This window comes from Clostridium kluyveri, from assembly GCF_001902295.1.
GTDB classification, from domain to species: domain Bacteria; phylum Bacillota; class Clostridia; order Clostridiales; family Clostridiaceae; genus Clostridium_B; species Clostridium_B kluyveri_B.
In genome coordinates, this window is record NZ_CP018335.1 from 4,029,944 (window position 1) to 4,145,286 (window position 115,343).

Below are 115,343 nucleotides of genomic sequence, written 5' to 3' on the forward strand. Positions count from 1 at the left end.
CTCTGGTCGCCTCCAGCCTCTTCTGTAAAACTTGTAATATATGAAAAAATTTCTCCTGACAGCTTCAATATTAAATATATGATAGATATGAAAGAATATAGAGGACTTTGGCATACTTCCATAAAAGGAGATTTACATGAAACCTACTATAACTATCATGTAACCCTATATGATAATTCAAATATAGTAGTGGATCCTTATGCTGTTTCAGCAAATATAAATGGCTTAATAGGAGTTGTATTAGATTTAAAAAGAACAGATCCCCCTATGTGGCATGATGACACTTATATTGATGTTAAAAAATATACTGATTCCATAATATATGAAGTCAGCCTAAGAGATTTATCTTCCCATGCCAGCAGCGGAGTTTCAAACAGTAAAAAATTTTTATCCTTGACAGAAAAAAGCACAAAATCTCCGCAGGGCCTTAGTACCTGTTTAGATCATATACTGGAACTTGGTATTACCCACCTTCAGTTAATGCCTATATTCGATTTTAGTTATGAAAGTGTAGATGAAAGATACAGTGATAAAGATTATAATTGGGGATATGATCCCCAAAATTACAATGTTCCTGAAGGAAGCTATGCTTCAGATGCCTACCAGCCCCTGTGCAGAATAATAGAACTTAAAGAAATGATTTACTGCCTTCATAAAAACAATATAGCAATAAATATGGATGTAGTTTATAATCATGTATATCATGGTTGGGCAGATAATTTCCAAAATATATTCCCGGACTACTATTTTAGATTTTCACAGAAAAAGATACCCTGCTCTGGGAGTGGATGCGGAAATGATCTGGCTTCTGAACATTTAATGGTAAGAAAATTCATAACAGACTCTGTAACATTTTGGGCCAGGGAATACCATATAGATGGATTCAGATTTGATCTTATGGGACTTATAGATATAGATACCATGAAATTAATAGAAAATAAACTTCATAGGATAAACAGATCTGTAATGATCTATGGTGAAGGCTGGACCCTAAACACCTCCCTTGCAGAGCAGAATAAGTCTACTCTTAATAATGCAAAATCTTTAGACAATATAGCCTTCTTCAACGATAGAATAAGGGACTGCTTAAAAGGTAATGTATTTGATTTGAAGGACAGAGGTTTTATAATGGGAGATGCCTCTAAAGGTAAGATATTGAGAGAATGTATAATGTCACAATATATTTCTCCTGAACAATCTGTAAATTACTCAAGCTGTCATGACAACCATACTTTATGGGATAGAATAAGTTTGAGCTGTACCCATGAAACCATAGAAGAAAAAAAGAAAATGGTAAAATTATGTTCAACTATAATTTTAACTTGTCCTGGTATTCCCTTTATATACTCTGGAGAAGAATTTTGCAGAAGCAAACAAGGAGAACATAACAGCTTCAACAGTCCAGATTATATAAATTGCATTGAATGGAATAAAAAGTATGAATTTATGGATGTGCTTAATCATTATAAAAAATTAATTCATATAAGAAAATCTCACTCTCTATTTAGACTTTATTCTAAAGACACCTTACTAGATAATTTAATTTTTATAGAAAATATACCTGAAGACATTCTTGCCTTCACAATAAAGGATTATACTGGCAGAGACAATTGGAAACATGCTCTCATAGCAGTAAATGTAGGAAGAAAAGACAGGCATGTAGACATTCCTGACATGAAATGGAAAGTGGCATTAGACAGTAACAACATTAAAATTGAAAATATTATTTTTAAAAAACCGTTCATATTACAAAGTATGTCTTCTTATATATTGTACACAGAAGAGGATTAACAAAATACTACCAATCCTCTCCTTTGTATACTTTACCATTTAAAATTAACTGAAATAAATTCTCTCTAAGCCTCTTATCATCTTCCCTTGTCCTCTTTTTGGGGTTTGAAGTCCTTCCCCCTGTTCTCCTAACTTTTGAAGATATATACCTCTCAAATAGAAGTTTATCCATGTTACCCTCATGATATATATAACCTTTAGGATTTATAGCATAGGCTTTTTTTCCTAATACCATAGCAGCAACACCATAATCCTGACTCACCACTATATCTCCACTTCTAACTTTGTTTACAATAACCATATCCACACTCTGAAAACCACTGTCAACAGTAACTACGGTACTATAATTACTTTTTAAGATATGATTTGTATCACAATATATTATAACTTCTATGTCATTTTCTCTTGCTATATTCTCTATTATATATTTTCCTGGACAAGCATCCCCATCTATTAATATTCTCATTTTAATCCCATAATGTAAAACTTCATATTAAATATTAAAATTTTACTTATTTATCCCTCCACCGATTAATTAATCTTTTTACTTGTAATCTTTTGTAAATATTCTATTTAAATTATACACTACTATAACAAAATTATCATCTGTCAGTTTTTAGTGATTGACTTATGGAGTAATTGAGAGGTTCAGATGGAGTTTACCTATGGAAAATGCCCATCTCATACTTTGAAGAATATAGTACTATTAGCTAGTTTTAGACTTCGGATAAAATAAAACTCCACAATAGATATGCCATCATAGAGTTTTACTGTATTATCTCCAAATTATATTTGAACAAATTTTATATTTTTTGCTCTAATTTTAAACTTATATCACATTCAGGATTTTTAAGCAGTGCAAACATATTATTTTTATAAGCTTCAACTCCAGGTTGATCGAAAGGATTTATTCCCATTAAATATCCACTCATTGCACAAGCTTTTTCAAAGAAATATACCATATGTCCAAAGTAATAGGGTGTTAACTCAGGTACATTTAAAATCATTACAGGAACCTCCCCATCACTGTGGGCCAGCACTGTTCCCCTTAAAATCTGATGATTTACAAAACTTATTGATTTATCTGCAATAAAATTTAATCCATCTAAATTATCTTTATCCTCTCCTATAATTATATCCTTTGGAGACTTTTCTACATTTATAAAAGTTTCAAATAATATTCTAAGTCCCTGTTGTATATACTGTCCCATAGAGTGCAAATCTGTTGAAAAATCTCCGCAGGCAGGAAATATGCCTTTATTTTCTTTTCCTTCACTTTCTCCAAAAAGTTGTTTCCACCATTCTCCAAAATAATGAAGACATGGCTCGAAATTCACCATCATTTCAGTAGTTTTACCTCTTTTAAACAGTATATTTCTAACTGATGCATATCTATAAGCAGCATTTTTATCTAAATCTTCACTACTATAAGCTTCTCTAGCATCCGCCGCTCCCCTCATAACATCTTCTATATTGATTCCTGCCACTGCCATTGGAAGTAATCCTACCGCGGTTAACACAGAATACCTTCCTCCTATATTATCTGGAATAACATAGGTTTCATATCCCTCTATATCTGCCAAGGCCTTCAAAGCCCCTCTTTTCTTGTCTGTAGTGACATATATTCTATGTCCTGCTTCTTCTTTTCCATACTTTTTTTCCAGTAAGTCTTTTAACAATCTAAATGCAACAGCAGGTTCCGTAGTGGTCCCTGATTTGGAAATAACATTTAAAGATATGTCCATACCTTCTACAGCCTGGAGCAAATCCTGCATATAAGCCGCACTCATATTATTTCCTGCATAAAGTATTATAGGAGCTTTTCTTTTATCTTTAGGCAGTATATTATTGAATGTATTTGAAAGCATTTCAATAGCAGCCCTAGCCCCTAAATAAGACCCTCCTATACCTATAACTATAAATACATCTGAAGTATTCCTAATCCTTCTAGCCGCTATTTTTATCCTATTAAATTCTCCTTTGTCATAATTTACCGGTAGGTTAACCCACCCTAAAAAATCCTTTCCTTTACCTGTTCCGTTTTCCAGCATATGGTGGGCACTAGATACAAAAGGCTGCAGACTATCCATATCACTTTTACTCACATAAGAATAAACTTTATTTAAATCCAAACTTATACCTTTTTCTAACATAATTTTACTTGCACCTCCAACACTTTATTTATATTAAAATTACATTAATTTCCATTATAATTCTATATAAGAAACCTAACAATTTTTATGCCAAGTTTACATTTCTAAAATCCTAAGCTTTTTAAAATAAGTAACAAGCGCTGATGTGACCTCCCCAGTAAATTAATCTAGCCTTTGGATAAATATCATCTATAAATAAATTTAAGAATCACCTCATTGATATTTTAGTTATATTATTTATACATTCATTTTATTCTTCTTATTCTTCACATTTTCCTATTAATTTTATTCATTATTACTGTTTATATCAATTTAACAGTAATAACTTCTATAAGCTAAAAATATATATTATCGACAATTATATAACTTATTTGTTGTCCAAATATCAAAAATTTATGTGAAATTTATGTGATTATGACTACTTATATATTATAAATTATATTGATATTTTTTCCAATTAATTGTATAATATTTCAAGGAGGTGCTAACTATGGAAAATAATGCAATTAACATAAGTGATTTTAAAAATGTTACCTATAAAATCAGAGAAGTTGCCAAAATGTTAAATACCAATACTCAAACAATCAAGAATTACTGTTCAACTTTTAGAACTATCCTAAATAGAAGCAATATTTCCGGTAGAAAGGGAGATTTTACTGGAGATGATATCAACAAGTTAAAGATGATTCAATATTTATCAAAACAAAAACATTATAAACCCCAACAAATTATAGATTACTTTTCATATAATGATTCTCTGGGAAGTAAAAAGGAATTAGAATTTATAGCAGAAACAATATATACTTTAATTAAACCTGAAATAGAAAATACTATTAAAGATTCTATTGATACTACTATACAAGAACATAGTACCAATATAAGAAACGATATTAAAATTAATGGTAAGGATATAACTGGACGTATAAATAAGGTGTTAAGCAGTAATAATTCTTTAATCAGCTCTATGACAGAAACCAAAAATTTAATTAAAAGTATCGAAGATAATCAAAATCAATACTTAAGCAGAATGGAACGGAGAAAGCATAAAAATAAATGGTATAATAATTTATTTAAAATATCCAAGAAAAATAAATAATAAATATCCCCTCCAAGAAGATATATTAGAGTCAAAAAACAGTACAGGCTTTAAAACTATACTGTTTTTTGATTTTTAATCCAACTTGTCAAAGTCATAGTCCCCATAGGCAAACTTAATATATCCTTTCGTAATTTTGCATTACAATTGGTGCATCCTTATCTCCTTTTAGTTCTTTATCTGTTTTTATATGAACATTCTTATCTAAAATTGTATATTCCAATTTTACATTGTTATCTACTATACAATTTTGAAGAACTATGCAGTTTTTAAGGATTGAACCTTTTGATATAGTTACTCTTCTAAATATTATGCTGTTTTCTATAGTTCCATATATAGAACACCCATCTCCTATTATAGAATTAATAACGTTACTGGACTGAAAATACCTGCATGGCATGTCATCATTTGTTTTAGTATATATAGGTTTATACTTTGAAAATAGTTCACCCATTATTTTATGATCTAAAAGTTCCATGCTTGTCCTATAATATGATTTAATAGAATTTACACAACTTAAATATCCCTTAAATTCAAATACTCCTACATTCAGATATTTTAGGCATTTATATATGTTATGTTTTACCTTTCTATAATTTCCTGTTGATATGCATTCATTAACTATATCCATAAACATTTTCTTTTTGAGCATATATATTTCCATACTTATATTAGTTTTCTCATTTACCCCTATATTCCTTCCTACACTTATAACTCTTCCTTCATGGTTTATATTTAGTGTATCACAATGAATAAATCTCGAATCTGCATCTTCAACCTTTTTATACATTATTGTAATATCATTTTTAGATTTTATATGAAATTCCATGGCTTCCTTTAAATCAATATTACAAATCATATAAGAAGATGCCATAACTACATATTCTTCTTTACTTCTTTTAAAATAAAGTATATTTTTAGAAAAGTTTTGTATATCATCTAAATTTAAATTTTTCTCTGTATAATTAAATACCCTAAGCCCTTCTATCTTCCTATTTAAATCCCATGGACGCCCATTACTTAAATGATCTATTAAAGATCTGGATTCCATTTTTGTAAATATTCCTATATTTTCTATTCCACTGTTAGTCATATTAGACAATATAAAATCAATGATTCTGTATCTACCTGCAATAGGTATGGCTGCTAAAGTTCTATTCCTGGAAAGTTCTTTTATATTATCGTCATTTTCATCTAAATTTATAATACCCATAAAATTTTCATTCATAATATCTACCCACCCAATAAATATTTTTTAATTTTAATTAAAGGTACTTATGAACTTACAAGTAAGGACTCCGCTTTTATATCTTTATTTGATCCTATCACTGTAATTTCTTTTCCATCACCTATAATGCTGTTCTTTCTAACAACTACATTACTGCCTATTAATGCTTTATTAATTATTACATTATCTCCTATTTTACTGTATGGCATTATAACTGAATCTATTATTCTTGAATTTTTCCCTATGATACTTCCTGAAGATATGATAGAATTTTTCACCTCTCCATATATTTCACATCCATTTACTGCAATGGATGATTTAATACTAGCCTTTGGTCCAATATACTGTGCTGGTTCCACATGGTTTACGGAATATATTCTCCAGTTTAGATCCCCTAAATCAAGTTCATTATCCTCTTTTAAAAGATCCATATTTGCTTCCCATAGACTTTGTATGGTACCTACATCCTTCCAGTATCCCCTAAAAGGATAAGCATACATTTTCACTCCACTATTTAGCATACTAGGTATAATGTTTTTTCCAAAATCATTAGAAGAATTTTTATCACTTTGATCCGCCTTTAAAAATCCTTTTAGTAATGTCCATTTAAATATATAAACACCCATAGACGCCTTCGTACTTTTAGCTTTCATTGGTTTCTCCTGGAATTCATATATTTCCATATCAGACTCGGTATTTACTATTCCAAATCTATAAGTTTCTTCTATGGGGACTTCAATAACTGCAATGGTTACATCAGCTTTTTTTTCTTTATGAAATTTAAGCATATTAGCATAGTTCATTTTATAAATATGATCTCCTGAAAGGATAATAACATATTCTGGATTATAATTATCCACAAAAGATATATTCTGATATATAGCATCTGCTGTTCCTTTATACCAGTTACCACCACTTTCTTCCTGATAAGGGGGCAATACATATACTCCTCCATCTCTTCTATCTAAATCCCAGGGGGTACCTATCCCTATATGAGAATTTAATTCTAATGGTTTATACTGTGTTAATACCCCTACTGTATAAATTCCTGAATTAGAACAATTACTTAAAACAAAATCTATTATTCTGTATTTTCCTCCGAATGGCACCGCAGGCTTTGCTAATTTTTTAGTCAATATACCAAGCCTTGACCCTTGTCCCCCTGCTAGTATCATTGATATCATTTCTTTTCTATCCATAACATCATTCTCCATTCTTAATTAAAAGTAATTTTGTACCTTATAACTCCATCTGGTTGGATAAAATTTTTATTTCTAATGCTGATATCTCTTGGTCTATTTCATCAGCTATTATGTGAAAAGATTTATGCTCATTTCTATTTATTACAATTAAAATATTTTCCTTATTAATTGTTCTCTTATAACACAATACATCTTTATCTATACGATAAAATTCTATGCCTCCTTTTTTTAATGAATCATATCTATTTCTAAGTGCTGTAATATATCTATAAAAATCCAGTATCACTTTATTCTCGTTTCCCCATGGGTAGGTCTTTCTGTTTAAAGGGTCTTTCCCTCCTAAAACTCCTGCTTCATCGCCATAGTATATAAGCGGAACCCCAGGCATAGTCATTTGAATTGTAACAGCCATTTTAAAAAATTGTATTTTATTTTCTCCTTTTTTGTCTAATACAGTAAGAATTCTTTCAGTATCATGAGTTCCAAGTATATTTAAATTGGAATAAAATATTTCCGGTGGATAGTTCTCATATAGACTTAAAATTCTTCTTTCAAATGTATATGAATCTATATCCTCTGTTAAAAATTCTATTACAGCATTTCTAAAAGGATAATTAGTTACAGAATCGAGTTCTCTGCCTAAAACATATCTTCTTCTATTTGAGTAACTAGTTTTATTTGATGCATCTTCCCAAACTTCACCTATAAGTATAGATTCATTATTAATACTCTTTATTTTATTTCGTATTTTTTCTATAAAATCATCAGGAAGCTCGTCTGCTACATCAAGTCTCCAGCCGTATGCACCAAGTTTCATCCACTCTTCCAATACTGAATTTTTCCCCTCTATAATAAAATTTACATAGTCGGGATTCATTTCATTTATAGAGGGCATACTGTCTATCCCCCACCAACTGTCATATTTATCTGGATGTTCTATAAATGTATACCAATTATAATATGGAGAATCTTTGGATTGATATGCACCTAGTGAGTCATAATTTTCATACTTATTAAAATAAACACTATCATCTCCAGTATGGTTAAATACTCCATCTAAAATAATTTTTATATCTAATTTATCTGCCTCTTCGCATAGTTTTTTAAATATTTTTTCATCTCCATACATGCTGTCTATAGATTTATAATCCCCCGTATCATATTTATGATTACTTACAGATTCAAATATAGGATTAAGATATATTGCACTAATCCCTAAACTCTTTATATAACAGAGTTTTTCAATTACCCCTTTTAAATTCCCCCCAAAAAAGTCCCATCTTATTACTTTACCCTGATTATTCCTTATATACATGGGTTCATCCTGCCAATTTCCGTATATAAAACTATTATGTTTGGGATTAGTTATTTCTCCACTGCTATTGCCATTTTTAAATCTATCCACAAATATTTGGTATATTATACCTTCCTTGAACCATTTTGGCACACTTAAAGGCTCATATACAGTTATCTGATAAGGTATAGGCATACTGTTATATATCTGTCCTTCCCCACCTAACCCGTCAGAATTGTTTCCGTAGTGGACATACCCTCCATCCTCGGTTTTTATTCTAAAAAAATAATTGATAAGTCCTACATAATCTTTATCTAAATATATATAATGGTAATATACATATTTATTATAATTTTCAATTCTAACACTCATTTTTACTATTTTTTCTGTATAATCAAAATAGATGATATTTAAATATATTTCCAAGAATCTATCTGTAACTGCACAAATATATACTTTTTTCCCTTTAGGCACTGCACCAAATGGATTTCTATAATAAATATCTCTTGAATCGTGTCTTATATGAAAATTCATGCTTTACCCCTTTTCACCCAGACTTTACTTTTCTAAACTCCTTTATTTAAAGTGCCTTTACTCTAAATTCTTATATAGGCATTTAGAACCCCATATACCTGTAGCATATTCTTTTATAGTTCTGTCACTGGAAAATATTCCAGAATGGGCCATATTTATGGCACACATTTTTTGCCACTTTGACTTATCCTTATACAATTCATCTACTTTTTTCTGGGCTTCCAAATAAGAATAAAAATCTTTTATTACAAAAAATTCGTCATTATAAGTAACTAAATTATCGTATATACTCTTAAATCTATTTTTGTCTTTAGAATATGTGCCGTCTATTAAAGAATCAATAACTCTCTTTAATCTTATATCACCAGATATAATCTGCTGCGAGTTATATCCACCATTTTTATAATAATTCAATACTTCATTTTCTGTAATCCCAAATATCACTATATTATCATTTCCAACCTCATCTCTTATTTCCACATTGGCGCCATCTAAAGTAGCTATTGTAACTGCTCCATTCATCATAAACTTCATATTGCTGGTACCTGATGCCTCCTTGGTTGTGGTGGAAATTTGTTCACTTAAATCCGCTGCCGGTATTATAGCTTCTGCAAGAGACACCCTGTAATTTTCCATAAATACAACTTTAATTTTTTTATTTACTCTATCATCTCTATTTATTTTATCAGCCAATACATTTATTAATGTAATTATATCTTTTGCCATATAATATCCAGGTGCTGACTTACCTGCAAATATAAATGTCCTTGGTATTATATCTAAACTTGGATTTTCCACAAGTTCATCATATAAATCCATTATTCTAAGACAATTCAAGGTCTGTCTTTTATAGGCGTGAATTCTTTTTATTTGGACATCAAACATAGAGTTTATATCTACTTCTATTCCATTAGTTCTATATATAAGATCTGCTAATTTCCTTTTATTTTCAAACTTTATTTTTTCAAGCTGAGCTTGTACATTTTTATCTTCTGCAAACTTTTCAAAATTTATCATGTCTGTGGGGTGAACTATAAAACTGTCTCCTATTGTGCTTTTTAAAAGAAGTGCTAATTTAGGATTTGAACTTATAAGCCACCTTCTATGACTTATACCATTGGTTTTATTGTTGAATCTATTTGGATAATAATAATAAAAATCTGCCATATTCTGTTTCTTGAGTATTTCAGTATGGAGCTTTGCCACACCATTTACACTGTGACTTCCAACTACAGCAAGATGGGCCATATTTATATAGCCATCATTTATTATGGACATTCTTTTTATTTTATCCCACTGATTGTAATATTTATTTTGTAGTTCTTTACAAAATCTCTTGTCTATTTCCTCTATTATCATAAATATCCGGGGCAGTAAAGTTTTAAACATATCTACAGGCCACCTCTCAAGTGCCTCTGCCATTATAGTATGATTGGTATATGATATAATATTATTAGTCATTCTCCATGCATTATCCCAGCCAATGTCTTCCTCATCTATAAATATTCTCATAAGTTCTGGTATAGCCAGAGTTGGGTGGGTATCATTTATGTGTATTGCTATTTTTTCATCTAATTCATTTATATTGACTTGTGAACTTTTAAAATGATATATAATACTTTGAATACCCGCAGATACAAAAAAGTACTGTTGTTTCAATCTTAAAAGTTTGCCTTCATAAAAACTATCATCAGGATATAATATTTTGGATATAGCCTCCACAGAGTCCTTATATTCCATGGCTTTTCTGAAATCTCCCCTATTAAATAATGAAAAATCAAACTCATTGGACAGAGGCTCTGCGCTCCACAGTCTTAATGTATTTACTACATTGTTTTTATATCCTACTATTGGTATATCGTAAGGTACTGCCAGGACCTCTTCATAGTTTATATGATTAAACCTTAAATATCCATCTATATAATCTACTTTTACTTCTCCTCCAAATTTGACTACTCTTGCCTTGTCGGATTTTTTTATCTCCCATACATTACCATTCTTAAGCCAATTATCCGGTACTTCCACCTGGGAATCATTTATAATCTTCTGGTTGAAAAAACCATATTTATATCTTATTCCACACCCATGCCCTGGTATACTTAAGGATGCCATAGAATCCAAAAAACAAGCAGCCAGTCTTCCAAGTCCTCCATTTCCAAGTCCCTGATCCTCTTCAAGCTCTTCCAATTTATTTAAATTTATTCCCATTCCATCTAATGCCTCTTTACATATGTTCCTTATTCCTAAATTTAATAGAGTATTTCCAAGGAGTCTTCCAAGTAAAAACTCCATAGAAAAATAATACACTTGCTTTTTGCCATTTTGGTTATATTTTTTATTGGTATCTATCCACATTTTAGCTACATAATCTCTTACAAGATTTCCTAGAGCCTCATACTTGTTATAATCAGTTCCCTCCTCAATATCCTTGCCATGGATAGCTATAAACTTTTCTCTATAGTCCTTTTTAAAAGTTTCCTTATTTATATGCAGCATAGAATTCCCCCTAGCTAAACTAATTTAGAGATATTTACAACAGACTTTCATACAATGATTTATAAAGCTTTGCAGAATTATCCCAACTATTATTACTCTCCATAGCATGAGTTACTATATTATTCCATATATCCTTTTCCTCGAAATAATCCACTGCATCATTTATAATACGTAAAAGATCATCCCCATCAAAATTTGCAAAACTAAATCCATTGCCTTCCCCTGTATATTTGTTATAAGGAATGATTGTATCTTTAAGACCTCCTGTTTCTCTAACTATAGGAATAGTCCCATATCTAAGGGCTATTAATTGGCCTAACCCACAAGGTTCAAATAGAGAGGGCATTAAAAACATATCTGATGCAGCATAAATTTTATGTGCCAATACATCATCAAAATATATATTTGTGGATACATTTTTTGGATACTTTGAACTAAGATACCTGAAATATTCCTCATATTCATTATATCCTGTTCCAAGCACTATAAGCTGAACATGTTTTGACACAAGCCTTTCTCCTATAGTTTTTATAATGTCCATTCCTTTTTGAGGTGTAAATCTTGATATTATAGCCAAGACAGGTACATTTTCATTTATGTCCAGATTAAGATCATTTTGAATTTTTAATTTATTTATCATTTTATTTCTTAAATTATTTTTATTATAGTTTCTAAATATCATATTATCTTTTTCAGGGTTATAAATATCATAATCTATTCCATTTACTATCCCCCAAAGATCACTGCTTCTGCTTCTCAGAAGACCATCAAGATTTTCTCCATATTCTGGACTCTGTATTTCAAAAGCGTAGGAACGGCTTACTGTAGATATCTTATCACTATAATTTATACCGCTCTTCATAAAACTTACAGCTCCGTTTAATTCTACACTTCCATTTTTATACAGACTCCCGTCAAGGTTAAATAATTCTCCTAAAATATTTCTATCAAAGTTTCCTTGAAAGAGAAGATTATGTATACTGAATACAAATTTAACTCCTCTATAGAAACTACTCTGTTTATATTGAATTTTATATAATACAGGAATCATTCCCGTATGCCAATCATTACAATGTATTATGTCTGGTTTATAGTTAATTTGCCATAACATGTCAAGCACAGCTCTATTGAAAAAGGCAAATCTTTCACCATCGTCATAATAACCATATAATTCATCCCTGAAAAAATAATATTCATTGTCTATCAGGTAATAAATCACCCCCATATATTCACATTGAAATATTCCACAGTATTTATTCCTCCAGCCTACGGGTACATAAAAATACTTAATAAAATTGAATTTACTTGCTAAATGGGATTTTATTGCACTGTATCTTGGTATAACTACTCTTACATCAACCCCTATTTTTTTTAAATATCGGGGGAGTGTGCCTATTACATCTGCAAGTCCTCCTGTTTTAACAAAGGGATGCGATTCAGAAGCAGCAAATAGCACTTTCATATAAATTCCTCCTTAATTTAATTTTTATCAAGTTTTTATTTTTTTCAATGGTTATTATTTTTGTTCTTTTAATGACATTTTATTTTTACTTTCATCTTTGGAACTTATAATCAACTTTTGTTCTGCAATATCAGGATATATTTTTTTGGGTTTTAATATAATAGCGGCCATAGGAGGTATTTTAACAGTTAGACAAAATTTTTGATTATGGTATTCTCCATTTTTAGAATACACTATGTCATTAACTACTCCTCCAGACCCTCCAAATTCTTTTTCATCTGTATTAAATACCTCCTGGTATTCTCCAAAATATGGGACTCCTATATTGTAATTAGAATAAACTTCTGATTTAAAATTACAGATTATTATTAAAATATTATTCTCCTGGCTGGACTTTCTCATAAACACTAATATACTTTGATTTGAATTGTCTGCATCTATCCATTCAAATCCCTTTTCAATATGGTCAAGTTCCCATAATGGCTTTTCACTTATATAAAATTTATTTATTTTTTCAAAGAAATCTAGAGTTTTCTTATGCATAGGAAACTTGTCTATAAGCTCCCAATCCAATTGACCTGAACTCCTCCATTCTGAAAACTGTGCAAACTCCGTTCCCATAAATATATGTTTTTTACCAGGATGAGTATACATGTAGGTAATAAACACTCTAAGCCCTGCAAATTTATCAAAATAATCTCCCCACATTTTATCTACAAGAGAGCATTTACCATGGACCACTTCGTCATGAGATATAGGAAGAATAAAATTTTCAGAATAATTATACATAATGGAAAAAGTAAGTAATCTATGATTGTATGTTCTCTCTTCAGGACTCATTTTAATATATTTTAATACATCATTCATCCAACCCATGTTCCATTTAAAATTAAATCCTAATCCTCCACAATATGAAGGTGCTGTGACCATTGGCCATGCAGTAGATTCTTCTGCAATCATAATTAAATTTGGAAACTCCTTAAAAAGTGCAGTATTTAATTCCCTATAAAATTTAACGGCACTTAAATTTTCATTTCCGCCATATTCATTAGCTGTCCATTGGCCCGGGCCTCTATCATAATCTAGATAAAGTGTATTTGCAACGGCATCCACCCTAAGTCCATCTATGTGAAATTCTCTTAACCAAAACAAGGCATTTGATATTAAAAAACTTTTAATTTCCGGTTTCCCCAAATCAAAATTTCCCGCTCCCCAAGATTTATTTTCAGATTGCTTTTCATCTTCATATTCATAAGTTGGTGTGCCATCAAACTTATATAATCCATGTTCATCTTTACAAAAGTGGCCTGGCACCCAATCCAATATCACCCCAATATCTTCTATATGGCACATATTTATAAAGTATTTAAAGTCCTCGATGCTGCCATACCTGCTGGTTACAGAATAATATCCCGTAATTTGATATCCCCAGGAGTCATCTAATGGATGTTCCATTAGAGGAAGTATTTCCACATAATTGTAATTCATAGTCTTTAAATATTTTACAAGTTGTTTTGCTATATCTCTATAATTTAAAAAGTTGCCGTTTTCATCCTTTTTCCACGAACCAAGATGTACTTCATATATATTTATAGGACTTTTATATACATTTTGTGTTTTCCTTTTCGATATCCATTTACTATCTTCCCACTTGAAAGTTTTCTTTCCAATTATTTTAGATGCATTCTTCGGTCGTTTTTCAGAATATCTAGCATAAGGATCTGATTTCAGAACAGATTTGCCACTTTTATCTATAATTTCATATTTGTATATAGATTCCTTTTTTACCCCTATAATGAAGCCGCTCCACAAATCTTTTCCCCATATTCTTTCCAAGTTATCCCCATCTCTAGGATTCCAATTATTAAAATCTCCTAGTACTCTTACCGCAGCAGCCTTAGGTGCCCATACAGTGAACCTAGTTCCAAATTTACCTCTTTCTTTGGTAAAATGTGATCCCATAAATTTATAACTATTATAACTTTCTCCTTTGTAGAAAAGATTTATATCCTTATTAGGCACTCTTAATATCACCTCCCACATATAATCAGTATTTGTACAAAAGTAAAATTTATGTTCTTAATCTCATAACAATATATGATTTTCAAGGTTCGCTTAACAACCTTCCATTTAATTGCAAATAGCTGGCTAATTATGTTCTTTTTCAAAATTTTCAACTTTCTAATATATTATAATTATTTCTACACTCCTCCTATATTTACCTTCTAAATAAATAATTATCTAAAATTTATTCACTCCATATAAAAAATGCTCCCTTTAGATAAACAGTTCTGTTATTTTAACTGTCTGCTCCAAAGAAAGCATAGATAATAGTAGAGGTTAACTCTTCCTCAATATTATAAAGAACTTTTTAATTCAAACATCTATTTTTCATATATAATCTATATATTACTTCTTCAAATAATGAAAATACTCCTGTAGTAATCAAGTAAATTCCTATAGTTATTGGTGCCTTAAATGTTATTAACATGCTTATAATACTTGTAACAACAATATTTATCTTCTGTACCTGTACTTCTTTAACTATTTTTAAAAATGGTATATATGATATAAAATTTGGACTTAAAGAAACTAAAGTATAAATAATTGGAATAACAAAATAATTATCTGGCATCTTCATATTTACTATCCAAGGAACAATAACGGTTCCAAGCTGTGCCGGCATTTTATTGAAAACAATAAACAATGAAGATATTACAGGTAACTGCAGTAAAGTAACAAGACATCCAAACATGTTTTTAGTATTTTGCTTATAATATTTTTCCATTTCCCTTTGAAGCTCATCTTTATTATGTTTATATTTTATTCTAAGCTCTTCCATCTTTTTAGATAAAACCTGCTGTTGATGAATGCTTTTCCTCTGTTTCAGGGACATTGGCAGCAAAATAGTCCTCACTAGCATAGTAAGTAAAATTATACTTATACCATAATCTCCTGTTATACTAAATAAATAACCTAATACAGTATTTAGTACATTTAAAATAATGTTCATATAAATCCTCTCCTTATTCAATATTTAGATTTACTTTAAACATCATTTTATTTAAAATATACACAATACCACCATATTCTATATTTTTCATAGACCAAATAGTCTTTGGGATACAATTTTTTCATATACTGCAGTATTTGTATCAAAATACATTTTCCATATTCATCATAAAAATAACTTACAGTTTTTCTATAGATGGTGCTAACATAGAGCAGTATACTTAAAGCACACAAAAAAATTATGATAATTTGCATTATTAATAGAGTATCTATTTTCATTTAACTACCTCTTAACACAGATCCCTTCATTATTTGCATATCGTATGGAATACCATCATTTTAACACAAGTACATTTTCATTTACAGATTATTTTATCAAAATTTTTCAACTTGACATGTATAGTCTATAATGATAGACTAAAAATACAATCAGTCTATTATTATAGACCCACAAGGAGAGATAATATGAAACAACTAAAACTCTGTGAAAGTGAATATCATCTTGCAAGTATTGTCTGGGAAAATGAACCTCTTGGCTCTGGAGAACTTGTAAAGCTTTGTCAAAAAGTTCTAGGATGGAAAAAATCCACCACATATACCGTTTTAAAAAAATTATGCCAGAGGGAAATATTAAAAAATGAGAATACAACAGTAACTTCCCTCATAAAACGAGAACAAGTGCAGAAATTTAAAAGTGAGGAATTTATAAACAGCACCTTCAATGGCTCCCTACCTAAATTTATAACAGCATTTATGAATAATAAAAAATTAAGCACAAAAGAAGCGGAAGAACTTAAAAATCTTATTGATAGCTATAAGGAGAAATAAAAATGAACCTTTTCTTACAAAATTTATTTATTGATATATTAAATATGAGCCTTACGGCAAGCTATGTGATTTTATTTGTTTTAGCTTGCAGACTGCTTTTAAAAAAAGCTCCTAAAATTTTTTCCTATAGCTTATGGGCCGTTGTATTATTTAGACTTATATGTCCTTTTTCTTTCTCCTCTGCCTTCAGCTTTTTAAAAATACCTAGCTCATACTCAAACAAAATTGAATACATACCCTCCAGTGTAAAACTAATATCACAACCTGAAGTCAACACTGGAATAAATGATGCTAACTCATCTATAAATACTTCACTGCTAAGTTTAACAACTCACGCTGGTAATAACTCCATATATGGTATTTTATCTACAATTTGGGTCTTAGGATTCATTTCACTGATAGTTTACAGCATCCTATCCTATTTAATCTTAAAACATAAAGTTTGTACTTCTATAATTGTAAAAGATAATATTTTTCAGTGTGAAAATATCTCTTCTCCCTTTGTACTAGGATTTACAAGGCCTAAAATTTATCTTCCCATAGGACTTAAAAAAACAGAACAGAATTACATTTTAAAGCATGAGCAAATCCATATAAAACGATTTGATTACCTCATAAAACCCACTGCATTTTTGGCTTTATGCCTTCACTGGTTCAATCCTCTTGTATGGATTAGTTTTATGCTTATGAGCAAGGATATGGAAATGTCCTGTGATGAAAGAGTATTAAAAGAATTTGGAACACAAATAAAAAAGGACTACAGTACCTCTTTATTATCTCTTTCAGTAAACAAAAATACCATAAGAGGAAACCCTCTAGCCTTTGGGGAAAACAATACAAAGACAAGAATTAAAAACATACTTAATTATAAAAGACCCGTTTTTTTGGTAATAGCAGCCTCTATAATAGCTGTTATATTTATTGCCATTGGACTTATTACTAACCCTTCAGGCTCCTTAAAATCAGAGAAAAATAACCTTACAGAAAAAATATACAAATATAGAACTCCCTATGTAGGGGATAACAGCAAGGTACTTAATACAATAAATTCTCTTCCTGTACCAGAAACCCTACACCATGCAAAGATACAGCTTTTTACGGATAAAGAACCCTATGGAATTCAAATAACTTATGAAACCACCAATGATGTTAAAGAATCCTTCCTAAGAAAAGAAAATCAACTGATTTTTGATGAAAATGCCGCCATAATATTTTCTCTGGTAGGTAATACCGACTACATTGATTTTGTGCTAAAAACAGAAGGTCAATTTGATAGAACAATTAAAATAACCAGATCCTGGTTAAACAATACTCTGGGCAAAGATTTATGGCAAAGTTCCATTAGCTTTCAAGGGTTTAATACACTCTATAAAGAAATTATGACTAAATTTATAACTACTTATTCCCTTCCCATATTACTTGAAGAGGGTAAAAAAACTAATACTGAAAGCGTAAATGATGTACCTTTAGCAGCTGATTACGATAAGATAAAAAATAATAATGAAACCTATTATATCTACGAAAAGAATGGAAAATATTATGTAGAGAAACCCTATGAGTTTATCCATGAAATCACAAAAGAAACCTACGAAAAGCTTCACACACTGATTGTATCTGAAAATTACTATGAAAATATAAAAAATCAACTATCATTGGATTCAAAAAAATATTTTTTGCAAAATACCATTGACAACTCCTGTATTCTAGACGGGGAAGGCTTAATAAACAAAGGTAGTGAATTGGCAAACAAATTTATATCTGACACTGAGAAAGGGAAAAAATCCTCCATCAAGATTATTCACCAAATGCCAGATAGTTATTCGAAAGAGATTCTCGATATAACGGAGGTAATCTATGACGGAGAAAACTATTATGGGGTTAAATATATTCCAGCAGCTTATTATTCAGGAACTCCTGGTTTTTATTATAAATTCAGATTTAAATATATTAAAACCTTTGATATATCAACATATAAATTTGTGTTTTTGTTAGAAGATAACAAAGTAACCTATGATGATATATATAAAACAGGACTATCTAGAGACCCTAAAGACTGGGTAGACTATCATCGTCTCTATGCTGTTGAAAAATAAACCTGAATTATTTCTCCCCATATTTTACATTTTATAAATATCAATTTCAATTAAGATCTTAAAAGGCTTCCTTCACTTTTAAATCTTTAATTTTACTATTAAAATGAATATAAAGTATGCATCCTATTATGCAGGTAATTATTTCTGTAACAGTCATGGACCATATAACTCCATGCAGACCAAATAAATTATGGAGTACTATTATAACCGGAATATAAAGAATACCCTGTGTAACGGACATAATAGTAGTTGGTATCCCCTGGCCTGAAGCCTGGAAAATGCCTGTAAACAGTCCAGTAAATCCATTAAATAGGGCAGATATGAACATAGCTGTCATAATATATGTTCCAATACTAATCACTGAAGAATCATTGGAAAACAACTGGATAATTGGCATTCTAAAAATATACACCACCCCGATAAAAACTATGGACAATACAGCAATACATAAAGCCGATTGTCTTATTCCACTTTTTAATCTTTCAAAGTTCCTATTGGAGAAATTATATGCAATGAAGGGTATAATTCCAAGGTATAACCCCATTGAAAGAAATTCTGGAATCTGTACAATCCTTAGAGCTATACCAAACCCAGCCACTACATTATCTCCATACATAATTGAAAAATTATTTAAAAGAAGGGTTGTGATAATAAGAAATACAGTCATCAATAATTCAGAAACCCCAATTTTATATATTTTCATTTTATCTTGAAAAGAGATTTTGAAACAACGGATAAATCCTTTTAAATGTTCACTTTTTATCTCCAAATAATAAATATAATAAATGGATGACCCTAAATTGGCCAAAATCATTGCAAGTGCCGCACCTACAACATTCATATTCAGTACTAGTATGAATAAGGGATCAAAAATAAAATTTAGTATTGTACTTATAAACATGCCATACATGGATTCCTTCGAAGCCCCTTCAGCTCGTACTATTTGCTGCAAAGCAAAATTTAATACAGTAGTAAATCCACCAAAAAACATAGTTAAAGAGTAACTTTTTGTGTAAAAAACAGTAGAAGCATCTGCCCCTAAAATTTTAACAAGGGGATCAATTATAAACAAGGCAATAATGGCAATTAAAATTGATGCTATTATACTGATGTAGAAAATATATCCAGCTATATATTTTGCTTTTTCCATTTCCTTTTTTGCTACGAGTCTGGTAACAAATGTTCCCCCTCCTACTCCAAACATATTTCCAAAAGCCATTAATATAGTAAAAATCGGCAGTGCCAAGGTAACAGCTGTAAGCATTTCCGTATCATGCATTAATCCGATAAAAAAAGCATTGATTACATTATATATTGTACCCACAGACATTCCAATCATCATAGGAATTGATAAATGTGCAATTGACTTTAAAATCGGAGCACTTTCCAGGTAATACTGATTCGTTAAATTATTTTCCATTCTTTACACCCCTTTATCCAAAATATTATTAGACTTGATATTATTATATATCTAATAATTAATATTCTAACTATATAAGTATAAACTACTATAGATTTTATAGAAATTATAAATTTTTGTTTACTTTTATCAGTAAAGATAAAAAACATTCTTTTTCATCATCGGTCAAATTTTCAGTAATACTTTTTTCAACTTGAAAAAATATCCTGTTAAATTCTTCTATTAACTCTGCACCTTTTTCAAGTACATAGATATTTTTCTGCCTTTCATCATCTTTAGGAATACTCCTTTGAATATACCCTTTTCTCTCCAATCCCTGAAGCATACTGGTAATACTTGCCCCTCTGCGCTGAAAAACATCTGCCAGGTCCTTTTGAATTATCCCCTCATCCTGATGCTCATATATATAACTTATCATACGCCCCTGCTGGGAGTTTAACCCCAACTTGTTTATATTTTCATCAGATTTAAATTTTATTTTTAAAGCAATACTTCTTATCAAATCCGAATAAGGACTTTCAAATGAAAATTTAGGCTTATTCATACTCATACCTCCTACAGCTTACCTAATTAGAACTCTAACTATATTAAATTATATTAGTTAGAGTTCTAATTGTCAATGATTATCTTACTGTATTATTTAATTCCTTTACTATAGATTTGTTACTTATTCTCTTAGCTAGTGGTAAAGTTAAAATTAAGCTAGAAAGTATCATTCCTACAATTATGTACAATATCATATTCCAAGGTATACTAACAGTTTCACCCATACCCAATACTATAGAATATAACATTATAGTTCCACTAGCAGTACCTAAAAAAGCTCCTACTAAACTATATAGCAGACCCTGTGATAAAACAATTTTAAACAATTGCAAAGGTGTAATACTAATTGCTCTTAATATGGCATATTCTCTACGTTGTGCCTGAATGTGTGAGTTTAAAGTAACAACTATTCCAGAAACTCCTATAAGCAGAGTTACAATAATAGCTATAATTAATAAGGAAAATCTTTGTTTAAGCATCTGATTTGAGTCTGCCAATGCTTCCTGAAGGGTTGACCACTTTATTTCATTGTTTTTTGTTTTTAAATCATTTAATCCTTTTAACACATCTTCTTTATTTGCCTTATCTATTTGGATCAATACCCTATCCAGAATTGTATTATTATCTTGTAAATATTTATTTCTCCAGTCTACAATACAATGATTTGAAATCATACTGCCTGGAAGTGCGTGTACAATAGCAGCAACTTTTATATTTACTGTTTCTCCTTTATAAGTTTCTTTCTGGTTTACAGGAATATCCTTAGGAATAACTTTTATCTCATCTCCTACTTTCAAGTTGAATTTTTTTGCATAATCCTCTTGAAATACTGCTATACTTCTTTTATCCCCTTCAACCTTTGGCAGAAAACCATTTTTAGCTAACTCATCAATATCTCCTATAATATAATTGAATCTATCACCTTTGCTCAATTTAACATTACTATTCATAGATATAATCTCTCTAGAAGTAGAATAACTCAAAGGAATAGCTTCTTTGACACCTTTGATTTTTTCAATTTCTTTTTTAAAATTATATTTTAGTTTAGAATTGAGACCATATCTACTTGTAAGTACAATATCTGATACATATTCTCTTTGTATAACTTTATTTGAATTAATCTTTATAGATTCTAAAATACTTACTCCTGTAATTGCAATAGTTATTGCTCCTGCTAATGAAAGCACAACCATTGTATTTTGTTTCATTTGTGGAATTATATTTTTTACCGCTATAAATCCTATTCGCCCACCAAAAAAGTTCCAAATAGGTGACAAAAATTCAAATATAGGCTTTATAAAATAAGTAAATCCCCAAAATACACCAATGATAATAATTATGCCTCCCAAAGGTGCAATTAATCCTGAATTCCTACCTTTAGCATTAATGAGAAAAGCATCAATAACAAATAAAACACCTATAGATATACTAATTAATGCCATCCATTTACGTACATTACTCTTTTTATATTCTACCTGTTCATTCTCCCTCATGGCTTGTATAGGTAGAATTTTCGTTGAATTAATTGCAGGAAAAATTAGAAATGCCATAATTAAAAAATCGCTTAAAATACAAATTTCTACTGCATACTTCCACCTAAATGTAAAGTTAGTAATATGTAAACCAAATAAACTTGAAAATAAATTAGATAAAAATGTAGTGCATAAATAGGATAAGCCCAAACCCAAAATGCTTCCAGATAAAACTATAAAGACAGCCTGAATCAAAATCAGTTTAAAACTCTGCTGAGAGTTTCCACCAACAGATCTCATTACTGCAAGTTCATGTTTATACTCATATATAAATAGTCTAAAATTACTAAATATAAACAATACACTTATGATTATGGATAAAACTCCTAATGCACATCCCATAACTTTTATATTTTGAATATTTGTCTGTACTTCTTCCATTTCAATAACATCAACCCGTAAATTTTTGCTAATTGTTTTTAAACTTTCTTCTGTTTTTAGCTTATCGGTTCCATTTTTAAGCTTTAATAATATAAATGTACTCTTATTTTTAAGTCCACACCATTTTTGTAAGAAATTTATATTAAGCACAGCAGTGTCATCAACTGCTGCACCTTTAATGTCTGGGATCACTTCAACTATTTTACATATTTTAGGGTCTACATTAGGCAATTCAACTTTTACTTTATCAAATACCTTTACATTAAGTGTAGATGCTAAGCCTTTATTAATAATAACTTCATTTTCTCCTATATCCTTATTGTTTTTATATCTGCTTTTAGCAAGGAAACTATTATCTACCCCAACTGTATAAACTCCTGGTGAATGTCTTGATTCATCATTAACATTACAAATACTAAGTTGGGGTTCCATCAGCACCTCTGAAGTACTTTCTACACCAGCTGTACTTTTAATTTTATCTACTTCATCTTGCAGCAAATAATTATGAGTAAATGTTTTTACCCCCACCATCAAATCCATATTTCCATAATGATACTTAATTTCCTGTTTATAGGATTTTTCCATATTGTCAACAAGTGAAAATATAGTTACTACCAATCCTACACTCAATATTACGCTTAAAACAGAAAGTATGATCCTTACTTTATTTGTTATAATAAATTTTTTTGCTAATCCCCAAAAGCTAGTAATCATTTTATTCACCTCTAATCAATGATTGAAATTTATTAATAATCATTGTTATATTATCATTAATAGATATATCCTGTTGATTTCTATATTCATTAACAATTTCTCCGTCATTAAAAAATAATACTCTGTCACCATAGGCTGCAACTTTTGGATCATGAGTAACCAAAACAATAGATTGATTTAGCTTATTTTTCATATTAACAATTAATTGAAGTATTTCCTCTGAAGTTTGTGAATCTAAATTTCCTGTAGGCTCGTCTGCAAGTAATATAGCTGGCGATGTTATTAAAGCTCTAGCAACGGCTACTCTTTGCTGTTGCCCACCTGAAAGTTCTACAGATCTATGATTATGCCATTTAGACAATCCTACTAATTCTAGTATTTCAGCTGTACGCTCCTTAATTTTTAAGGGCTTTTCATTTTTTAATATCAATGGCAGTGCAACATTTTCTTCAACCGTTAAGGCTTTTAAAAGATTATAGGACTGAAATACAAACCCTATTTTTTCTCTTCGATATTCAGTAGCATAGGGCTCTTTATGATAATCTCTAACTTCCTTTCCATTCATAAAGATTTTTCCGCCAGTAGGAGAATCTAAACCTCCCAATATATTTAATAAGGTTGTTTTACCAGAGCCACTTCTTCCCATTACAACAATAAATTCTCCTTTATCTAGTTCAAAGCTAACATTTTTCAAAGCATTTATCTCATTTTTTCCAATGTAATATTTTTTTTCAATAGAATTGATTTTTAATAGAAGATTCTTCGTTATCATTAAAATCACCTTGTATAATAAATATGTAGTAAAAATTCATTACACTTTTCCTTTCTTAAAGGTTTTTACTATATCCACCTTTTCGAGGGATTATACAAAAATACCCGTAATAGTTTTAGAACTAAAATTTAGCTATAAATCAGCAGCTATGGCCTAATTGGAATATAATTACGTATATTGTTAGAATGACTTTTTATTCCATATTGAACCAATCAACACCCGTTTTTAGAATTCACATTAATTTATAGATTAATTATTCTATCACATTGAGCTGATAATTTTTTATCATGTGTCACAATTACAATTGTTTTTCCATTTTTATTTAAACTTCTTAAAAGTTCTAAAACAACTTTAGCATTTCCTTCATCAAGTGACCCAGTTGGTTCATCCGCCAATACTATTTTACTAGGTTTAAGCATTGTTCTGGCAATAGATACCCTTTGTTGTTCTCCACCACTTAATTCATAAATTTTTCTTTTTCCGTGTCCCTCTAATCCTACATCTACTAAAGCATTTTTTATTCTTTCTTCCTTCTCATTTTTTGAAATTTTAATATACTTTAATGCTAAATTTAAATTGTAATTTACTGTGTCTTCATCAACTAAAGCAAAGTTTTGAAACAAATAACTTATTTTTTCTCTTATCACTTTCATCGCTTTAGTACTGTTAATCTTTATATTTTCTTCTTCATCTATCAGAAGATTACCACTATCTATATTTTCAAGCAAACCTATTATATTTAATAATGTAGATTTCCCTTTTCCACTATCTCCAGTAATGGCAACAAACTCCCCTTTACTTATAGATAAAGATAAATCTACTAATACTTTTTTATTTCCATAACTTTTATTAATATCTTGTAATTTTATTATATCCATGGTTAATTAGCTCCCTTTTATTACACTAATAATTTTTCTTTTATTTACAAACTTTATTGTTATCATAGTTATTAATAAGTCTATAGCCATAAAAAATATTGTTAAAATAAATTGTAATTTTATATGTAAATCTGCCATACAAAGTTTTATTATAAATGCTGTAGACCAAGTTATTAAGAATAATATAAACAATTCCTGATACTTGCTTCTAGCCGTATATCCATGAAATTGTCTTATTGCTAGTTGCTTTTTATATTGTTCAAAAAAACAATATATGTTTTGAATTATAGTTATTAACATTACTATAATTAAGACAACTAATCCACATATAATAAATATTAATAAATTATATACCTCTTTACTTTCAAATGCTTTTCCCTCATCTGCTCGTACAAAACTATAAACATATTGATATAGTTCAAATTTTTTAAATTTGTCCTCAAGAAATTTTTGCGGATCTGGTGCAGAATCAACATTAATTTTTATAGGAGTTCCAGTTTCGCCTATAATTCGTTGAAAATCCCATGTTACACCATTTTTCTCTGTCATAACTCTAATTATTGGATCTGTAACCATATTTCCATCAATAGGATTTACATCGAATCTATATGAAAATAATTTCTGATTTGATTTAGTGTATATAATTTTAATTTCTTGCTTGTCTGTCATAGATCCTTTTCCATAGCCTTTCTTTCTGTGTTTAGCACTATCTATAATCTTACTTTCAAATTCTTTAAATTTATCAGGAACTAGTAGTATAAAATCACTTTCTGTTTCTGAAATAGATATCGGATTGTTATGTACATCATAAAGTATATTCTTTTTCAAATAATTAGGATTTACTGTAACATACATTTTTTCATAAGCAGGTTTTATACTTTCTGCTCCATGTAGAATTGGGGAATAGCCAAGAAAGTCTGCCCAAATAGCACCTTCTTTATTTATATTATAATATAGCGGTACTTGCATATTATTTAACTTTGGTTCATCATTTATAATACCATTTGTAGCCCTTATACTCGGTATTACATAATATTTTTTTGTTTCTGCCCATTTCTTATAGTTATTGTTAAATACAGATTTGATCCTGTCATAATTTTGAAGTCCTTGATTCATTAAACTAAAGAGTAATAGAATTGTTACTACTTTTATAAACGAATTAAAAACTATAATTTCTTTTACAGGTAATTTGTTTTTAAGCATATGTATAATTTTAATATTATATATATATATAAACGGTAGTGATGAAATAACAAAAAATATTACTACTAATTCTATATTATTAATCAAAATAATTTTAAGAAAGTTTATGAAATAAGAATTATATTCCCTAAATAGATATAAGCTCATAATCAAATCCGCTGCTATTATTGCTATACATTGAATAAGTAATAGATTCGATATTGCTTCTAGCCAAATATCCTTTTTTGAATAACCTAAAAGCATTTGAACACCAAATTTTTTATATGACTTTAAAATGCTATATAAAATTAATACACCTATTATAAAATATAATACTGGTATAATCCATTTATTATAGTGATAACTAATAGTTAAATTGTTTTTAGATTCTACCACTATTTCATCAGTTTTTAATGATTCTTTTAAATCTTGTATAAACAAATCTATTCTATCCTTAGGAGCTAATTGTACTGTGCAATTACCTATAATTAAAAATTGATTAGTATCAATCATACTTTTCAAGGTGTTAATTTGAAAATTAGTTTTCCCGTCAAAGGATCCTAACTTTCCTATTTGCTTACTGTTACCAGTATTTTTTGTAGACAAAAATTTATTTGATTCATTTTCACTCAAATCAAAAATACGTCCATTTGTAACAAGAAAATTGTTAAAGTAATCTAAATTGTTAAAGTATATGTATTTAATTATTTCATCATTATCTCCAACTCTAGAAAAATATATATTTGCATTATGTTTATTTAATACTGCTACTATTTTATTATATATATCAGTTTGGGATCCACTGCCTAGACTACTTGGAAGTAAAATTTCAAATGAATTATCTAAAGTTTGTTCTACTTTTTCCATATTGTTAGATTGTTTTAAGCTTTCATTTTTAAACAATATAAAAAAAGAAAACATTGAAATAATTATTAATAAAATTACAATTATTTTTTTCAATGTTTCCCCTCCATTCAATGTAAAAATAAATTCGGAAACTCTCGTTCCCTGATATATCTAAATTTCAGAGGGACGTCTTTTTATTTCCCCCCCAAAATTCACGTCAAATTTGAAAAATAATTTCCAATATTTTTACTACATTTTACAATATTGGTTGACATACACCTTGACATTGTTGGTAAAAAATGTTGATCGTTTTTTATGGTGCTTATTACCAAACAACTAACTTTGTGAGGTGTTTCTTAATGTTAGCTATCTGGCGTTCTCATGCTGAATATCAATTATTCCTTATCAACAATTTACTCTCACTTTATACTCAGAGTAAAACTTCTTTAAACTTTTATTCTGAAGCTTTATCTAAACTTTATATTCTTGACTTAGATGTTATAAAACCTTTGATTCAACCTTGTTTTTCTAACACTGGTAAGCCATCTAACCAACAACCGGAAATATTTCGTTCTTTTATTCTTATGTCTGAACTTGGATATTACAGCATTCCAAAATGGATTGCTTTTCTTAGGGCTACGCCTATTTTGTGTTATGCCATTGGTGTTTCACCTGACGATGTTCCTGGTGTTGGCAACCATTATGACTTTATTAGATGCAAGAATCAGTGTTTCCAAGTTTAATATTATTTCTGTGTTAGATGACATAAATTCAAAATCTGCTTAGTTTTTCTTAAGTTAATAATTTTTTTAAAATCTGCTTATGGTAGGTTAGCTTTGCTATACCCATTTTTTAAATTATCTTGTCTAAAACTTTATACTTATAGGTACATCATACTGAAACTACTTACAATTTTAAATATTTTTACATATCTTGGCATCGGTAATTAGTTTCCGAATCCACTTAGAAATGAATTTTGCGGTATTCCTACGTCACGCTTCAAAAATATTACCACTTGGGGTTCTACGTTCAAAGCCCCATATTTTTTGAAATTTGAATATATTGTAAAATTCTTATGTTATTTCTCAAAAACATTCCCGAAATAGGGTACTTTCGGGAATGTTTTAACTTATATTTTCTGAAAATACAGGTTTGAAAGGTCTTAATTATAAAAGATCTAACCATCATTTATGGGAAAGTTGATATAAAATCAATTATTTAAGCAATATTATGGTAAATTTACAATTTTAAATTAAAAATTACGGGGGTTAGGACTTACAACCCCTTATTGCAACCATTTATAGACAAGCCAAACATTATAAATATAATGTTTGGTTTGTCATGTGATAATATTTATGATAATATTATAGAGCTGGAAATTTTTTATCTTACGTCATAACTTCCAGAAGCTTCTACGGCTACACCAGTATATGATGCATTCTCAATTGTTAAGTTTACTGGAACACCAAGAGAATGTACTGTGGAACCTAAACTAGTATCATAATAATATACGTTATAGTATGGATCACCAACGCGATGTGTAGCTGCAGGAGTTAAATTCCGACTTAATGCACTGCAATATAACCATACATTAACATACTTATAAGTTCCACCCATAGATGTTACTCTATGTGAAAAATATGCATCATTTGTTGTTTTATACCTATCAGCTAATACTGCATTTCTTGAAAGTGATGGCAGTACAATCCCTGAGTAACTATATGCAAATGCAGTTACTGGAATTAATAATGTACATAAAATTGTAAGTATAAGTATAGCTTTTTTACTTTTCATTTCAAAATCCTCCTTGACATAAATTTAGCTCTATAATATTAATAACTAATTTTACAATTTTTGAGTACATACTTTCTTGATAGATATTCTTTTATTTGATCTTTATCGGTAAAAATGTAAAGAATATTCTTTACTTCTTTTAAAGTATAATTCTTATTCTCATATGCTAAAATGTAATTAGAATCAAAATTAGAATCAAAAACAGACAAATCATCTTTAAGTCTATAAGAATTATTTTCCATATAAAAGAACTTTTTTGGTAATTTCTCCAATATCACATAATATTCCTTGTTTGGTAATAAAATATTATTTGAATATATAGAGATATCTTGAATGTTAATATTATCAGTATAATAAGTATTTTTATCATAAATACTTATTTTTTTTGCATCTATATTTCCTTGTAAAACTTTAACTACTTTTGCATCTAAAGCAATTGATTTATTAGATTGTTTAAGTTCCTCTGAAGTTCTAATCTTAACTACTATATCATTTGTATCTATTTTCTTAACATCTAATTTATATTGAAAAGTAGGTATTATTCTTATATTATTGTTCAATTTAATTGAAGTATTTTGATTTGTATAATGTCTATTTAAAAATGAAATTAGTATCATAACAATAACAATTAATATTGAAGCAACTACAATTTTCCTATTAGTAATCATTAATATCACCACTTCTCTTTATTTCCCCATCAGAAATTAAAACGAACTTATCATATTTATCTTTTAAATCATGTTTTTCATTTGTAGCAACAATTATTATTTTATTTTTTCTTTTAAACTGATCTAATATATTAAATAGCATATCTCTTGAATCATCATCTAGTGCTATTGTTGGTTCATCCAATAATAAAATTTTAGGTTCCTCCATTATTGCTTGTCCAATAGCTAATCTTTGAATCATACCTAATGAATATTTTTTAACTTGTTGGTCTTTTGATTCTAACAAATTAATTTCTTTTAGTGTTTTTATAATATGTTCATCTGATATCTTTTTCCTGATTGACGCTAATAATTTTAAATTTTCATATCCAGTTAAATTTGGATAAAATTTTGTAGTTTCAATAATTAATCCTAAAGATTCATAGAATCTAAAATCTTTATGCATTTCTTTGTTATCTATGTATATACTTCCTTGGGATGGGATTATTAGTCCGCTTAATGCTTTTAACAACATTGTTTTTCCACTCCCATTAGGACCTATAATGGCATATTTATATCCTTCATAAAAATCATAGTTTATATTTTTTAGAACTTCTCTATTTCTAAATTTTTTATATAAATTTTTTATTTTTATATTCATATTACAAATCACCTTCTTACTTAAAGTATATCTGTTTTTTTTAAAATATTATTCATAAATATTAATAATAAGATCACAATAATTATGGATTTTATATAATATATTTCTTTTATACTGGTATAATTAAAGTTATTTATTAGTTCATAAAAAAAACTTAATATTTTACTTTGATAAATTTTACTTGAATTTGCAATAAAAATAAAAATACCAATAATAAAAAATATATAAACATTTTTTATATGAATTAATAATTGTAATACAATCAATATTAAAAACAAAATTAAAGCATTAATACAACTAGATACAAAAAAGTTAATACCATATTTAATATTAAATTGACTATTAAAAAAAGCTGACACAATAATTAAATAATATAAGTAGTAATCTAAAATATATAAAAAATATTTTAATATATTTCTCAACATGTGATAAAAGATATTGGTGCATCTAGTTATAAATAGAATTTCTATATTATTAAATCTATCCAACCATATTAAAAAGAGTATTACTATTATGTTATATTTGATAAAATAACTGTTTAAAATATCAATTATATTATTTATATTTACATTGTAATTTAAAAATAAACAATATAAATAACTATTATTAGATGAAACTATAGCAATTATACTCATAATGAGTGCATATATAGATACTTTAAACCTACTAAACAACAATATCACTCGCCTTATTTAAAACTAGTATTAATACAAACAGACTGATAAAAATAGCCAAATATATAGGCAACGAATAGTTTATAGATAATTTATAGTAATTTAACATAGAAAATTTAAATTTTTCAAATAGAAAAACTTCTTCTACATACAACATTAAGGGTAAAAATCTAAGTAGTTTGTTTTCTGCAAAAAAATTTACTATGATAAATATGAGTAAAAAAATATTTGTTATACATATAATATTTATAATCAAATGAACTGCTATTAATACACCAAAATATGATATTAAAAAGAACATAAATAATAATATTATACTTATTAAGACATTAAAGTTTATAACAATATGTAAATATACTTTTTTATGTTCTCTGATTACTAATAATTTATTTTTATATTGAGCTATATAGTTCATTATAAAAATTAAAAATATGGGTAAATAAAAGTACATTATACTATAATTATCATATACTCCTGAGTATACTTGTTTATAATAAAGTACATTAGTTTTAAGTAAAATTATATATGTCAGAATATATATGCAAATAAAAGAATAAATTATATATACTCCTGAATTAAAAAATAATTTGTTAAACATATTCTTTCTCCCTTTTAATCATTAAAAAAAACAAAAAAATATTTATAACAACTATAATGATGGCATATATATTTATAAATTGTGGATGTTTTATACTTGCCGAAAAATTGGGATATAATAATAGATACAAAGAATCTCCTGGATTACCTAGTACTGATACAAATAATCCTCCAGCATTGTATATTAGTGTTGGCAATAAAATAATAATATATCTATTTTTTATAAATGTAGATATTAAATATGCAAATTGAGCAAATAAAACTCCATACAGAGCTATATAAGTATTTTTTAATACAAAAAATTTTATTGGACTCTTCAGTAGCAAATCAAAGTTAGTAATATCATGCATATAACTTTCTAGATTATAATCAGAAAACATACTATTAAAACTTATATTTATATTTCCGAAACTTATATATGATAACATAAGATTAAATCCAAATCCTAAAAAAGTAATAACAAAAACTATTATTGACATATATAGTATATTTTTAATATGATATTTAAACACTCCGCATTTCGCATACCATATATATGTTAAACTTAATTTTTCATCCTCTAAAAACATATCACTAAGCAAAAATACTGCAACTAGTGGAAATATAACCATCATATATATACCTGCTATAATATTATTATCTGGAGATGATAACATTGTAGAGCCAAAAAAATATATTTGCGTATTTGTCAATACATCTAAATAACAAAAACTTCCTAAGACCAAATAAAATAAAATAACAATAAAAAGTCTTCTTCTATTTATAATTCTATAAATCAATTTAATAAATCCCCCCCCCCAATACAAAAGGTATTGTCAAAAATTTTAATATAATTTCTGACGTAACCCTTTTATTTTCAACAATTTTATATAAATAACTTGCTCCCCCCAAACTTTTAGGGTAAATTAGTGATTTGCAAAGTCATAATTTCCAGCAAAGAAGAAAGGAGCAAGCTACAAGCATGATTAACGAGTTTCTTGTTAAATACATTATTTACCTACACAATATGATTAACCTATTATTTATTCTTTTAGTTGGCAAACCCATGTTTACCCCTGCCTCTGACGAACCAGTAAAAAAGGAATATAGAAAGCTTCAGGTAGACAAAATACCTATATTTGAAATACCTGAAAAGCTTGATTATAAAGTTCTTCTACATAACTATTTTGAAAGTCACAAGAAAGAACTTACACCTGTTAAGCCACGTAAGAATAAAACTATCATTCCTAAAGAAGTTAAGTGTCCTAAATGTGGTGCTCCCCACCAGTATCTTTACGATAATAATGGTGGCAGAGGTCAATACCTTTGTAAGGTATGCAACACAGTATTTAACCCTAAAAATTATTTTCAAAAGTCCGTTATTTTAAAATGTCCTTACTGTGGTAAAACACTTGAAAAAATCAAAACTCGCAAGGACTTTTATGTGCATAAATGTAAGAATGATGAGTGTGATTTTTATAAAACCAATTTAGCTTCAATGACTAAAAAAGAAAGAGAAGACTTTAAAAATAACCCTCACAACTATAAAGTTAGATATATAACTAGGGAATTTACTTTTGACTATAAGCCTTTTAGCAGTAAAAGCCCTGTTAAATCTAAAATTAGTCTGCCTAAAATAATGGTTTCGTCTCATACTTTAGGATTAATTATGTCTTACTACGTAAACTACCATATGTCTTCAAGACAGACGGCTTCAATAATGAGGGATATTCACGGTATTAAAATATCTCATCAAACAGTTTTAAACTACGCTGATGCTGTATCCCATGTGGTAAAGCCCTTTGTTGATAACTACAATTATGAGTTATCTAATTCTTTTTGTGGTGATGAAACATACATAAAAGTTAACGGTAAATGGCAGTATATCTTCTTTTTCTTTGACTCTGTTAAGAAAATTATTCTTTCTTATAGAGTTTCACCAAATAGAGATACTCTTTCAGCAGTTAAAGCTTTAGACGACGTTTTATCAAAGCTTAAGGATATACCTAAAAAACTAAATTTCATTGTTGATGGTAATCCAATCTACTTGTTGGCACAACATTTTTTCGCAAGCGAAGACATTAACTTCGATATTACTCAAGTCATAGGTCTTACAAACAATGATGACGTTTCAAAGGAATACAGACCTTTAAAACAGATAATTGAACGTCTTAATAGAACCTTTAAAGGCAGTTATAGGACAACCTGTGGTTTTAATAGTTCAGATGGTTCTATAGCATTTGTAACATTATTTGCTGCATATTTTAATTTTCTAAGAACTCATTCAACACTTAATCATAAGGTTCCAGTTCAAATACCTGTACTTCAAAGTCTTCAAACCATGCCAGCTCGTTGGTGTAAGCTTGTTGAACTAGCTCAAGACTATTGTATATCACAGGCTACCTCCTAAGATTTTATATCTATTTAGCTGAGCCCTAAAGCAGCTGTTGCCGTCAGCGAACCCTTGACAAACCGAATTAGACAAATTTTAAAATTGGTTTTCAGAGGGCTTTTTGTCATGTCTTTATATCTTTTCCCTTCGCCCTCTTCAAGGTAAAACAAAATTTGGATAATGTTTGTCAAGGGCAACTGCGGTTATTTGTAACAAACTTACATTTATGGGTGCCCTAAAAATTTATTATTTTATAGTTTTTCATAAACTTTTTACACTACCATACAAAATAAATAAATTTGGAAACTCTCATTCCCTGATATATCTAAATTTCAAAGGGACGTTTTTTTATTTTCCCTCTAAAATTCATATCAAATTTCAAAAATAATTTCCAGCTTTATATCTGTATTTTCCAATACTGGTTGTTATAAGCCCTAACATTATTGGTAAAAATATTCATTATTCTTTATGGTATCTATTACCAGATACATAACTTTGTGAGGTGTTTCTTAATGTTAGCTATCTGGCGTTCTCATGCTGAATATCAATTATTCCTTATCAACAATTTACTCTCACTTTATACTCAGAGTAAAACTTCTTTAAACTTTTATTCTGAAGCTTTATCTAAACTTTATATTCTTGACTCAGATGTTATAAAACCTTTGATTCAACCTTGTTTTTCTAATACAGGCAATCCCTCTAACCAACATCCGGAAATATTTCGCTCTTTTATTCTTATGTCTGAACTTGGCTATCACAGCATTCCAAATTGGATTGCTTTTTTTAGAGCTACGCCTATTTTATGTTATGCCATTGGTGTTTCACCTGACGATGTTCCTGATGTTGGCAGTTATTATGATTTTATTAATATGAAGAAAATTTTCTACAGTATCAGAAACACCAATGAACTGCTTTGCAACTTTAATAAAAGCATCCATTTTAAAATATTTATTTAATCCAACACCATGAATCTGCATACCATGAAGAACTTCCTGGTACGCCGCCTGAATATAATATCTGGGAAACAAAGTTACAGCAATCATCAGGATAATGATTTGTGTAACTAGGGTTATAAATATTCCAATATGAATTCATATAACTAACAGCACTACTTCTATTATAATTCGAGAATCCGCTTCCATACAATCTTCCTTACAATTATATGATGAAATACACTATATCATATAATTTATAAAAACAATGTTATAATTTACACTAGTTAATAAAAAATAGAAAAAATAATTCACTATAAAATTTCTTTTTCTACAATTTTAAGCCTTTTAATGGATAAATATAGCGTATTTTTGCCCAACTCTCCAAAACGGTGGAATAAGAAAGTTATTCATCTGTCTTAGATTTTGATATAAATTCAAAATTTAAAACTCTTAATTGCTACAAATTACTCTAAAAATCTAAACAACTTAATATTTTTGATTAGTAGATTTAAATTTATTTAACAATCGTTTTTAATATCAAGCTCACCACTAATTAACTTCTTTATTAATTGTTTTTCACCATATTTATTAAAATATTTCATAATTCTAGCACAGCATTTTTCATAAAAAAAGTCAGTACTATATGAAAGATTATTCATATTAAGATCAATAAATTGATCAGATTTCATATATTTATACTGTTTAGATAAAATAATAGCAAGTCCTTCATTTAACCATAGGTCAATAGAATTAACTTTTCTATATATTAATACATGAATAATTTCATGTATTAATATTCCTTAATTGTATTTTGTAACTATTCAGCTATGTTTGTAAAAAGGATGAATAGTTACATAATCAAAAATAGTTTGTGTCTGGTAAAATAAAAATACAGATACTTTAATACTCATAAAGATTATTTACTTGAATTTAAGATTAAGTAATCTTTACAATCTCCATTTTACATACTAAAAAACTTAATTCAATACAAATGGCATTAAACGTACTTTTCCTGTCATGAAATGTCATTAACTAAACATTTTCATGTATAATTTCTTTTCATGTCCGTTTTTTTCTCTTTTATGCCATTTGTATTTACATTTTTGTATTTTGATGTTATTTTATAAAAAAATATAGGCTAAGGTGAATTAGAGGTAACCGTAAAAGAATTGACGCCTTTTTCTAAAAAAGTTATTTTGATAAGATTACAGATATAAAGAATAAGGGAGGAAATCTGTAATGGAAATGAACTCTAATGAAGAGACTTGGAAAGAACTTTTAGAAAAATTTTCTTTTTACCAGGGAACTGTCACTGATTACTGCAAAGAAAATAATATAAGCAAAAGTCAATTCTATTACTATAGAAAAAAATTTAACAAGGAAATCAAAACAACATTTCATGCAGTAAAGATTAACCCTGAAATTTCACAACTTCAAAAAGAAAAAAATAATGATGGAGAAAACAACAGCATTAAAATTGAGCTCGGTAGAGCTAGTATCTATATTCCTTGGGAAAATGCCACTTTATTATCAGTAGTATTTAAGGAACTCTTAAGATCATGTTAAATATTGATAAGGTTGATACTGTATACTTAGCTTGTGGAAGCACAAATTTAAGAAAAAGTATAGATGGACTAACTCTTATTGTTCAAATGGAGCTTAATCTGAATCCTTTTGATAAAACTTTGTTTGTATTTTGCAATAAGCAGATGGATAAATTAAAAATGCTGCATTTTGATGAAGGGTTTTGGTTATATTACTATCGCTTAGAGAAGGGTAGGTTTAAGTGGCCAATGACAAAGGAAGAAGCTCTTAAAGTCAATATAGAGGAATTACGTTGGCTGTTAAAAGGATATGAGGTAAGGACTGTTTCAAAATTTAAACCCATTCAAGAAAAAAACTACTATTAGAATGATTGTGAAGATCCTTGAAACCCTTGAAGTATCAAGGGTTTTAGGGTATAATATAAGTATAAAATAAGAAGAGGTACATAGGATGGATGTCTTGAATTTTGAAGAGCAATTAGATGAAAAAACTAAAAAGATAATTTCTGACATGGAAAAGGAAATTGAATCTAAGGATAAAGAGATTAAGGATCTTAAAAATCAGCTTGAATATTTAAAAAATCAAGTTCTCAATAAAAACAAGAAGATATTTGGAAAATCAAGTGAGCAGGCAGATGCTAATCAGTTATCTATTTTTAATGAGTCTGAGCAGTATTATGATGCCAAGGCTGAAGAGCCAACCATGGAAGAAATAACTTATAAAAGAAAAAAGACATCAAGTTATGTTGGAAAGAAAGATAATCTAGCTAACTTAAAAAGAGTAGTTATTGAACATAAATTAGATGAGAATGAAGCTGTTTGTGATAAATGCGGTGAAAAATTGGTGGTTATAGGTTCTAAATCTAAAGAGATATTAAAGTTTAAGCCAGCAGAGCTGTACATATAGGAGCATAAAACCTATAGTTATGCCTGTAAAGGTTGCAAAGAAAAAGATGAAACCACTAGTATAATATCCACCAAGGCACCTAAGGGTTTACTGCATAAAAGCATGGCAGCAAACGAGCTATTAAGCCATGTCATATGTTTAAAATATCAATATGCACTGCCGTTATATAGGCAAGAAACCTATTTTCATATGCTTGGAGCTAGTATCTCAAGGCAAACCATGTCTAACTGGATGATAGATAGGAGCAGCATCAGAATTTGAAATTGTCTATGACATAATGAAAGATAAACTTTTAGAAAGTAACTATGTCCAGGCTGATGAAACAACTGTAGTTGTAGTTGATGCAAAAGGTAATGACTCTAAAGCTAAAAAGTATATGTGGCTTTACAAAACAGGTGCATCAGAGAATCCAGTTATACTCTATGACTACCGCTTAGAGAACAATATAAAGGATAATTATTATGCAAAGCGATATGAAACCAGGGTGGAAAAAATCAGCTCCAATCATCGAAGATTTTATAAAATATGTGGATATAGAAATAGCTAACGCACTACCTAAGAGTCCATTAGGTGAAGCTTTTGCTTATAGTCAAAAGCTCTTGTCTAGCTTTAGGTTATTCCTGACAGATGGCTTCCTGGAGATAGATAATAACGCCTCTGAGCGATGTATAAAATCCTTTGTTTTGGGAAGGAAAATTGGGTTCTCCATAATACGCCAAGGGGAGCTAGAGCCAGTGCAACTATTTACAGCGTGATAGAAACAGCAAAAGCCAATGGTTTATCCGTAGAAAAGTACCTGGTGTACTTGATGGATGTGCTTTCAAGCTTAGAAGATAAAGATAAAAATAAGGACACGTTGATAAAACATATGCCTTGGTCCAAGAAACTCCCTATGTATGTGTTCCTTCAAAATAAAGATATTCATAATTCAAAGAGCTAAGAAATCCAGTAGTTAAGCCATACTATAGTGCAGCTTTTACTACTGGATTTATTTTATCAAAAATATCATTAAAAATATATACGGAGATTTTTTACGGTTACAAATAGAGGATATGGATTATATAATATTAAAAAAAATAATAGAAAATAGCGGGGGAAAACTCCAACTATTTTTTGAAAACAATTATATAGTATTTAGGGTAATACTTTAAATACTATATTTTACTACATATCCATACATACTAATAATTTAATTAAATAAAACACTACGAACATGATTTTGCTAATATTCGTGTTAATCCTTACGGAACCGGACTTGTGGATTTCCCACATCCGGTTCTCATTATCAACCCGTAGGAAGAATATGAGACTGCTGATAGAAAACAAGGCACTATCTCCATTGATTTCAGTCATAGTAAAGATAAAAGAAACGATAAAAAACAAATGAAAATGAGAATTAGAACTACAAATAGAATTGTTGTGGACGTTAAAGTTCTCAGGAATTTTCAAATAAAGTTCATCCTATCTTATATTAGACATCATATTAACTATTTATAAATAGCCTTAATAGGATCTAAATTTGCCGCCTTATATGCAGGAATTATTCCAAAAATTATTCCCACGGTAATAGATGTAATAGATGATCCTATTAATATACCTATCGTCACAACTGGCTTAAATGGTAAAAAGATTCCTAAAATTAGAGATATCAAATATCCTATACTTATTCCGAGAATTCCACCTATACCAGTAATAAATATTGATTCTATTAAAAACTGTAGTAGAACTGTGCTTGGTTTTGCACCTATAGCTCTTCTAATACCTATTTCACGGCGGCGTTCTGTAACAGACACATACATTATATTCATTACTCCAATTCCACCAACAAACAAGGATATTCCAGAAACAACAGCTATAAAAATAGTTATTCCACTTATTATTTTCTCAAAAGCCTTAGAAACAGCTTTAGGATCTCCTTTAGTATAACTGCCTTTTACATCTGGATGAAGAATTTCTAATTCCTTTTTCACCTCTTTAAATACAGAGTCAGAATTAAATCCTTGCTTAATTTTAATATCAATTGAAGAAATTGATGTGTCATTTTCTAAAAGATTCTTTGCAAATTTAGGCACATAATCATACTGCATGGATAACATACCCGAGTCTCCGTTTTCGATACCAATAACTTCAAAGAACTCGTCCTTTATTTTAATTCCTTTCCCAATTCCCTCATTCACCTCATCTCCAAACAACGCTTTAGCATGATCCTTTGAGAGTACAACCACATAATGCTTAAAATCATTATCTTCCTGAGTTATTCCTCTGCCTGAAATAGAACCTGAACTTTTATCATAATCATTTATCGTCAAATAAGATTGTTTATCAAAAAAAGCTGCATTTTCAGTAACCCCCATTAGTCCCTCTAATCCACTACTGCTCTTACTAGCTTGTTCTACGCCGTCAATATTTTTTAAATCTTGAAAGTCCTTATAATCAAATGGTGTAGAAGCTGTTGTATAATTTAAATCTGAAGGCTCAAAATTAATGGTAATAGTATTTACCCCTGTGTCATCAGTCGATTGATTTACCTGTGCCTTTAGCCCTTCTCCAATAGAAAGGATGACAACTACAGAACTTATGCCAACAATTATTCCTATCATAGTTAAAAATACTCTAATCTTATGTGTACGTAAACTTAAAACTGCACTATATATAAGTTCCCATAGATTCATAGGTTGTCCTCCTCAGTAAAAACACCATCTTTGAGAAAAACACAATGAGTGGCATATTTTTTAAGATCACTATCATGAGTAACCATTATAATAGTTTTATTTTGTTTATTGAGTTTAACCAATATATCAATAATTTTTAGTCCGGTTTTCCAATCCAGTGCACCTGTAGGCTCATCTGCAAGAATAAGATCAGATTGGGTAACAAGTGCCCTGGCAATTGAAATACGCTGTTGTTGCCCTCCTGATAACTCATTTGGATAATTTTTGAATTTACTTTCTAGTTCAACATCTTCAAGACTTTTTTTTACCATATCAATTCTTTGATTGCTGTTATATCCTCCATGATATAATAGTGGAAGCTCAATATTTTGGGCCACTGTTAATGATTCAATTAAATAAAATTGCTGAAATATAAAACCAATATGATTATTTCTAAATGAACAGCGCTGATTCTCTCTCATTTCTGTAACATCTTGTCCATTGAATACATAACTTCCTTCATTAAAGCTATCAAGAAGCCCCAGAATATTTAACAAAGTAGTTTTTCCACTACCTGATTTACCCATTACAACCACAAATGAGCCCTGCTCCACTTTAAAATCAAGATTCTTTAAAATGTGATATCGGTTTTCATTCTGTCCATACCATTTACATAATCCTTTAATTTCCAGAAGATGCTGTGTCAATGCTGTTCCCTTCTTTCATTTCATCAGATGGATTCTTAATAATTTTATCATCAAAATTTAAACCGCTTTTTACCTGCATATATGTACTATTGTATTTCTCAACTTCCAAAGGAACTTTTTTTAATTTTTTATTTTCTACAAGCCACACGAATTTAACTCCATTGTTATTAAAAATTGAAGATGATGGAATTTTGGGTAACTCACTTTCATTAACGGTGGTGCCTTGTACATGAAAACCTGGATAAATTCCCTGCTGATTATCTATATCAATATAGACTGGATAATAAGACACATTAGCTCCAGAGGCTTGTATTAAATTCGATGAAGTATTGGTATTCCCTTGAGTTACCTGTGATTGTGATGGTTCCGTGCTAATAGAACTGATAGTGCCATTAAACTCTTGGTTTGTGCCATAAACACTAATCTTTATCTTTTGATTTACTTTAAGTTTTAATATATCCTTTTCACTAGCGCTGGCTATTACCTGCTTCTTAGGATCAATTAGTGTCAAAACAATTTTATTAGTATTATCTTCATTATCTGCTGTTATTGAAATAATGCCATCAAAAGGAGCTGAAATTGTGGTATAACGTTTATCTTTAATATCATTTAACTGTTGTTGTACACTCTTTTCACTATTAACTCCAGATACTTGCATGTTATTTTGCTCACTTGAGATTGTATTTGATTGAGTTTGAATATTATTAAGCTGCTGAGTAAGAGTTTCGTATTGCTCAATCATTTGTTCATTTTTATAAGTAAATAATGTTTGTCCTTTTTCTACCTGCTGTTTATCTTCAACATTTATTTTATCAATAGTTCCTTTAGTTGTGTCTTCAGTAAAATTTACTTTTTTAGAATATTGAACTTCTCCATCTAAAAATATGTTCTGTTGTGATGGAATAGTATATACGTCATATTTTATATTATTCTTGTTTACATTTTGCTTATTGTGGTTCAAAAAAAATATTATAACAAATAATATAGCAATTATAAAAATAGCAGAAATAATAATTAATGTTTTTTTTCTATCTTTCATGAGTTCATCTCCTTATATATTTTTATGTATTTTAATGATTACGCATTGTATATGATATTATATAATTCCTGTTTTAACTTCATAGCAATATACTAGACTATATTTTAAATTTACAAAATCCTCTAATAACGCTCTCGATACCTTACAGTTAGTATTTGAAAATGTGATTACGAATGATGATGAAATCTTATAGAAAATATAAGAAACTGTTTTTGATATTCTTGGAGTTTGTTATAATCGAACTCAAGTAAGGTTGATATTATACCATAAATTTATATTATCATCCCATAAAATGGTTTAAGTACTAATTCTCTTTATAAACACTATCAAATTTATAAAACAAGACTGTTATTAGTAAAGTAGGTATTAAATCAAACTCCAATATTATTCAATATGGCTTAAGCTTGGTTGCTATGCGATACATTCCCCTTAAAGCTAAACATATAAATATTCTTAAGAGATGATTAAAACATATAAAACAATAACTATAACTGCTGTATTACATTACTACATAAATATCTCTATATCCAAAATATATTAGAAACATAGGAGACTAACATCTCTGAACAAAGTATTTATAACAAATAAACATCAATTGTAAAGTTTTACATAAACTTAATTCTAAAAGGAAAATAATCGAACAAAGCATCCATGCTTTATACAAATACATATGTCCAAAATAGCAGATAATACTACTATAATTTGGTAGAACAACAATAATTATTAAAATGATTACTATTATTGTACTAATACTTATAGTAATGCCATAAAACATTAATTTAATCAGCACGCACAATATCAATATTAATAACTCTGCAAATATAAAGATAAAGGTGCTTTCGAGTAAAAGTATCAAAAAACTTATAAATGAATGTTGAAAAAAAAGTGCAGGTACAAAAAAACTTACAATGGAACCTATATTAATAAAAACAGTACTATCATTTAAAATTATACTAATAAAAATTTCTTTATAGTTTATAGGTAAAGTAAACAAAATTTTGATATCATTTATGTTTTTTATTTTACTAGGTATTGTAACAATGGCATATATTACAATTATCATAACAAAATATCCACTAACAACAATATTTTTTTCAATTTTATCTAAATAAATTAATTGGGATAAAGAATTAAATAATATAATATCCATAATTATTCCTAAAGATAAATAAATCCCAGTAACAAATTTATTATCTGAATTAGGATGATTTTTCCGTTTAAAAAAGTCCATTAAACATAATATAGTATCTTTCATATTTCTACTTCCTCAAAAAAACTTGATTGGTTCATCAATTTCTTTTCCAATGTTCTTAGAGATATTATATAAAATATAATACTCATAGGTAAAAGTACAAGATAACTAATAATACTTTTTATGGTTATAAATAGTATTATTACAGAAAATGGTATTATAATTATTAATTGAAAAAAACTCTGTTTGGCACTTTTTAAATTTTCAATAAAACTATCTGTAGGGGATATCTCTTTTTTATGAAGAAAAACTACTAAGATATTTGACATAGATATGGAACATATAAGAGCCGATATAAATTTAAAAATATCATTTGTATTAATACCTGAAATGGATTTACTAACTAAAAAAAGCAAAATAATTACAGTATACTGAATTAAATAGATAATTATAGCTAAGAAATTTTTACCTAGTATAAAAGCTTTTATACTTATAGGTAATGTAAATATAAATTTGATATCTTTTAACTGTTCATCACCTAGTAATGCCCCAATCATATAAGATACAGCTTGAATAAGAATAATTAGCATAAAAAATTGAAAAAAGGAAGTCTTATTTTTTATTCTACTTATATTTAAATTAAATTTGTATAGTAATAATACTATGCAAACTATACCTAGTAATAAATATTTTTTTTCTTTGCCTAAAAATCTTTTAATATCATTTAACATAATATCAAACATCATATACACCTCACCAAGATAATTTTTTATTTAATTTATCCTCCTTATTTATTAATTTAATAAATATTTGTTCTAAAGATAAATTTTTATACTGATTATACAACTCATCAACAGTATCATTAAATTTTATAGTTCCTTCATTTATAACTACAACATCAGTACAAATATCTTCTATTAGTGAAAAATCGTGAGAACTTATAAATATAGTCACTCCATTTGAATTCATTTGTTTTAAAATATTTTTTATAACAATCCTAGAAGGTAAATCTATACCATCTAAAGGTTCATCTAATATTAACAATTGAGGGCTATGTATTAATGCTCCTCCTAATAAAGCCTTCTGTTTCATTCCTTTAGAAAATTTCCTCATAATTTTATTTTTATCTTTTTGTAAATCCAAAATATCTAATAACTCATCTATCCTATTGTAAATATCACTTTTTTTTAATTTAAATATGCGACCTATAAAATTCCAATAATCAATTACATTCAAATGTTGAAAAGCAACTATTTGCTCTCCTACAAATCCAATTTTCCTTTTAATGTCATTACAATTCTTCTCATTCAACTCTTTGCCAAATATCTCCACATACCCAGAACTTTTAGTAATTAATGAAGTTAATATATTTATAGTTGTAGATTTTCCTGAACCATTCTCACCTGCAAATCCAGTTATTGATCCACTATTAATTTTTAGTGTTATATCCTTTAAAGCAGTCATTCCTTTTTTATAAGTCTTAGTCAATTTATTACATTCAATAACTATCACTTTTTATCACCCCTATCTAACAAAATATTTATACATTTTGTTATATTAATTATTATACAGTTAAAATTTTTTGGGTTAACAAACTTATTTTTTTATTACTAAAATAAAGCGATGGCTCTTTTTGTTTAATAATATCACACTTTTATCGTGATGGATATTTTTACAGCCCTTTTTACTGGTAGTTAATAACTAAAAAATATGTAAACTATATTTGTGTCGCTGAATAATTAATACTCTGTAATTTTTTACTTAAGAATTTATATTATAGGATACGATAATGTTCTAGCTCCTACATAAATTTATTGTTTAATCATACATAATGAGGTAATATCACTATTTGTATCACCAGGGCCAAAGTAGAACCCTTATATTTAATTTATCACGTGCTATTAGAGTCCTAAAATAAGTGAGGTACGATAACTATTAGTATTAGCACAGTCTTATAACAATATTTCTGTATAAATATCGTACATAAGCCATCATATTACTCTTGTAATACTATATTCTGAGTATTACCTATTTACAGAACTTACGCATATAAACACAATCCCGCATAAATAAAGTGTTTAAGCACTTAATTTTTGCCAAATAACTTAACAACAACCCCTAACTAGGATTATACGCTGTAAATATACTGATTCTACTTACTTTATAAAATTCGCATGAACACTGTTATTTAATTACAAAATGCTTTAAATGTGTTATAAGGTAACTTTAATAAATAGCTTATTTTATCTAATTTATTAAAGTTGCTTTGTTCCTAGTGACACAGATGCCTACTCTACCCCTAATGTGAATATATTTACCGACTTTAGCTTTACTATAATATTTTCAACTTCTTAAAGTTGTGCTATCAATAGCATGAATTCCAGTCTATGAATTAAATCATATATAAACTATCCTTAACCATTCTTATGTGAATTAGTAGTTTTTTGCAAAATCATTATATTACAAAAGAACGACTTATTCATTTTTACAATTTCTGTTTATTCGATAACATACATGTTAATTAAATATTATTTTAAAAATAAATTAAATATTATACTTATAATACATATAATCATATATGGACCCATAAAAGCTATAGAAAGTTTTAATTTACTCGTATCTTTAAAAACTTTTTTGCCGAAATTATACAATAAAGATAAGAAAAAAACTAATTGTGCAAATCGATTAATCCACGCAGAAGCATAAGACCACTTTGCTGTAAATTGTACTACAGAAAGACTCATGTAATTGGTAAATTTCAACACAATTAGTGAAAGTAAAAAAACACATATACCTTTAATAATTGAAAAAATACCTGCAGTATTTAAAAAGCTTCTAAAAGGTATCTTCTCCTTAAATTTTTCTTCACTTAAGATAAATGTCAGTATCCAATGAAATATTACCATTTCTATAATAAAGGTTATAATTTGTAGAAGTGGTGCAACAAATGTAACTCCTATTAAGGTATTATTAATTGTAATATTACTCGCCATTTCCTCATTTGAACTTAATACATACTTACCGAGATAAGAACCAATAGATACTTGTAAAAAGCCAGAAATATACATGCATAAGTAAGCTATTAAAGTTGTATATTTTTTTTGTTTTTTATAACTAATTTCTTGGTTTTTTAAATTCATAACAGCACCTCTATGTTTATTTTTTGTTAAATAATGTCTCAAAAAAAGGCAAGGACCAATAAACTTCCAAGAATGACGATAACATTAAAACTATTGCTATTAGACTCACAATTCTAATAATCTTATAACTATAATAATGTGCATATACCTTGCGTACAATTCCATCTTCATTTTTAAATAAATATCTAATCCATGCAAAAGTTATTTTAGTTGATATCCACATTATTAATAAAATTACAAATATTTCTCCAATTCCATGAACCGAAATGCCTAATAAGGCTTTTGATACTGTCGTAGAGTATAAAATCTGAATTCTATATATACCCATTCCGATAGAAAAAAGTTGATAACCACATGCCAATAGTGATATCGGTCCTAATAAAGCAAGTCCTAACAAAAGAATATTAGAAAAGAAATTTCTAATAAAAATATTTAAGAATCCAAAACCTTCCCTTTCAGGAATAAAGTTTTTAGGTGGTTTGAATGAATTTGCTGAAATAAAATATCCTAAAATTATTATTCCAACTGCTATTAAAAAAAATATTATTTTGTTTTTATGTTTTATCATATAAAATTTACCTTCTAAAAAACTTAATTCAATACAAATGCCATCAAACGTACTTTTCCTGTCATGAAACGTCATTACTTAAACATTTTCATGTATAATTTCTTTTCATGCCCGTTTTTTTCCCTTTTATGCCATTTGTATTTACATTTTTGTATTTTGATGTTATTTTATAAAAAAATATAAGTTAAGGTGAATTAGAGATGATAATGAATCTAGCATTAAAGCTAACCTCTTTTATTGAAAAGAATAGTGACATCAGAAATAATGACGATTTAGAAAAGATAAACTATTCAATACAAACTGTCATAAGTGAAACATTTAAAGCAGTAATACTAATCATACTATTTTTAGCACTTGGCAAAATAAACTATTTTTTATTTTCTATGGCAATTCTATTTTCTATAAGAATTTTTTCAGGTGGTAGTCACAGTAAAACTACGGTGAAATGTTTATTATGGTCATCTTTATTTTTTCTTATTACTTCACTAATTGGACCTTTGATACCTAAATTAAATATTTTAGTGTATTATACTGCAGCTTTATTTAGTCTTATAGTAATTTTCATCAAAAGCCCTTGCCCAAATAAAAACAGACCTATTAAAATTCAAGAAAGAAGATGGTATTATAAATTTATTTCCACCTTCTTCATGATATTTGGGTTAACTATTTTATTTTTTTTCATAAAGGATTTAACTTATTTAAACTGTGGATTCCTAACAATTTTACTTCAAATATTACAATTGATACCTAAAAAAGAAGGAGTGTTACTATGAAATCCAAAAAACTCTCAAAACTAATTGCAAATAAGATAGGTTTATGCTTAATTGCATTTGCAAGTATAGTGGTTACAACTAATTGCTTTGGATTTGGCGGAGAACCAACCCCACCCAAAAGTCTTTTAAAGTGATATTTTTAAACATATATTATTATTTTCAAAAGATAGTTGAATTTTACCACCCTTAGATTCAACTATTTTTTTTACGTTATATAATCCATATCCCCTATTTTGTCCTTCCTTAGTTGAAAAACCTCTATTGAACATCTCGTTAACATTTTCTAATTTTACTAAGTTTACACTATTTATAATTTTTATTATATTTTTATCTTTTTCATTGAATATATTTAATGAAACAATCTTATCAATGCTGTCACTTGATGCTTCAAAGGCATTGTTTAAAATATTAGTTAATATTTCCGAAAGCTCATGATCCTTTACTTTCCATTGTGTTAAATCATTATCTACAAAATACTTAAAATCTATTTTACTTTTTTGCGAATCAGTAATCTTACTGTATATTATTGATCTTATTATTAAATTATCTATGTAAAAAACATCTTCAATATCCTTAGTTACCTTATTTAAAGATTTTATATAAGTTATTAAGTTCTCTCTTAATTCTCCTTCGTTAGCTACTTCTATAATACCCTGTATAGTGTTTAAATGATTTTTAAAATCATGCTGCTTACATCTAACTTCTTCCGTAATATTCTCAATAACAGGACCATATCTATTATGTATTTCTATGATCTTTTTCTCTTCATCTATTTTTACTATGTTATAACATAAAAATAAATTTAGGAAAAAAATTATTATTATCATAGTCATAAATGCAATTATGTTATTTAAAATTATTTCTTTATTGTATTCCCAAACCATTTTACAAATTACTACATACCCAATAAAATTTATTACAATATAATACAATATTCTAGAACTTATATCTGTAATACTATATATGTTTTTTTGTGGTACAAAATAATATATTATTACAGAAAATAAAAATACAAAAGCTTGTACAATACTATCAAATTCAAAGGATTTTAAATATATCTTTGAGGTAAAAATCTTTAATATAAATATTACAATTAGTTGTAATATCATTATAATTAATAAGGTTATTACAAATTCTATAAGAGATTTAATAAAACTTTTATTATGAAAAAGTGACATTAAACATACTAAAGTCACATAACTCAAAATTATATTATAATTTATAGGTAGAAATGTAGTTACAGTCATTACAAAAGATGACATAAATATTATTGCTAAATTTTTGAATAGAACTTTTTCTTTTTTCAAACTAAATTTACACCATAAAATCATAAAAGCACTTAACTCAATAAACGTACTAGCAAAAGAATATATCATCTCCATTCCCTTCATCTCCTTAAATATCATCTCTAATAAGTAAATTTTTAAAGTTTCTTAAATTTTTTCATCACACTTTCTTTAAAATTATAACTCAAAAGAGCTTTTTCTTTACAATTATTAAAGCAAATTTCCCACAACTTACTAGACACAGCTTCAATTTTATTAATAAAGTTAATATTTACGGCAAAGGACTTATGACTTTGTAATATATAATCACAATCTATCATTTCTAGAGCTTTGACTAAAGACAGCCTCTTTGCCTTATACTTGTCATTTTTAGTATGTAAAATTATTCTTCTTAAATCTACTTCCATAAAAATAATTTCATCTATATTTAACTTTATGCTTATATTATTTTGCAAATCAAAAACCACATGCTTTTCTTTCTTTGTCAATGGGTTATGTGTACGTCTATTTGAAGTTAAAAGCTTGGTCATTTTAATTACTTCATCTTTATCACATGGTTTTAATATATAGTCATAGCAGTGAACTTCTTTAAAAGCTTTAATCATGTATTGTATATGAGTTGTTGTAAAAATTATCCAATTAAATTTATATTTTTCAATCTTTCTAAGTTCCAAAGCCAAATCCAACCCTGAAGAATTCTTTAGAGAAATATCTATATAAAAAAAGTCTATATAAACTTCCTGTAAAATTTTTAAAGCTTCTTCTTTAGATTCTGCTTCATAAATCTTCAAGGTTTTATCTGCTTCATATATCATTTTTATAAGGTTTCTTCTCTGTATATCATTATCTTCAGCTATTAATATATTAATCATGTTAGCCCCCACCACTTAAATTAATTATTCAAAATACTACAATTATCCTCATATATACAGATTAACTTACTTTTCCCTTATTTTCAATATAGATTCTTATAATTAGTGCCCATATCCCTCAATATGTCATAAATATCTAAACTTTGGATGATTTAAATATTTAAAAATACCTTTACACATATAATGAAGATTTATGTTATAATTCAAATTACAAGTACTATTTTACAATGAGTTTGTTTATATGAACGAATTTGAAACAAGAATAATTGATGTAAATGTTAAAGATATAAGATTAAAATTAAAAAACATAACTGCCTTTAATGTAAAAAAATCAAATAAATAATATATATGATTTTAATAATAGAGCATTGATAAATAACAAAGATATGCAAGAATAAGAATAGTTGATGACTTTCTTAATAACTCTACTCATTACTATATGACTACCAAAAAATTATTAAGTCAAGGAACATATAAAGTAATAGAAGAAAATGGAACTGAAATATTAGATGTTGATTCTGGTGAAAAAATATTTAAATCACTTGGTTTAGAACTTGTCCAATCAATAAAAAAATATAGAGAAAGCTACAAATATAAAAATACTCTAATAGAAATTGACATGCGTGTTGATTAACCAATTTTCACCATAAACAAATTTGATAATTATTGATATTTCGAAGTAATAAGTCAATAATTATCTGGACCTCATCTTGAAGTGTACAACTAAGAAGTTTCTTGATAAATTCGGGAAATGATAATTTAACGAATTCTAGACTTTGAAATACATTAACATCAGAAAAATGAAGTAATATATACGCAATTAAAGCTATAAGAAGTTGACTGTAAACGAGAACATACATAGATTTGTGTAAAATAGAATAGAAATGATAAAAACTAATTGGAAATTATTATAGGATACGTTTCCATAGTAATTTTTGTTTTTTAGGGAATAACTAAATGATGAGATTCTATAGCTTTGTAATAATAGTATTGTTTGCAATAATAACGCATTGTGTTAGATCTTGCATTCCAAAATATTGGATTTTAAAAAAACACAAAATGTCCCTATGCTAAATTTAATATTTTTAATGTGTTATTTGCTTCACCTAGCCCAAATACAGCTACTCTATCATCAATTTTACAAAGTCAAACTATGCTTTTTCAGAGGCCATTGTGGCAATTTCCTCTACAATACTAATTGTTATAATTTCTGAATCTGAAAGTTTGCAGTCAAAAATATTTCTTCTGTTTTTTATAGAATCAGGTATTATTTCATTGTAAATATCATCTATCAAAACAAAAGCAGCCATAAAAAAGTCTTTTAAATTATCAATTTTTTCAGTATTAGGGGTTTGTGTAGTAATGGAACAGAAAACGGCTATAAGCGTGTAAAAATTTTACACTTATAGTCGTTCTCAATTTAACATTTTATTACGAATAATATTTTGTATAAATATCCAACTATTCTGAAGACTTCTTAATAAATTCCATTCCAAGTTCTAAATCGCTTTTTGTCATCATTTTTTCAATAGTTCCTGATTTAAATTCTTCAGTTAAAACTAAAATATCAGTTAAAGCCTTGTTCCACTTTTTCACTTGTCCTTGAAGACGGGTAATTTCATTTACCTGAACAATTGATAGCTTATCTCCTTGCCATCTAGAAAGTTGATTTTCATATATCTAAATAAAATCTTGTTAATCTTTAAAAGCCCTAATAATCAGGCTTATGGTATAGTCATCTAATACATAAGTTTTTGAATGAGCTTCCAATAAATCATTCAATTGATTTTCAGTCTCTGCAACTTGCTCATCTATCATACTTGCAATCATATGTAAATTATTTATGGGCTTGCCAATTGGGTTCTTGTTTATTAGCCATAAATTATCCCTCCTATTAACTTATCTCTTCTATGTTTACAAGGGGTCGCAATTCACCATTCGCTATTGCTTCAGACAAATTAAATGAATATTTACCAACAATATTAATATGGTCATACCTTAGTGGTGATAACCGTTAAATATCTTCATATTCAAGGATTTTATCCTTATCACGTATAGCATCAAGGACTAGTCCTATATATTTTGTATTCCAAATAACAATTGCATTTACTATAAATCCCAAAGCACCTAATTGATCTTCTTGTCCCTCACGATAATTTTGATGTAATTCACCTTTTTTGCTATTCCATAAAGCTCTTGCCAGGCTATGGCGGAATTCTCCACGGTTTAGTTGAGTTAGAATCTTGCGCCTGTAAGCTTCGTCATCGATATAGGTAAGATTGTGCTTAGTTTTAAATATTCGTCCTAATTCACCAATAACTTTTCCTAGCATTATCGGTTTACCACCATGCTGCAATGCTTTGATAAGCTGTGTTGTATTTACAGTTCCAAGCATAAGAGAGCCAGCTACCCTCATAAAATCATTCCAATAGCGAATTATACGCTCTTTATTGATTCTATTTTTTGAAAGCACATTCAATATACCGTAATCAGCACTAGAATCTATTCACCAGAACTTTGATGAACCAATATCTGCTGCCTAAAAGACCAAATAAACCGAATACAATATCGCTATAACCAGCAGTATCTGTCATAATTTCCTTGGGTTGCAACTCTGTTTGCTGTTCCAAAACGAGTTTAAGAAGATATAATGAATCCCTAATGATTCCAGGAATCACTATGCCATGCAAACCTGTAAATTGATCGCTTGTATAGTTATAGTATGTTACACCTTGACCTATTAATGGGGCAAAGTTAGATAACATTCGAAGTGCTGAGCTAGAACCTTTGGTAGAAAAGCTTAAGGATACAGGCATGGCTGAATATCAGGAACTGTTAATTGAAAATTATGTTGAGGATATTATAAAAGTAAGCTTGGGAGACTAGTCCTCCTGAGCTTGGATACGTGATAGAAGCAAGTTGGGCATTTCAAGCCCAACAAGGTTACCTGATACCTGTAAGGTTTGCTGGAATACGTTAAAATATTTTACTGTTTTTTTGAATACCAATTTTTGAAGAAAAATTAGAGTTTTTTTGCTTGGAAGTGGCTATTTGAGCTAATCTATTTTAAATATCCCTTTTGTTTTACCCAAAATTTGCTCATGCGTAAGCATGGCTGAGTAGTTACAATACCACATAAAAGTGCAAATGTAAACAATTATGGCATGAAAGATAAAAAATGAGCATAAAAAGAATATTTATGTGTACAAATTCTTTTTATGCTCATTTTTTTCCCTTTCATGCCTTTAAGGTTGTATTTATTTTTTTATTATGTAAAATATACATTATAAGGTATTATTATATTAAACATATAGATTATAAACTGCTTCTTTTCTATACTTTCCACCATATTGCTTTCAATTAAATGCAATTGAACACCTTCGGAGAAATTTACACCAATTGGACAAGTTACTTCTTAAGTAAACAATATATAAAAGCTCGCATATAATATAAAATTCATCCAACACTTAGATAAATAATCTATATGCAAGTATGCAAAATATTTTTTAGAATAAAATTTAATTATTCAATATTGAACTAAACGTCTATTAAAAATGTAAATTAAAAGTAATAACCCATATGAAATTAAGGTGCCTTAATATATATTAATTAAAATTATGGGTAATATCAAAGAAATACAAAAAAATATTCTGATAAATTATTATTAATCAATCATCTTGCATAATCATACCATTTATTTTATTGGTGATATGAGTGAAAAATAATTTATACCCCAGAGTATTGATAATACTAGTATTAGGAATATTTTAAAAAATTATTTTTGATAGTACCTATTATACGAGTATTCCTGTAATAAAGAGTTTTAGACTTTGAATGAAATAAAAAAACCTGATATAAATATATTGTGTCACTTGCAAGAAGACAACAACAATCTATATCAGGAGGAAAACAATATGAATAATCGAATTATAGTTCCTAACACATTAATATTAGGGATAGACATAGCAAAGGAAAATCACTATGGTCAATTTGTAGTAAATGGTGAATATATAAAAAAGCCGTTCCTTATAAAGAATACCAGAGAATCTTTCGAATGTCTATTAGATTCAATCAGACAATTAAAGGCGAAATATAACTTAGATTATGTATTAGTAGGAATGGAGCCAACAGGTCACTATTGGAAGAATCTTGCTTACTACTTAAAAAGTCAAGGGATAGAGCTATGCTTGGTCAATCCATATCATGTTAATAAAATTAAGGAGCTTGAAGATAATAGTCCAACTAAGAATGACAAAAAAGATGCCAAGATTATTTCTAAACTTATATATCAAGGTCAATACCTAAACTGCATGTTTGAGGAAGAACTCTACGTAAATCTTCGATTATGCAGCAACAATAGGCAAGAGCTAAAAAAACAGTTTATCTCAGAAAAAGTAAGACTAATAGCGCTATTAGATGAATACTTTCCAGAATTTAAAAAGATGTTTTCAGATATCTTAGGAAAGTCCGCTTTATGTATACTGAAAACATGTCCTTTCCCACAAGATATAGTGAATATAGGAGTTTCTGAGCTTACTCAAAAGCTTCTAGATGCTACACATAATCGTGTTGGATTTAAGAAAGCAGAGCTGGTTTTTAATGCAGCTAAAACTTCAATAGGAGTGCCTGTAGGGCTTGAAGGGGCCAGATATAGATTAAGGCTTATTTTAAGGCAATTAGAAGCTTTACAAAAGGAACTAGATGATGTGGAAAAGCTCATGGAAGAATATCTTTTGCAGACAGGTTATTCAGAATATTTACTTAGCATAAAAGGTGTAGGCATAGTAACAGCTGCGGGTTTTCTAGCTGAAATTGGAGACATATCAAAATATGACAGCTATAAGCAAATACAGAAAGTGGCAGGACTTAACTTGAAAGAAACCAGCTCTGGCATGAAAAAAGGTAAAACTAAAATTAGTAAAAGAGGTCGTTCAAATTTAAGAAATATTCTATATCAGGCAGCAACTGTTATGGTAGCTAAGAATGCTGCATTTAAAGAAATATATACCCATTTAACGAAAAGACAGGAAAATCAATTAACCGGAAAACAAGCAATAGTTGCACTAAGTGTAAGACTTATAAAAGTTATGTACACTTTATGCAAGAAAAAAACAACATATACACATGACAAAGTTCATGGGTTGACAAGTTATCAACAAGCAGCTTAATTTAATATATGCATAGGTATATTGAAATTTATAGTTCTTTGAAAAGAGTAAGGCAAAGCACGTTCAAACCCCCATAAGGGCTTAATTGACCCAGTATACGAGGATTAATGCTAGCACCTGCTCTAAAATGCAGAACGAAGGAATGTAGAGACATAGATATGTACTCCGTGAGACATGGTAGGGTAAGCATTAGAGCTATATAGGTGTGTTTCCTTCAAAATATTGGAATATCACTTACACTCTTATGCACACGTTCAACCTTCTCCATCCAGTATTACCTATATATTCAATATACTCACATATTTAAATTTAACCACTTGTTTATAAATAATGAAATTCTATGAAAATAGAAGTAAATAAAAGATAAATTAAAATTTATTGAGGTAGGGAGGATTAATAATGAAAAAATTTTCAATTATGTCAATAATATTATTGGCAATTACACTTTTCATTGGTTCTGGTAATGTTTCGGCTAAAGATTGGGGTATAACACTAAGCCCAGCTACTATAGCTACGGGTGGAGACAACTGGGATTATAAACATTATAATACTTCAAGCTATATATCATTAACTCGCATTGTAGGGGGACCATCGTACTATATTAAAGGAAAAGCTGTAAATGCAGATAAAGAGAGTAGAAGTGATTATATGTTAATCCAACAAGGTGCGGGAGCAGTATATTTAACTAATGATACCATGGGGGAAGGTTATAAATATTGGGTTTTAGCAAAGAACACTGTTTTTGAAACATCATATAGATGGGCATATGGAGAATTTGGATGGTAATCTCATTTTAATATATAACAATTTACTCTCTAAAACATATTTAGCAGCAATTGATTATGAATAAAAATAAATTTTGAACTATTGATATATTAAATATTAATAGTTCAAAATTTAAAAAATATTATTTTTAATATAAAAAAGAGGAGAATAATTTAATGTTAGTAAATGAATTAAAAAGAGCTCTAAAGAGTAAAAAATTTTTAATAATAATTATTATTGGACTTTTAATTCACTTTTTAGGTTTATATATAGAAGTAAAAGACTATATTTTTTTTAATTATAATGCTCCTGACTTACAAACACCAGAAGCACAAGCTAAAATAAAGCATATGATAGAAAATGTGTTTAATATTTATGCCGTCTGGTTTAGTATTTTTCAACTATATATAGTTGCAATGCCAATTATCTCAGCACTTCCGTATTCATTATCATACTTAGAGGATAATGAATATGGAATTATTAAATATATAGATGTGAGAGTTAATCATAAAAAATACCTAATTGTAAAAATATTAGCCAATGATATAGCTGGGGGGATAGCTGTTGCACTTCCTACAATTATTATGACATTATTCATTCATATTTTCTTCAAAGGAAGTATAGATGATTTCTATGGGAAAGGCGTATATGGAGGAGCATATACTTACTTATTAACATATAGTTTCTGGCTATATAGTTTATTACATATTTTTATAGAATTCATATTTGGTTTTGCTTATGCTAATATTGCATTAACAGTATCTGCATTTATAAAAAACAAAATTGCCATAATGCTTTCACCATTTTTATTTTGGATTGGTGTTAGTGTAATATTTAATTTTTTGAATATACCGCAATATTCGACAGAACGTATTAATCAATTTTATATAATTCCCACAGTAAGTATGCAGGAAATCTTTATAGAACTAACATTTATAACTCTTATATCAGCTTTATTATTTATTTTTAAATCAGGAAAGAGGACTATCTATGAATGTTAATTTTAAGAAGCATACGATAATAAATCTAGTTAAACTAAATCTAAAAACATATAATCTATTAAATAGAATAATTTTTAGCTTAATACTTTTTGTGATTATTTTATATCAAATTCTATATAGACTAAATACCTTTGGTATAACATATGGCTTAAATATAAATTTTTGGGATGGAATTTTTAGAGTTTTAAGTTATCCTATGTTATTTTTGGGATTATATTTTCCATTTATAATAATGATTACATCATCATCTAAACATACTAAAAACAAGTATATTACATTTATAATGATAAGAACTAACAAAAAAATTAATTGGATAATTAGTAAAATAATTACTAGTTTAATTCTAAGTTTAATATTTGTAATCACATTTTTTTTATCGGTTTTCACAATTAGTTATATTTTTTTTGGATTTAGTACTAATTGGAGTATAACTATTTTAAATCCCAATAGTTTAAAATTAGTACGTGAATTATATGTGAATAGCTTTGTTTTTCAATTAATACCTATAAAAGCATATTTTATTTCATTTCTGGAAATTTATTTATGTACAGTTATAGTTATAAATATTAGAGATATACTTATAAATTACATATCAAAGGTTTATATAGTAAATTTAATTCTAAGTGGTTATTTATTTTTTAATATTGTTTGCAATGTATATGATTTATATGATGGGATATTCGGGTTATCTAATTATATTGGGTTAGACACTATGTCACTTATATGGCATCATAAGTTTTACAATTTTAACTATTATAGATTTACAGTAGCCCAGTCACTTGCAATAAGTTTGATGTTTTTAATTATATTAACAGCTATTAATTTAGCAATGCATAGAAAGTTGTTGGTAGTTCATGATTAGAAGACTTATAAAGTTAAATTTAAAAGGAACTAATAACAAAATACATATATTAATTTTAATAATATCATCTATTATGATAACATTTATGAACTTGGGCATACTTGCTATTCCACATGAAGGATATTTATGTATGGGTGACATTCTAATTCAAACTTTTGGTGGTCTCACATCTGATTTTGATTTAACGAAGGATATTATGTCATTTATATTATGGGCAATTCCTAATGTACTAGTTATTTACTTAATTGATATTTGTGTAATGCATAAGCTTAGAGAAAGTACTATTTTAGTCCTTCCCAAAGTGAAAAGTAAACTAAAATGGCTTATAGCTTTTGATTCAACCATTGCAATAGTAGTTATTAAATATTATTTGATATTAGTATTTTCTTCGTTGCTTATTATTTTTATGAAAATGAACTTTAATGCTTTCAGAAATTGTAATGTTATAATGAACAATTTTAATTCTTTAAATGTCAGTCTCAATCAATATTTGGTTTTAGTATACATTATTATATTAAATATATTAACTATAATATCAGTACTATTTTTTATGAATAATTTGTATTATATTTTTTTTAATTCGAATGAAGCAAGTATAATTGGATTATTGTTCTGTATAGTGTCGGTGAATATTACAAAATTAGACTTATTAAATAAATTTACACTTATGAATCACGGAATGTTGAGAAGGCATGACATGTTTAAACTTGGATTTAAGGGATTTAATATAGGGAATTCGATTTTTTATCTAATTACTTTTTTAACTATTAATTTTATTATAGGAATATTAATAATTAAAAAAAGAGATCTCAACAATATTTAATTATGAGGAGAAAAGGTGTTTTTATGGAGAATAATAATATAATAGAAATCGTTGATTTTACAAAAAAATTCAAAAATAATGTCATTTTAAAGAATATTAACTTGAGTATAAAGAAAGGAAAATGTTATGGATTTATAGGTCCTAATGGTTCAGGAAAAACTTTAATTTTTAAAGCTATATGTGGATTTGTTATGCCAACATCAGGTTATATAATTGTAAAAGGGAAAAAAATTGGTCTGGAAGTTGATTTTCCTGAAGATGTAGGAGTGTTAATTGAACAACCAGGTTTTTTGCCTAATTATAGTGCTTTTGAGAACTTAGAATTCTTAGCTAAAATTAATAATAAAATAGGTAAAACAGAAATTGAAAATGCATTAGAGTTTGTTAAATTATATCCTTATGAAAGAAAAAAATTAAAAAATTATTCTTTAGGAATGAAACAACGTTTGGGAATTGCACAAGCTATTATGGAAGATCCTGAAATACTAATTCTTGATGAACCTCTAAATGGATTAGATAAAGATGGAGTAAAAATAATTAAAAATAAATTACTAGATCTTAAGAAAAAAGGGAAAACAATACTTTTAACAAGTCATATTTCACAAGATATTGAAGAATTAAGTGATTATATTTATGAAATTTGTGATAGCAATTTGAAAGTATTACGTTAACTAAGTTATTATATTAAATAATAACTTTTATACGTTGTGCTAGTCGATTTATTGTATTGAAAATCTGTATTAAATTTCTGTACACCAAAGGGTGGAAAATATTCTATCCGAACGCTACCATTGCTAATACTCCCACCTTCTTCAAAGTGGGAGATAAGCAGTTCCTACAGCAAACTCCACCTGAACCTAAGAATCACTTGATTAGAATTGTGGGAGAAAATGCATCTGGTAATTTTAACATAAAAATAATTTCAAATAATAATATAAATGTTTTTTATAAAGATATATTTCAATAAATAATATTATGTTAATATGGCAAAGAACATCCACAGCCAGTATACTAAATAATTATAAAAAAATAAAAAGAGGTTTTTTGTTTTTTTGTTGAATATTAACACATTATGAAAATATGCGTAGGGGTCACATTATTAATTTAGGATTATATCACGGAATAACAGGACTCTTAGCTGCTTTAACAATCGCATTAAAAGAAGGTATTGAAATAAAAGGACAATATGAAAGCATAAAGAAAATATAGATACAAATAATAATATATTTGGTAACACAAGAAAAAAGATACTAGATAAAATTATAAGTTTATATAATAAAAATGCCCTCTTAGGATTTTATAATATTGATATTGATGAAAAAAATTATCTTAAGAAAGATTATGAATTAATAAATTCTAATAATATATTTTTATTATCAGGTTCTATTGGAGTTATATTAACTCTATTGTCACTTATAAAACCAGTAAAAACAAATTGGATGAGGCATTTTTTAATAAGATAACACCTTGGTAATTTAGTTAAAATATTAGAAGCAAACAGAAATGCTGATCCTTGTAATATATAAAAATCAAGTTCTTTGAGTTTTCAAGAGGATCCTCATCACAGATAGGGGGATGTTTTGTGATAAAAAAATTGCATAATTACTTAATAAATATATCTATGTTTAAATTTATTTTAATTACTTCAATAGTGCCCTGCTTTATATCATACATTATTCTTTTCTTAATAAAAAACTTTATAAGACAACTTCCTAATGATATTATTGAAATTAACAATTTATTAATAACAAATGTACCATTTGCTATTAATGGCATTTTGTTTGCACCATTAATTGAAACATTAATATTTCAGGTTATAATAATAGGTATATTTTTATATTATTCATATTCTAAAACCATACAAATAATTGCAGTAATTGTATCCTCAATATGTTTTGCAATCCCTCACTTTTTTAATACCAATGATGTGATCTGGGGATCACTTTGGGCAGTACAAGCTGGAGTTAAAGGATTGATTTTTGGATATGCATTTATTGTATATTTTTTTAAATCAAAAAGAATTGATGTAGCCGGTTTTGTAGTATTTTCAGAACATTCAATTAATAATTTGTTAGGTATAATAATAACTCTTATATTTTATAAATTACTTTAATATAGGATGACCTAAAGTAGACCCCTTTGTCAAAACAAATTTTTAACATACTTATGTTAGGCTATGATTAAAATATATATTTCAGCAAATTCAAAACTATAATTTTTCTTCATAATTTTTGGGTCCATTATAAGAGCCCACTTTAGGTTTCAACAATATAAAAATCAAGTTCTTTGAGTTTTCAAGAGGATTCTCATCACAGATAGGGGGGATGTTTTGTGATAAAAAAATTGCATAATTACTTAACAAATATATCTATGCTTAAATTTATTTTAATTACTTCAATAGTACCCTGCTTTATATCGTACATTGCTTTTTTCTTAATAGAAAATTTTGTGAAATCGCTTCCTAATGATATTGTTGAAATTAATAATTTACTAATAACAAATATATCATCTGCTATTAACGGTATCTTATTTGCGCCACTAGGCGAAACATTAATATGTCAGGTTATAATAATAGGTATATTCTTATATTATTCATATTCTAAAACCATACAAATAATTGCAGTAATTGTATCCTCAATATGTTTTGGAATCCCTCACTTTTTTAATACCAACGATGTGATCTGGGGATTATTTTGGGCAATACAGGCTGGAGTTAAAGGGCTGATTTGGGGATATGCGTTCATTGTATATTTTTTTAAGTCAAAAAGAATTGATGTAGCTGGTTTTGTAGTATTTTTAGATCATTCAATTAATAACTTGTTAAGTATAGTAATAACTTTTATATTTTACAAATTGCTTTGATATAGGATAACCTACACAAAAGCTTTCAACTTTCTATATGCAGCTTTATATACCCAAAAAGCATTTGCCAAAAGTAAACCACCTGTGACAATAAATACACTGCGGATTCCAAATCGTGATGCTATCTGACCACCTAGTATTGAACCGCTGAAAGTACCAAGATACTGTGCCGATATACTAAATCCAAATATTCTTCCTATCAAATGCTCCGGGCTAATCTTTCTAACTATTACATTAACTGAAGGAGTCAATCCTGCAATTGCAAGTCCTAAAATAAATCTGAGCAGCATAAGCTGCCATGGACTTTTTACAAAAGCCTGAGGTACAAATACAATTCCCGCTGCAATAAGTGCCATAAGAATAACCTTTCTAGCTCCGATTCTGTCTGAAAGTTTTCCAAGTCTAGGTGCAGCTATTATGCTGGCTAATCCTGATGCTGAAAATGTAAGCCCTGAAATCAATGCCACATGTTCAGAAGAATGGGCCAGTTCAGTAACATACACCGTTACAATAGGTTCTATGGAATAAAGAGCAAGCTGCAAAACAAAAGATGTCACAAACATAATTACTATCAAATTACGATTTGGTATTACATTCCACACCTCTTTTATATTAAGCACCCTCTTTTCTGAAGGTATAAAATTCTCTTTAACAAATACAGCTGTTGTTATAAATACAATCATCATAAGAGTTCCAGTTACAAAAAATACACTTTGCAGTCCCAGAATTTCTTCTAGATATCCTCCAATGGTAGGTCCTATAAGTGAACCCGATACAGAAGCTGTGGAAAGTGTTCCAAGGGCAAATCCCACATGTTCCCGTTCAGTCTGGGTAGCAATTAATGTAATGCAAGCTGTACTATACCCTGTAATAACACCTTGAAGCAGCCGCAGCACTATAAGTTGATACACATTATGTGAAAATCCCATGCAAAATATTACAATTGACATTCCTAGACTAGCTCTCAAAAGCATTAACTTTCTTCCATATTTGTCTGCGGCTTCACCCCAAATTGGTGAAAAAACAGCAGAAACTACAAAGGTAACACCAAAAGCAATCCCTGAAAGCTGCTCAATAGAATTTGTGTCATGGATTCCAAGATACTTAATGTAAAGGGGCATCACAGGAGCTATCTGGCTCATTCCTATTAATGTTACAAACATACCAAACCAACAAACTATCAAATTTCTCTTCCAAATCTTCATAAATTAAGCCTTCTTATATTCGTAATGTTTAACCCTATTATAAATAATACCATAAACTTTTCTAAAAATATGCGTAAACTTACACTTATAGAATAATACTTTTTCCCACAAAAACTCAATTGACAACAATATTAAAAAGTAGTACATTGTAAGTGAGTACTTACTCATCTATTTACGTGGAGGTATAATATGAATTTCTCAGATGACAATTATGAAAAACTTTTTGAAAATTTTTTGAATGATAACAATTTAAGTGATAAAGAATTCACAGAAAGACAATGGCAAATTCTCAATGCCGCTATTAAGGTCTTTTCTGAAAATGGCTATGGAAACAGCAGAACCAGTGAAATTGCAAAAGAGGCATCTGTAGCTGAAGGAACAATATTTAGATATTACAAGACAAAAAAAGATCTGCTTATGGGACTTATAATTCCCTTTGCCACAAAATTCATGAAACCACTTGTACTGGAATCTGGAATAAAAATAATGGAAAGCAGTGAGGATAAACCCATAGATGAAGTTTTAAAAGAACTTATGGCAGATAGAATAGAACTTGTTAAAAAAAATCTTCCACTTATTAAAACTGTCCTGGTGGAGGCATCCTATCATCCAGAACTTTTAACTGTACTTAAGGAGCAAATAATATCTAAAGCTTTTCCTGTAGTTGAAAAATTTATAAGTGAATATGTTAAGAAAAATGAGCTGCGGAATATTGATTCTTCTTTGATATTACGCAGTATAGTAAGCATTATAGGAGGATACATATTTTTAAGCAGTGTTTTTCCTGAATGTTTTGCAGGAGAAGGAGATAAGAAAGAAATCGATAAATTAACGGATATTTTACTCAATGGTATTATACAAAAATAAAAAAGAGGAGGAAGCTCCATGAAAAATAAACTGAAAAATATGAAACCAGTTATTATTTTTACTGTAATTTTAATAGGTCTATCCATATTTTTTGTTATTAAAAATACTATGGATAAAAGCTCCAATGAATTTCAGTTTTCAGGTACTGTAGAAGCAGATGAATTAAATGCCAGTAGTGAACTATCAGGAAAAATAAAGGATATCAAAGTGGAAGAAGGTACTAAAGTTAAATCTGGAGATATAATAGCAGTACTAGATTCAGATGAAAATACAATTAATGTGAATCAGGCTAATATTTCACTTGAAAATGCAGAAAATGAACTAGGGAAAGTTAACGACGGCACCAGAGTTGAAGAGATAAATGCACAAAAAGAACTGGTAAAACAAAGTGAATCTCTGGTAACACAAGGGGAAGCTGCCCTTGAAACTTCCCAGAATAATCTTAATAACGCCCAGACTAACTATGATTATAAGAAAAAAATATATGATGACCATTTAACTCTTAATGAAAAAGGGTATGAATCTAATGAAAATTTAGATAAATACAAAAATGATTTGGATAATGCCCAAACAGCCCTAAATAATGCAAAAAATGCCCTATCATCTGCAAATGCTCAGCTGGAAAGCTCTAAAGCCCAACTGGCAGCTGCCACTGATAAACTTAATCTTTTAGTCAGTGGTGCTACAGCCAGAGATAAAGCCACAGCCAAGTATGGTATTAATCAAGCTGAGCAGAATATAGCACTATCTAAAATTGCTTTGGAGAAAAGTAATATAAAAGCTTCATCAGATGGAATTGTGGAAACAGTTAATTTTAAAAAAGGAGAATATGTATCTTTAGGTTCCCCAATTATAACCTTTCTTGACAGCAATAATATGTATATAAAAATATATGTTCCTGAAAAAATACTTCCATATGTAAAACTTAACAAAGAAGTGACTATGAAAAGTGACTTTATAAAAGATAAAGTTATAAAGGGAAAAGTATCCTATATATCCAAAGAAGCAGAATTTACACCTATGAATATCGTGACCAAAGAAGATAGAATGAAACTTGTATATGAAGTAAAAATAAAAATATCAGATAATCTTGAGGCTGTGAAATCAGGCATGCTTTTAGATGTTACTCTGAAATAAAGGAGAATTACTATGGATTATGCAATTTCTATCAATAATCTTACAAAAAAATTTGGGAATTTTACAGCTGTGGATAATCTGTCTTTTTGTATTCCAAAGGGAAAAATATTTGGTCTTTTGGGTCCAAATGGCTCTGGAAAATCCACAACTATAAGGATGATATGCGGGGTTTTAAAACCTACTTCAGGGGAAGGCTCAGTTTTAGGGTATGATCTCATTAAAGATTCTGAAAAGATAAAACAGAACATAGGATATATGTCTCAAAAGTTCAGTCTTTATGAAGATCTTACTGTAGAGGAAAACCTGGATTTTTATGGGAATATATATATGATCCCCAGAGAAAAGCTTGATATAAGAAAAAAAGAACTTATCCAAATGGCAAATCTCACAGGAAAAGAAAAAAATCTGGCAAAAACACTCTCCGGGGGATGGAAACAGAGACTGGCACTTGGATGCTCTTTAATACATAATCCAAGCCTCCTAATTTTAGATGAACCCACTGCAGGAGTGGACCCGGTTTCAAGAAGAGAATTCTGGTATACCATAAGCAATCTGGTATCAGATGGAATCACTGTACTAGTAACCACCCATTACATGGATGAAGCCTCTATTTGCGATATAATAGGTTTTATATTTAATAGCAGACTTATAACCATAGATACCCCTGAAAATTTATACAAAAAAAATAATATAGAAAACTTAGAGGATATATTTATTAAATACGTTAAAGAACTTTCAAATAGAGAAGTGGTGTCCTCCTTTACCCAATTGAAACAAATAAAAAATCAAAAAGGAGGGCATAAAAATTGAAGCTCAAAAGACTAATCACAGTTACAAAAAAGGAATTTATCCATATAAAAAGAGATAAGCCAAGCCTTATTATAGCTCTTATAATGCCAATAATGATGCTGCTTTTATTTGGATTTGCAGCAAATACAGATGTAAATAATGTAAATCTCATGATATATGACGGCAACAAAACTTTAGAAAGCAGACAACTTGTAAATGCATTTATAAATTCATACTATTTCAAACTTTATGGTTCCGCAGATTCATACAATGAGGTGGAAAAATATATTGACATGGGAAAAATAAAAGTAGGGATTGTAATACCGCCTGACTATTCTAAGAAATTAAATAGGAATGAAACAGCCAGTGTTCAAGTGTTGGTAGATGGCTCTGACCCCACTATAGCAAGAACTGCCATGTCTTATTCCATGCTCATAGGAAATAATTACTCAACCAAAATAAAAAAAGTAGAACTAAAAAAATCTGGAAGCAATATACCAACAGGTGCAGGAATAAATATAAAGCCCCTACTACTTTATAACCCTACACTGGAAAGCAGTAAATTCAATGTACCTGGTGTTATGGGACTAATTCTTCAAAACATTACTGTTATATTAACTTCCTTTGCAATGGTACGTGAAAAGGAAAAAGGTACTATTGAACAGCTTATTATGACACCTATTACTCCCTTTGAACTCATAATGGGGAAATTGGTACCATACACAGTAATTGGCTTTTTAAATATGGTGACTGTGTTGATTTTAGGTAATTTGTTGTTTGGTATAGTTATAAAAGGAAGTGTACCACTATTTATGGTACTTGGAACCTTATTTTTAATATGCTCTCTAGCCATAGGTATGTTTATTTCTACTATTGCCAAAACTCAACTACAGGCAATGCAGGCTTCTTTGGCACTTTTACTTCCAAGTGTGCTGCTGTCGGGGTTCATGTTTCCAAGAGAAGCCATGCCCAAGATAATCTACCTCATAAGCTGTGTTCTGCCACTAACTTATTTTCTTCAAATTTTAAGGGCCATAATAGTAAAAGGAGTAAATTTGTCATATATTATAGGTCCCATATTATCTTTAAGTCTGTTAATTATTATCATTATAGGTTTAACAGTGATTAAATTCAATAAAACCTTAGAATAATATTACATCCATTTTTATCCGAAGACTACCATTGCTAATACCCCCATCTTCTTCAAAGTTAGGATACTCATATTGCTGCGTTCCTCTAAAATTCTTCTAAGATTCAGATAAAAAACATTCTCTATAGTAAACTTACCTGAATCTTAGAAGAATTTAATAAATTTATATATTTTTAATATTTGTAAAGCATAACTATACTTTGAGAACCGCTGCCAATAGTCCAGAACACTACATAATCTCCTCTTTTAACTTTTCCTTGTTCTATAGCTTCATATAATGCTATAAAGGGACTGCTTGTACTAGTATATCCATATCTGTCCCCTACATAGACACTCTTGTCTTCATCTATATTCATAAGCTCTCTTATATGTTCTATATTTGAAAATGCAAACTGTGAAAAACAAAACATACTGATATTCTCTTGAGTTAATCCTTTTTTCTTCAACATTCTAGTCATAATTTCAGCTGCAGGATAAACACATGCTCCTCCATCAAAGGGAAGCCATTTGAAACGAAATTCATCTACATTTTTTGATTTAAAAAAACTGGAAAATCCATTCCGTGGACACATAATATTTTCACTTTCTTCTGTATTTATGTAATACTCCTCATCAAGTATTCCACAATTCTCATTTACTTTTTCTAGAACTATTGCACAAGCAGCATGTCCATAATTGCCATAGCAAAGTTCATTATTAGGATCAACCAAGGAATGCATATCATCACAACCCACAATCAAGGCCTTTTTTGCTCTATTTGATGCTATTAGATAATTTGATGCAAGTTCTAGAGCAACCGTCATACCAGCACAATTGGCATTCATATCAAAACACATTACATTTCTTCCTGCATTTAACTCTTTATGTAATAAAATTGACATTGAAGGTGCAATATATTCCGATAATATAGAAGAACATATTATCATATCTATGTCATTACCAGTTAAATCTGCCTTCACTAGTACAGATTTGGATACTTCTAAAGCTGAAGATAAAGTTGTTTCATCATCATCAAACATAAATCTTTTATCTCTACCCATTATATCCTCTAACAAATGATTTACATGCTTACCTTGCTTCTCGAAGTGTTTTAAATAAAAGTCATTTGAAATAACTTTAGAACCATGGCAGATATCAATACAACTCAATTTCACACCCATATTAGCCCTCCTTAAATAACAAAAATATATAAATTTATAAGATTCAGCCTATATTTCCTCTATAAGCTATTACACTATTTCTACATCAAGTCCTGAATTTCTAGCTATTCTTGTAAACTGCATCTTTAAAGTTGCATTGTTTCCCGCATTTATAATAACCTTGTTGAAATTTAAATCCTTATACATTTTAAAGCAGCCTTCCAGCATTGGTACCATGTCCCGGGTAGAAACCTTTAATTCTTTGCAATCAAAAGATAATGTATACTCTGAAGGTTGTATAGCAGCTGCTGTTTTTTGGAATTCCTCTATAAAACTTTTAGCATCTTTCTCTTCATACATACCCCATACTTTTACACTCAATCTTTTTTTCCCCTTGTCCAAATTAATTTCATGTTTTTTCATAATTTAATACACCTATCCTTTCATTTATTTAAATTTATTATTAGTATTAATAATAATTATCATACTGATCAAAAATTAAAAGGTGCCTATACAGCATAGGCACCAAAAAAGTATAAATACACATATTAAAGTCTTATAATTATAATTTTGGCAACCTGGCAATCATAGAAAAATAACTTTTCTTTAGACCCATAGCTTTGCGACCTTATTTTTCAATAAGTGTGCTATTATCAATATATATTCATAATTTTACATGTAATTTTTAGAATTTTCAAGAATAATATCTAAACTTTACCTTAATTTTTTTATTTTTTAAAAGATTACTCATTATTTAATTAAACTTTTCTTCAATCTACCATATCTCCTTGATTTAAAATACCATTTGGATCAAATACTTTCTTAATTCCTTCCATAATTTCAATTTCCCTTTTACTGAATTGAAGAGGCATATGTTTTTTTCTCAGTTTTCCAGTTCCATGTTCTGCAGTTATTGTTCCTCCATATTTTATAGCAGTTTTATATATGGCTTCTTTAAGTTCTTCATAATTAGCAGGTAGTTTCCCATTATCACCCATAATAAAATTATGGATATTTCCATCTCCTATATGTCCAAGAGAAACAATTTCATTATCATATTCTTTAGTCAGTCTTTTTACATCATCAAAAAAGTCAGGTACAGATGAAGGTGGCACGGCTACATCCATAATATCCGCTATATTATTTTTGTAAGGACCATATGCGTTACTTCTTATCTCCAAAAGATGCCTTTGTTCTTTTTCAGTTTCTGCTATAATACTGTCTACAGAATTATGTCTCTCACATATTTCTACTAATTTTTCACTATTTGAATATAAATCCTCTTCGCTGGCATAATCAAGTATAAACATTAAATCGACGGAGCCTTTAACTGCTGGCCACTTAGTTCCAAGCTGCTTGGCTGATTCTTCACATATAACCCTATCCATATACTCAATAGCAAGAGGTGTAATTCCCTCCTGTAGTATCTCAGGTACTGCATCACAAGCTTCTCTCTGGCTATTGAATGAAACCAGTAATGTTCCATTATATTTACTTGCAGCATATAATCTCAATGTAACTTTTGTAATAACTCCAAGAGTTCCTTCTCCGCCTATCATAAGTTGAAGCAGATCATAACCCATATTATTCTTTAATAACTTTCCACCCAGTGTAACGATTTCCCCTGTAGCAAGAACCACTTCCAATGCCTTAACATGATTTCTCATGATTCCATGTTTTACTGCCCTGGTGCCTCCAGCATTTGCTGCCACCATCCCTCCAACTTGTGCTCCTTCATCTCCCGGATGCACTGGAAAAAACAGCTTACCATTTTTGCTTAATACTTCTAATAGTTGTGCTAGTGTTGCTCCAGCTTCCAAGGTAATCATAATATTCTTTTCATCAAATTCCACAACTTTGTTTAATCTTTCTATGGATAAAATAATACTTGGCTGTGTGGGTATGGCTCCTGCAACTACTCCTGTTCCGCCACCTCTAACTACTACAGGCAATAATTCCTTGTTTGCATATTCTAATATTTTTGATATTTCCTCTGGGGACGCCGGTTTTACCACCGCACAATCTTTACATGCTTCAGGACGAAGTAAAGATTCAGTTTCATCATAAAGATACCTCTGCATCTTAGATAAATCGCTTGTAACCCAATCTTCTCCTACAATTGCTTTTAAATCTTCAACTACCTTCTCGGGTGAATTTTTAATTAAATCTGTATTCATTTTTATCCCTTCTTCTTTATTATTTAACAATTTATAGTTTCTAAACTGCCTTCTTTTATTTTAGTGATCAAATCAGGTATTACCTTATACATATCATCAACTATTCCATAGTCTGCTATATTAAATATAGGAGCTGAAGGATCTGTATTGATTGCAACAATAAAACCCGATTCTTTCATTCCTGCAAGGTGCTGCGGTGCTCCTGAAATTCCACAAGCTATATATAATTTAGGTTTTACCCTGTTGCCGCTGTATCCTACTTGAAAATCTTTGGATATAAAACCTTCTTCAACTATTTCCCTGCTGGCTCCAACTACACCTCCTAATAAATCTGCCAATTCCTTTAACATAGCTATATCTTCTGCCTTTTTCAATCCTTTGCCAGCTGCCACTACTACATCTGCATCAGATATATTAATTTCCTGAGATCTAAGCTGTGTTATAACTTTTACCAATTCATTTTCAGGTTTTAAAGGCTCTACCTTTAAAATATCTCCCTGTCTTTTATCATCTCTTATACCCTCGTCAAATTCTTTATATCTCACTGTAGCCATCTGGGGATATGTGTGCGTTTTTATATGGGCCAGTATATTTTCACTAAAAGCTGGTCTTATCTGAACCAATTTTCCATCTTCATCAATTTCAAGACCTGTACAATCTGCTGTAAGTCCAGTATTTAAAGATGCCGCCAGCCTGGGCGCTAGTGATCTTCCAAGGGTAGTGGCACCAATCAAAAAAATTTCAGGTTTGATATCTTCAATTAAATTCTTCAGGTTAATTGTATAGGTTACTTCTTCTGGTAGGTTAAACATATCATCCTTTATATAAAATACCTTATCTGCTCCCCTATATATAAGTTCTTCGGCCTCTATACCATCTGCTCCTAACACAACACTGTACACCGGAGCATTTAATTTATCAGAAAGCTGCCTTGCTTTTCCCAGAAGTTCATAACTGACTTTATGAATTTGTCCATTTTTTTGTTCTGCAAATACCAATATACCACTATATTCCTTACCCACTATTACACCTCCAAAACCTTAATCTTTTTAAATATATCAATTAATTCATTCTCTGCCTCAACAGTATCTGACTCTCTGTAAATTTTACCCTGTCTTTTTTCTATTTGGGGAATTTCTATTTTCTTTACTTTTGTAGGTGAACCCTTAAAGCCAACATTATCCTCATTCAAAAATTCTTCTAGATCCTCAAGCTTTAATATCTTAATCTCTGCTTTTCTGGCTTTCATCTTATTTTTAAAAGAAGGTAATCTTGGATGATTGATATCCTTTGTAACTGTAATAAGGCATGGAAATTTTATACTTTTTAAATAAGTTCCTTCCCAGATTTCAGAATGTAACTCCATACTGTCCTTATTCATTTCTGTAATTTTACTTACATAACTTGCATGAGGTATATTTAAAAATTCTGCAACTTCGGGACCAACCTGTCCTGTATCTCCATCTACAGTCTTTTCTCCAGCAATTACCAGATCATGGTTTCCCAACTTTTTAATAGCACCTGCAAGTATTGTAGAGGTTGCTTTTGTATCTGAACCTCCAAATTTTATATCACTTACAAGCACTCCTTCATGAGCACCCCTTGCAATACATTCTTTTAACGAGTTTTCCGTATTTGGAAGCCCCATACTTACAGCAGTAACTCTGGCATCAATATTTTCAGCTATTTGAACTGCTGTTTCCAGGGCATTTAAATCAAAAGGATTGATTTCTGCACTGGCAGAACTTCTATCTACTACTCCTTTTTCTCTGTCAAATTTTACTTTTTCCATATCCGGAACCTGTTTAACTAAAACTATAATATTCATTAAAGCTTCTTTCCTTTCTATCAAATAAATGGCAAATAAAAAACAGACCTATTTCGCTGGGGCGAAATGTCTGCCGCGGTACCACCCATTTTTTTACTTGATTTAAATAACGATTTACATAACCGGATCAGCTTACTTGAATTTCAGCCTACAGCTTCAAGATGATTTTCGAAATGTGTATTTATGGGTTTCCATCTTTATCCCACTCTCTTTAAAATACTTCACAATATCTACTTTATCTTATCATCGCCTTTATCTATTTGAAAAACAGTCTACTATAAATTTAATCTTATGTCAATAAAAATTTATTTGAGTCTTTCAATTAAAATCTTGCTTATTCTCTTCTTATCACACTTTAACACAGTGAATTCATAATTTTCATAGTTAACCTTATCGTTGACCTTTGGATATGAATTTAGCTTGGAATAAATCCATCCCCCCAAGGTATCAACATTTTCAGACTTGATATCAATTTGAAGAAGATCATTTACATCTTCAAGAATAAGTTTCCCATCTACAACATACTTATTGTCTTCAGTTTTATTGATTTCTGTTCCTTCTTCATCAAATTCATCTTGAATCTCACCTACAATTTCCTCCAGGATATCTTCAATTGTAACTAGCCCAAGTGTTCCTCCATATTCATCAATAATTATGGCTATCTGGGACTTTTCTTTTTTAAACACCTTCAGCAAATCGCTTATAGGCATCCACTTTGGAATAAATTTAACTTTTCGAATAATATCTTTTATATTTTTATCTCCCTGAATCTGCTGTTTATACAGATCTTTAATATGTATAAATCCAATAACATTATCCTTATTATATGTACAAATAGGATACCTGGTGTGCTGTCTATCCATTACAACTTTTATAATATCTTCTAGGGAATCTTCTAAAAAAATACAGGTCATGTCAGTACGCGGTACCATAATATCTTTTACAGTCTTCTCGGAAAAATCAAATATATTATCCACAAAGGTTAATTCTGTTTTATCTATCAATCCACTTTTATAACTTTCTTCAAGTAATAGTTTTATTTCATCGTCAGTGTAGGCTGTCTCATGCTCATCCCACTGTGAAATTCCAAATATCTTCAGCACTAAATCAGTACTGTGATTAAAGGCCCACATTATAGGATAGGTTGCCTTGTAAAATATAATAAGAGGCAGGGATGTATACATGGCTATTTTTTCTGTATTTATAATAGCTAGTGATTTAGGAGTCAATTCACCAAGTACTATATGAAAAGCAGTTATAATTGAAAAACCAATAACAAGAGAAATAGAATGCACTACCCCTTCTGAAAAATGAAATAAATTAAATAAAGGCATAAGTACATTGGCAACTGCGGGCTCTCCTACCCACCCTAACCCTAAAGAGGCTAAAGTTATTCCCAATTGGCATGCAGACAAATATGAATTTAAATCTTTAATGACTTTTAAAGTAAATTTTGCATTTCTGCTTCCTTCAGCCACCAGGGTTTCTATTCTGGATTTTCTGACTTTTACTACTGCAAATTCCGCAGCAACAAAAAAAGCATTCATGAATATGAGTAAAAACACAATAATCATATTTATTAAAAAAACCATATAAATATAACTCCCTTTCTAAAGTAACCCAAGTAGATAGTCTATGACCAATACTATCATATTTTTGTTTCTTTAACAATATAAAACAAATGAAAGGTACTTTGTGTTTTATATAAATTGAGACATATTTTCCTGCTTTCCCACTTCATATTGATTTATTCATCTTATTCATAAAAAGTTCTAAATATACTCTTCTCTTTTTTCAATTGCAATTACACTCCATGCTAAAAAGAATATAGTCCAAGCAATCATTATCAAACTGGCAGATAAAGTATTTATATAGTATGCACCTGTATCTTGTACAATTTGCCTTGTTATTATAGTTCTAGGGCTTCCAAGCGCTATAAAAAATGCTGGCTTAATATATGACATATCAGATAATGCAGGAATATTTGAAAATATTATGTAAACTGTTCCAAATAGTATAGCTATAGATGCTGCTGCTGCATTACTTTTAATTATGGTAGATACTAAAATACAAAAACTTGTAGCTGCAATTATAAAAATTATCTGTAAAATCATAAATTCAATTAAAAATTTATAAAGAGGCATAATGCCTGATGTACCTGGAATGACAGATATAAATTTATGCAAGTCCATATTCTGTATACTGCTGTGTTTAAAGGCGGGTCCTATGGGAACTGGATACTTGAAGCTGTCAAAGCCATATACAAATTCTCCAAATAAAAAGATTAGAAGATTAAAAATAGCTACAAGTGCGGAAGTTGAAATAGTACAAGCTAAAAATTTTCCAAATATAAGTTTTGACTTTGTAATAGGTCTTAAAAGCAGAAGCTTTAACGTAGGAGGTGTGTATTCACTGGAAACGCTATCTATTGACATAAAAACTACTGCTAAAAATATGACTATCATACCATATTCCAAAATCATAATGTAATTACTAAATAATAAATATCCTGTAGCCTCAAGTTCACTAATTGGCTTTATATTATTATCCAATAGATATTTTTTATAGGCAATTTCTTCTTTTCTCTGCTCTTTTATGACAGCTTCCATTTTACTGTCATCAACGCTTTCCATAAGTTTTACATCTTTTTTCAAAGTATCTTTCCAGGCCAGAGGATGGCTTTTTTCAAATTCATAGTCTTTTATCATATTGTCAATGCCATCTATATGTTCCTGAATTTCAGCAAGTTTTGCCTTATCTTTTACTGATTTTTTTTGCTCCTTGTAGTATTGTTGTACATTCTTTGCTTTTTCAAGTCCCTTCTCTCCATTTCCACTATTTACAGTTACTACTGAAAATACAGCCACAAATAATAATATAATAGAACATATTAAAAATTTTTTTCTGTAAAATATTTTAATAATTTCATTTTTAATTATTGCAGAAACCATCTTTTTCTCCCCCCACAACTTCCATATATCTTTTTTCAAGATTTCCCTTCATATTGGTTATATCTTCTACTCCCTTGATTTCACCTTCATTTAAAAAGGCCACCCTATCACACATAGATTCCATTTCACCAAGTATATGGGATGATATAAATATAGTAACTTTCTTATCCCTGGAATATTTTTTAAATATATTCCTAAAATGAATCATTCCACTTGGATCAAGCCCATTGGTAGGTTCATCTAATATCCACACCCTTTTATTTCCCATAAGAACCTGTGCAAGCCCAAGTCTCTGTTTCATTCCAAGAGAATACTTTTTGAATTTATCATCTATCCTGTCTCCTAACCCCACTAACTTTACGGCCTTCTCTATGTCTGATTGAGCAATATTTCTATCCATCCTTGCCAGCTGCTTTAAATTTTCAGTTCCAGTTAAATAGGGATACATATCCGGTGTCTCAACCACAGCTGCTATGCTATTTATAAAGCTTATCCTATTATTTTTAATACTTTTTCCATATACATAAATTTCGCCTCTGGTAGGTTTTAAAAATCCCACAATCATCTTTATAGTTGTGGTCTTTCCTGACCCATTTGGTCCTAAAAATCCAAATATTTCACCTTCATTTACAGTTAAATTTAAATTTTTTACAATTTCTCTTTTTCCTATACTCTTTGACACATTTTCCAATTTTAACACTTCCAAAAAGTTCACATCCTCATTTATATGATTACTTTATTATAATGTACCCATATTACAAAACTGGTATATTTTTTATTACAAAATCAGTACTATTTATTAAGATTTTATTACAATCCTCTAAAGAAAGAAAAAAGTGTATATAATAAATGTAGGTATAATATGAAAGGTGAGTTTCCATATGGACAAAAATGTAGTTTTAATTGTAGATGATGATGAAAATATACGTGAGCTTCTAACTATAATGCTAAAAAACCAAAATATAGATTATCTCTGTGCAAAAGATGGAATAGAGGCACTTGAAATTTTAAAAACCAATAAAATAGATCTGATACTTTTAGATGTTATGATGCCTAGAATGGATGGTATGATGGCATGTATGAAAATAAGGGAAGACTTGAATCTACCTATAATAATACTCTCTGCCAAAATTGATGATGCAGATAAGATAATGGGACTTACCATTGGAGCAGATGACTATATTTCAAAACCTTTTAACCCAATGCTGTTAATTGCAAAAATAAAATCCCATTTAAGAAGATATAAAGAATTCAATTCAAATTTTCAGGGCAATTCAAATTTCATTAAAATACAGGACATGCTTATAGATACAGATAAACATATTGTGAAAATAGATGATAATAAAATAAATTTGACTCCCCATGAATTTGAGATTTTAACTTTTCTTGCAAAGAACAAAAACAATGTATTGAGTATAAAACAGATATATGAAAATGTATGGAAGGAACCTTATATGGAACTTAACAGAACTGTTACAGTACATATAAGAAGATTAAGACAAAAAATAAAAAAAGATTACATAAAAACTGTATGGGGAGTTGGTTATAAAATTGAAAGTTAAGATAGTTGGTATTCAGACCAAATTCATAATAACATTTATATTTTCACTAATTGCAAGTTTTATGATATACGAATCAGTATATTCAACTTACATAAGTTTTGCATCTCAAAAACATCCCCATAAATTTGAGAATTATAACTATAGTTTTAGTGAATTATCAAATATTTCTCTTAATATAAGTTTAACTGCAAGCTCCGTGGATTTTAATAATGAATCCATATACAAAGCTGTGCTGTCCAAGTATGAATCCAAATATTCAAAATACAAACTTGGCTTTGTTGCAGTGGATTCTAAAAACAATGTATTATATAATTCATCCAGACTTCCAAAAAATTTAAATTTAGAAAAATCATACTCAGACTTTTTAAAATACTATATCTCTGCAGGAAATTTAACCAGATATAATTACTATATATATAAAATGCCTATAAAAACAGATACTACTACCTCCATACTCTGGATTACCGCTTCTCCCAGAAATGCGCCTAATGATTCAAAGATGCTTTTATTTGAATTTAAAAGTATTATAATAATGCTTTCTTTTTGTATGTTATTATTTTTGATAATAACCCATCATAGGATGAAATACATAAACGAAATTTGCTATGGAATAAAAATAATTGCAAATGAAAATTTGAATTTTAAAATACGCAAAAAAGGACATGACGAACTATCTGAGATATGTAAAAATATAAATTTTATGGCAGATAAGATAAATGAAAAAATTGAGAACGAGAAGAGAATTGAAGTCTCTAAAAACTCACTTATAACCAATGTAGCCCATGATATAAGAAGTCCACTCACAAGTATAATTGGATTTCTGCAAATTGTAAAAAACTCTGAATATAAATCCCAGGAAGAAATGAAAAGGTTTATAGGTATATGTCTTAAAAAAGCTGAAACCATGAAAAAACTCACGGACAATTTATTCATGTTCACAAAATTAAACGACAGCAGTGTAAAATTACATTTGTCTACCATATGTTTAAATGAACTTATCTACCAGTTGATTGATGAATTTGAAATGGCCTTTGAAAATTCAAAATTAAAAATTATAGATAATATATGTACTGAAAGTATAATGATTACAGTGGATGTCAATCTATTTGTAAGAGCTTTGAATAACCTGATGTATAATGCCTTAAAATACAGTTTTAAACCTTCAAATGTGCATGTATCTTTAATACAACATGACAAAAAAGTTGTACTCGGCATACGCAATAGATGTGAAAATTTAAATGTAGAAACCATAAATACGTTATTTGAAAAATTTTACAGAGCAGATGCATCCCGTACAAATCCTGATGAGGGCTCGGGATTAGGGCTTTCTATAACTAAAAGTATAATTGAAAGGCATGGTGGAAACATATGTGCAAATTGTGAGAAAGATATGATTACTTTTACAGTATCAATACCTCTAAACTAAACCGTAAAAATAATTATGTTTATTCATTTAGGAAATCTAAAAATATTTATTTTTCGCTGCCATGTACCGATTATGTGATGAATACTACAATAGTTCAAACTTATTTTTATAAAAATCAATCAGTCCATCTCGTTTCATTTTTGCAAGTTCCCTAGACAGAGCACTACGATCTACATTCAAGTAACCAGCCATAGCTTCTCTATTAAATGGGATTCTAACAATCCGTGTTTTGGATTCATGGCAAACTTTAGTTAAATAAGTTAAAACTTTATCGCGAATGGTTGGCATGATTAGACAATCGTTACGATCATGTAACTCCAGCGCCCTTTCCGCAATACTGTTAAAAAGGTTGAAAAGCAATTGTTCATGAGCTATACAAAGTTTTTTGCAACGACTCAACACATTTCTGACAGGAATAAAAAGCACAGCAAGGGACTCCAGTGCCTGTATCGACATGGGACACTTCCGTTTACCACTGGCAGCTGTTAAAATGGCAGTATAACCGCCTGGATAATGTAGCGAAACAATAATTTGTTTACCTGTGATACTCAATTTAGTGCTTCGGGCACTACCCTTCAGTATAATGCCAATATCATTAACAGAGTCCCCTTCGCAGACAACCATTTCACCTTTTTCATATTCTTTGCGCATCGCAGATAAACATATGAGCATTTTTTCAATATCATTCGGTTCAATACCGGAAAACAAATGTGATTGCACCAAAATATCTAAATCATCCATAAGAACACCTCATTTTTCGTTGCATGTGCAACATACTTTCTATTTGTATAATACTATACTTATAAAAAACGGGGAAGTATATAATAAGAAATACTCCTATAAAAACATTTTTATCAACCAAAATGGAGGAACAAATATGGAAGAAAAAAATAGTGCTATAAAAACAAGAAATGAACTTCTAGCCACTAAACTAATTAAAAATCTACGAAGCAGGAAATTTGAGGCATATTACTGTGATAATGCCATAGACGCTGCTGAAAAAGCATTATCACTTATACCGGAATCTTCATCCGTATCATGGGGAGGGTCGGTTACACTTGAAGAGATTGAGCTGATTGAGCGAATATATCAAGGCAATTTTATTATAATTGATCGTGACAAAGCCCAAACAATGGATGAACGATATGATTTAATGCGCCAATCATTGTTGTGCGATACCTATTTGACAAGTTTCAATGCAATTAGTGAAGACGGTGTATTAATCAATATAGACAGTGTGGGTAATCGAGTGGCAGCCATTACTTTTGGTCCCAAAAATGTCATAGCTGTCATTGGAATGAATAAGGTTTGCAAAACTGTTGAGGATGCAGTAGCAAGGGCTAGAACATATGCAGCTCCTATCAATGCACAACGCTGTTCATCAAATCCATTTCTACATCCTCCAAAAAAGACACCTTGTGTTATAAATGGAGCTTGTGGAAATTGTAAGGCAGAGGATTGTATTTGCTCTTACGTTATTGAAACGAGAATGTGCAAAACTCCTGGAAGAATAAAAATTATTCTTGTTGGTGAATCTCTAGGATTTTAAGTTTGGGATGTTCGAATAAGCTGTGGAATTAGCCGTAAATTACCACTTTGATTATGATTATTAAAATATGTAGATTTTTTAAACCTATTTTTATTAGACGCCTTTAGGGGAATTCCCCCCAAAGGTGCATTTAAAGTCTTATTAAATTCACATATGCTTCATTGCTTTTAGGAAAATGCTAATTATTTAAGGATAACCTCTCAAAAACCCCTACCCAAAATATATCTTCAAAAAATACAGTAAACTTAATACTTACTTTCATTTCAATTTTCCTCCTGTAAAATAAAATTTAACATAGAGAAGGGACGACCCCAGGAGGGAAGGTCACTTCCATTTATAAGAATATAGACAGATTTGGACTACCAACCAAAACTGTGTTTTTATCTCTAATTTAGTGATAATACGCAATAAGTTGCAAGATCATAATAATATTCACAAACATTATACCATAAATCATTATTTACTTTTCTTTTTTAACTCTTGATTTAAGTATTTTATAAATTATACCAAGCATTATAAACCACACAGGTGTTACAAATAGAGCCACACGTGTTTCCTTATTAAGCGCCAAAACAACTAAGACAAAAACAATAAATGCCAAAACTATGTAATTAGTAATTGGATAAAGCGGCATTTTAAATTTACTTTTTGAAGCAAGTTTAGGATTAGTTTTACGATATTTTAAATGACAGACCACCATAATTCCCCAAATGAAGATGAAACAAAATGTTGATATACTTGTAATAAGCACAAATACTCCTTCTGGCATAATATAGCTTAAAATAACTGAAATTAAAATAACAGCTGCTGAAAACATCAAAGCATTAGAAGGTACTTTATTAGAAGTTAACCTTTTCATTGAATTAGGGGCATTATTTTCTTTAGCAAGAGAATAGACCATACGGCTTGTACTAAATATTCCGCTATTGCAAGCAGATGCCGCTGATGTTAAAACCACAAAATTTACAATACTTGCTGCTGCTGCGATTCCCACTGCTGCAAATACCTGTACAAATGGACTTTTATCTGCATTAATTGAATTCCAAGGGTATATACTCATAATAACAGTAAGTGCTCCAATGTAAAAAATAATAATTCTAATTGGAATATTGTTAATAGCTCTTGGAATGACATACTCTGGATTTTCAGTTTCACCCGCTGTCAAGCCAACCAATTCAATTCCTGTAAAAGCAAATACAACCATTTGAAAGGAAAGAATAAAACCACTTGTGCCATTCGGAAACCATCCTCCGTGATTCCAAAGATTTGTAAAGCTAGATGCACCAACCTTTGTAGAGAATCCTTTAATAATCATAAATGTGCCAATTATAATTAGTGCTAAAATTGCAACAATTTTAATTAAAGCAAACCAGAATTCCATTTCCCCGAACAACTTTACTGTAGTGAGGTTCATAATTAATAAAATTATAAGAACTACAAGACTCGGAACCCATTGAGCTATATTAGGCAGCCAATATTGTATATAAAGTCCTGATGCAGTTAAATCAGCCATAGCAAGTGAGATCCAACAAAACCAATAAGTCCATCCAGTAATAAATGCTGCTCCATTTCCCATATACTCCTGTACAAAGTCTACAAAAGAATGATAGTTTAAATTAGAGAGCAATAATTCCCCAAGAGCACGCATGATAAGAAAACAAACTACCCCTGTTATGGTATATGCAAATAAAATAGATGGCCCTGCCAAATGAATGGATCTACCTGAACCAAGGAATAATCCGGTACCAATTGCACCTCCAATTGCAAGTAATTGAACATGCCGATTTTTTAATCCTCGTGATAAGTTTTGATTTTCTGACATATATATTCCGCCTTTCTAATACTGCTGTTTTAAAATTCATTTTAAAATATTATTGATATGAGTACTGTCATAAGACATCACTATAAAATATGGTATCTACTAATACAGTACTTAATGTGATTAAACTAATAATGCCCTTTTGTGAATTGCTCCATTTTATCCCTCCATTTTAGTGAAAGGCATCTCCTAATGATGCCTTTTCTTATGTAAATATTTTTTGATTGGAGATACAAATGGGAATAGATAAGCTTTAAATGAAGTAATCGATTATACATTACTCTTATAAGATATGTTACCTTTTCCCTGTCCTTTTACCTGAGAGTTTCGCCCTTCGACTTTCTCCTTCGGTGCTCATTAAGAGTCTCTCCAAGGATTCATCCAATAGCGGTCATCTCTAATTAAATAGATACCTGAAAGATTTACTTCTTCGGTGAATGGCTATTGCCATAACTCTCCCACTATTTTCATCTGAAATATTTGATTTACCGTTACATATTAATATATTTTAAATAAAATTGCAATAATTTATTCATTTTTCAGCGTATATAGTTTCCTCATCTCTAAAATTTTGAATATAAAAAAAGCCTATATCGTTAGATAAGGACTTTTAGTCCACCAATAGAGACTTTTCAAAATAGCATCTTAAATTATTAATAATCTACAATTTTATATTTTTTCTAGTGAGCGTCTTTATAGCTTTACCTATATCATTTTTTTATCCTTTTCAGAAGCCATATGTTCTTCATACTCTTCATATATTTTTAGATTAATTTTTTCCATAGATTATTTATTTTTACCACATTTTCTTTCGTATGTATAATATGTATATGGTAGTTCGCCCTCAATTCTTTGTTCATAAGTCTTTACAAAATCATTTTTGTTAATTGTAGGAAAATAAACATTGCCTTCAATCATTTTATCAACTACAGTAAGGTATATTTTATTTGAATAAGGCAGCGCCTCTTTATACACCTGACCTCCTCCTGCAACAAATACTTCTTCTTCATCTTTTGCTAAATTGAATGCTTCAGACAAAGATCTTACAGTTACACAATTATCGGCCACTATATTTACAGTATTTGAAATAATAATAATTTTTCTATTTGGCAATGGTTTTCCTATCTCTTGAAATGATTTTCTACCCATAATTACTGTTTTGCCAGTAGTTAGCTCTTTAAATCTTTTCTGTTCACCTTTTATCTTCCATGGTATTATTCCATTATTACCTATAACATTATTTTTTGATACTGCTGCTATCAATGAAATCATAACTAAATTCCCCCCCATATTGATTTTTTAAAAATTACCGAATACATTCATTTGCGAGATTCTTTAAGTTACATTACTATTTATTAATTGAGTTTGATATTTATAAGGAGTTATGCCGACAACACGTTTAAAATGACGTGTAAAATGACTCTGATCTGCAAATCCCATTTTTAATGCTGTAGACACTATTGGATATCCTTTAATTAATAAATCTTTGGATTTTTGTATGCGAACAACTATTTGATAAATATGAGGGGGAACTCCCCATCTTTTTTCAAAAACCCTAATCAAGTTAAATTTACTCATATTTGAGAATATCGATAATTCATCCAAAGAAATATTTTTATTGTAATTATTATCTATATATTCTCGTATATCATCTGCAACTTTATAATTCCAGTTTATTTTTTTCTCTTCATAAGAAAATTTAGCATGATGTTTTAAAACTTTAATCATTGTTGTAAAAAAACTAGTTTGACATTCAAGTAAAGAAGATGACTTATCCAATAATAATTGAAACATTCCATATAAACTTTTTTCGCAGTAAATATCTGAAACTACTGCTTTTGGAAAATATGGCATGGAAAAATATCTTTTATTTATCTGTTTCATAACTTCCTGTAAAATAATTGGAGAAGGGTACATAATCCAATAACGCCATCCTTTCTCTTGATTAACAGCTTGACCTGTGTGTATAATTCCTGGATTCATTAATACTATACTACTTTTTGGAGCATAACACTTTTCTTTATTATAGTCAAAGGCTTCTACTCCATTTTCTATGATTCCAATGCCAAAATTTTCGTGCCAATGGCGAGAAAATGTCTGAGTTGTATAAGAAGCCTTTAAAATCTCCATATCTCTCATATCTTGGCGTAGGGTATACTCAACGTGATTTTTCATCTTTAACATTATATTTTTCATCATCTCCATTTAAACAATTTATTGTCTGAATATAATATAAAATGCCTGTTATTATTATTGTTACACTTATCAATTCAATAACGTGGGGTAATCGACCTTCAATAATAAAAGAATACGTTAATCCAAAAACCGTTTCTCCAACGGTGATTTGACCTGCTAAAGAAATAGGTAAAGTATTAGATGCCCTATTCCAAAAAACAGTTCCCACCCATGAAACAACAATACCTAAGATTACAGCCGTACACCAAAATTTAAAGACAATATTACCATGATTTATAAGTTTAAATAACATAAGCGAATCCGGCATTATTATTTTAATTACTAATACAAAAAAGGGAATTAGGCATAAAGTAGTAGTGCCGGTAATTGTAGACCACATTTGTGATGTAATTTCACTATTTTCTTTCAAAAATCGTGCGTTGAAAATTGCATACCATGTCCAAAGACATAATGCAATTAAGCCATATATTACACCATATATATTAAACGTATCCGTGGATTCATTTAATAATGCATAATTCAATATTAAAATACCCATAATAACAATAAAAACTGGCCAAATTAATTTTTTAAAAGAAAATTCATGATTTATAAAATTGCCATATAATGAAGTTGTAATTGGTAACATTCCAATAATTAATGCAGCAATTGCAGCTCCTGTTAATTTAATCGATAAAACAAGAAAGAAATAATACCCTATATTACCGCAAAACGAAAAAACAAAAGCATTTTTCCACACACTAGTATTCATAATTCTACGGCTTCTTTGTTTTTGAAGAAGTAGCATAACCACTGAAAAAATACCATAAACAAAATATCTTCCAAATGTTATTTCAACAGCAGTATAGTCAGGTAGTAAATTGGGAATTACATAGGCAAGTCCCCAAACTGCGTCAGCTATTAATGCACAAAATATATCTAAAATAAGTAGTTTTGACATACTATTCTACTCTCTCCTCTGAGTTTTTATCAAGTATACCAATTGTTACTTATCAAAATATAGAACAATATTGCTATTTTAAACAAACCAATAACTCTTTTTATCATGATATTGCGTATCTATATTAACTTATCTTGTACCTTCAGTAATGTAAATTCTAATTTTTTATACTTTTCATCTTTTTTATCTAAGCAAAGTGAAATATCATTAAGTCTCTTATCAATAAGTAATCAATAAACTCTTGAAATTCTTCCAGTATATCCATACCTCTAAATCCTATGTTTGTGGTATGTTAACTCTCATTTTAATTATTATGACGTTATAACGGTATGATGTTTTACCATCATTCTTTAAAATTGGAATGAGGTGTTTTTATATGAATGAAAAAACTACAATATACTTAGAACCTGATTTAAAAAAAGCTGTTAGAATAGAACTTGTTAGAGATGGTGAAAATCAAAGCTTAAGTAATTTAATAAATCAATTATTATATAAATGGCTGTCAGATAAAGAAAGAAGGGAATATTAAATTCTCCTCTTTACTGCATTTTTCTTAACTTCCGTTATAAGTGTAAGTTATTATGCAGTAACTTTTTCAGTAATAATTAAAGGAGGAACTTATGTTAGACGTAATGATTTTTATTGTAATAGGTATTGCTGCGGGTATCTTAAGTGGATTATTTGGTATTGGCGGTGGAATAATTATAATTCCAGCCTTAATGTTCTTCAAGGGATTTTCTCAATTAAAAGCTCAAGGAACTTCTCTGATTGCTATGCTTCCACCTGTTGGCATATTTGCATTTATTGAGTACTATAAGAAAGGGAACACTGATTTAGTGGGCGGTATAATTATTTGTAGTACAATGTTATTAAGTGCTAAATTCGGTGGACAATTAGCAAATATTCTTCCTATGAATGTGATGAAAAAGGCCTTTGGAATATTTATTATTTTAGTTGGGATAAAAACTTTTTTCGGGAAATGATTAATTAAATATTGTTTAAATCAATAAGTTATATTTACAGATTGAAGCCTGTACCTTGAAAGGTACAGGCTTACCATCACTTTATTATTTTAAGTCTTCTTCATAGGCTTCAATCATTTTCTTAACCATATTTCCACCCACTGATCCAGCTTCCCTGGCAGTTAAATCTCCATTGTAGCCATCTCTTAAATTTACTCCAACCTCTCTGGCTGACTCCATCTTAAACCTATTCAAGGCTTCTCTGGCTTCTGGGACTACTAACTTATTGTTACGTGTCATAATAAACACCTCTCTAAATAGTAATCTTTGATGCTACATTTAAAGTTTGTGCATTTCTATAAAAAATACTCTAGGTAATTTGATGGAAATTTGGAAAACAACTATAAAGAACAAGTTTAAACTTATAAATTTGCAGATGATTTTAATAAGCTTTCATAAGATTTTATTGGAGTAATCTTATTGAATATATCATTTTTCACTACCCGTTTTGCCTGTAATTCAGCAATAATGCTTTTAGGTACAACATTATAACGTCCCTTAAAAGGCGTTTTAACAAGTAATTCTATAGTACTCTTTATATTATCAGTGGAATCTTGCGTGGAAACTTTAAGTTCCTGTGTATCAACTACCAAATTGTATTTGGATGTATCAAAAGTTTTTAGCTTCCTTAATAATTCTGATAAAAATTCCTCACCTTCTTTTTTTGATAATAATCCCTTGAAAGTTATTAAAAATATATTTTTCTCGGGTTTGATTTCTAATTTATACATGAAAATTCCTCCCATCAAAACTTTCTATATTTATTTTAAATTCTTAATTATACTTATATACAATACAAACTATTTTATTTTTGAATATCTCTACACCTTACTATAACCTCATCTTTTAAAAAATTATAAATATTAATTGTAGTTACAATATGTAATAACGATGTGAACTTTATGTGATTTATAATTAGGGGTTGTTTACATTTTAAAAAATATCACATTAGAAAAAAAGAGTGACTCTATGAGTCAATTTCATATTTTTGATGAAGAATTATTTAGCAGGATATATGATATAGCATTTCAAGGGATGGAGGAAAATTATAGATAGCCTGAAATTTATATGAAATTATTAACTAACTTAGGAAAGAAAAATCAGACTGGTTTCTGGATATGTGGAAAGAATTTGAAAACGTGAAGCTCTTTTTTACTATTAAACCCTCCTCTTAATTTCAAGCTGGAAGATTTTTAAGTTAGTAACCATTTTGAGTGTGACTATAATCCCCATATATATTGGAACAGCATCAAATATTTGTATAATATTTTAATACAATCCTTGTTAAGGTTCAACTTCTAATGGTAGATCAACTTCTCTTATCCTTTCTTCATTTAAATACAAATCTTGTTAAGGTTCAACGTGCGAATGTATGTGCCACTGTTAGACGTTCCACATTTAAATACAAATCTTGTTAAGGTTCAACTATTTCAGAACCATCATTTCTGGTTTGTATACATCATTTAAATACAAATCTTGTTAAGGTTCAACTCTACTATTTGTTTTTTAGTAGTTCCTCTTCCTCATTTAAATACAAATCTTGTTAAGGTTCAACTAATGTAAAATAGCCATTTCTTATTTTCATTATATCTCTTTAAGTATTGAAAATAAAGGATTTTATAAAAATTTTTCCAAGCGATTTTATTTTCTGTATTTATAAGAATAAAATCGCCTTGGAAGCATTGTATATCAACAGTTTATATAGAATTTTTGCTTGTTTAAGGTTGGAAAAATACTAACGGGGATTTTGAAAATAAATATAAAATGTGGTAAATTGGATATAATGGTTAATGCCTATAAGAATACTTATATTGGTTCCTCAATATCATCTCAATATGTTTTAATTGATACACTTCCAAATCCTTCTTAAATTTATCTGAATTATTTTTTATAAGCAATTTAAGTTTTTCAAAAATCGGAGTCATAACTATATTCGTCAATCACTTTTTTATAATAGATCTGAAATTAATATCATAAATATGCCCTAAAATATCTTTGAATCCAAGCTTATTAAGGTATATACTAGTCAAAAAATAGTATGATTACGCAATAATCATACTATTTGGAGTGTGAATTTGTAAAAAATTAATTAAGGATAATTGACCTTATAAATACATGATATACGATTTTATTATATATGTAAATGATTTCAGATGTAAATATTTATATAAATCAATCGAATATATAATTTAAGTACATAAATATTTAGTGGTAATAATTTACTTTAATTCTGATTCCAGTAATGTTTCCTCTGCCTGAAATATCCAGAAAATTCTATTTAACTGAAACATTTTAAGATTTTCTTATGGTAGGATTTTTTTCCATGCGAATTTTGTCAAGAAAAAAATATTGACTATATAATGGGCTCTATGTATCATTATGTCATAAAACTAAATAGGAGGGTTATTATGAAAAATATAAGAAAAATGATGACATTAATTATTGGAATGATGGTATCGGATTAACCCCCTCGTTTTGGACAGAATCTAATAAATTCTTCATTTCTTTTAAATTTAGACCCTTATTTGAATATTTGTTAGGTTTTCTCCAAAATAAAGGTTATAAAATTCATGTGGAGCCATAAATCTTAAACTTGAATGTAATCTCCTATTATTGTAGAATTCCATAAATTCATTTACTATTTTGTATGCTTCCGCATAGCTTTGAAATTCATTAATTTTTAAACACTCATCCTCAAGTATTCTGTGAAATGATTTCACATGTGCGTTTTTATTTGGCGTCTTCACTGGTATTCTCTCATGTTCAGTTTTAAGTCCTTCACAGCATTCATCAAATTTATGACTTATAAACTGAGGCCCGTTGTCTGTTCTTATTACTGGCTTTTTAGAGCCTTCCTCAAACAAGTTTCTTCTTATTAAGCACTTTCTCAGTAGTGCTGTAGCATCTTTAGCCTCACAGTGTAAACCCATGTGGTAATCTATAATGCTCCTATCAAAGATATCAATTAAATTTAGTAAGTAGAAGAACTTATCTTCACCTTCTATGTAGCCATATTTTATATCCATTTCCCATAGTTGATTTGAGCCTGTTATAGTTCTGTTAACTGCAATATTTCTCTTTATTTTAGCTTTAATTATTCTCTGGTCTTTAAGTATTCTGAGCTCTTTGCAAAGCCGATAAACCTTCTTGTGATTAATCACAAGATTATAATATTTTCTTAGATGGTAAGTTATTTTTCTATATCCATAGTTAATAGCATCCCCATCAATGGCCTCCAAAATAAATTCCTTAATCTGATCATCGCATACTTTCTCACCATCTACGTTTATACTGTATCCTTTTGGCTTTCCACCTTTAGGTCTAGCCTTTTCTTTGCCTTCTACGCTTAAATTATAGTAATATGTTGATCTTCCGAGTTTAACTACTTTAAGTACAAATACTGCATTGTATCCTTGATCTATATATTTTTTAGCTATTTCTACTTTTTCTTTAATTGAGGGTTTGATTTTTTTATTAAGTCTCTAAGAATTGCTACTTCTAAATCTTTTTCTCCTAACAATTTTTTTAGATGATCATTCTCTTTTGTTACTTCTGTTAACTCATTTTCAAGTTCTTTTTCTCCCTCAACCAAAGCTTTTCTACCAGGCTTAACTTTAATCTCATCCTTAGAATTCTTTATCCACGTAAATATAGTTGATTTTGAGATCCCATGCCTTCTTGATACCAGTGAAACATTTCCTACTTCTTTCACTTCTCTTAATACCTCTTCTTTTAATTCTTTTGTATAACTTTTTCCTTTCATAGTTTGCCTCCAATCACTTTCTACATTATAATAAATATAGATATAATTGTCCAAGTTTATTTAGGGGCTTAAGAGGTATCTGTTTTGATATTTAGTGGATGTTCGAATAATGGTACAACTCTATATAATGCAATTAATAAAACCCAGAAAATAAAATCTTCAGAAATAAAATCTGATATTACATTAAATATTTCTACAGATAATCTATCGGCACAGGAGCAAGAAGTAATGCAAACAATAGTACCGTTGGTTAATGATTCTAAACTTAGTATAGTAACATATATAAATCAAAATGGAGACAATACAGCATATCAGATGAAAAATGACATCAAAATTACAGGGGCTGCATCACTTAATATGGGGTTTTGGATGAATATGGATACCACTAAGGAAACACCAGTAGTAAATGAAATATTTAAAATGCCAGATGTTCTCACTAAGCAACTACCTGATGAGTTTAAGAACAAAGGTTATATGGTTATGGATTATGATGATATGGCTGGTATTCAGGGAGCATCTCAAATTGATTATAAAAAGCTTGCAGAATTCAATAAGAAATTTCAATCTAAGTTTCTTCAATTTATGGCTGAGTATACTAAACAATTTAATCCTAACCTTAACATTATAAACAAAGTAAGCACTGAAAATACAAATGATTCAACTATTGCTCAACCCGTAAGCGTATATCAGATAAAACTAGATGATAAGACATTTAAGGATTTAATACATTATACCCTTAACAATTTTGCAGAAAATAAAGATGCAATGGCATTTTTAAAAGATTATATGACTAGTCTTAATTCCATTATGGGATTGTCGCAAGACCAGGAGAATCTCAACAAAACTTTTGATGAAATGCCTCAAATGATTACACAATTAAATAAAAAATTAGCTGCATTGGATAATGTGAAGATTCTTGGTGATAAGGGCATTACACTCCAATATACTGTAAGTAATGATGGATATATTGTGAAAGAAACCGGAAATGCAGAATTTGTTATTAATCTGCCTGAGTTAAATGAATTGAGTCAGAGTGATATATCTCAACAGGATCAAAATAATCAGAAGTTAACAGGAATTTATACAATTGATTTCAATTTTAATAATAGGTACTATACTATTAATGGGTACAACCCTGTAACATTTCCTGCTCTAAATGAATATAATTCATTCAATTACGCTGACTTACTAAAAACAATTCCAGCTCAATCAAGCGGTAAATAGAAAAATTACTGCTGTTATTTCAATGGGCTTTAAGGTAATTAAGTTGGAATTAAAATATTCTCAATATGTAATATATGGTTATAGTGAAAATGCCAGGGACTACTGATAGTAACTCATAGTAAATCTTTCAATATACCTATGGCTCCAGGGTTAAATGGGGATATAACACGGGAAACCGTAAATAAAATAAAACTATATGTGTATATGTTAAAAATAGACACTGTTTGAGCAGTGTCCATTTTTATTTTGTTCATAAATAGTTAATTATTATGCCATTAAGTTGTAACAAATACTATTTATAATCATAAGTACATTCAGTGGACAAGTACCAATGTTAAATAAGTAGATTATAAGGTATGCCCCCTTAAGCGTAAATATAAACTGGTGTCTGTAGTTGCAGGGCACTTAAAACTCAAATGCAACTTCCACAAGATAGTATAAGTTTAGACTCCTTTAAAAATAATATTGCATAAAAATAAGCACTCGTCATTTAGGGTGCTTATTCTACATAATGGCTAGATCAGCTATATTTATGAAGTTGTGAAGCATTCTCCATTATTAATACCAATACCAGTCGTCATAGTCATAAAATAATGGAAAAAGAGGAGATTCACATATATTCCGTCTGCATCTGCGCCTATGTCTACGTCTTCTACGTCTTCTTCTACGTCTTCTATGGCTTCTATGCCTATATTCAGGATTAAAGTCATAATCAAAATTTTCATTAAAGTCTTCATCATAAGGCTCTACATCCGTATATTCATTTTGAATTGGTCTATTATAAGGCATTAAGCAGTATGGGCAATACATAGGAGCTTCAAAGTCGTAAGAATTTTCAACTTTTTCATTTGAATTGTCATTAGAATCATTGATACTCATAGGTACCTCCGTAAATTTGTTTACAATGCCATATTATGAGTAAAATATCAAATCCGTGAATAAGAGTTAAGAATCATTAGAAGGTGTATAGATATTAAAGTTAGAGTATATATATTAAGCATAACTAAACTTCAAATAATTACTTGCTAAGAGTATATCTGTTTAACATATCTCCTCTTCTGATATAGAAAAACTTATAAAGTGTGAATACTATAGGAGACTCAAGAGAACTCAAAATAATTAAATGCAGGTTTGCTATAAACACCTTTATACTATTTAAGACTTCTTAAATTTATATGTGGTTGTTGCCCTTATATTCTAAATTGCCTCTTCAGTTTTGCTGACTACAGTGCCATTGGCAAATTGATGTTATTAGGATTAAAAAATTGTACTTTGAAGTTTGCAACTTCAGCAGAAGGTGAAACAAATGTAGTTTCAGATACTTTCTTTCAGAGAATAGCCTTTATTTTTGTAATTTTTGAGAGAACAACGCCAAAAAAATAAGTGCTGCTCCTATATAGCATTTTACATTCAACACTTCTTGCAGAAAATACTGGTTCTAGTGAAAATATAAGTCCAATCTTTTCAGGTGACGCATAGTGTTTGTTGTGCGATAGGCTGAACAATAAAACCGTATGCGCTGCAAATTAATCCAAGGCAAATAATTGCCTCTATTGTACTGGTGTTTCTGGAAATGCAAGAGTCTCAATGCATATCATTAGCAAAACTCCTAACAAGGAAGCAACCCCTAATTGAATAATACTGATTAGAAGTGTATCCTCGTTCTTTGTGATCCTATCAAACCCAATAATATAAACTGCATAAAACAGCGCTGCGATGAGGCAATACATTGAACCTTTGTCTAATGTAAAGGTATCTTTTACTGTCAAAAGATATGAACCAATGACAGCCAGAAAAATACTCAACATGATAGAGTCTCGGGGGCATTTGTGCAGCAATTGCTTGTTTAATAAATGTGTAACTAGTTCCCCAAATAAATGCTACCAATAGTAAAGTCATGTTTGCTTGTATTCTAGACAATTTTATTTTTCTCCTTTCTATATGAGCAAAGATTCAGAAAATCTATTTTTCAATTAATTCCATTCAACTATGGAACTCATCTAATCTGACTTCACTAATAAACGTAGATCCTAAAAGTAAAATGCCAATAAAATCACGGCATTCTGGGTTACTCATACTATTTCCCACGATCATGACTAATCCCATCAGCGCAATACAAAGGTGAATTCTTTTTTAATAGATAATCGTTCATGAAGAAGTTCATGAAGAAGAATTGGTGAACAAGATATAACGATTACTGGTGCAAAATAATAAGCAAGTGTAGCATTAGTAACTGTTGTATACTGAGATAAAATGAACTGAATTTTATATTTCATAATTTTTCTCCTTGAAAATCTGCCAGATTTAGTGGTTTGGGGATTAGTATTTTGCCGCAGCTTATTTTACAGCGCATTCCTTATCATATCGTGGCAAGGGAGTTGGAAATACCTGCCTATCGAAAAATCGGATTGGCATTGAGAGATAAAAAGAGTACATCACTTGCAGTCAAGCGATTTTTAGATTATATAAAATATAGATAGCCTTGATATTATAATATTAGGTAATGCTCATCTATATTATCTGTGTTCTTGTGCATTAACAACTGTCGTAATTGATGGCAGCCGAATTGAAATAAAGAAAGCTAATGATAAAAAGCATACAATCATACCAACAACTCCATACCATCCATATGAAGACCAAAAGGTTCCACCGGCAGTTCCTCCAACGCTAGAGCCTACATAATAGAACAGCAAGTATAATGATGAAGCTTGTGCCTTATCATGCGTTGCTACTTTACCGATCCAACCACTAACAATTGAATGACATCCAAAGAAACCAAAGGTCAAAAGAGCAATACCAATAATTTTTAATGCTAGTTTTATATCCAATGTTATGAATGCCCCAATAAACATTGTTAAAAGTGCAATATAAAGGACTTTATGTTCCCCATGAGTATCTGCCAAATGTCCCATAAAAGTAGAACTAAATGTTCCCACAACATAAATAACAAAAATAAAGCTGACTAGGGTTGAACTAAGACTATATGGAGGTTTAACTAGCTGAAAGCCAATAAAGTTATACAAAGCAACAAAACTCCCCATAATCAAAAAACCAATACAATATAAGCAAATCAAATCAGGACTTTTCAGATGATTGACCATAGATCTTAATAATTTATTTATTTCAAAAGAACGTGGTTCAAAATGTTTGGATGCCGGTAACTTGGTCCAAAATATAACACTAGCTAGAACCCCCAAAATCCCTATACATGCTAGTGCCATTCTCCAATTAAAGAGGCCAGTAATAACCCCAATAATAATACGTCCACTCATTCCACCAATAGAATTTCCGCTAATATACAATCCCATAACCATACCCAAGCTTGCCCCATCAATTTCCTCGCTGATATAAGCCATAGCAATTGCTGGTAGTCCTGCTAAAACAAAGCCCTGCAAACCTCTCAATATAAGTAGGCCATGAAAATTAGGAACAAATGCAGTTAACACCGCTAGAATGGATGATGTAAATATAGCAAAAGACATTATTGGCTTTCGTCCCAATACTTCCGATAATGAACCGAAAATCAACATGCTTACTGCTAAAATACAAGTTGTCACCGAAAGTGATAAACTAGCCACAGTTGGCGAAATAGCAAATTCCCTAGATAGATATGGCATTAAAGGTTGTGTACTATATAAGATAGCAAAAGTATTAAACCCTCCTGCAAATAGAGCAATACTAACCATACGAAATTCCCTTGTATCTTTTTGAATGTAATTCATAAACCCCTCCTAGTTAAATTTAAAATATAATTAAAACACTAATTATAGGCGATCCATAACTATTTATATATAATTAAAGTTAAAATTCATTATCCTTTGACTTTACCTGATGCCTCATGTATTATTATATCAAGAAATGATATATAATAAAAATATCTAAAACTTATATAATATATAAGTAAATAATTATAAATAATACACAGGAGTGATTATCGTGGATAACAGGCAGATGTCTTATTTTCTCGCTATCATTGAAGAAGGCAGTATTACAAAAGCTGCTAATAAACTGCACCTGGCTCAGCCTTATTTAAGCCAACAACTTAAACTCCTTGAAGATGAATTAGAAGTAAAATTGGTAGAGAGAACCACTCGCAAATTTCAAGTAACGGAAGCAGGTAAAATGCTCGCATACAGAGCCAAACAAATACTAGATTTGGCTGAAAAGGCCATTAAAGAATTAAAAGATTTTAATGAAGGAATTAAAGGTACTTTATCAATTGGCTGTTTATCTTCTGCTACTGAAAATCTCTTAACACAAAAAATCTATGATTTTCATAAAAAGTATCCAGATATAAATTTTGAAATACGCCAATGCAGCACAGATGAAATATTGGAATTGCTAAAAAGAGGCGTTATAGAAATTGGTATTGTACGCAGTCCTTTAAATTTGGATATTTTCGAATCCATACCTTTACCTGTTGAACCAATGACTGCAGTATCAAATAATCAAATAGACTTAGGAAAAAATGATAACTACATATCCTTAGAAGAACTTTCTACCAAACCTCTATTAGTACACAGAAGATTTGAAAAAGACATATTAAGTTTTTTTCACAAGAAGGGATTAAAACCAAGAATACTTTGTAAAATTGAAGATACCAGATCAATATTATTATTAGCAGGACTTGGAATTGGTGTAGGAATCGTACCAAAGGATTGGACTAATCTTACACATAGCCAAAATTTAAGGTATAAAGAGATTCCAGAACTTCATTTGAATACAAACATCGTTATAACAAGGCTTAAAAATCACTATTTAACTTCCGTAGCCAGACACTTTCTAGAAACCTTTTAGAACTAGATTTCTTTGTCGAAATATAGCTCTTAATGAGTTTATACTGCCATATATATAAATTGAAACTATTATAACACGTTATAAGAATGTTACGAAGAAAAATTTTTTTCACCCATATATATCCCCCTATAAATTCGTGATAATTTACCATTGTTCAAATATCTTGGAGTTTGTGCTTTATATGCTTTATAATCATCGCTAAAAGTTAATAATAAATGTTTTTCTTCTTGTAAAATAAGCAAGTGTATTGAACAAATATTTAAAATCATCATGTTTTTCAGTATGTAAAATTTCAACTGTATTACCAATGGCTATCCATCCTATAGGAACAAACTCATTTTCTGGAAATATGGTTTTTATATGAACAATTCCATTTACAGTTTTCCTGAATCTGTTGCTTCCTCAACTGTTGCTCCTTCATATACCTCCAGATTTCAAGTATATCTTTAACCTCTTCTAAACTTGTGACTTTGAAAGCTTTGCCCTTTGCCACTTTGATTCTTTGTATTGTGATTTCCTGCAACTTTGTAAGTCTGCCTTTTGGGTTTTTACCTCAAGGTAAGAAATGAGATTGTTAAAAACTTTGTTAGAGCCTACGGAACGTCAGACCCCTTCATACCAAATATATATACGCTCATGAGCTAGGACATGCTGTACTGCACACTAATGCATCCATTAAATTATTTATTGAAAATAAACTGTATATAAAATTGAAGATGATAAATTTACCGCCGAACCTTCAGTTGATGCTCTACCCATTTCTAATTCATACCTTTTTAATAAACTCCGTATATATTGTAATTGGTACTTCATTTTCTAATTTTATTTTAACAGTTATAGGTTTTTCTCCTTTACATTCTACTACATACCCTTTTCCCATATAAATATACGGTTGAACAACTCCATCTATTTTCTTATATTTTCTTAAGAAGATATGCAAATTAATGCCTCTTTGCTTATTGAATATAATATTTTTTCCTCTTTCTGAACTTTGTGATGTACTATTAGGACTTTGCCATTGAAAATAATTTCTATCTATAAGTTTATCTTTATAATTAATGCTTTCCTTTATATTTTTTTCTTTATGCAAATCTACAAAAATAAAATATTCACTTTCACTAGTTATAAGTCCACTTCCTCTAAAAGAGCTGTGAATTTTAGTGTAATTTGAAAGCAACGCTACATCTACCATTTTGTACTGCTCATATAATTTAAAAAATGGAACTCCATAATAATTACTTGAAAACCTTTTTTCATATGTTATAAGTGCATAATTTATAATATCTTCAATGTAACATCTATATTCTTTATTATGTATTACTTTTTTGAATTTCCAAGTACGAGCTAATATTTCATCTTGGAATTCAACTAACTTAACAGTACTTTTTATTTGAGCTGTATCATAGTAATTTTGATTTAAACAATTAAAAGCATGTATAATACTATTATCATCTACATAATCAATGTATTTTAATATTTCACATCTAGCCTGCTTTAAGGTTATTTGTTCATGATTTAAAAGATACTTTAATATACTAAATTCATAAATTCTTTTTATTGGCAACTTGTCAGTAAACTCTTTTAGTATTTTAAAGAAATCGTCATCTTCCAATATACTTTCCAACTCTTTTTGATTTTCCATTTTAACTACAAAACTAAGATAAGTTTTTTCCTTGTTTAAAAATTTCAAAGGATCTGGTGCCCCATCATACTTTATATAATCCATAAGAAAATATGGCACTTTTTCTCCATTCATTTTCTTAAACTCTAAATATTCATCCTTTAAATATTTCATAGAATTAAAATTTTCTTTATTTAGCTGCTCTAAAATTCTCTCTTCAGCAACTTTATCCATTTGAATATTAGTACATCCAGGTATATTTCCAAACTGAGTTGACACCGCTACTTTTAAACTATCTTTGTCATAATACCTTGAACCGTTTAGAGCTATGGCTATTAAAAATACTTTTTTATGATTTCCTATAAAGTCCAATACAGTTAAAAATGTTTTGCCTTTATGTTTTCTAAGTCCTCTGCCAAGCTGCTGTATAAATATAATAGGTGAACTAGTAGGCCTAAGCATTAAAACTAAATTGATAGATGGTATATCCACACCTTCATTAAAAATATCTACAGTAAATATAACTTCTAATTCATCATTATTATTTTCTAATCTTTTTATATAAACCGCTCTTTCATTGGGAGAATTTTTTCCTGTTAAGCATACACTTTTTATACCTCTTTTATTAAATTCACCTGCCATATACTCCGCATGATCTATACTTGCACAAAAGCCTATACACTTGCGTTTCTCTCCATCATGCCCATAAAACAGCATTTTTTCTACTATAAAATCAACTCTTTCATTAACTTTCAATCTTTTAACTATTTCATCAATATCCTGCAAGCTTACATCACTTAAATCTATGCCATCAATATCTGTTATACCAAAATAGTGAAATGGAACTATCAATTCTTGTTCTAAAGCCTCTCTAAGTCTTACTTCTAAGGCTATATTACCACTAAAAATATCAAATATATTCCCACCATCACACCTTTCTGGTGTTGCAGTCATTCCAAGCAAAAATTTAGGTTTAAAGTAATCCATGATTTTTTTATAAGATGAACTAGCTGCATGATGGGCTTCATCTACAATAATATATTCAAAATCATCTTTTTTAAAATTATCAATATAATTGTTCATTGATTGTACAGTTGAAAATACATAATCTGCATCTATTTCTTTGCCTGTACCTGTTAGAAGTCCTGTACTCTTATTTTTATTCTTTACTAGTTTCTTAAATGTTTTCTCCGCATCTCTTAAAATTTCTTCTCTATGTACTAAAAAAAGCATTCTTCGGGGATTATATTTTATAACATCAAAAGCTGACATATATGTTTTACCTGTACCAGTAGCTGCAATAACTAATGCCTTATTTTCGCCTGAATGTCTTAATCTATCTAAACTCTTTATTGCCATTTCTTGCATCTTATTTGGTTTTATTAATTCATAATTACTAAAATCTAAAGCCTTATTAGTCTCACTTTTTTTAATTTCCTTGAGGAAGCTTCTGTAGCTATTAAGAAATTCATCACTTACAATAGTAGTGGAATCCCATAATCCTAAGTATTCTTCTAAAACCTGACGTGTAAAACTATTATCTTTTTTAGAAACAACTTTTACATTCCACTCAACATTACTTTTTAAAGCTCTTTGAGTTATATTAGAAGATCCTATAATTATTTTATATTCTTCTCTATTCTCGAAGATATAAGCTTTAGTATGAAAACCCTTATCTTTATTAGCGATAAAAACCTTTAAATCAATGTTGCTAAAGTTTCTTATTCTTTCAAGTGCCTTAGGTTCAGTAAAATTAAGATATGTTGAAGTTAATATTTTGCCCTTAATGCCTTTTTTCTCAAGTTCTTGAAAACCATCCAATAAAAGTTGAACACCACTAAAATTGATAAATGCTACACTAAAATAAAATCCATTACATTGGCTTAAACATATCTTAAGTTCTTGTAATAGATTTCCTTCTTCTGAATTAACTATCAATTCATTATTAACAATAAACCCGCTATTTTCTATTTCCTTATTCTTGATATTGAAATTGTTACTATCTTTCTTTTCTATACTATTTATTTTGTCAAATATTGATTCCATATTATCACCTGCATTAATTTAATAAGTTATTTAATTCTTTATACAAAGAACAATATTTATATAACATTTTACAATTTAATCAACGCCTATCTTTGAGTTTCTCAACAACCAATATATCTGCTGGAACCCATCTAAGTTTGTCCAACTCATCTAATGGTATCCATTTAGCAGCATTATGAGCGTTTAAATGAATTTTTCCTCCACATATATCACACAAGAAGCAGTGCATTGTAAGATGAAAATTTGGATAATCATACTCAATAGTAGTTACATATTTAGAAACATGTATATCCAATTCTAATTCTTCTTTAATTTCACGAATAAGTGCTTCTTCTCTTGTCTCTCCAGATTCTATTTTGCCACCTGGAAATTCCCACATATTTTTAAACTCCCCATAACCACGACAGGTGGTAAATATTTTATTACCGTGCTTTATAATTGCAGCTACTACTTCTACCGTTTTCATTTATATAATCACCTCATATCATACCATAATTATACTATAATTTGACACACAAATATAGTTTATACCTTTGACGTTAAAAAATACTTCTAAATTATTAATTACAGAACTATTATATTCTTTTTATTTTGCTTTCTTCAGTTGCATCTGTGAAATCATCCTTTAACTTTTCAGAAATATCTGAAACCGCGCAACTGACTTTGATAGTATATTCAACATAGCCATGTTCTCCTTTTTTATAAGTTTTTTTGTTGATTCAACTTATATTTTAGAACTTGGCTATGTTTTTTTCTATACTTTTTTACTGGTAATTTAACCCTTAGTTAACATGCCCTTTTCGCTGTCCAGAGGTCAGGCCCGCAAACATTAAGCTGCTTTCCGCTTGTATGCGCATATCGCAAATAGATATGCAATGATCAGTATCCCTAAGCACCATGCAAGCGCAACCCAAATATCATTTCCAACGGGCTGCCCCACCAGTAGGGAACGGATGGCGTCGACAATAGAGGTCACCGGCTGGTTTTCGGCAAAGGTGCGAACGCCCGACGGCATCGACTCGGTGGGTACAAAAGCTGAGCTGATAAACGGCAAGAAGAGTAACGGATAGGAAAAGGCGCCTGCACCATCCACCGATTTTGCTGACAGTCCGGCAATCACCGCGATCCATGTCAGGGCCAGCGTAAACAGCGTGAGTATACCAGCCACGGCAAGCCATGACAATACTCCTGCTGGTGAGCGGAAACCCATAATGAGCGCTACGAGAATGATTACGACAACCGAAATCGCATTGGATACCAGTGAGGTCAGCACATGCCCCCACAGCGCGGCCGAACGCGCAATCGGCATGGAGTGGAACCGTTCGAAGATGCCTCTTTGCATATCCATAAACAAACGGTAAGCCGTATAGGCAATGCCGCTTGCTATCGCAATCAGCAGGACGCCGGGCAGCAGGTAATTCACATAGTTATCCGTGCCGGTTTGAATCGCACCGCCAAACACATAGACGAACAGCAGCATAAATGCAATCGGCATGATGGTGACTGTGATGATGGTGTCCATGCTTCGGGTAACATGGCGCATGGAACGTCCAAGCATGACGCCCATATCGCTGAAAAAGTGTTTCTTTACGGTTTCCATTTATTTTTCCTCCTTCTTGCCGATGATTGCGAGGAATATCTCCTCCAATGTCGGTTGCTTTTCTACATATTCCACTTTTGCGGGCGGGAACAGTCTTTTCAGTTCATCAAGGGTGCCATTCGCGATAATTTTCCCTTCATGCAGAATGGCGATTCGGTCCGCAAGCTGCTCGGCCTCCTCCAGATACTGCGTGGTCAGGAATACCGTGGTGCCGCCCTCGGCAAGCTCCTTGACCGTCTTCCAAACCTTGATACGTGCCTCGGGGTCAAGGCCGGTGGTCGGCTCGTCGAGGAAAATGAGCTGCGGGTTTCCGATCAGGCTCATGGCGATGTCAAGCCTGCGGCGCATACCGCCCGAATAGGTGGAAACCCTGCGGTCGGCGGCATCGATCAGGCCGAAGCGTTTGAGCAAATCGTCCGCAATCTGACGTGGATTTGCAAGGTGCCGTAGCTTGGCGATCATGATGAGATTTTCCCGCCCGGTCAATATCTCGTCCACGGCGGCAAATTGCCCTGTCAGACTGATGGACTGGCGCACATAGTCGGGCTTCGCCGCAACGTCGAATCCATTGACGGTAGCAGCTCCACTATCCTGTTTAAGCAGCGTGGTGAGAATTTTGACAATCGTAGTCTTGCCCGCGCCATTGGAGCCCAGCAGGGCGAAAATACTGCCTTTTTCCACCTCAAAATCCACGCCCTTTAGAACATGAAATTTCTTGTAGGACTTTTGCAGCCCTTTCACTTGGATTGCTTTTTCCATCCCGATATCCCCCTTTTACTTTGTTTTATCCGTAACCTTTTTCATGGCCTTATTAACTTCTTGGTCAACAGATTCTTGATAGATGTCAGCGCAAGTTTTTGAATCTTTGATTAGATCGTCGCAGAAAGCCGCTACGTCACTGCCCGTCACTTCGAGCACACCTTTCCCCAAGGCCGCGCCCTCTTCAAAAAGATCGATAATCCCCGAGAGCAAACCCATCCCGTCGGTTAGTTCAACAGGACCGACCTTAAAGAGATATTTTTGAATCTCTTTATAAACAATCTGATAATCTTGCGGGAGTGCTTTGACACGTACCACGTGCGCTCGCCACTCTTTTTTGCCTTCGATGATATCTTGTATGCTCATTTTATCCTCCTATTTACCTAATTTTTTAGCGATATTATTGTTGAGTTGTTCGCGCCACTTGTCACGAAAAGACTTTGCCCCTTCTTCACCGGCCAGCGCTGAACAGAAGCCTTTGATATCGTCACCCAAAACCTCTTGAACACTCTGGTCATCCGCCGCCGCTTCTTCAAGCAGGCCAAGCACACCGTCAAGAATTGGCATAAGGTTGCGACCGGTGAAATCTGAGTGCGGTAAAAGATTGGCAAAAATTTTTCCCCATGCCACTTGATAATCAGCAGACAGCTTTTTGGCTCGCGATTCAAAAATTTTCAATTCTTTAGTCATATCGCTGCCTGTGATCTTTTCCCAAAGATTCATCATTTTCTCTCCTTTAACTCGTTAATTTTTGACGCGACAAACTCCCATTTTCCCCAGAACCTCCGCAATTCCTCGCGCCCCGTATCGTTGAGCGCGAAAAACTTTCGCGGCGATCCCACGTCGGAGGGCTTCTTAGTGATTTCTACCAGCTTGCTTTTTTCAAGCCGGATCAGGATAGTGTATACCGTTCCATCCACAACATCTGTGAAGCCAAGGGCGTTCAGCCGCCGCATGATTTCGTAACCATAGGTTTCTTTGCGACTTATAATTTCAAGGACGCAGCCCCCAGCACGCCTTTGAGCATTTCCGTTAGGTCCTTCCAGCACAATTACCCCTCGCTATTCTGTATGACTTATATTAAGTAACACTTACTACCGCTATATAGTAACACATAATAGTCGGTCTGTCAATAGCGGCCATTATGATAATGAATTTCAACTAAAACGCAAGATGCTATCCGGCAAGTAGGGCAACTGTGACCACAATTGCATATTTTTTGTAGCCCCTATAATTTTGCTTTTCTTATTTTTAGAACAATCCGCTCCTGATATTAGCATCCATGTATATGCTATACTTAAGCATGAATATATGATCAAATATTATAATTACTTTATTGCTGTTGCCATTTTAAGATTTTCACGACCGGTCAGAACTTCGTCCACTACGGTAAACTGCCCGGTAAGGCTAATACTCTCGCGGACTTTTTCCGGTTGCCGAAAGACATCAAAGCCACATGCGCTCGCGCTGCCGTTATCTGCTTTGAGGATTGTAGATAGTATTTTGACAATCGTCGTTTTCCCCGCGTCATTCGAGCCAAGCAATGCGAAAATCTCACCACGTTGCACATCTAAGTCGACGCCTTTCAGGACTTCTGTTTTTTATAGGATTTTTTCAATCCCTTTATGGTTATGGCAAAATCAGTTATTTGGAATCATTCCCTTTTCCGAATTTTTTCATTATGTCGTGGTTAAGCTTCTCGCGCCAGTTTTCCGTATACGTTTTGGCGTTGAGCAGAAGTTCGTCGCAAAACGCCGCCACGTCCTCGCCCGTGATTTCCAAAACTTGTCTGTCTTCCACCACGCCAGCTTCCAACAAATCTATCAATTCATATTGAATCTTCAACATGTCATAGCCGTCTCCTGCAGCAAAATTCCACATGTATCTTTGAATTTTTTCAAATACGAACTGATAGTCTTCAGGTAGTGCTTTTACCCTTGCCATCTGTTGCTTATACTCTTTTTTATCCCCGACCACTTTTTTGAAAAACTCCAGCATAGTTACTGTCCCTCCTTTAATTGGTTGATTTTCGACGCAACAAATTCCCATTTTTCCCAGAACCTCCGCAGTTCCTCACGCCCCGCGTCGTTGAGCGTGAAAAACTTTCGCGGCGGTCCCATGTCGGAGGGCTTCTTGGTGATCTCCACCAACTTGTTTTTTTCAAGCCGTATCAGTATGGTGTACACCGTTCCCACCACAACATCTGTGAAACCGAGAGCGTTCAACCGCCGCGTGATTTCGTAGCCGTAGGTTTCTTTGCGGCTTATAACTTCAAGGACGCATCCTTCAAGCACACCTTTGAGCATTTCCGTTAGGTTTTCCAGCATAATCACCCCTTGCTATTATAGTATGACTCATATTAAGTATTGCTTACTACCGCTATATAGTACCACGTAATAGTTAGTTTGTCAATAAGGGTTGCTCTGATAATGAATTTCAACTAAAATGAAAGATGCTAACCGGCAAGCAGGGCAACTGTGACCACAGTTGCCCTGCTTATAGATTTTACCATTCTTATAAGCATATATTTTAACCATTCTTTTTGTACCGCTTCAAAATTGTTGAGATTTTTATAACAAAATACTTTATTATAAAGAGAAATTTTTTATCAAACTTCAACACCTCTAAAAAATCTTTTTCTAAGAGTCAGGTAAAGAAGCACATCCAAAATCGCCACTACCCCTATTATTATCCATATAAAACTCATCATATAACCCACATAAGGGGTAAACACAAGTTCTGCATGCATGTATACCGTTCCTAAAATGGCCCCTATGACAAATGGGGTAAAGAAAATGATTGCTAAATGCGTTGTCAGGTATCTCCTGCACTCTTTGCCGTTTATCCCTATTCTTTTTAGCATTACAATCTGTTCTTTTTCTTCATCAATATCAGTAACAATTTTGTAATACAATACAATGCCTGATGACAGTAAGAATAAAAATCCTATGAAGCTAAACGCAAAAAACGTAAACCCTCCAATACCAAACGCCATATCAAAACGTTCTTGCTTGTAAATTGGTCGCAAATTGGTTATATCGTCTTTTGCACCGAATACCAAGCTGGAGCTCTGCCATAAGCTTTCATCGGCGCCATTTATCTTGCGCAGCCCATCAAGTATGGCATTAAAAACCTTTTTGCCATGTCCCGATTTCAGATTAAACAAATAGGCGGTTTCTGTCTTGGCTTTCAGCTCTGCATACACCTTGTCGTCAACTACATCTGCCAAAACACCTGCATACTCAATATTTCCATAGGAATCAATGAAAGGAGCATACATACTTCTTGTTTTTTCTCTGCTATATACTAAATGCCTTATATTTCCCAATTTGCGAACAAAAGTATCCATATCCGTAGACTTTGCCCCAAATGCTTCTGCATGGGTTACACCTTCCCGCCAGGGCTCAATTGTGATAACCGTATCAAAATCAATGGGTTCTTGTGCTTTTGCACTGGAATTATAAACAAGCAGTAATTCGTCAGGTTTAACATCAATATGTAACCCCATATGCCTGTTAAACTCGCTTTCACTGATGACCATACTATCTTTATAATTTTCTAAATAATAGTTGACAAACCCTTCCTTGGTATTCCTGTAGTTTTGGCAGCTTGCAAATTTCAAAGCGGAAAAAGTATCTAAAACACCGCCTGCACCCCCCACAAGCTTCTTAATCTCGTCTGGACTTATATTATTCATATTGCCGCTTGTTTCAATCATAAAATCGTAGGGAACAAATTCCTCAATGGTTTTATTATTATAGGTATAGATTGATATGCCCATACCCATAAAATAAATGGCCACAAAAATTAATAACGAAACGATATACAACGTTACTTTATAGGAAAAAAATCGGTGACTGAGGCTTCCAAAAGTTAAAATGTTTCTGTTATAAAATGCAGGGACTCGCTTACTAAAATATCGCAGGATATCAATACCAAAAGCTATGACAAAATACAGCGATACTATGACAACTGCGAATGTTAAGAGTGGAATCAGTACAGGATAATTGGTTGTAATGCCCCTTGCCCACTCACTTCTGGCTAAAAACTCATGCAGAAAGAAGGTGGAAAAAATACATACAACGGCAGCAACTGCACCAACAACCGGACGTGACTTGGAAACGCCTTTGGTACTGGAGGATTTCATCATCTGTACAATAGAGAGTCTGCGAATAAAGATGTTGGTAAAAAGCATGTTAAAAAGAAAGACAAGGATAAAAACACCAAAGCTCAATAAAAAGGTTCTGTAGTCGATATAGTAAATATCGTTATAGCTAAAGCCGGTGAAGCCTAATATTCTGCCAAGTATCATATAAAACAATTTTGACAGCAAAAGCCCGGAAAGCATACCAAAAACCATAGATCCGGCAACAATGGCAAGGCTCTCTATATGAATCATTCTAATTAAGTCTCTGTCAGTCATGCCTAAAGTGAGATACAGTGCAAATTCACGGCTTCTTGATTTCACAAAATATATACCTGTGTACGCTACAAAAACGATGGAAAACAAGAGGATGGCATACGCCGCCGCTTGAATATAAGCAGATGCTGCCCTAAAAGAGCCATTCCGGGCTAAAATTTCATTAAACAACAGGCTGCCGTACAAAAATAAAACCGCAACAACAAAGCTGTTTACGAAAAGATAGGAAAGAAAACGCCCAAAATTATATTTTAGGTTTTTACCCACAATATGCCCAAATGTCATTCCTTATCGCCTCCCACTATACTCAAGGTCTCCAATATTTTATCAAAGAAGATCTTTCTGTCACCCGGACTTTGTATTTGAAGGTTGATTTTACCGTCTTTGATAAAGATAATCTTTTGGCAGTAGGATGCAGCAAATGCATCGTGAGTAACCATCAATATGGTACAGTGTTTTTGAATATTCATCTGTGTCATCATTTCCATGATATTGGCCGACGATTTCGAGTCAAGATTACCGGTTGGTTCGTCGGCAAAGCACACCGCCGGATCGGTGGAAAGCGCCCTTGCAGCCGCAACACGTTGTTTTTGACCACCGGAAGCGTGGTATTGGTATTTTTCAGCAAGGTCGCTTATACCGAAGAAGTTCATCAGTTCATTCACGCGGTGTTCAATTTTTTGCGGCGGTACTTTATCCAAAATCAGCGGCAAAGCGATATTTTCTTTCAGGGTCAGGCTTTCAAGAAGATTGAAGTCCTGAAAGATATATCCGATTCTTTGCCGGCGAAACAGCGCTAACTCATCTTTTTTAAGCCTATCAATGATCTTGCCGTCTATGATTACTTTGCCTGATGTTGCAGTATCAATACCAGACAATATATTTAAAAGCGTGGTTTTTCCACTGCCACTTGGTCCCATAATGCCGATAAACTCACCCTTAGAAACGGTGAGATTCACATCTTGTAAAGCCCGCACCTCCTTAGCTCCCTTAAATGAGCGATATACTTTTGTTAAATTTTCCGCCTTGATAATGTCATCCATAAATTCATCTCCTTGCATTAGTGTAATTATAGTATAGTGAAAAAGTACTGTGGTTAAAATCGATTTAGCTTACAATAACCTTGCAATTTTGAAAGAAAAGATAGACTAACACTTGTTCCTTCACCTACGGCGGATGTCAGAGTTACCTCAATACCAAGTTGCTTTGCAATGTGTTTAACCATAAAAAGACCTATTCCTGTGGCGGTTTTATGTTTCCGCCCGTTTTTGCCCGTAAAGAACAAATCGAAAACTCTTGGAACATCTTCAACTTCGATACCTATGCCCTCATCACGTATTGTAAGTACAGTGTATTTTTCACCTGGGTTTATTTCCATATAAATATTTTTACCTGAAGTACTGTATTTAATTGCATTTGAAATGATTTGTTCTAATATATAAGCACACCACTTTTTATCAGTATAGACATAGGTAGCTTCACCATAAAGTTTTGGAAACACGCCTGCATATATAAAGTCACGCTTCTTTTCATTGATAACCATGTTAACCAATCCGTGAAGATCAACACGCTCTGGCACATAATCATTTGAAAACTCATCAAGCCGCAGAATGTTCAGAGCTTGCTCCAAATTTCTTTTCAACTTTTCATTTTCCAGTGAAATATCGCCAAGTGCATCTGCGGATGGATTGACACAAGCAAGTTCAATAACGGCCAAAGAGGATTTCATATTATGGATGAAACTAGAAAACATGGAATTGCGCCCTGCCAGCTTGTAGTTCATAGTGGTGATTTTTTCATTGTAATTCTTATGTATTTCCTCTATGATCTCAAAAACGTAGGTCTCTTTGCAAGTTTCAGGATTCGATTCGCAGCCTTTGCTGTGCTTTGCACTGTCTAAGCTGGTTAAAAAGCCATGCATACTCACAGCTTTAACAATCAGATAAACAATTAGAATCGTCAGGCTAATCAAAGTGGGATAGACTATAACGGTTTCAGTGAAAGTTAGATTAAAAATCAAAAGCATCATAGCAGTGTTGGCGAGATAGAAAACAATAGCTTTCCTCTCACTATCAATTGTTTTGCACAGAAGCCGAATCAAATACATAGCCAACACCTCTTTTCGTGCTGATACAATTTTCCAGACCAAGCTCCATGAGCTTTTTTTTCACGCGGGTAATATTTACAGTTAACGTGTTATCGTCAACAAAGCTCACATCATCCCAAAGCTCTTCCAAAAGCTGTTCACGCCTCACGATTTGCCCAGCATTTTTCATCAAAAGTCGAAGAACACGATATTCATTTTTTGAAAGCTCCGTCCCTGCGTCCTTGTACGATATACGCATAGTATCTTCATTCAAGCAGAGCGTGCCAATAGAAATACCACCCTTTTGATGCTCTGCCTCTCTGCGCAGCATAGCGTTTATTTTAGCAAGCAATACACTAATGGAAAAAGGTTTTGTGATATAGTCGTCTGCTCCGTTTTCAATGCCTCGTATTTGGTCGCTATCCTCACTTCGAGCAGAAATAATTATGACAGGGATTGAATATTGTTTCCTAATCAGTTTTAGGTAGTAGAATCCATCAAACTTAGGTAATGTAACATCTAAGAGAATGAGCTTGGGTGATACTGCGCTAATTGTTTTATAAAGCGTATCGTAGTCATTTAGTACATGTACTTCAAAACCATAAGCGTTCAGGTATTCCCGAATATATTTTTGTAAACTTTCGTTATCCTCAATCAGTAGGATAGTACTCATATGCCGTCACCGTCCTTTGTCTTATTCTTTTTGTAACGTCCATAAACAGGCTTTTCCACATCAACCGGAACAATCGGTTGCCTTTTTTAATGGTGCCCTTTATTCGTCTGGCCGCACAACAATATGTTACTATCCCACCAGTGATGGTCCACTTTTCTCTCGCTTCTTTTACAGTCAAATATTCCATAAATATTATCACCTCGCTAAAATTCTATGTGTATTATATTTGAAAAACTTGAGATATGCAAATAAATCAGAATATTAAGGTGCATAGTAATCTTTTATCTGAATTAGTGCTTCTATTTTGATAACAACATTTGGTGTCTGACCTCTCATAAGAGTGTTTCTAACTTTTTTAAGGGAAAACAAAATGACAGGACCCTCTAAGAAATCATCTCTCCTGGCTTATAACCGTCAGGCAATTCTTCTTCACTTAAAAATTTGAAATTATCATCACGTAGTATTGGTAAAAACACTTCGTATGGAATCCGGGAAAACTCACAGGCGTAATTACTGGCTCCGAACCACTTATCCTCTTTGCTGCTCAAATTTAAATCTCTAGCAAATTTTGTATGGTTTGAGCAATCATGAACTACTAAATCCCACTTTTCTTCATCGGCTATTTTCATGAATTCCAGAGTTAATTCCCTACTCCAAATTGGAGATATATAGCCATGTCTGGAAATATACATATTTTCTCCATAGTAATTGTCTATGTTATTCTCATTTAAATGTAATTCTGCACAATTAATAAAATCAACCTTTGTCTCTAAGATAGCCTGCTTTTTCTTAAAAAAAGTTTCGAAAAACTCAGGAGTCATTGGAGTTTCAATACCTACATTTTTAATATATTTTTTCGCTATTTCGATATTTTCAATCACTTTGTCTGAACACTTAGAAGCACCCAGGTTGAAACGTATCTCGTTAAGACCGGCCTCACCTAACGCTTTCAATGTCTCTTCCTCAGCTAAAATGCCATTTGTATATAGATGTTGATGAATTTGAGCATCACTAAATTTCTTTATTACCGAATAGTATTTTTCGATTTCCATGAATGGCTCTAAATAAACGTAGGAAATGCCAGTAGGTTTCTGCTGGATAGAAAGAAGTAAATCAATATCCTTATCATAAAATTTTGTGCCTCCTATTTCCCACATACCTTCGCCAATTGGAGGAATATCTTGTAGTTCTCCATAATTATAACAGAACTTACACTCTATGTTACATTTGTTCGTTTTCCTAATTGCACTCAAACCAGTGCCAAGCAGACAAGAACGACATCCTTTGGGGAATTTACTTTCATTTCCCACAAAAAAAGTTCTATTCTCCAAAGTTTTCAAACCTTTAATTTTCGACATTAACCTATCATTTCTATCATCGATGGCTGCCTCAATTTGCGCAAAGGTAGAGTAAATGATTTCTTGTTGTTTTGTCATAATTTCCTCTTCCTCAGGCAATATTGAAAAAAATTCAAACCATATCAACGCATCTTTCTTTGAAATTTTCATAATATATCCTCCTCGCATAATATTATAAGTTTGTGCAACTACTCTTTGACAATTTATTTCTTAAATAATCTAAATTGAAGTTTTTTATTAGAATCCCTATGGAAATAGACTAAGTTATGATTATAACAAAAAATTTATCCTTAAAATACTTTAATATTCTATTCAATTACAATCTCAACATCACTCCCATCTAGTAAACTTACAATTATCTTTTCCCTTTCAAACACCGTCATCTTCTCAACTATCCTAAAAAACAAATCCATATTAAATTCTTCTATCGGCTCAACCTTCTCTAATATCTTTATAAACTGATTCATCTTATATTTTAACAATACATTCTCACTCTGCAACCCTTTCCTCCACTTCCCCATAAAATAATCCTTATTTTGACCATGGCATCATAGAGTTTTACTGCGGCTGTACCTGTGAAAGGTAATATTAATTTTTTTGGAATTTCTATTTTAGTTCTCTTTATTAAGTCCTTGCTGTAAGATAAACCTTGTTCATAGGGCATGGGTCTCCTCCTTTCTAAAATTTTGAATATAAAAAAGCCTATACCGTTTTGATATGGGCTTTTAGTTATATAATATTGTAAAGTAATCTATTTTTTAAGACCACTTTGTAACCTTGCAAAAACACCTAAAATTATTACAGCTATGATATCTACGATAGCAATTATAGGCATCGTTATTGCCATAATTAATGAATCCGATTTAAAATAAGCAGCCAAAAATAAATAAAGAATATTTAAACCAATAACTATGTTATTGAATATAGTTTGCCTTTTTCTAGATAAACTATCATTACGAATAGTAAATTTATTAATTTTATACTTACTATATTTATTTACTATTAGCTTTATTAGAATAAATATAATTATAAAATTAATTATAAATAATAAAACTGTAAACATATTATCATCACCCTTATTCCAAGTCACACGTATTTAATGACTCTAATAAATTCTTCAATAGAGTTTGCCATATAATTAAACTAATATTTCTTACTCTTAACTAATACATCATCTGCTATAATTTTCATTTCATTAAATGTAGAAGAATCCTCTGCATCAAATAGAACATTAAGGCAAAATTTTCCTACATCAGATAAATGTATCTCACTATAAATCCAGTTGCCAAAATTCTATAAAAATCTATACGAATTTATAATAGAATTTTGACGTTGTTCACTTAGCACGCTGCCACTAAGCAGTTCTCTTATGAACTTCTTATGCTCTCACATAAGCTCAGACTATATCATTACCCTTACAAAAGGGCATTTCCCACTTCGGATTGCTTAATCCTACTCCCATCACAGGATAGTCGTTGAACTTTACCCTATATTCGGGTCTTAGCTGCTGATTGCACATTTTTACAGCACTTAGGATTTAACCTTATGCCATCTAACTAATTTTTTCTACTTTCGTAACATTCACGCCTGGTTTTATTTCATACCTACGTTGTAGTTTAGTTAGCTTTAGGGGATTCCAGCAATTCAAGAAATTTTGCATAGACTCTATCTCTATGACTCCATGCTCTTTACGAACATGGGGTGCTTATCGTCTTATTGATAAATCTATAAATAATGCTTTATATTATTGCAGTTATTTATAGATTTACAACTACTATTTAGTTGCACCAACTACCTATAAAATCATCAGACACCTCTATTAACTTTACACCATTAAATATCAATGTATATAATCCTTCGTCCATGAAGCCTTCACTACACTGGAGGTCAATTTCGAATACATTACCCTCAAAATTTCTAGCTGCTAATAACTTTGTATCATGAAAATTGTATTGCTTATTTAATTCAATAACATTTTTAGGTAAAAACTTTTCTATAGATTTATAATGTTCTTCATATTGACAAAATGTTTCTTCCCAGGTATTTTTTACACTTAATTTCCATTTATCTATTTCACTTAAAAGATTACGAGAAGGTATTTTGGATGGTATTATACTTTCATCATTGGCAGCATTTTTTAGTGAATCTGGTAAATATTCTAGCATTAGTGGTTTATAGTGTATAAAATTTAATTTTTCTACTGCATCATAATCTTTACCCATAGATTTAAAATCTTCTTTAGCTCTATTTAAACTTTGTTCATCTTCATGATAAGAAAGGTATCCACTAATTCCTAACATTCTAATTTTATCAACCGTGAAAAACTTCATCTTCTTATCCCCTCTCATATATCTAACTTTATGAAGCCGTTAAAAATGATTATACTGACACTTTTTTTACAATATTATAAAACATAAATAAACATTTCCCTGTATATAAATCGCCATCTGTGCATTTATAATATCTCCATATTCTACAACTAACCTCTGTAACTCTTCATCGGCCTTATTTATAAACTTATCCTGTCTCTTCAGCAATGCCATTTCTAATTTCTGATAGTTATCATCTTTCTTATCCAAACCAAGTGGAATATCATTAAGTCTTTTATCAATAAACTCTTGAAATTCTTCCAGCATATCCATACCTCCAAATCCTATGTTTGTGATATGTTAACTCTTAATTGATATGTTTTCGAGTTATATTTTTAAATGTAAATATAAAACTTATAGAAATTAATTTTTGTGAAATTTATTACGCCACGGCATGTTAGTGGTACTATAATGATAATCTTTAAACTCTCATATTGACCATAATAAGAATACTTTGAACTAAAATTAATTAAATCTATTCTTCAAGCACCTTATATAAACTTGTAATAACTACATACCCAAATAGTAACTGGAATATAGCCATGAAAGTTATATCGCTTAAAAAAAATACGATTGGTTGTATTAATATATTTATTACAGATGGTACAGAAAAATAAAATATAAAGGCATAAAGTGAAAAATATAGGCTTGGCAAACCCATTAGTATTAATTTGGATACATTTATCTTCCATCTTCCTTCTTTTCTCTTTTCTTTTAAAAAGTATTCTAAACCAATGAGGAAACCAATTGCTGCATAGAAAATAAATGTTATTAAATCGTATTGATAAACAGATAAATTAAATGTCACTTCCCATGACTTTTTTAAGTAAGTTAAAACATATTCCCCTAAATACATAAATGCAATGATAACGAAGGTATAGGCCAAATATTTCAACCAAGTTCTGAGTTTCATAAATATGTCCCCCTTTTCATATTTTTGAAATCGGATCACTTACTTTATTTTAGACAAAATCCAATAACTTTTTTATTGTCCTGAAAGTGCCCCATAACATTTAAGTAAGATGACCTTTCCCATGTCTATTTTCACAATCCCCGTATTCATAAGGTTCAGAAGATGAGACAGGAACTTCTATTAAACCTTCCTCTTCAATTCTGAAGAAAAATTTGACAACTACATCATTTATTATTTGTCCAAAATGTACTGTAAGCAGTGTACAATGGCATTCGTTCTCAATTCAAATAAGTACTTATAAGGCTTTTTAATAACTATGTAATCCACAAGGATTAGTGCTGCTAATAATAAAAATACCATGGTTTGTATTATCTGAGTAACATTCATATACAATTACCTCACTTTTTAGAGATATCGCTCTGGATTTGATGATATTTCTTGTACATTTGAAAAGAACAATGAACAATGGTATCCATCAGCAACTGCATGGTGAACCTGAATAGTTACTGGCATAACAATTTTATTACTTTCTTTAAAAAACTTTCCCCATGTTACCATTGGAAACAGAAAAGAACTACTTCCTTCATTATTTACATTAAAAGATGTGTAATTAAACCATGGCAAACATGAAACAATAAAAAAATTATCTTGAAACTGAGTAGTAAAATTAGTATCACTTTTATAACTATTTAATGCATTTACCATATCCTCATAAAAATTCAAAAATACAGTATTAAATGATGTATATAGATCGCCCATTACTTTTGTTTTATCATTTAACACAGAATAGCTTGGGCCAATTTCACCTCTCTCCCAAGTATTCATATTAATTACATTAAAGCCCATAATTTATTGCCTCCTTGCTTATAATCAATTGCTGCCATTCAATTTAAATAATTAAAATTTCCTTTTTGCTATTACCTTACAAAGCCATACTATCTTCTAGTAGTTTTTAGCCACCACCAGTACCATCCGTACTTACATGCCGATATTTGGGTCTGCCAAAAAAAATGCTCATGTTTACTGTCAATATCAATGACCACAGAAACATTAATATATTTTTTCATTGTAGCAACACGCAAGTCTTCACATGTGTCTTGATAGAAAGATGATACTAATTCGTTAAAATTGGAATCACAGAAAGGTGTACCCCCCTAAAATCAGAGGGGAGCATAGAATCTTTAATATTTGTGCTTTTACGCTATAATCATTGTACATTCTAGATGCGTATAGACAAGCTATAAATACAAATACTCAAAACTTTTGAAAATACCATTTATATGTATGTGCCTATTTTTCCAAGCTATAATTCAATTATTGTTTCCGAATCAAAATAATCAACAAATTCCCTGGTATTGCTATAAGGTAAATCTACTTTATAAAAATTCGCCATTTTATATAAACCTTGATTTATCGTATCTATATTATTACTATCTAAACCTATAGTAATGTCTTCTTTAATGTTTTCGAATTCTTGACGTTGTCTTATTAATGTATCAATAACTACAACATTAAAATCTTCTGTTGCTTCTTTAATTTCTTTAATTCTCTCATCAAAAATTTCAATAATCCTATCTCTACGTTTTTCAGCTTTTGTGCTAAATAGGTCAACCTTATCAAGTAAATATATAAATAATGCTGAAGCAATACCATTCTTAATAATGTCTTTCAGTTCAAAATTAAAGGCTTAACAATGAAAAGTATACCATTTGAATCATTCGTACTTTTGTGTTTTCATCTAATTGAAAATAATCTTTTCCTTCTTTTTTTAACATTTCTTGTTCCCTAATGAAATCTGAATTATTACTATCTAATTTTCTACCATTTTATAATTATTTATACCTCTCTCTTATCCTATTAATAGCCTTTATCATTTCTTCCCTAAATTCATCAGAAGCTAAAACCTCCACAGAATCCTCCTGACTCAAAAGCCACATTTTTATACCTTTACCAAACATTTTTGCATCCACTATATATTGCCTCTGCTTTTCTTTTACTACTTTTGCATTAGGCAATCTATCCAAAACTGCCTCTATAGATCTACCTGTAAATCTAAATTTTATTCTTTCCAGTTCTCCTGATTGCATAAATTCAATTAACTTTCTAAATTCTCCATCTTGAAATCTCTTGCTGTAATCTACCTTATATTTTCTATCTGTAATAATTAAATTCTTAATTCTATCTACTCTATAAATAGCAGGATATTCATAACTTTTGCCCTCTATAAAGGCTATGAGGTAAAAATAATATTCAGAGAATAACAATCCCTGTGGATATACAGTTCTTTTAGAAGCCTCCTCCTGTATCTCTCCGTCCATGCCTATTTTATGATATCCAATATCCAATACTTTTTGTTCTTTTATTGCAGTACTGATTTGCCACAATTTGTCCAAAAGTTCTTTTCCATGTTGTGGTGAAACATAGTTAACTAACTCATCACCTATAATACATTCGATATTTTCTTTATCTTTGCAGATACAATTATCGAGGAGTTTTGAAATTATATCCTTTCACCAAATATAACCATCTATAACACCTTACCTATTTTATTTGTTCAAACTAAATAATGATTTGTAAATAATTAATATTTTTGTAATTTAAAATGCTCTTTTCCTCATACATTTTATAAATATTATTATTAAAACTATTGAATACGTT

General features: G+C 30.2%; 115 protein-coding genes, 5 pseudogenes, 2 riboswitches and 1 other annotated feature (2 of these 123 running past the window's edge). Of the genes and pseudogenes, 38 read left to right on the plus strand and 82 right to left on the minus strand.

The features are described from left to right. A protein-coding gene (gene pulA / locus BS101_RS19740) for a type I pullulanase (RefSeq protein ID WP_073540337.1) crosses the window boundary here: on the plus strand, positions 1-1,791 show its 3' portion. It extends 324 nt beyond the left edge of the window; only the last 1,791 of its 2,115 coding nucleotides appear in the window; its start codon lies off the left edge, out of view; the stop codon is at positions 1,789-1,791. 7 nt (positions 1,792-1,798) lie between these two features. Here pulA and BS101_RS19745 read toward each other — a convergent pair whose 3' ends face one another. Next, on the minus strand, positions 1,799-2,257 hold the full coding sequence (locus tag BS101_RS19745) for a YaiI/YqxD family protein (protein WP_073540338.1): 459 nt from the start codon (positions 2,255-2,257) through the stop codon (positions 1,799-1,801). A 337-nt stretch (positions 2,258-2,594) separates the two neighbouring features. Continuing rightward, positions 2,595-3,944 (minus strand): glucose-6-phosphate isomerase, encoded by a 1,350-nt coding sequence (locus tag BS101_RS19750; protein WP_073540339.1) that lies wholly within the window; start codon positions 3,942-3,944, stop codon positions 2,595-2,597. 490 nt (positions 3,945-4,434) lie between these two features. Between BS101_RS19750 and BS101_RS19755 the strand changes: the two genes are divergently transcribed. Further along, complete coding sequence (locus tag BS101_RS19755; protein WP_073540340.1) at positions 4,435-5,040, plus strand: MerR family transcriptional regulator; 606 nt, start codon at positions 4,435-4,437, stop codon at positions 5,038-5,040. Positions 5,041-5,155: 115 nt separating this feature from the next. Here BS101_RS19755 and glgD read toward each other — a convergent pair whose 3' ends face one another. The 8 genes from glgD to BS101_RS19795 all read right to left on the minus strand — a co-directional run bounded on the left by glgD (position 5,156) and on the right by BS101_RS19795 (position 16,547). Beyond that, complete coding sequence (gene glgD / locus BS101_RS19760; protein WP_073540341.1) at positions 5,156-6,268, minus strand: glucose-1-phosphate adenylyltransferase subunit GlgD; 1,113 nt, start codon at positions 6,266-6,268, stop codon at positions 5,156-5,158. Positions 6,269-6,315: 47 nt separating this feature from the next. Then, entirely contained in the window at positions 6,316-7,467 is a 1,152-nt protein-coding gene (locus BS101_RS19765) for a glucose-1-phosphate adenylyltransferase (protein ID WP_073540342.1), read from the minus strand. A 40-nt stretch (positions 7,468-7,507) separates the two neighbouring features. Next, entirely contained in the window at positions 7,508-9,298 is a 1,791-nt protein-coding gene (locus BS101_RS19770; protein WP_073540343.1) for a glycoside hydrolase family 13 protein, read from the minus strand. Between the two features lie 57 nt (positions 9,299-9,355). Continuing rightward, positions 9,356-11,794 carry a glycogen/starch/alpha-glucan phosphorylase gene (locus tag BS101_RS19775; protein ID WP_073540344.1) on the minus strand — a complete coding sequence of 813 codons (2,439 nt, stop codon included), beginning with the start codon at positions 11,792-11,794 and terminating at the stop codon, positions 9,356-9,358. A 34-nt stretch (positions 11,795-11,828) separates the two neighbouring features. After that, positions 11,829-13,256: a glycogen synthase GlgA gene (gene glgA, locus BS101_RS19780; protein ID WP_073540345.1), complete on the minus strand. Its 1,428-nt coding sequence runs from the start codon at positions 13,254-13,256 to the stop codon at positions 11,829-11,831. A 54-nt stretch (positions 13,257-13,310) separates the two neighbouring features. Further along, a complete protein-coding gene (glgB, locus tag BS101_RS19785) occupies positions 13,311-15,278 on the minus strand; it encodes a 1,4-alpha-glucan branching protein GlgB (protein WP_073540346.1) in 1,968 nt (655 codons plus the stop codon). 349 nt (positions 15,279-15,627) lie between these two features. Continuing rightward, positions 15,628-16,269: a YidC/Oxa1 family membrane protein insertase gene (locus tag BS101_RS19790; protein WP_073540347.1), complete on the minus strand. Its 642-nt coding sequence runs from the start codon at positions 16,267-16,269 to the stop codon at positions 15,628-15,630. Positions 16,270-16,316: 47 nt separating this feature from the next. Next, on the minus strand, positions 16,317-16,547 hold the full coding sequence (locus BS101_RS19795) for a hypothetical protein (RefSeq protein ID WP_073540348.1): 231 nt from the start codon (positions 16,545-16,547) through the stop codon (positions 16,317-16,319). 186 nt (positions 16,548-16,733) lie between these two features. Between BS101_RS19795 and BS101_RS19800 the strand changes: the two genes are divergently transcribed. Further along, positions 16,734-17,096: a BlaI/MecI/CopY family transcriptional regulator gene (locus BS101_RS19800; protein WP_012103823.1), complete on the plus strand. Its 363-nt coding sequence runs from the start codon at positions 16,734-16,736 to the stop codon at positions 17,094-17,096. A gap of 2 nt (positions 17,097-17,098) precedes the next feature. Beyond that, positions 17,099-19,189 (plus strand): DUF5301 domain-containing protein, encoded by a 2,091-nt coding sequence (locus BS101_RS19805; RefSeq protein ID WP_073540349.1) that lies wholly within the window; start codon positions 17,099-17,101, stop codon positions 19,187-19,189. A gap of 58 nt (positions 19,190-19,247) precedes the next feature. Here the strand turns inward: BS101_RS19805 and BS101_RS19810 are convergent, their stop codons facing one another. From BS101_RS19810 to BS101_RS19835, 6 genes are all read right to left on the minus strand, one after another. Next, positions 19,248-20,609, minus strand: a complete 1,362-nt coding sequence (locus BS101_RS19810) for an MATE family efflux transporter (RefSeq protein WP_073540350.1) — start codon at positions 20,607-20,609, stop codon at positions 19,248-19,250. A 106-nt stretch (positions 20,610-20,715) separates the two neighbouring features. After that, positions 20,716-21,153, minus strand: coding sequence for a MarR family winged helix-turn-helix transcriptional regulator (locus tag BS101_RS19815; protein WP_073540351.1), 438 nt, complete (start codon positions 21,151-21,153; stop codon positions 20,716-20,718). A 79-nt stretch (positions 21,154-21,232) separates the two neighbouring features. Beyond that, positions 21,233-23,782, minus strand: a complete 2,550-nt coding sequence (locus BS101_RS19820; RefSeq protein ID WP_073540352.1) for an ABC transporter permease — start codon at positions 23,780-23,782, stop codon at positions 21,233-21,235. A 1-nt stretch (position 23,783) separates the two neighbouring features. After that, positions 23,784-24,554 (minus strand): ABC transporter ATP-binding protein, encoded by a 771-nt coding sequence (locus tag BS101_RS19825; RefSeq protein ID WP_073540353.1) that lies wholly within the window; start codon positions 24,552-24,554, stop codon positions 23,784-23,786. Positions 24,555-24,796: 242 nt separating this feature from the next. Continuing rightward, positions 24,797-25,432, minus strand: coding sequence for a putative bacteriocin export ABC transporter (locus BS101_RS19830; RefSeq protein ID WP_198039525.1), 636 nt, complete (start codon positions 25,430-25,432; stop codon positions 24,797-24,799). 6 nt (positions 25,433-25,438) lie between these two features. Further along, a complete protein-coding gene (locus BS101_RS19835; RefSeq protein WP_073540354.1) occupies positions 25,439-27,574 on the minus strand; it encodes a DUF1430 domain-containing protein in 2,136 nt (711 codons plus the stop codon). A 245-nt stretch (positions 27,575-27,819) separates the two neighbouring features. Between BS101_RS19835 and BS101_RS19840 the strand changes: the two genes are divergently transcribed. Then, positions 27,820-28,203: a hypothetical protein gene (locus BS101_RS19840; protein ID WP_073540355.1), complete on the plus strand. Its 384-nt coding sequence runs from the start codon at positions 27,820-27,822 to the stop codon at positions 28,201-28,203. 640 nt (positions 28,204-28,843) lie between these two features. Here the strand turns inward: BS101_RS19840 and BS101_RS19845 are convergent. The 4 genes from BS101_RS19845 to BS101_RS19870 form a co-directional block, all read right to left on the minus strand. Continuing rightward, complete coding sequence (locus BS101_RS19845) at positions 28,844-29,254, minus strand: hypothetical protein (protein WP_073540356.1); 411 nt, start codon at positions 29,252-29,254, stop codon at positions 28,844-28,846. A 38-nt stretch (positions 29,255-29,292) separates the two neighbouring features. Further along, on the minus strand, positions 29,293-29,922 hold the full coding sequence (locus BS101_RS19850) for a hypothetical protein (protein WP_073540357.1): 630 nt from the start codon (positions 29,920-29,922) through the stop codon (positions 29,293-29,295). Next, positions 29,912-30,562, minus strand: coding sequence for an ABC transporter ATP-binding protein (locus BS101_RS19855; protein ID WP_073540358.1), 651 nt, complete (start codon positions 30,560-30,562; stop codon positions 29,912-29,914). Before BS101_RS19855 ends, BS101_RS19850 begins: the two co-directional genes overlap by 11 nt. Positions 30,563-31,826: 1,264 nt before the next feature. After that, positions 31,827-32,612, minus strand: a complete 786-nt coding sequence (locus tag BS101_RS19870; protein ID WP_073540361.1) for a hypothetical protein — start codon at positions 32,610-32,612, stop codon at positions 31,827-31,829. A gap of 227 nt (positions 32,613-32,839) precedes the next feature. On the opposite strand from BS101_RS19870, the gene BS101_RS19875 reads away from it, so the two are divergent. Continuing rightward, a complete protein-coding gene (locus BS101_RS19875) occupies positions 32,840-34,222 on the plus strand; it encodes a DDE-type integrase/transposase/recombinase (protein ID WP_207649431.1) in 1,383 nt (460 codons plus the stop codon). Positions 34,223-34,716: 494 nt separating this feature from the next. After that, positions 34,717-35,160 (plus strand): hypothetical protein, encoded by a 444-nt coding sequence (locus tag BS101_RS19880; protein WP_073540362.1) that lies wholly within the window; start codon positions 34,717-34,719, stop codon positions 35,158-35,160. Here BS101_RS19880 and BS101_RS24670 read toward each other — a convergent pair. Both BS101_RS24670 and BS101_RS23545 read right to left on the minus strand, forming a co-directional pair. Beyond that, complete coding sequence (locus BS101_RS24670) at positions 35,153-35,350, minus strand: amidase domain-containing protein (RefSeq protein WP_073540363.1); 198 nt, start codon at positions 35,348-35,350, stop codon at positions 35,153-35,155. The genes BS101_RS19880 and BS101_RS24670 overlap by 8 nt on opposite strands. A 307-nt stretch (positions 35,351-35,657) precedes the next feature. Then, complete coding sequence (locus BS101_RS23545) at positions 35,658-35,828, minus strand: hypothetical protein (RefSeq protein WP_198039526.1); 171 nt, start codon at positions 35,826-35,828, stop codon at positions 35,658-35,660. Between the two features lie 550 nt (positions 35,829-36,378). On the opposite strand from BS101_RS23545, the gene tnpA reads away from it, so the two are divergent. The 7 genes from tnpA to BS101_RS23550 all read left to right on the plus strand — a co-directional run bounded on the left by tnpA (position 36,379) and on the right by BS101_RS23550 (position 38,530). Next, the gene (gene tnpA, locus BS101_RS19890) at positions 36,379-36,705 is read left to right on the plus strand and encodes an IS66 family insertion sequence element accessory protein TnpA (RefSeq protein WP_073540364.1); all 327 of its coding nucleotides are present in this window, start codon (positions 36,379-36,381) and stop codon (positions 36,703-36,705) included. Next, a complete protein-coding gene (tnpB, locus tag BS101_RS19895) occupies positions 36,699-37,049 on the plus strand; it encodes an IS66 family insertion sequence element accessory protein TnpB (protein ID WP_073540365.1) in 351 nt (116 codons plus the stop codon). Before tnpA ends, tnpB begins: the two co-directional genes overlap by 7 nt. Positions 37,050-37,134: 85 nt before the next feature. Beyond that, entirely contained in the window at positions 37,135-37,590 is a 456-nt protein-coding gene (locus tag BS101_RS19900) for a hypothetical protein (protein ID WP_073540366.1), read from the plus strand. Between the two features lie 102 nt (positions 37,591-37,692). Further along, entirely contained in the window at positions 37,693-37,851 is a 159-nt protein-coding gene (locus BS101_RS24315) for an IS66 family transposase (protein WP_083585780.1), read from the plus strand. 16 nt (positions 37,852-37,867) lie between these two features. Next, positions 37,868-38,137 carry an IS66 family transposase gene (locus BS101_RS24320; RefSeq protein WP_073540367.1) on the plus strand — a complete coding sequence of 90 codons (270 nt, stop codon included), beginning with the start codon at positions 37,868-37,870 and terminating at the stop codon, positions 38,135-38,137. Continuing rightward, complete coding sequence (locus BS101_RS24675; protein WP_073540368.1) at positions 38,064-38,345, plus strand: IS66 family transposase; 282 nt, start codon at positions 38,064-38,066, stop codon at positions 38,343-38,345. The genes BS101_RS24320 and BS101_RS24675 overlap by 74 nt, the downstream gene beginning before the upstream one ends. Further along, positions 38,255-38,530 carry a transposase domain-containing protein gene (locus BS101_RS23550; protein ID WP_198039632.1) on the plus strand — a complete coding sequence of 92 codons (276 nt, stop codon included), beginning with the start codon at positions 38,255-38,257 and terminating at the stop codon, positions 38,528-38,530. The genes BS101_RS24675 and BS101_RS23550 overlap by 91 nt, the downstream gene beginning before the upstream one ends. A gap of 547 nt (positions 38,531-39,077) precedes the next feature. On the opposite strand, the gene BS101_RS19925 is transcribed toward BS101_RS23550, so the two are convergent. The 8 genes from BS101_RS19925 to BS101_RS19960 all read right to left on the minus strand — a co-directional run bounded on the left by BS101_RS19925 (position 39,078) and on the right by BS101_RS19960 (position 46,887). Further along, positions 39,078-40,262, minus strand: a complete 1,185-nt coding sequence (locus tag BS101_RS19925) for an ABC transporter permease (protein WP_073540370.1) — start codon at positions 40,260-40,262, stop codon at positions 39,078-39,080. Then, complete coding sequence (locus BS101_RS19930) at positions 40,259-40,948, minus strand: ABC transporter ATP-binding protein (protein ID WP_073540371.1); 690 nt, start codon at positions 40,946-40,948, stop codon at positions 40,259-40,261. Before BS101_RS19930 ends, BS101_RS19925 begins: the two co-directional genes overlap by 4 nt. Further along, a complete protein-coding gene (locus BS101_RS19935) occupies positions 40,923-41,987 on the minus strand; it encodes an efflux RND transporter periplasmic adaptor subunit (RefSeq protein ID WP_073540372.1) in 1,065 nt (354 codons plus the stop codon). Before BS101_RS19935 ends, BS101_RS19930 begins: the two co-directional genes overlap by 26 nt. A 553-nt stretch (positions 41,988-42,540) precedes the next feature. Further along, the gene (locus BS101_RS19940; protein ID WP_073540373.1) at positions 42,541-43,242 is read right to left on the minus strand and encodes a hypothetical protein; all 702 of its coding nucleotides are present in this window, start codon (positions 43,240-43,242) and stop codon (positions 42,541-42,543) included. Beyond that, complete coding sequence (locus BS101_RS19945) at positions 43,239-43,925, minus strand: hypothetical protein (protein WP_156876109.1); 687 nt, start codon at positions 43,923-43,925, stop codon at positions 43,239-43,241. Before BS101_RS19945 ends, BS101_RS19940 begins: the two co-directional genes overlap by 4 nt. Positions 43,926-43,932: 7 nt before the next feature. Beyond that, positions 43,933-44,691, minus strand: coding sequence for an ABC transporter ATP-binding protein (locus tag BS101_RS19950; RefSeq protein WP_083585782.1), 759 nt, complete (start codon positions 44,689-44,691; stop codon positions 43,933-43,935). Between the two features lie 1,016 nt (positions 44,692-45,707). Beyond that, a complete protein-coding gene (locus tag BS101_RS19955) occupies positions 45,708-46,319 on the minus strand; it encodes a hypothetical protein (protein ID WP_156876110.1) in 612 nt (203 codons plus the stop codon). Between the two features lie 16 nt (positions 46,320-46,335). Further along, complete coding sequence (locus BS101_RS19960) at positions 46,336-46,887, minus strand: stage II sporulation protein M (RefSeq protein WP_073540376.1); 552 nt, start codon at positions 46,885-46,887, stop codon at positions 46,336-46,338. A gap of 200 nt (positions 46,888-47,087) precedes the next feature. On the opposite strand from BS101_RS19960, the gene BS101_RS19965 reads away from it, so the two are divergent. Together BS101_RS19965 and BS101_RS19970 are read left to right on the plus strand one after the other, a co-directional pair. After that, positions 47,088-47,660, plus strand: coding sequence for an accessory gene regulator ArgB-like protein (locus tag BS101_RS19965; RefSeq protein ID WP_073540377.1), 573 nt, complete (start codon positions 47,088-47,090; stop codon positions 47,658-47,660). Further along, complete coding sequence (locus tag BS101_RS19970; RefSeq protein WP_083585784.1) at positions 47,657-47,794, plus strand: cyclic lactone autoinducer peptide; 138 nt, start codon at positions 47,657-47,659, stop codon at positions 47,792-47,794. Before BS101_RS19965 ends, BS101_RS19970 begins: the two co-directional genes overlap by 4 nt. On the opposite strand, the gene BS101_RS19975 is transcribed toward BS101_RS19970, so the two are convergent. Both BS101_RS19975 and BS101_RS19980 read right to left on the minus strand, forming a co-directional pair. Then, on the minus strand, positions 47,786-49,042 hold the full coding sequence (locus BS101_RS19975; RefSeq protein WP_073540378.1) for a sensor histidine kinase: 1,257 nt from the start codon (positions 49,040-49,042) through the stop codon (positions 47,786-47,788). The genes BS101_RS19970 and BS101_RS19975 overlap by 9 nt on opposite strands. 41 nt (positions 49,043-49,083) lie before the next feature. Then, positions 49,084-49,818 carry a LytR/AlgR family response regulator transcription factor gene (locus tag BS101_RS19980; RefSeq protein ID WP_073540379.1) on the minus strand — a complete coding sequence of 245 codons (735 nt, stop codon included), beginning with the start codon at positions 49,816-49,818 and terminating at the stop codon, positions 49,084-49,086. Positions 49,819-50,059: 241 nt separating this feature from the next. On the opposite strand from BS101_RS19980, the pseudogene BS101_RS22475 reads away from it, so the two are divergent. Beyond that, a pseudogene (locus BS101_RS22475) lies at positions 50,060-50,440 on the plus strand (CYTH domain-containing protein); the annotation flags it as partial. A gap of 529 nt (positions 50,441-50,969) precedes the next feature. Here the strand turns inward: BS101_RS22475 and BS101_RS23060 are convergent. From BS101_RS23060 to BS101_RS24680, 5 genes are all read right to left on the minus strand, one after another. After that, positions 50,970-51,128, minus strand: a complete 159-nt coding sequence (locus BS101_RS23060) for a hypothetical protein (protein ID WP_156876111.1) — start codon at positions 51,126-51,128, stop codon at positions 50,970-50,972. 151 nt (positions 51,129-51,279) lie between these two features. Next, entirely contained in the window at positions 51,280-51,414 is a 135-nt protein-coding gene (locus tag BS101_RS24325; protein WP_278335253.1) for a hypothetical protein, read from the minus strand. Positions 51,415-51,513: 99 nt separating this feature from the next. Next, positions 51,514-51,636, minus strand: coding sequence for a hypothetical protein (locus BS101_RS24330; protein ID WP_278335254.1), 123 nt, complete (start codon positions 51,634-51,636; stop codon positions 51,514-51,516). Between the two features lie 196 nt (positions 51,637-51,832). Beyond that, positions 51,833-52,324: a Tn3 family transposase gene (locus BS101_RS24090; RefSeq protein ID WP_278335288.1), complete on the minus strand. Its 492-nt coding sequence runs from the start codon at positions 52,322-52,324 to the stop codon at positions 51,833-51,835. Further along, complete coding sequence (locus BS101_RS24680; protein WP_431732545.1) at positions 52,314-52,634, minus strand: Tn3 family transposase; 321 nt, start codon at positions 52,632-52,634, stop codon at positions 52,314-52,316. The genes BS101_RS24090 and BS101_RS24680 overlap by 11 nt, the downstream gene beginning before the upstream one ends. 1,098 nt (positions 52,635-53,732) lie before the next feature. On the opposite strand from BS101_RS24680, the gene BS101_RS20005 reads away from it, so the two are divergent. The 8 genes from BS101_RS20005 (at position 53,733) to BS101_RS20045 (ending at position 61,299) form a co-directional block, all read left to right on the plus strand. Beyond that, a complete protein-coding gene (locus BS101_RS20005) occupies positions 53,733-54,986 on the plus strand; it encodes an IS110 family transposase (protein ID WP_073537418.1) in 1,254 nt (417 codons plus the stop codon). Positions 54,987-55,385: 399 nt separating this feature from the next. Next, positions 55,386-55,772, plus strand: a complete 387-nt coding sequence (locus BS101_RS20010; RefSeq protein WP_073540383.1) for a hypothetical protein — start codon at positions 55,386-55,388, stop codon at positions 55,770-55,772. 155 nt (positions 55,773-55,927) lie between these two features. After that, the gene (locus BS101_RS20015) at positions 55,928-56,752 is read left to right on the plus strand and encodes a hypothetical protein (protein ID WP_073540384.1); all 825 of its coding nucleotides are present in this window, start codon (positions 55,928-55,930) and stop codon (positions 56,750-56,752) included. Next, on the plus strand, positions 56,742-57,614 hold the full coding sequence (locus BS101_RS20020; protein WP_073540385.1) for a hypothetical protein: 873 nt from the start codon (positions 56,742-56,744) through the stop codon (positions 57,612-57,614). Before BS101_RS20015 ends, BS101_RS20020 begins: the two co-directional genes overlap by 11 nt. Further along, complete coding sequence (locus BS101_RS20025; protein ID WP_073540386.1) at positions 57,607-58,437, plus strand: hypothetical protein; 831 nt, start codon at positions 57,607-57,609, stop codon at positions 58,435-58,437. Before BS101_RS20020 ends, BS101_RS20025 begins: the two co-directional genes overlap by 8 nt. Before the next feature lie 23 nt (positions 58,438-58,460). After that, entirely contained in the window at positions 58,461-59,108 is a 648-nt protein-coding gene (locus tag BS101_RS20030; protein WP_073540387.1) for an ABC transporter ATP-binding protein, read from the plus strand. Between the two features lie 911 nt (positions 59,109-60,019). Continuing rightward, positions 60,020-60,550, plus strand: a complete 531-nt coding sequence (locus BS101_RS20040; RefSeq protein ID WP_073540388.1) for a CPBP family glutamic-type intramembrane protease — start codon at positions 60,020-60,022, stop codon at positions 60,548-60,550. A gap of 218 nt (positions 60,551-60,768) precedes the next feature. After that, on the plus strand, positions 60,769-61,299 hold the full coding sequence (locus tag BS101_RS20045; protein WP_073540389.1) for a CPBP family glutamic-type intramembrane protease: 531 nt from the start codon (positions 60,769-60,771) through the stop codon (positions 61,297-61,299). 11 nt (positions 61,300-61,310) lie between these two features. Here BS101_RS20045 and BS101_RS20050 read toward each other — a convergent pair whose 3' ends face one another. Beyond that, a complete protein-coding gene (locus tag BS101_RS20050; RefSeq protein ID WP_073540390.1) occupies positions 61,311-62,504 on the minus strand; it encodes a multidrug efflux MFS transporter in 1,194 nt (397 codons plus the stop codon). Between the two features lie 189 nt (positions 62,505-62,693). Between BS101_RS20050 and BS101_RS20055 the strand changes: the two genes are divergently transcribed. From BS101_RS20055 to BS101_RS20070, 4 genes are read left to right on the plus strand one after another with little or no spacing between them, the layout of a single operon-like run. Further along, the gene (locus BS101_RS20055) at positions 62,694-63,371 is read left to right on the plus strand and encodes a TetR/AcrR family transcriptional regulator (protein ID WP_073540391.1); all 678 of its coding nucleotides are present in this window, start codon (positions 62,694-62,696) and stop codon (positions 63,369-63,371) included. Between the two features lie 18 nt (positions 63,372-63,389). Beyond that, positions 63,390-64,508: an HlyD family secretion protein gene (locus tag BS101_RS20060; protein WP_073540392.1), complete on the plus strand. Its 1,119-nt coding sequence runs from the start codon at positions 63,390-63,392 to the stop codon at positions 64,506-64,508. Between the two features lie 12 nt (positions 64,509-64,520). Next, entirely contained in the window at positions 64,521-65,318 is a 798-nt protein-coding gene (locus BS101_RS20065; protein ID WP_073540393.1) for an ABC transporter ATP-binding protein, read from the plus strand. Further along, positions 65,315-66,448 (plus strand): ABC transporter permease, encoded by a 1,134-nt coding sequence (locus tag BS101_RS20070; protein WP_073540394.1) that lies wholly within the window; start codon positions 65,315-65,317, stop codon positions 66,446-66,448. Before BS101_RS20065 ends, BS101_RS20070 begins: the two co-directional genes overlap by 4 nt. Before the next feature lie 172 nt (positions 66,449-66,620). Here BS101_RS20070 and BS101_RS20075 read toward each other — a convergent pair whose 3' ends face one another. The 8 genes from BS101_RS20075 to BS101_RS20110 all read right to left on the minus strand — a co-directional run bounded on the left by BS101_RS20075 (position 66,621) and on the right by BS101_RS20110 (position 75,242). Beyond that, positions 66,621-67,607, minus strand: a complete 987-nt coding sequence (locus BS101_RS20075) for a 3-oxoacyl-[acyl-carrier-protein] synthase III C-terminal domain-containing protein (protein WP_073540395.1) — start codon at positions 67,605-67,607, stop codon at positions 66,621-66,623. 69 nt (positions 67,608-67,676) lie between these two features. Further along, positions 67,677-68,009: a hypothetical protein gene (locus tag BS101_RS20080; RefSeq protein ID WP_073540396.1), complete on the minus strand. Its 333-nt coding sequence runs from the start codon at positions 68,007-68,009 to the stop codon at positions 67,677-67,679. A 146-nt stretch (positions 68,010-68,155) separates the two neighbouring features. Beyond that, a riboswitch (cyclic di-GMP riboswitch) is annotated at positions 68,156-68,245 on the minus strand. A 111-nt stretch (positions 68,246-68,356) separates the two neighbouring features. Then, positions 68,357-69,763 carry an FAD-binding oxidoreductase gene (locus tag BS101_RS20085; RefSeq protein ID WP_073541444.1) on the minus strand — a complete coding sequence of 469 codons (1,407 nt, stop codon included), beginning with the start codon at positions 69,761-69,763 and terminating at the stop codon, positions 68,357-68,359. Between the two features lie 23 nt (positions 69,764-69,786). Then, the gene (locus BS101_RS20090; protein ID WP_073540397.1) at positions 69,787-70,785 is read right to left on the minus strand and encodes an electron transfer flavoprotein subunit alpha/FixB family protein; all 999 of its coding nucleotides are present in this window, start codon (positions 70,783-70,785) and stop codon (positions 69,787-69,789) included. Positions 70,786-70,787: 2 nt separating this feature from the next. Beyond that, a complete protein-coding gene (locus BS101_RS20095; RefSeq protein ID WP_242951344.1) occupies positions 70,788-71,615 on the minus strand; it encodes an electron transfer flavoprotein subunit beta/FixA family protein in 828 nt (275 codons plus the stop codon). 30 nt (positions 71,616-71,645) lie between these two features. Continuing rightward, positions 71,646-71,847 (minus strand) — a binding site (T-box leader). 49 nt (positions 71,848-71,896) lie between these two features. Then, positions 71,897-73,183, minus strand: coding sequence for a hemolysin family protein (locus BS101_RS20100; protein ID WP_073540399.1), 1,287 nt, complete (start codon positions 73,181-73,183; stop codon positions 71,897-71,899). 180 nt (positions 73,184-73,363) lie between these two features. Then, positions 73,364-74,542, minus strand: a complete 1,179-nt coding sequence (locus BS101_RS20105; RefSeq protein ID WP_073540400.1) for an ABC transporter permease subunit — start codon at positions 74,540-74,542, stop codon at positions 73,364-73,366. Next, positions 74,523-75,242, minus strand: a complete 720-nt coding sequence (locus BS101_RS20110) for an ABC transporter ATP-binding protein (protein WP_242951499.1) — start codon at positions 75,240-75,242, stop codon at positions 74,523-74,525. The genes BS101_RS20105 and BS101_RS20110 overlap by 20 nt, the downstream gene beginning before the upstream one ends. A gap of 181 nt (positions 75,243-75,423) precedes the next feature. On the opposite strand from BS101_RS20110, the gene BS101_RS20115 reads away from it, so the two are divergent. Both BS101_RS20115 and BS101_RS20120 read left to right on the plus strand, forming a co-directional pair. Further along, positions 75,424-76,104, plus strand: coding sequence for a response regulator transcription factor (locus BS101_RS20115; RefSeq protein WP_073540402.1), 681 nt, complete (start codon positions 75,424-75,426; stop codon positions 76,102-76,104). Further along, the gene (locus BS101_RS20120) at positions 76,094-77,530 is read left to right on the plus strand and encodes a HAMP domain-containing sensor histidine kinase (RefSeq protein ID WP_073540403.1); all 1,437 of its coding nucleotides are present in this window, start codon (positions 76,094-76,096) and stop codon (positions 77,528-77,530) included. Before BS101_RS20115 ends, BS101_RS20120 begins: the two co-directional genes overlap by 11 nt. Before the next feature lie 84 nt (positions 77,531-77,614). On the opposite strand, the gene BS101_RS20125 is transcribed toward BS101_RS20120, so the two are convergent. After that, positions 77,615-78,271, minus strand: coding sequence for a Crp/Fnr family transcriptional regulator (locus tag BS101_RS20125; RefSeq protein WP_073540404.1), 657 nt, complete (start codon positions 78,269-78,271; stop codon positions 77,615-77,617). 136 nt (positions 78,272-78,407) lie between these two features. Here BS101_RS20125 and BS101_RS20130 point away from each other — a divergent pair, with 136 nt between their 5' ends. Beyond that, positions 78,408-79,079 (plus strand): lactate utilization protein, encoded by a 672-nt coding sequence (locus tag BS101_RS20130; RefSeq protein WP_073540405.1) that lies wholly within the window; start codon positions 78,408-78,410, stop codon positions 79,077-79,079. A gap of 460 nt (positions 79,080-79,539) precedes the next feature. Here BS101_RS20130 and BS101_RS20135 read toward each other — a convergent pair whose 3' ends face one another. The 4 genes from BS101_RS20135 to BS101_RS20150 form a co-directional block, all read right to left on the minus strand. Then, a complete protein-coding gene (locus tag BS101_RS20135) occupies positions 79,540-80,901 on the minus strand; it encodes an amino acid permease (protein WP_073540406.1) in 1,362 nt (453 codons plus the stop codon). A gap of 293 nt (positions 80,902-81,194) precedes the next feature. Beyond that, positions 81,195-81,281: riboswitch (glycine riboswitch) on the minus strand. A gap of 403 nt (positions 81,282-81,684) precedes the next feature. Next, a complete protein-coding gene (locus BS101_RS20140; RefSeq protein WP_073540407.1) occupies positions 81,685-82,170 on the minus strand; it encodes a dihydrofolate reductase in 486 nt (161 codons plus the stop codon). 63 nt (positions 82,171-82,233) lie between these two features. After that, positions 82,234-83,082, minus strand: coding sequence for an AraC family transcriptional regulator (locus BS101_RS20145; RefSeq protein ID WP_198039527.1), 849 nt, complete (start codon positions 83,080-83,082; stop codon positions 82,234-82,236). Then, positions 83,057-84,034, minus strand: a complete 978-nt coding sequence (locus BS101_RS20150) for a DMT family transporter (protein ID WP_073540409.1) — start codon at positions 84,032-84,034, stop codon at positions 83,057-83,059. Before BS101_RS20150 ends, BS101_RS20145 begins: the two co-directional genes overlap by 26 nt. A gap of 376 nt (positions 84,035-84,410) precedes the next feature. On the opposite strand from BS101_RS20150, the gene BS101_RS23565 reads away from it, so the two are divergent. Next, positions 84,411-84,563, plus strand: a complete 153-nt coding sequence (locus BS101_RS23565) for a hypothetical protein (RefSeq protein WP_198039528.1) — start codon at positions 84,411-84,413, stop codon at positions 84,561-84,563. A 91-nt stretch (positions 84,564-84,654) separates the two neighbouring features. After that, on the plus strand, positions 84,655-85,017 hold the full coding sequence (locus BS101_RS20155) for a TSUP family transporter (RefSeq protein ID WP_073540410.1): 363 nt from the start codon (positions 84,655-84,657) through the stop codon (positions 85,015-85,017). Between the two features lie 84 nt (positions 85,018-85,101). Here BS101_RS20155 and BS101_RS20160 read toward each other — a convergent pair whose 3' ends face one another. From BS101_RS20160 to BS101_RS24685, 4 genes are all read right to left on the minus strand, one after another. Beyond that, entirely contained in the window at positions 85,102-85,296 is a 195-nt protein-coding gene (locus BS101_RS20160; protein ID WP_073540411.1) for an alpha/beta-type small acid-soluble spore protein, read from the minus strand. 122 nt (positions 85,297-85,418) lie between these two features. Next, a complete protein-coding gene (locus BS101_RS20165; RefSeq protein ID WP_242951345.1) occupies positions 85,419-85,787 on the minus strand; it encodes a hypothetical protein in 369 nt (122 codons plus the stop codon). A gap of 1,782 nt (positions 85,788-87,569) precedes the next feature. Beyond that, entirely contained in the window at positions 87,570-88,523 is a 954-nt protein-coding gene (locus tag BS101_RS22485; RefSeq protein ID WP_431732557.1) for an IS3 family transposase, read from the minus strand. Beyond that, positions 88,496-88,819, minus strand: a complete 324-nt coding sequence (locus BS101_RS24685; RefSeq protein WP_073537649.1) for a transposase — start codon at positions 88,817-88,819, stop codon at positions 88,496-88,498. The genes BS101_RS22485 and BS101_RS24685 overlap by 28 nt, the downstream gene beginning before the upstream one ends. 84 nt (positions 88,820-88,903) lie before the next feature. On the opposite strand from BS101_RS24685, the gene BS101_RS20180 reads away from it, so the two are divergent. Next, positions 88,904-90,043, plus strand: coding sequence for a hypothetical protein (locus BS101_RS20180; protein ID WP_073540414.1), 1,140 nt, complete (start codon positions 88,904-88,906; stop codon positions 90,041-90,043). Between the two features lie 558 nt (positions 90,044-90,601). Here BS101_RS20180 and BS101_RS20185 read toward each other — a convergent pair. Then, a complete protein-coding gene (locus BS101_RS20185; RefSeq protein ID WP_073540415.1) occupies positions 90,602-90,922 on the minus strand; it encodes a hypothetical protein in 321 nt (106 codons plus the stop codon). 366 nt (positions 90,923-91,288) lie between these two features. Between BS101_RS20185 and BS101_RS23570 the strand changes: the two genes are divergently transcribed. Next, positions 91,289-91,426 (plus strand): hypothetical protein, encoded by a 138-nt coding sequence (locus tag BS101_RS23570; protein ID WP_198039529.1) that lies wholly within the window; start codon positions 91,289-91,291, stop codon positions 91,424-91,426. A gap of 923 nt (positions 91,427-92,349) precedes the next feature. After that, positions 92,350-92,523, plus strand: a pseudogene (locus BS101_RS20195) (LysR substrate-binding domain-containing protein); the annotation flags it as partial. A 36-nt stretch (positions 92,524-92,559) separates the two neighbouring features. Here the strand turns inward: BS101_RS20195 and BS101_RS20200 are convergent. Then, on the minus strand, positions 92,560-93,765 hold the full coding sequence (locus tag BS101_RS20200) for an MFS transporter (RefSeq protein WP_073540417.1): 1,206 nt from the start codon (positions 93,763-93,765) through the stop codon (positions 92,560-92,562). A 214-nt stretch (positions 93,766-93,979) separates the two neighbouring features. On the opposite strand from BS101_RS20200, the gene BS101_RS20205 reads away from it, so the two are divergent. Continuing rightward, entirely contained in the window at positions 93,980-94,840 is an 861-nt protein-coding gene (locus BS101_RS20205; protein ID WP_073540418.1) for a LysR family transcriptional regulator, read from the plus strand. 334 nt (positions 94,841-95,174) lie between these two features. On the opposite strand, the gene BS101_RS23575 is transcribed toward BS101_RS20205, so the two are convergent. The 25 genes and pseudogenes from BS101_RS23575 to BS101_RS20350 form a co-directional block, all read right to left on the minus strand. Then, positions 95,175-95,363 carry a hypothetical protein gene (locus tag BS101_RS23575; protein WP_198039530.1) on the minus strand — a complete coding sequence of 63 codons (189 nt, stop codon included), beginning with the start codon at positions 95,361-95,363 and terminating at the stop codon, positions 95,175-95,177. A 243-nt stretch (positions 95,364-95,606) separates the two neighbouring features. Continuing rightward, positions 95,607-98,507 carry a DEAD/DEAH box helicase gene (locus BS101_RS20225; RefSeq protein WP_073540420.1) on the minus strand — a complete coding sequence of 967 codons (2,901 nt, stop codon included), beginning with the start codon at positions 98,505-98,507 and terminating at the stop codon, positions 95,607-95,609. 79 nt (positions 98,508-98,586) lie between these two features. After that, positions 98,587-98,973 carry a (deoxy)nucleoside triphosphate pyrophosphohydrolase gene (locus BS101_RS20230; protein WP_073540422.1) on the minus strand — a complete coding sequence of 129 codons (387 nt, stop codon included), beginning with the start codon at positions 98,971-98,973 and terminating at the stop codon, positions 98,587-98,589. A 363-nt stretch (positions 98,974-99,336) separates the two neighbouring features. Further along, the gene (locus BS101_RS20235) at positions 99,337-100,107 is read right to left on the minus strand and encodes an ABC transporter permease (RefSeq protein WP_073540424.1); all 771 of its coding nucleotides are present in this window, start codon (positions 100,105-100,107) and stop codon (positions 99,337-99,339) included. Continuing rightward, on the minus strand, positions 100,108-100,866 hold the full coding sequence (locus BS101_RS20240; RefSeq protein ID WP_073540425.1) for an ABC transporter ATP-binding protein: 759 nt from the start codon (positions 100,864-100,866) through the stop codon (positions 100,108-100,110). 18 nt (positions 100,867-100,884) lie between these two features. After that, positions 100,885-101,232 (minus strand): annotated as a pseudogene (locus BS101_RS20245) (DUF1048 domain-containing protein); the annotation flags it as partial. 9 nt (positions 101,233-101,241) lie between these two features. Further along, entirely contained in the window at positions 101,242-101,589 is a 348-nt protein-coding gene (locus tag BS101_RS20250) for a DUF1048 domain-containing protein (protein WP_073540429.1), read from the minus strand. Further along, positions 101,589-101,893: pseudogene (locus BS101_RS20255) on the minus strand (PadR family transcriptional regulator). The gene BS101_RS20250 and the pseudogene BS101_RS20255 overlap by 1 nt, the downstream one beginning before the upstream one ends. A gap of 304 nt (positions 101,894-102,197) precedes the next feature. Further along, a pseudogene (locus BS101_RS20260) lies at positions 102,198-102,514 on the minus strand (ATP-binding cassette domain-containing protein); the annotation flags it as partial. Beyond that, positions 102,511-102,864, minus strand: coding sequence for a DUF1048 domain-containing protein (locus tag BS101_RS20265; protein ID WP_073540432.1), 354 nt, complete (start codon positions 102,862-102,864; stop codon positions 102,511-102,513). The gene BS101_RS20265 and the pseudogene BS101_RS20260, both read right to left, overlap by 4 nt. A 2-nt stretch (positions 102,865-102,866) precedes the next feature. Continuing rightward, positions 102,867-103,193 carry a PadR family transcriptional regulator gene (locus BS101_RS20270; RefSeq protein WP_073540434.1) on the minus strand — a complete coding sequence of 109 codons (327 nt, stop codon included), beginning with the start codon at positions 103,191-103,193 and terminating at the stop codon, positions 102,867-102,869. Positions 103,194-103,474: 281 nt separating this feature from the next. Then, positions 103,475-105,571 (minus strand): ABC transporter permease, encoded by a 2,097-nt coding sequence (locus BS101_RS20275; RefSeq protein ID WP_073540436.1) that lies wholly within the window; start codon positions 105,569-105,571, stop codon positions 103,475-103,477. Beyond that, positions 105,568-106,329, minus strand: a complete 762-nt coding sequence (locus tag BS101_RS20280) for an ABC transporter ATP-binding protein (RefSeq protein WP_073540437.1) — start codon at positions 106,327-106,329, stop codon at positions 105,568-105,570. The genes BS101_RS20275 and BS101_RS20280 overlap by 4 nt, the downstream gene beginning before the upstream one ends. Positions 106,330-106,382: 53 nt before the next feature. Next, positions 106,383-107,393, minus strand: a complete 1,011-nt coding sequence (locus tag BS101_RS20285; RefSeq protein ID WP_073540439.1) for an ATP-binding protein — start codon at positions 107,391-107,393, stop codon at positions 106,383-106,385. Then, complete coding sequence (locus BS101_RS20290; protein WP_073540441.1) at positions 107,359-108,045, minus strand: response regulator transcription factor; 687 nt, start codon at positions 108,043-108,045, stop codon at positions 107,359-107,361. Before BS101_RS20290 ends, BS101_RS20285 begins: the two co-directional genes overlap by 35 nt. A gap of 383 nt (positions 108,046-108,428) precedes the next feature. Beyond that, a complete protein-coding gene (locus BS101_RS20300) occupies positions 108,429-109,553 on the minus strand; it encodes a radical SAM protein (protein ID WP_073540445.1) in 1,125 nt (374 codons plus the stop codon). Between the two features lie 158 nt (positions 109,554-109,711). Further along, entirely contained in the window at positions 109,712-109,903 is a 192-nt protein-coding gene (locus tag BS101_RS20305) for a hypothetical protein (protein ID WP_083585787.1), read from the minus strand. Further along, positions 109,879-110,067 carry a hypothetical protein gene (locus BS101_RS20310; RefSeq protein ID WP_073540449.1) on the minus strand — a complete coding sequence of 63 codons (189 nt, stop codon included), beginning with the start codon at positions 110,065-110,067 and terminating at the stop codon, positions 109,879-109,881. Before BS101_RS20310 ends, BS101_RS20305 begins: the two co-directional genes overlap by 25 nt. An 87-nt stretch (positions 110,068-110,154) precedes the next feature. Then, positions 110,155-110,466: a hypothetical protein gene (locus tag BS101_RS20315; RefSeq protein ID WP_073540451.1), complete on the minus strand. Its 312-nt coding sequence runs from the start codon at positions 110,464-110,466 to the stop codon at positions 110,155-110,157. A gap of 715 nt (positions 110,467-111,181) precedes the next feature. Continuing rightward, entirely contained in the window at positions 111,182-111,733 is a 552-nt protein-coding gene (locus BS101_RS24095; protein ID WP_242951346.1) for a DUF4085 family protein, read from the minus strand. A 66-nt stretch (positions 111,734-111,799) separates the two neighbouring features. Next, positions 111,800-112,039, minus strand: a complete 240-nt coding sequence (locus tag BS101_RS20325) for a hypothetical protein (RefSeq protein WP_073540455.1) — start codon at positions 112,037-112,039, stop codon at positions 111,800-111,802. A gap of 208 nt (positions 112,040-112,247) precedes the next feature. Next, entirely contained in the window at positions 112,248-112,685 is a 438-nt protein-coding gene (locus BS101_RS20330) for a hypothetical protein (protein WP_073540457.1), read from the minus strand. Between the two features lie 405 nt (positions 112,686-113,090). Then, positions 113,091-113,531: a CatA-like O-acetyltransferase gene (locus BS101_RS20335; protein WP_073540459.1), complete on the minus strand. Its 441-nt coding sequence runs from the start codon at positions 113,529-113,531 to the stop codon at positions 113,091-113,093. A gap of 986 nt (positions 113,532-114,517) precedes the next feature. Continuing rightward, complete coding sequence (locus tag BS101_RS20345; RefSeq protein ID WP_073540461.1) at positions 114,518-115,078, minus strand: helix-turn-helix transcriptional regulator; 561 nt, start codon at positions 115,076-115,078, stop codon at positions 114,518-114,520. A 204-nt stretch (positions 115,079-115,282) separates the two neighbouring features. Further along, positions 115,283-115,343, minus strand: the 3' end of a protein-coding gene (locus tag BS101_RS20350) for a hypothetical protein (RefSeq protein ID WP_156876113.1). It continues 530 nt past the right edge of the window; the window shows 61 of its 591 coding nt (coding positions 531-591); the start codon falls outside the window, past its right edge; it ends in the stop codon at positions 115,283-115,285.

What these genes read in the sequence shown, in the direction of transcription:
- BS101_RS19880 (WP_073540362.1), top strand. Translation starts at nt 34,717, where the DNA reads ATGTTAGCTATCTGGCGTTCTCATGCTGAATATCAATTATTCCTTATC.
- BS101_RS19775 (WP_073540344.1), bottom strand. Translation starts at nt 11,794, where the DNA reads ATGCTGCATATAAATAAGGAAACTTTTAAAAAGGACTATAGAGAAAAG.
- BS101_RS19840 (WP_073540355.1), top strand. Translation starts at nt 27,820, where the DNA reads ATGTTAGCTATCTGGCGTTCTCATGCTGAATATCAATTATTCCTTATC.
- BS101_RS19795 (WP_073540348.1), bottom strand. Translation starts at nt 16,547, where the DNA reads ATGAAAATAGATACTCTATTAATAATGCAAATTATCATAATTTTTTTG.
- BS101_RS20265 (WP_073540432.1), bottom strand. Translation starts at nt 102,864, where the DNA reads ATGCTGGAGTTTTTCAAAAAAGTGGTCGGGGATAAAAAAGAGTATAAG.
- BS101_RS19970 (WP_083585784.1), top strand. Translation starts at nt 47,657, where the DNA reads ATGAAATCCAAAAAACTCTCAAAACTAATTGCAAATAAGATAGGTTTA.
- BS101_RS23565 (WP_198039528.1), top strand. Translation starts at nt 84,411, where the DNA reads ATGAATGAAAAAACTACAATATACTTAGAACCTGATTTAAAAAAAGCT.
- BS101_RS20115 (WP_073540402.1), top strand. Translation starts at nt 75,424, where the DNA reads ATGGACAAAAATGTAGTTTTAATTGTAGATGATGATGAAAATATACGT.
- BS101_RS20015 (WP_073540384.1), top strand. Translation starts at nt 55,928, where the DNA reads ATGTTAGTAAATGAATTAAAAAGAGCTCTAAAGAGTAAAAAATTTTTA.
- BS101_RS19745 (WP_073540338.1), bottom strand. Translation starts at nt 2,257, where the DNA reads ATGAGAATATTAATAGATGGGGATGCTTGTCCAGGAAAATATATAATA.
- BS101_RS19855 (WP_073540358.1), bottom strand. Translation starts at nt 30,562, where the DNA reads ATGAATATAAAAATAAAAAATTTATATAAAAAATTTAGAAATAGAGAA.
- BS101_RS20065 (WP_073540393.1), top strand. Translation starts at nt 64,521, where the DNA reads ATGGATTATGCAATTTCTATCAATAATCTTACAAAAAAATTTGGGAAT.
- BS101_RS20185 (WP_073540415.1), bottom strand. Translation starts at nt 90,922, where the DNA reads ATGAGTATCAATGATTCTAATGACAATTCAAATGAAAAAGTTGAAAAT.
- BS101_RS19750 (WP_073540339.1), bottom strand. Translation starts at nt 3,944, where the DNA reads ATGTTAGAAAAAGGTATAAGTTTGGATTTAAATAAAGTTTATTCTTAT.
- BS101_RS20330 (WP_073540457.1), bottom strand. Translation starts at nt 112,685, where the DNA reads ATGAAACTCAGAACTTGGTTGAAATATTTGGCCTATACCTTCGTTATC.
- tnpA (WP_073540364.1), top strand. Translation starts at nt 36,379, where the DNA reads ATGGAAATGAACTCTAATGAAGAGACTTGGAAAGAACTTTTAGAAAAA.
- BS101_RS20005 (WP_073537418.1), top strand. Translation starts at nt 53,733, where the DNA reads ATGAATAATCGAATTATAGTTCCTAACACATTAATATTAGGGATAGAC.
- BS101_RS20275 (WP_073540436.1), bottom strand. Translation starts at nt 105,571, where the DNA reads ATGACATTTGGGCATATTGTGGGTAAAAACCTAAAATATAATTTTGGG.
- BS101_RS19925 (WP_073540370.1), bottom strand. Translation starts at nt 40,262, where the DNA reads ATGAATCTATGGGAACTTATATATAGTGCAGTTTTAAGTTTACGTACA.
- BS101_RS20240 (WP_073540425.1), bottom strand. Translation starts at nt 100,866, where the DNA reads ATGGAAAAAGCAATCCAAGTGAAAGGGCTGCAAAAGTCCTACAAGAAA.
- BS101_RS19755 (WP_073540340.1), top strand. Translation starts at nt 4,435, where the DNA reads ATGGAAAATAATGCAATTAACATAAGTGATTTTAAAAATGTTACCTAT.
- BS101_RS19850 (WP_073540357.1), bottom strand. Translation starts at nt 29,922, where the DNA reads ATGATTACTAATAGGAAAATTGTAGTTGCTTCAATATTAATTGTTATT.
- BS101_RS19980 (WP_073540379.1), bottom strand. Translation starts at nt 49,818, where the DNA reads ATGATTAATATATTAATAGCTGAAGATAATGATATACAGAGAAGAAAC.
- BS101_RS20315 (WP_073540451.1), bottom strand. Translation starts at nt 110,466, where the DNA reads ATGTTTACAGTTTTATTATTTATAATTAATTTTATAATTATATTTATT.
- BS101_RS24680 (WP_431732545.1), bottom strand. Translation starts at nt 52,634, where the DNA reads ATGCCTGTATCCTTAAGCTTTTCTACCAAAGGTTCTAGCTCAGCACTT.
- BS101_RS20055 (WP_073540391.1), top strand. Translation starts at nt 62,694, where the DNA reads ATGAATTTCTCAGATGACAATTATGAAAAACTTTTTGAAAATTTTTTG.
- BS101_RS23570 (WP_198039529.1), top strand. Translation starts at nt 91,289, where the DNA reads ATGTTATTAGGATTAAAAAATTGTACTTTGAAGTTTGCAACTTCAGCA.
- BS101_RS20030 (WP_073540387.1), top strand. Translation starts at nt 58,461, where the DNA reads ATGGAGAATAATAATATAATAGAAATCGTTGATTTTACAAAAAAATTC.
- BS101_RS24675 (WP_073540368.1), top strand. Translation starts at nt 38,064, where the DNA reads ATGAAACCAGGGTGGAAAAAATCAGCTCCAATCATCGAAGATTTTATA.
- BS101_RS20235 (WP_073540424.1), bottom strand. Translation starts at nt 100,107, where the DNA reads ATGGAAACCGTAAAGAAACACTTTTTCAGCGATATGGGCGTCATGCTT.
- BS101_RS24315 (WP_083585780.1), top strand. Translation starts at nt 37,693, where the DNA reads ATGGCAGCAAACGAGCTATTAAGCCATGTCATATGTTTAAAATATCAA.
- BS101_RS23545 (WP_198039526.1), bottom strand. Translation starts at nt 35,828, where the DNA reads ATGAAATCTGATCAATTTATTGATCTTAATATGAATAATCTTTCATAT.
- BS101_RS20020 (WP_073540385.1), top strand. Translation starts at nt 56,742, where the DNA reads ATGAATGTTAATTTTAAGAAGCATACGATAATAAATCTAGTTAAACTA.
- BS101_RS20290 (WP_073540441.1), bottom strand. Translation starts at nt 108,045, where the DNA reads ATGAGTACTATCCTACTGATTGAGGATAACGAAAGTTTACAAAAATAT.
- BS101_RS19845 (WP_073540356.1), bottom strand. Translation starts at nt 29,254, where the DNA reads ATGAAAAGTAAAAAAGCTATACTTATACTTACAATTTTATGTACATTA.
- BS101_RS20130 (WP_073540405.1), top strand. Translation starts at nt 78,408, where the DNA reads ATGGAAGAAAAAAATAGTGCTATAAAAACAAGAAATGAACTTCTAGCC.
- BS101_RS20010 (WP_073540383.1), top strand. Translation starts at nt 55,386, where the DNA reads ATGAAAAAATTTTCAATTATGTCAATAATATTATTGGCAATTACACTT.
- BS101_RS20060 (WP_073540392.1), top strand. Translation starts at nt 63,390, where the DNA reads ATGAAAAATAAACTGAAAAATATGAAACCAGTTATTATTTTTACTGTA.
- BS101_RS20300 (WP_073540445.1), bottom strand. Translation starts at nt 109,553, where the DNA reads ATGAAAATTTCAAAGAAAGATGCGTTGATATGGTTTGAATTTTTTTCA.
- BS101_RS19770 (WP_073540343.1), bottom strand. Translation starts at nt 9,298, where the DNA reads ATGAATTTTCATATAAGACACGATTCAAGAGATATTTATTATAGAAAT.
- BS101_RS24095 (WP_242951346.1), bottom strand. Translation starts at nt 111,733, where the DNA reads ATGAAGTTTTTCACGGTTGATAAAATTAGAATGTTAGGAATTAGTGGA.
- BS101_RS24330 (WP_278335254.1), bottom strand. Translation starts at nt 51,636, where the DNA reads ATGATAGATGAGCAAGTTGCAGAGACTGAAAATCAATTGAATGATTTA.
- tnpB (WP_073540365.1), top strand. Translation starts at nt 36,699, where the DNA reads ATGTTAAATATTGATAAGGTTGATACTGTATACTTAGCTTGTGGAAGC.
- BS101_RS23060 (WP_156876111.1), bottom strand. Translation starts at nt 51,128, where the DNA reads ATGGCTGCTTTTGTTTTGATAGATGATATTTACAATGAAATAATACCT.
- BS101_RS19820 (WP_073540352.1), bottom strand. Translation starts at nt 23,782, where the DNA reads ATGATTACTAGCTTTTGGGGATTAGCAAAAAAATTTATTATAACAAAT.
- glgA (WP_073540345.1), bottom strand. Translation starts at nt 13,256, where the DNA reads ATGAAAGTGCTATTTGCTGCTTCTGAATCGCATCCCTTTGTTAAAACA.
- BS101_RS24320 (WP_073540367.1), top strand. Translation starts at nt 37,868, where the DNA reads ATGAAAGATAAACTTTTAGAAAGTAACTATGTCCAGGCTGATGAAACA.
- BS101_RS20325 (WP_073540455.1), bottom strand. Translation starts at nt 112,039, where the DNA reads ATGCTGGAAGAATTTCAAGAGTTTATTGATAAAAGACTTAATGATATT.
- BS101_RS20155 (WP_073540410.1), top strand. Translation starts at nt 84,655, where the DNA reads ATGTTAGACGTAATGATTTTTATTGTAATAGGTATTGCTGCGGGTATC.
- BS101_RS19815 (WP_073540351.1), bottom strand. Translation starts at nt 21,153, where the DNA reads ATGAATAAGCCTAAATTTTCATTTGAAAGTCCTTATTCGGATTTGATA.
- BS101_RS20285 (WP_073540439.1), bottom strand. Translation starts at nt 107,393, where the DNA reads ATGTATTTGATTCGGCTTCTGTGCAAAACAATTGATAGTGAGAGGAAA.
- BS101_RS20250 (WP_073540429.1), bottom strand. Translation starts at nt 101,589, where the DNA reads ATGAATCTTTGGGAAAAGATCACAGGCAGCGATATGACTAAAGAATTG.
- BS101_RS19965 (WP_073540377.1), top strand. Translation starts at nt 47,088, where the DNA reads ATGATAATGAATCTAGCATTAAAGCTAACCTCTTTTATTGAAAAGAAT.
- BS101_RS19945 (WP_156876109.1), bottom strand. Translation starts at nt 43,925, where the DNA reads ATGATGTTTGATATTATGTTAAATGATATTAAAAGATTTTTAGGCAAA.
- BS101_RS19960 (WP_073540376.1), bottom strand. Translation starts at nt 46,887, where the DNA reads ATGATAAAACATAAAAACAAAATAATATTTTTTTTAATAGCAGTTGGA.
- BS101_RS19825 (WP_073540353.1), bottom strand. Translation starts at nt 24,554, where the DNA reads ATGATAACGAAGAATCTTCTATTAAAAATCAATTCTATTGAAAAAAAA.
- BS101_RS19810 (WP_073540350.1), bottom strand. Translation starts at nt 20,609, where the DNA reads ATGGAAAATAATTTAACGAATCAGTATTACCTGGAAAGTGCTCCGATT.
- BS101_RS20165 (WP_242951345.1), bottom strand. Translation starts at nt 85,787, where the DNA reads ATGTATAAATTAGAAATCAAACCCGAGAAAAATATATTTTTAATAACT.
- BS101_RS19940 (WP_073540373.1), bottom strand. Translation starts at nt 43,242, where the DNA reads ATGAAAGATACTATATTATGTTTAATGGACTTTTTTAAACGGAAAAAT.
- BS101_RS20135 (WP_073540406.1), bottom strand. Translation starts at nt 80,901, where the DNA reads ATGTCAGAAAATCAAAACTTATCACGAGGATTAAAAAATCGGCATGTT.
- glgD (WP_073540341.1), bottom strand. Translation starts at nt 6,268, where the DNA reads ATGAATGAAAATTTTATGGGTATTATAAATTTAGATGAAAATGACGAT.
- BS101_RS20085 (WP_073541444.1), bottom strand. Translation starts at nt 69,763, where the DNA reads ATGAATACAGATTTAATTAAAAATTCACCCGAGAAGGTAGTTGAAGAT.
- BS101_RS20225 (WP_073540420.1), bottom strand. Translation starts at nt 98,507, where the DNA reads ATGGAATCAATATTTGACAAAATAAATAGTATAGAAAAGAAAGATAGT.
- BS101_RS19955 (WP_156876110.1), bottom strand. Translation starts at nt 46,319, where the DNA reads ATGAATTTAAAAAACCAAGAAATTAGTTATAAAAAACAAAAAAAATAT.
- BS101_RS20310 (WP_073540449.1), bottom strand. Translation starts at nt 110,067, where the DNA reads ATGCCCTATGAACAAGGTTTATCTTACAGCAAGGACTTAATAAAGAGA.
- BS101_RS20335 (WP_073540459.1), bottom strand. Translation starts at nt 113,531, where the DNA reads ATGGGCTTTAATGTAATTAATATGAATACTTGGGAGAGAGGTGAAATT.
- BS101_RS20145 (WP_198039527.1), bottom strand. Translation starts at nt 83,082, where the DNA reads ATGTTAAAGATGAAAAATCACGTTGAGTATACCCTACGCCAAGATATG.
- BS101_RS19975 (WP_073540378.1), bottom strand. Translation starts at nt 49,042, where the DNA reads ATGGAGATGATATATTCTTTTGCTAGTACGTTTATTGAGTTAAGTGCT.
- BS101_RS20270 (WP_073540434.1), bottom strand. Translation starts at nt 103,193, where the DNA reads ATGCTGGAAAACCTAACGGAAATGCTCAAAGGTGTGCTTGAAGGATGC.
- BS101_RS19900 (WP_073540366.1), top strand. Translation starts at nt 37,135, where the DNA reads ATGGATGTCTTGAATTTTGAAGAGCAATTAGATGAAAAAACTAAAAAG.
- BS101_RS19875 (WP_207649431.1), top strand. Translation starts at nt 32,840, where the DNA reads ATGATTAACCTATTATTTATTCTTTTAGTTGGCAAACCCATGTTTACC.
- BS101_RS20025 (WP_073540386.1), top strand. Translation starts at nt 57,607, where the DNA reads ATGATTAGAAGACTTATAAAGTTAAATTTAAAAGGAACTAATAACAAA.
- BS101_RS20080 (WP_073540396.1), bottom strand. Translation starts at nt 68,009, where the DNA reads ATGAAAAAACATGAAATTAATTTGGACAAGGGGAAAAAAAGATTGAGT.
- BS101_RS20160 (WP_073540411.1), bottom strand. Translation starts at nt 85,296, where the DNA reads ATGACACGTAACAATAAGTTAGTAGTCCCAGAAGCCAGAGAAGCCTTG.
- BS101_RS20230 (WP_073540422.1), bottom strand. Translation starts at nt 98,973, where the DNA reads ATGAAAACGGTAGAAGTAGTAGCTGCAATTATAAAGCACGGTAATAAA.
- BS101_RS20280 (WP_073540437.1), bottom strand. Translation starts at nt 106,329, where the DNA reads ATGGATGACATTATCAAGGCGGAAAATTTAACAAAAGTATATCGCTCA.
- BS101_RS19935 (WP_073540372.1), bottom strand. Translation starts at nt 41,987, where the DNA reads ATGAAAGATAGAAAAAAAACATTAATTATTATTTCTGCTATTTTTATA.
- BS101_RS19790 (WP_073540347.1), bottom strand. Translation starts at nt 16,269, where the DNA reads ATGAACATTATTTTAAATGTACTAAATACTGTATTAGGTTATTTATTT.
- BS101_RS20150 (WP_073540409.1), bottom strand. Translation starts at nt 84,034, where the DNA reads ATGTCAAAACTACTTATTTTAGATATATTTTGTGCATTAATAGCTGAC.
- BS101_RS19765 (WP_073540342.1), bottom strand. Translation starts at nt 7,467, where the DNA reads ATGGATAGAAAAGAAATGATATCAATGATACTAGCAGGGGGACAAGGG.
- BS101_RS23550 (WP_198039632.1), top strand. Translation starts at nt 38,255, where the DNA reads ATGTATAAAATCCTTTGTTTTGGGAAGGAAAATTGGGTTCTCCATAAT.
- BS101_RS20075 (WP_073540395.1), bottom strand. Translation starts at nt 67,607, where the DNA reads ATGGGTGTGAAATTGAGTTGTATTGATATCTGCCATGGTTCTAAAGTT.
- BS101_RS20125 (WP_073540404.1), bottom strand. Translation starts at nt 78,271, where the DNA reads ATGGATGATTTAGATATTTTGGTGCAATCACATTTGTTTTCCGGTATT.
- BS101_RS20100 (WP_073540399.1), bottom strand. Translation starts at nt 73,183, where the DNA reads ATGGTTTTTTTAATAAATATGATTATTGTGTTTTTACTCATATTCATG.
- BS101_RS20105 (WP_073540400.1), bottom strand. Translation starts at nt 74,542, where the DNA reads ATGGTTTCTGCAATAATTAAAAATGAAATTATTAAAATATTTTACAGA.
- BS101_RS24685 (WP_073537649.1), bottom strand. Translation starts at nt 88,819, where the DNA reads ATGAAAGGAAAAAGTTATACAAAAGAATTAAAAGAAGAGGTATTAAGA.
- BS101_RS19805 (WP_073540349.1), top strand. Translation starts at nt 17,099, where the DNA reads ATGAACCTTTTCTTACAAAATTTATTTATTGATATATTAAATATGAGC.
- BS101_RS19800 (WP_012103823.1), top strand. Translation starts at nt 16,734, where the DNA reads ATGAAACAACTAAAACTCTGTGAAAGTGAATATCATCTTGCAAGTATT.
- BS101_RS20050 (WP_073540390.1), bottom strand. Translation starts at nt 62,504, where the DNA reads ATGAAGATTTGGAAGAGAAATTTGATAGTTTGTTGGTTTGGTATGTTT.
- BS101_RS20140 (WP_073540407.1), bottom strand. Translation starts at nt 82,170, where the DNA reads ATGATTTCATTGATAGCAGCAGTATCAAAAAATAATGTTATAGGTAAT.
- BS101_RS20200 (WP_073540417.1), bottom strand. Translation starts at nt 93,765, where the DNA reads ATGAATTACATTCAAAAAGATACAAGGGAATTTCGTATGGTTAGTATT.
- BS101_RS19830 (WP_198039525.1), bottom strand. Translation starts at nt 25,432, where the DNA reads ATGGATATAATAAAATTACAAGATATTAATAAAAGTTATGGAAATAAA.